The 115,343-nt window shown below is 41.0% G+C and carries 107 protein-coding genes and 3 pseudogenes (1 of these 110 running past the window's edge); 40 read left to right on the forward strand and 70 right to left on the reverse strand.

Annotation, left to right across the window (positions count from 1 at the left end):
* Positions 1 to 236 precede the first annotated feature (236 nt).
* Positions 237 to 782, forward strand: coding sequence for a DUF6512 family protein (locus ACTQ45_RS10160; RefSeq protein WP_373780738.1), 546 nt, complete (start codon positions 237 to 239; stop codon positions 780 to 782).
* A gap of 59 nt (positions 783 to 841) precedes the next feature.
* On the opposite strand, the gene ACTQ45_RS10165 is transcribed toward ACTQ45_RS10160, so the two are convergent.
* From ACTQ45_RS10165 to ACTQ45_RS10185, 5 genes are all read right to left on the reverse strand, one after another.
* A complete protein-coding gene (locus tag ACTQ45_RS10165; protein ID WP_441752556.1) occupies positions 842 to 1,525 on the reverse strand; it encodes a hypothetical protein in 684 nt (227 codons plus the stop codon).
* A gap of 366 nt (positions 1,526 to 1,891) precedes the next feature.
* Entirely contained in the window at positions 1,892 to 2,107 is a 216-nt protein-coding gene (locus ACTQ45_RS10170; protein ID WP_441763615.1) for an ATP-binding protein, read from the reverse strand.
* Between the two features lie 29 nt (positions 2,108 to 2,136).
* Complete coding sequence (locus ACTQ45_RS10175; protein ID WP_441763616.1) at positions 2,137 to 2,631, reverse strand: ATP-binding protein; 495 nt, start codon at positions 2,629 to 2,631, stop codon at positions 2,137 to 2,139.
* Entirely contained in the window at positions 2,624 to 3,094 is a 471-nt protein-coding gene (locus ACTQ45_RS10180) for a hypothetical protein (protein ID WP_373814183.1), read from the reverse strand. The genes ACTQ45_RS10175 and ACTQ45_RS10180 overlap by 8 nt, the downstream gene beginning before the upstream one ends.
* 15 nt (positions 3,095 to 3,109) lie before the next feature.
* Positions 3,110 to 3,508 carry a hypothetical protein gene (locus tag ACTQ45_RS10185; protein ID WP_441763617.1) on the reverse strand — a complete coding sequence of 133 codons (399 nt, stop codon included), beginning with the start codon at positions 3,506 to 3,508 and terminating at the stop codon, positions 3,110 to 3,112.
* 715 nt (positions 3,509 to 4,223) lie between these two features.
* On the opposite strand from ACTQ45_RS10185, the gene ACTQ45_RS10190 reads away from it, so the two are divergent.
* The gene (locus ACTQ45_RS10190; RefSeq protein WP_441763618.1) at positions 4,224 to 4,460 is read left to right on the forward strand and encodes a hypothetical protein; all 237 of its coding nucleotides are present in this window, start codon (positions 4,224 to 4,226) and stop codon (positions 4,458 to 4,460) included.
* Positions 4,461 to 4,994: 534 nt separating this feature from the next.
* Here the strand turns inward: ACTQ45_RS10190 and ACTQ45_RS10195 are convergent.
* The 4 genes and pseudogenes from ACTQ45_RS10195 to ACTQ45_RS10210 form a co-directional block, all read right to left on the reverse strand.
* Positions 4,995 to 6,086 (reverse strand): hypothetical protein, encoded by a 1,092-nt coding sequence (locus ACTQ45_RS10195; RefSeq protein WP_441763619.1) that lies wholly within the window; start codon positions 6,084 to 6,086, stop codon positions 4,995 to 4,997.
* A 422-nt stretch (positions 6,087 to 6,508) separates the two neighbouring features.
* Positions 6,509 to 7,258, reverse strand: a complete 750-nt coding sequence (istB, locus tag ACTQ45_RS10200; protein ID WP_441763620.1) for an IS21-like element helper ATPase IstB — start codon at positions 7,256 to 7,258, stop codon at positions 6,509 to 6,511.
* Positions 7,255 to 8,718 (reverse strand): IS21 family transposase, encoded by a 1,464-nt coding sequence (gene istA / locus ACTQ45_RS10205; protein ID WP_441763621.1) that lies wholly within the window; start codon positions 8,716 to 8,718, stop codon positions 7,255 to 7,257. Before istA ends, istB begins: the two co-directional genes overlap by 4 nt.
* Before the next feature lie 123 nt (positions 8,719 to 8,841).
* Positions 8,842 to 9,078, reverse strand: a pseudogene (locus tag ACTQ45_RS10210) (transposase zinc-binding domain-containing protein); the annotation flags it as partial.
* A 152-nt stretch (positions 9,079 to 9,230) separates the two neighbouring features.
* Here ACTQ45_RS10210 and ACTQ45_RS10215 point away from each other — a divergent pair.
* Complete coding sequence (locus tag ACTQ45_RS10215; protein WP_441763622.1) at positions 9,231 to 9,650, forward strand: hypothetical protein; 420 nt, start codon at positions 9,231 to 9,233, stop codon at positions 9,648 to 9,650.
* Positions 9,651 to 9,942: 292 nt separating this feature from the next.
* Here ACTQ45_RS10215 and leuD read toward each other — a convergent pair whose 3' ends face one another.
* The 5 genes from leuD to ACTQ45_RS10240 are packed head-to-tail and all read right to left on the reverse strand — an operon-like array spanning position 9,943 to position 15,318.
* A complete protein-coding gene (gene leuD, locus ACTQ45_RS10220) occupies positions 9,943 to 10,557 on the reverse strand; it encodes a 3-isopropylmalate dehydratase small subunit (protein ID WP_441763623.1) in 615 nt (204 codons plus the stop codon).
* Positions 10,554 to 11,942 (reverse strand): 3-isopropylmalate dehydratase large subunit, encoded by a 1,389-nt coding sequence (gene leuC, locus ACTQ45_RS10225; RefSeq protein ID WP_441763624.1) that lies wholly within the window; start codon positions 11,940 to 11,942, stop codon positions 10,554 to 10,556. The genes leuD and leuC overlap by 4 nt, the downstream gene beginning before the upstream one ends.
* 5 nt (positions 11,943 to 11,947) lie before the next feature.
* The gene (gene leuB, locus ACTQ45_RS10230; protein WP_441763625.1) at positions 11,948 to 12,988 is read right to left on the reverse strand and encodes a 3-isopropylmalate dehydrogenase; all 1,041 of its coding nucleotides are present in this window, start codon (positions 12,986 to 12,988) and stop codon (positions 11,948 to 11,950) included.
* 15 nt (positions 12,989 to 13,003) lie between these two features.
* Positions 13,004 to 14,509, reverse strand: a complete 1,506-nt coding sequence (locus ACTQ45_RS10235; protein WP_441752560.1) for a 2-isopropylmalate synthase — start codon at positions 14,507 to 14,509, stop codon at positions 13,004 to 13,006.
* Positions 14,510 to 14,538: 29 nt separating this feature from the next.
* Positions 14,539 to 15,318 carry an L-threonylcarbamoyladenylate synthase gene (locus tag ACTQ45_RS10240; protein ID WP_441763626.1) on the reverse strand — a complete coding sequence of 260 codons (780 nt, stop codon included), beginning with the start codon at positions 15,316 to 15,318 and terminating at the stop codon, positions 14,539 to 14,541.
* Between the two features lie 649 nt (positions 15,319 to 15,967).
* Here ACTQ45_RS10240 and ACTQ45_RS10245 point away from each other — a divergent pair.
* Complete coding sequence (locus ACTQ45_RS10245) at positions 15,968 to 16,123, forward strand: hypothetical protein (protein ID WP_441752562.1); 156 nt, start codon at positions 15,968 to 15,970, stop codon at positions 16,121 to 16,123.
* A 136-nt stretch (positions 16,124 to 16,259) separates the two neighbouring features.
* Here the strand turns inward: ACTQ45_RS10245 and ACTQ45_RS10250 are convergent, their stop codons facing one another.
* The 5 genes from ACTQ45_RS10250 to ilvD form a co-directional block, all read right to left on the reverse strand.
* Positions 16,260 to 17,075: an ABC transporter ATP-binding protein gene (locus ACTQ45_RS10250; RefSeq protein WP_153831392.1), complete on the reverse strand. Its 816-nt coding sequence runs from the start codon at positions 17,073 to 17,075 to the stop codon at positions 16,260 to 16,262.
* An 81-nt stretch (positions 17,076 to 17,156) separates the two neighbouring features.
* Complete coding sequence (ilvC, locus tag ACTQ45_RS10255) at positions 17,157 to 18,158, reverse strand: ketol-acid reductoisomerase (protein WP_153831391.1); 1,002 nt, start codon at positions 18,156 to 18,158, stop codon at positions 17,157 to 17,159.
* Positions 18,159 to 18,196: 38 nt separating this feature from the next.
* Entirely contained in the window at positions 18,197 to 18,685 is a 489-nt protein-coding gene (gene ilvN, locus ACTQ45_RS10260) for an acetolactate synthase small subunit (protein WP_153831390.1), read from the reverse strand.
* Positions 18,682 to 20,412, reverse strand: a complete 1,731-nt coding sequence (ilvB, locus tag ACTQ45_RS10265; protein ID WP_441763627.1) for a biosynthetic-type acetolactate synthase large subunit — start codon at positions 20,410 to 20,412, stop codon at positions 18,682 to 18,684. The genes ilvN and ilvB overlap by 4 nt, the downstream gene beginning before the upstream one ends.
* 48 nt (positions 20,413 to 20,460) lie before the next feature.
* Positions 20,461 to 22,155, reverse strand: a complete 1,695-nt coding sequence (gene ilvD / locus ACTQ45_RS10270; RefSeq protein ID WP_441763628.1) for a dihydroxy-acid dehydratase — start codon at positions 22,153 to 22,155, stop codon at positions 20,461 to 20,463.
* Positions 22,156 to 22,293: 138 nt separating this feature from the next.
* Between ilvD and ACTQ45_RS10275 the strand changes: the two genes are divergently transcribed.
* A complete protein-coding gene (locus ACTQ45_RS10275) occupies positions 22,294 to 22,635 on the forward strand; it encodes a metal-sulfur cluster assembly factor (RefSeq protein ID WP_441763629.1) in 342 nt (113 codons plus the stop codon).
* 85 nt (positions 22,636 to 22,720) lie between these two features.
* Here the strand turns inward: ACTQ45_RS10275 and ACTQ45_RS10280 are convergent, their stop codons facing one another.
* Together ACTQ45_RS10280 and ilvA are read right to left on the reverse strand one after the other, a co-directional pair.
* The gene (locus ACTQ45_RS10280; protein ID WP_153861677.1) at positions 22,721 to 23,101 is read right to left on the reverse strand and encodes a RidA family protein; all 381 of its coding nucleotides are present in this window, start codon (positions 23,099 to 23,101) and stop codon (positions 22,721 to 22,723) included.
* Between the two features lie 54 nt (positions 23,102 to 23,155).
* Complete coding sequence (gene ilvA / locus ACTQ45_RS10285) at positions 23,156 to 24,415, reverse strand: threonine ammonia-lyase IlvA (protein WP_441763630.1); 1,260 nt, start codon at positions 24,413 to 24,415, stop codon at positions 23,156 to 23,158.
* Positions 24,416 to 24,806: 391 nt separating this feature from the next.
* On the opposite strand from ilvA, the gene ACTQ45_RS10290 reads away from it, so the two are divergent.
* The 10 genes from ACTQ45_RS10290 to ACTQ45_RS10335 all read left to right on the forward strand — a co-directional run bounded on the left by ACTQ45_RS10290 (position 24,807) and on the right by ACTQ45_RS10335 (position 34,762).
* Positions 24,807 to 25,736 (forward strand): iron chelate uptake ABC transporter family permease subunit, encoded by a 930-nt coding sequence (locus ACTQ45_RS10290; RefSeq protein ID WP_338487282.1) that lies wholly within the window; start codon positions 24,807 to 24,809, stop codon positions 25,734 to 25,736.
* A gap of 3 nt (positions 25,737 to 25,739) precedes the next feature.
* Complete coding sequence (locus tag ACTQ45_RS10295; RefSeq protein WP_441752568.1) at positions 25,740 to 26,714, forward strand: iron chelate uptake ABC transporter family permease subunit; 975 nt, start codon at positions 25,740 to 25,742, stop codon at positions 26,712 to 26,714.
* Positions 26,715 to 26,757: 43 nt separating this feature from the next.
* The gene (locus tag ACTQ45_RS10300) at positions 26,758 to 27,483 is read left to right on the forward strand and encodes an ATP-binding cassette domain-containing protein (RefSeq protein ID WP_153831383.1); all 726 of its coding nucleotides are present in this window, start codon (positions 26,758 to 26,760) and stop codon (positions 27,481 to 27,483) included.
* The gene (locus ACTQ45_RS10305) at positions 27,480 to 28,409 is read left to right on the forward strand and encodes a siderophore ABC transporter substrate-binding protein (RefSeq protein WP_441763631.1); all 930 of its coding nucleotides are present in this window, start codon (positions 27,480 to 27,482) and stop codon (positions 28,407 to 28,409) included. The genes ACTQ45_RS10300 and ACTQ45_RS10305 overlap by 4 nt, the downstream gene beginning before the upstream one ends.
* A gap of 35 nt (positions 28,410 to 28,444) precedes the next feature.
* Positions 28,445 to 29,215 (forward strand): Fe-S cluster assembly ATPase SufC, encoded by a 771-nt coding sequence (sufC, locus tag ACTQ45_RS10310; protein WP_153831381.1) that lies wholly within the window; start codon positions 28,445 to 28,447, stop codon positions 29,213 to 29,215.
* Between the two features lie 3 nt (positions 29,216 to 29,218).
* On the forward strand, positions 29,219 to 30,532 hold the full coding sequence (gene sufD / locus ACTQ45_RS10315) for a Fe-S cluster assembly protein SufD (protein ID WP_441763632.1): 1,314 nt from the start codon (positions 29,219 to 29,221) through the stop codon (positions 30,530 to 30,532).
* A 20-nt stretch (positions 30,533 to 30,552) separates the two neighbouring features.
* Positions 30,553 to 31,803 carry an aminotransferase class V-fold PLP-dependent enzyme gene (locus tag ACTQ45_RS10320; RefSeq protein WP_441763633.1) on the forward strand — a complete coding sequence of 417 codons (1,251 nt, stop codon included), beginning with the start codon at positions 30,553 to 30,555 and terminating at the stop codon, positions 31,801 to 31,803.
* Positions 31,790 to 32,284: a Fe-S cluster assembly sulfur transfer protein SufU gene (gene sufU, locus ACTQ45_RS10325; RefSeq protein WP_441763634.1), complete on the forward strand. Its 495-nt coding sequence runs from the start codon at positions 31,790 to 31,792 to the stop codon at positions 32,282 to 32,284. Before ACTQ45_RS10320 ends, sufU begins: the two co-directional genes overlap by 14 nt.
* 18 nt (positions 32,285 to 32,302) lie before the next feature.
* A complete protein-coding gene (gene sufB, locus ACTQ45_RS10330; protein WP_441752572.1) occupies positions 32,303 to 33,697 on the forward strand; it encodes a Fe-S cluster assembly protein SufB in 1,395 nt (464 codons plus the stop codon).
* A gap of 216 nt (positions 33,698 to 33,913) precedes the next feature.
* Positions 33,914 to 34,762, forward strand: a complete 849-nt coding sequence (locus tag ACTQ45_RS10335) for a nuclease-related domain-containing protein (RefSeq protein WP_441763635.1) — start codon at positions 33,914 to 33,916, stop codon at positions 34,760 to 34,762.
* 154 nt (positions 34,763 to 34,916) lie between these two features.
* Here the strand turns inward: ACTQ45_RS10335 and ACTQ45_RS10340 are convergent, their stop codons facing one another.
* The gene (locus ACTQ45_RS10340) at positions 34,917 to 35,102 is read right to left on the reverse strand and encodes a hypothetical protein (RefSeq protein WP_441752574.1); all 186 of its coding nucleotides are present in this window, start codon (positions 35,100 to 35,102) and stop codon (positions 34,917 to 34,919) included.
* 375 nt (positions 35,103 to 35,477) lie between these two features.
* Here ACTQ45_RS10340 and ACTQ45_RS10345 point away from each other — a divergent pair, with 375 nt between their 5' ends.
* Positions 35,478 to 35,906, forward strand: a complete 429-nt coding sequence (locus tag ACTQ45_RS10345) for a cupin domain-containing protein (RefSeq protein WP_441763636.1) — start codon at positions 35,478 to 35,480, stop codon at positions 35,904 to 35,906.
* A 360-nt stretch (positions 35,907 to 36,266) separates the two neighbouring features.
* Here ACTQ45_RS10345 and ACTQ45_RS10350 read toward each other — a convergent pair whose 3' ends face one another.
* The 4 genes from ACTQ45_RS10350 to ACTQ45_RS10365 all read right to left on the reverse strand — a co-directional run bounded on the left by ACTQ45_RS10350 (position 36,267) and on the right by ACTQ45_RS10365 (position 39,918).
* Positions 36,267 to 36,497, reverse strand: coding sequence for a hypothetical protein (locus ACTQ45_RS10350; RefSeq protein ID WP_441752576.1), 231 nt, complete (start codon positions 36,495 to 36,497; stop codon positions 36,267 to 36,269).
* 200 nt (positions 36,498 to 36,697) lie between these two features.
* Positions 36,698 to 37,777 (reverse strand): hypothetical protein, encoded by a 1,080-nt coding sequence (locus tag ACTQ45_RS10355; RefSeq protein WP_441763637.1) that lies wholly within the window; start codon positions 37,775 to 37,777, stop codon positions 36,698 to 36,700.
* An 84-nt stretch (positions 37,778 to 37,861) separates the two neighbouring features.
* Positions 37,862 to 39,181 carry a GHKL domain-containing protein gene (locus ACTQ45_RS10360; RefSeq protein WP_441763638.1) on the reverse strand — a complete coding sequence of 440 codons (1,320 nt, stop codon included), beginning with the start codon at positions 39,179 to 39,181 and terminating at the stop codon, positions 37,862 to 37,864.
* The gene (locus ACTQ45_RS10365) at positions 39,178 to 39,918 is read right to left on the reverse strand and encodes a DNA-binding response regulator (protein WP_441763639.1); all 741 of its coding nucleotides are present in this window, start codon (positions 39,916 to 39,918) and stop codon (positions 39,178 to 39,180) included. Before ACTQ45_RS10365 ends, ACTQ45_RS10360 begins: the two co-directional genes overlap by 4 nt.
* Before the next feature lie 328 nt (positions 39,919 to 40,246).
* On the opposite strand from ACTQ45_RS10365, the gene ACTQ45_RS10370 reads away from it, so the two are divergent.
* The 8 genes from ACTQ45_RS10370 to ACTQ45_RS10405 all read left to right on the forward strand — a co-directional run bounded on the left by ACTQ45_RS10370 (position 40,247) and on the right by ACTQ45_RS10405 (position 48,934).
* Positions 40,247 to 40,396 carry a hypothetical protein gene (locus ACTQ45_RS10370; RefSeq protein WP_441752580.1) on the forward strand — a complete coding sequence of 50 codons (150 nt, stop codon included), beginning with the start codon at positions 40,247 to 40,249 and terminating at the stop codon, positions 40,394 to 40,396.
* A gap of 263 nt (positions 40,397 to 40,659) precedes the next feature.
* The gene (locus ACTQ45_RS10375; RefSeq protein WP_441763640.1) at positions 40,660 to 41,091 is read left to right on the forward strand and encodes a cupin domain-containing protein; all 432 of its coding nucleotides are present in this window, start codon (positions 40,660 to 40,662) and stop codon (positions 41,089 to 41,091) included.
* Positions 41,092 to 41,429: 338 nt separating this feature from the next.
* Entirely contained in the window at positions 41,430 to 42,068 is a 639-nt protein-coding gene (locus tag ACTQ45_RS10380; RefSeq protein WP_441763641.1) for a PepSY domain-containing protein, read from the forward strand.
* Between the two features lie 564 nt (positions 42,069 to 42,632).
* Positions 42,633 to 44,057: a Y-family DNA polymerase gene (locus tag ACTQ45_RS10385; RefSeq protein ID WP_441763642.1), complete on the forward strand. Its 1,425-nt coding sequence runs from the start codon at positions 42,633 to 42,635 to the stop codon at positions 44,055 to 44,057.
* Entirely contained in the window at positions 44,054 to 44,428 is a 375-nt protein-coding gene (locus ACTQ45_RS10390) for a hypothetical protein (RefSeq protein ID WP_441763643.1), read from the forward strand. The genes ACTQ45_RS10385 and ACTQ45_RS10390 overlap by 4 nt, the downstream gene beginning before the upstream one ends.
* Positions 44,415 to 44,711, forward strand: a complete 297-nt coding sequence (locus ACTQ45_RS10395) for a DUF5960 family protein (protein ID WP_441763644.1) — start codon at positions 44,415 to 44,417, stop codon at positions 44,709 to 44,711. The genes ACTQ45_RS10390 and ACTQ45_RS10395 overlap by 14 nt, the downstream gene beginning before the upstream one ends.
* A gap of 130 nt (positions 44,712 to 44,841) precedes the next feature.
* Positions 44,842 to 45,702 carry a DegV family protein gene (locus tag ACTQ45_RS10400; RefSeq protein WP_441763645.1) on the forward strand — a complete coding sequence of 287 codons (861 nt, stop codon included), beginning with the start codon at positions 44,842 to 44,844 and terminating at the stop codon, positions 45,700 to 45,702.
* 1,102 nt (positions 45,703 to 46,804) lie between these two features.
* Positions 46,805 to 48,934, forward strand: a complete 2,130-nt coding sequence (locus tag ACTQ45_RS10405; RefSeq protein WP_441763646.1) for a M28 family peptidase — start codon at positions 46,805 to 46,807, stop codon at positions 48,932 to 48,934.
* Between the two features lie 87 nt (positions 48,935 to 49,021).
* On the opposite strand, the gene ACTQ45_RS10410 is transcribed toward ACTQ45_RS10405, so the two are convergent.
* From ACTQ45_RS10410 to ACTQ45_RS10425, 4 genes and pseudogenes are all read right to left on the reverse strand, one after another.
* On the reverse strand, positions 49,022 to 49,411 hold the full coding sequence (locus ACTQ45_RS10410) for a DUF2398 family protein (RefSeq protein ID WP_441763691.1): 390 nt from the start codon (positions 49,409 to 49,411) through the stop codon (positions 49,022 to 49,024).
* Positions 49,412 to 49,415: 4 nt separating this feature from the next.
* Complete coding sequence (locus tag ACTQ45_RS10415) at positions 49,416 to 49,658, reverse strand: DUF2398 family protein (RefSeq protein WP_441763647.1); 243 nt, start codon at positions 49,656 to 49,658, stop codon at positions 49,416 to 49,418.
* A pseudogene (locus ACTQ45_RS10420) lies at positions 49,655 to 50,383 on the reverse strand (DUF2397 family protein); the annotation flags it as partial. The pseudogene ACTQ45_RS10420 and the gene ACTQ45_RS10415, both read right to left, overlap by 4 nt.
* 31 nt (positions 50,384 to 50,414) lie before the next feature.
* A pseudogene (locus tag ACTQ45_RS10425) lies at positions 50,415 to 51,161 on the reverse strand (DUF2397 domain-containing protein).
* 520 nt (positions 51,162 to 51,681) lie between these two features.
* Between ACTQ45_RS10425 and ACTQ45_RS10430 the strand changes: the two are divergent.
* Complete coding sequence (locus tag ACTQ45_RS10430) at positions 51,682 to 52,938, forward strand: dicarboxylate/amino acid:cation symporter (RefSeq protein WP_441763648.1); 1,257 nt, start codon at positions 51,682 to 51,684, stop codon at positions 52,936 to 52,938.
* A gap of 135 nt (positions 52,939 to 53,073) precedes the next feature.
* On the opposite strand, the gene rbsK is transcribed toward ACTQ45_RS10430, so the two are convergent.
* The 3 genes from rbsK to ACTQ45_RS10445 all read right to left on the reverse strand — a co-directional run bounded on the left by rbsK (position 53,074) and on the right by ACTQ45_RS10445 (position 59,816).
* The gene (gene rbsK / locus ACTQ45_RS10435; protein ID WP_441763649.1) at positions 53,074 to 53,952 is read right to left on the reverse strand and encodes a ribokinase; all 879 of its coding nucleotides are present in this window, start codon (positions 53,950 to 53,952) and stop codon (positions 53,074 to 53,076) included.
* Positions 53,953 to 54,114: 162 nt separating this feature from the next.
* Entirely contained in the window at positions 54,115 to 55,437 is a 1,323-nt protein-coding gene (locus ACTQ45_RS10440) for a hypothetical protein (RefSeq protein ID WP_441763650.1), read from the reverse strand.
* 245 nt (positions 55,438 to 55,682) lie between these two features.
* Positions 55,683 to 59,816 (reverse strand): pullulanase, encoded by a 4,134-nt coding sequence (locus ACTQ45_RS10445; protein WP_441763692.1) that lies wholly within the window; start codon positions 59,814 to 59,816, stop codon positions 55,683 to 55,685.
* 386 nt (positions 59,817 to 60,202) lie between these two features.
* Here ACTQ45_RS10445 and ACTQ45_RS10450 point away from each other — a divergent pair, with 386 nt between their 5' ends.
* The 4 genes from ACTQ45_RS10450 (at position 60,203) to ACTQ45_RS10465 (ending at position 65,639) form a co-directional block, all read left to right on the forward strand.
* Positions 60,203 to 60,880 carry a response regulator transcription factor gene (locus tag ACTQ45_RS10450; RefSeq protein ID WP_441752600.1) on the forward strand — a complete coding sequence of 226 codons (678 nt, stop codon included), beginning with the start codon at positions 60,203 to 60,205 and terminating at the stop codon, positions 60,878 to 60,880.
* Positions 60,877 to 62,004, forward strand: coding sequence for an ATP-binding protein (locus ACTQ45_RS10455; RefSeq protein WP_441763651.1), 1,128 nt, complete (start codon positions 60,877 to 60,879; stop codon positions 62,002 to 62,004). The genes ACTQ45_RS10450 and ACTQ45_RS10455 overlap by 4 nt, the downstream gene beginning before the upstream one ends.
* Before the next feature lie 84 nt (positions 62,005 to 62,088).
* Positions 62,089 to 63,846 (forward strand): ABC transporter ATP-binding protein, encoded by a 1,758-nt coding sequence (locus tag ACTQ45_RS10460; protein ID WP_441763652.1) that lies wholly within the window; start codon positions 62,089 to 62,091, stop codon positions 63,844 to 63,846.
* A complete protein-coding gene (locus tag ACTQ45_RS10465) occupies positions 63,846 to 65,639 on the forward strand; it encodes an ABC transporter ATP-binding protein (RefSeq protein WP_441763653.1) in 1,794 nt (597 codons plus the stop codon). The genes ACTQ45_RS10460 and ACTQ45_RS10465 overlap by 1 nt, the downstream gene beginning before the upstream one ends.
* Positions 65,640 to 65,749: 110 nt before the next feature.
* On the opposite strand, the gene ACTQ45_RS10470 is transcribed toward ACTQ45_RS10465, so the two are convergent.
* From ACTQ45_RS10470 to ACTQ45_RS10530, 13 genes are all read right to left on the reverse strand, one after another.
* Positions 65,750 to 66,568, reverse strand: a complete 819-nt coding sequence (locus ACTQ45_RS10470; RefSeq protein ID WP_441763654.1) for a hypothetical protein — start codon at positions 66,566 to 66,568, stop codon at positions 65,750 to 65,752.
* Between the two features lie 162 nt (positions 66,569 to 66,730).
* Positions 66,731 to 67,666 (reverse strand): FAD:protein FMN transferase, encoded by a 936-nt coding sequence (locus ACTQ45_RS10475; RefSeq protein ID WP_441763655.1) that lies wholly within the window; start codon positions 67,664 to 67,666, stop codon positions 66,731 to 66,733.
* Between the two features lie 946 nt (positions 67,667 to 68,612).
* Positions 68,613 to 69,614, reverse strand: coding sequence for a nuclease-related domain-containing protein (locus tag ACTQ45_RS10480; RefSeq protein WP_441763656.1), 1,002 nt, complete (start codon positions 69,612 to 69,614; stop codon positions 68,613 to 68,615).
* 282 nt (positions 69,615 to 69,896) lie between these two features.
* A complete protein-coding gene (locus ACTQ45_RS10485; RefSeq protein ID WP_441752607.1) occupies positions 69,897 to 70,088 on the reverse strand; it encodes a hypothetical protein in 192 nt (63 codons plus the stop codon).
* A gap of 40 nt (positions 70,089 to 70,128) precedes the next feature.
* Complete coding sequence (locus ACTQ45_RS10490; protein WP_441763693.1) at positions 70,129 to 70,926, reverse strand: alpha/beta hydrolase; 798 nt, start codon at positions 70,924 to 70,926, stop codon at positions 70,129 to 70,131.
* A 57-nt stretch (positions 70,927 to 70,983) separates the two neighbouring features.
* The gene (locus ACTQ45_RS10495; RefSeq protein WP_441763657.1) at positions 70,984 to 71,841 is read right to left on the reverse strand and encodes a hypothetical protein; all 858 of its coding nucleotides are present in this window, start codon (positions 71,839 to 71,841) and stop codon (positions 70,984 to 70,986) included.
* Positions 71,842 to 72,116: 275 nt separating this feature from the next.
* Positions 72,117 to 72,371, reverse strand: a complete 255-nt coding sequence (locus ACTQ45_RS10500) for a hypothetical protein (RefSeq protein WP_441752609.1) — start codon at positions 72,369 to 72,371, stop codon at positions 72,117 to 72,119.
* A gap of 132 nt (positions 72,372 to 72,503) precedes the next feature.
* Positions 72,504 to 72,638: a hypothetical protein gene (locus ACTQ45_RS10505; protein WP_441752610.1), complete on the reverse strand. Its 135-nt coding sequence runs from the start codon at positions 72,636 to 72,638 to the stop codon at positions 72,504 to 72,506.
* A 131-nt stretch (positions 72,639 to 72,769) separates the two neighbouring features.
* Positions 72,770 to 72,904, reverse strand: coding sequence for a hypothetical protein (locus ACTQ45_RS10510; RefSeq protein ID WP_441763658.1), 135 nt, complete (start codon positions 72,902 to 72,904; stop codon positions 72,770 to 72,772).
* A 10-nt stretch (positions 72,905 to 72,914) separates the two neighbouring features.
* Complete coding sequence (locus ACTQ45_RS10515) at positions 72,915 to 73,103, reverse strand: hypothetical protein (RefSeq protein ID WP_441763659.1); 189 nt, start codon at positions 73,101 to 73,103, stop codon at positions 72,915 to 72,917.
* The gene (locus ACTQ45_RS10520; protein WP_441763660.1) at positions 73,090 to 73,269 is read right to left on the reverse strand and encodes a hypothetical protein; all 180 of its coding nucleotides are present in this window, start codon (positions 73,267 to 73,269) and stop codon (positions 73,090 to 73,092) included. Before ACTQ45_RS10520 ends, ACTQ45_RS10515 begins: the two co-directional genes overlap by 14 nt.
* Before the next feature lie 353 nt (positions 73,270 to 73,622).
* Entirely contained in the window at positions 73,623 to 74,507 is an 885-nt protein-coding gene (gene thrB, locus ACTQ45_RS10525; protein ID WP_441763661.1) for a homoserine kinase, read from the reverse strand.
* 6 nt (positions 74,508 to 74,513) lie between these two features.
* Positions 74,514 to 75,737: a homoserine dehydrogenase gene (locus ACTQ45_RS10530; RefSeq protein ID WP_441763662.1), complete on the reverse strand. Its 1,224-nt coding sequence runs from the start codon at positions 75,735 to 75,737 to the stop codon at positions 74,514 to 74,516.
* A gap of 104 nt (positions 75,738 to 75,841) precedes the next feature.
* Between ACTQ45_RS10530 and ACTQ45_RS10535 the strand changes: the two genes are divergently transcribed.
* Together ACTQ45_RS10535 and ACTQ45_RS10540 are read left to right on the forward strand one after the other, a co-directional pair.
* Entirely contained in the window at positions 75,842 to 77,194 is a 1,353-nt protein-coding gene (locus ACTQ45_RS10535; protein WP_441763663.1) for an aspartate kinase, read from the forward strand.
* A 184-nt stretch (positions 77,195 to 77,378) separates the two neighbouring features.
* A complete protein-coding gene (locus ACTQ45_RS10540; RefSeq protein WP_441752617.1) occupies positions 77,379 to 78,179 on the forward strand; it encodes a formate/nitrite transporter family protein in 801 nt (266 codons plus the stop codon).
* A gap of 299 nt (positions 78,180 to 78,478) precedes the next feature.
* Here the strand turns inward: ACTQ45_RS10540 and ACTQ45_RS10545 are convergent, their stop codons facing one another.
* Positions 78,479 to 80,050, reverse strand: coding sequence for a PucR family transcriptional regulator (locus ACTQ45_RS10545; protein ID WP_441763664.1), 1,572 nt, complete (start codon positions 80,048 to 80,050; stop codon positions 78,479 to 78,481).
* Positions 80,004 to 80,150, reverse strand: coding sequence for a hypothetical protein (locus tag ACTQ45_RS10550; protein WP_441763694.1), 147 nt, complete (start codon positions 80,148 to 80,150; stop codon positions 80,004 to 80,006). The genes ACTQ45_RS10545 and ACTQ45_RS10550 overlap by 47 nt, the downstream gene beginning before the upstream one ends.
* A 186-nt stretch (positions 80,151 to 80,336) precedes the next feature.
* Here ACTQ45_RS10550 and ACTQ45_RS10555 point away from each other — a divergent pair, with 186 nt between their 5' ends.
* From ACTQ45_RS10555 to ACTQ45_RS10570, 4 genes are read left to right on the forward strand one after another with little or no spacing between them, the layout of a single operon-like run.
* Positions 80,337 to 81,875: a hypothetical protein gene (locus ACTQ45_RS10555; protein WP_441763665.1), complete on the forward strand. Its 1,539-nt coding sequence runs from the start codon at positions 80,337 to 80,339 to the stop codon at positions 81,873 to 81,875.
* 10 nt (positions 81,876 to 81,885) lie between these two features.
* A complete protein-coding gene (locus ACTQ45_RS10560) occupies positions 81,886 to 83,097 on the forward strand; it encodes an ankyrin repeat domain-containing protein (protein WP_441763666.1) in 1,212 nt (403 codons plus the stop codon).
* A 15-nt stretch (positions 83,098 to 83,112) separates the two neighbouring features.
* A complete protein-coding gene (gene fdrA, locus ACTQ45_RS10565) occupies positions 83,113 to 84,663 on the forward strand; it encodes an acyl-CoA synthetase FdrA (protein WP_441763667.1) in 1,551 nt (516 codons plus the stop codon).
* The gene (locus ACTQ45_RS10570; protein WP_441763668.1) at positions 84,663 to 86,105 is read left to right on the forward strand and encodes a DUF1116 domain-containing protein; all 1,443 of its coding nucleotides are present in this window, start codon (positions 84,663 to 84,665) and stop codon (positions 86,103 to 86,105) included. Before fdrA ends, ACTQ45_RS10570 begins: the two co-directional genes overlap by 1 nt.
* A 301-nt stretch (positions 86,106 to 86,406) precedes the next feature.
* Here the strand turns inward: ACTQ45_RS10570 and ACTQ45_RS10575 are convergent, their stop codons facing one another.
* The 13 genes from ACTQ45_RS10575 to ACTQ45_RS10635 all read right to left on the reverse strand — a co-directional run bounded on the left by ACTQ45_RS10575 (position 86,407) and on the right by ACTQ45_RS10635 (position 102,455).
* Positions 86,407 to 87,243 carry a pyruvate, water dikinase regulatory protein gene (locus tag ACTQ45_RS10575; RefSeq protein WP_441763669.1) on the reverse strand — a complete coding sequence of 279 codons (837 nt, stop codon included), beginning with the start codon at positions 87,241 to 87,243 and terminating at the stop codon, positions 86,407 to 86,409.
* Complete coding sequence (locus tag ACTQ45_RS10580; protein ID WP_441763670.1) at positions 87,240 to 87,866, reverse strand: CBS domain-containing protein; 627 nt, start codon at positions 87,864 to 87,866, stop codon at positions 87,240 to 87,242. The genes ACTQ45_RS10575 and ACTQ45_RS10580 overlap by 4 nt, the downstream gene beginning before the upstream one ends.
* A gap of 2 nt (positions 87,867 to 87,868) precedes the next feature.
* Complete coding sequence (ppdK, locus tag ACTQ45_RS10585) at positions 87,869 to 90,514, reverse strand: pyruvate, phosphate dikinase (RefSeq protein WP_441763671.1); 2,646 nt, start codon at positions 90,512 to 90,514, stop codon at positions 87,869 to 87,871.
* Between the two features lie 244 nt (positions 90,515 to 90,758).
* Positions 90,759 to 91,694: a nuclease-related domain-containing protein gene (locus tag ACTQ45_RS10590; RefSeq protein ID WP_441763672.1), complete on the reverse strand. Its 936-nt coding sequence runs from the start codon at positions 91,692 to 91,694 to the stop codon at positions 90,759 to 90,761.
* Between the two features lie 2,546 nt (positions 91,695 to 94,240).
* A complete protein-coding gene (locus tag ACTQ45_RS10595) occupies positions 94,241 to 95,488 on the reverse strand; it encodes a glutamate-5-semialdehyde dehydrogenase (protein ID WP_441763673.1) in 1,248 nt (415 codons plus the stop codon).
* A gap of 65 nt (positions 95,489 to 95,553) precedes the next feature.
* Positions 95,554 to 96,360, reverse strand: a complete 807-nt coding sequence (gene proB / locus ACTQ45_RS10600; RefSeq protein WP_441763674.1) for a glutamate 5-kinase — start codon at positions 96,358 to 96,360, stop codon at positions 95,554 to 95,556.
* A gap of 213 nt (positions 96,361 to 96,573) precedes the next feature.
* Positions 96,574 to 97,386, reverse strand: coding sequence for a metallophosphoesterase (locus ACTQ45_RS10605; protein WP_441763675.1), 813 nt, complete (start codon positions 97,384 to 97,386; stop codon positions 96,574 to 96,576).
* Between the two features lie 24 nt (positions 97,387 to 97,410).
* On the reverse strand, positions 97,411 to 98,208 hold the full coding sequence (locus ACTQ45_RS10610) for an ABC transporter ATP-binding protein (protein WP_441763676.1): 798 nt from the start codon (positions 98,206 to 98,208) through the stop codon (positions 97,411 to 97,413).
* Positions 98,205 to 99,140, reverse strand: a complete 936-nt coding sequence (locus tag ACTQ45_RS10615) for an ABC transporter ATP-binding protein (protein WP_441752624.1) — start codon at positions 99,138 to 99,140, stop codon at positions 98,205 to 98,207. Before ACTQ45_RS10615 ends, ACTQ45_RS10610 begins: the two co-directional genes overlap by 4 nt.
* Positions 99,141 to 99,956, reverse strand: coding sequence for an ABC transporter permease (locus tag ACTQ45_RS10620; RefSeq protein ID WP_441763677.1), 816 nt, complete (start codon positions 99,954 to 99,956; stop codon positions 99,141 to 99,143).
* A gap of 1 nt (position 99,957) precedes the next feature.
* Complete coding sequence (locus tag ACTQ45_RS10625) at positions 99,958 to 100,905, reverse strand: ABC transporter permease (RefSeq protein WP_441763678.1); 948 nt, start codon at positions 100,903 to 100,905, stop codon at positions 99,958 to 99,960.
* 41 nt (positions 100,906 to 100,946) lie between these two features.
* Positions 100,947 to 101,108 carry a hypothetical protein gene (locus tag ACTQ45_RS10630; protein ID WP_441763679.1) on the reverse strand — a complete coding sequence of 54 codons (162 nt, stop codon included), beginning with the start codon at positions 101,106 to 101,108 and terminating at the stop codon, positions 100,947 to 100,949.
* 195 nt (positions 101,109 to 101,303) lie between these two features.
* On the reverse strand, positions 101,304 to 102,455 hold the full coding sequence (locus ACTQ45_RS10635; protein WP_441763680.1) for an ABC transporter substrate-binding protein: 1,152 nt from the start codon (positions 102,453 to 102,455) through the stop codon (positions 101,304 to 101,306).
* 664 nt (positions 102,456 to 103,119) lie between these two features.
* Here ACTQ45_RS10635 and ACTQ45_RS10640 point away from each other — a divergent pair.
* From ACTQ45_RS10640 to ACTQ45_RS10660, 5 genes are all read left to right on the forward strand, one after another.
* On the forward strand, positions 103,120 to 103,317 hold the full coding sequence (locus ACTQ45_RS10640) for a hypothetical protein (protein WP_441763681.1): 198 nt from the start codon (positions 103,120 to 103,122) through the stop codon (positions 103,315 to 103,317).
* Positions 103,318 to 103,409: 92 nt separating this feature from the next.
* Positions 103,410 to 103,691, forward strand: a complete 282-nt coding sequence (locus ACTQ45_RS10645) for a hypothetical protein (protein ID WP_441763682.1) — start codon at positions 103,410 to 103,412, stop codon at positions 103,689 to 103,691.
* Positions 103,692 to 103,856: 165 nt separating this feature from the next.
* Positions 103,857 to 104,696 (forward strand): aldo/keto reductase, encoded by an 840-nt coding sequence (locus ACTQ45_RS10650; RefSeq protein WP_441752630.1) that lies wholly within the window; start codon positions 103,857 to 103,859, stop codon positions 104,694 to 104,696.
* A 36-nt stretch (positions 104,697 to 104,732) separates the two neighbouring features.
* Positions 104,733 to 105,095, forward strand: a complete 363-nt coding sequence (locus ACTQ45_RS10655; protein ID WP_441752631.1) for a thioesterase family protein — start codon at positions 104,733 to 104,735, stop codon at positions 105,093 to 105,095.
* A 25-nt stretch (positions 105,096 to 105,120) separates the two neighbouring features.
* On the forward strand, positions 105,121 to 106,338 hold the full coding sequence (locus tag ACTQ45_RS10660) for a hypothetical protein (protein ID WP_441763683.1): 1,218 nt from the start codon (positions 105,121 to 105,123) through the stop codon (positions 106,336 to 106,338).
* Between the two features lie 479 nt (positions 106,339 to 106,817).
* Here ACTQ45_RS10660 and ACTQ45_RS10665 read toward each other — a convergent pair whose 3' ends face one another.
* From ACTQ45_RS10665 to ACTQ45_RS10705, 9 genes are all read right to left on the reverse strand, one after another.
* A complete protein-coding gene (locus ACTQ45_RS10665) occupies positions 106,818 to 107,471 on the reverse strand; it encodes an HI_0552 family protein (RefSeq protein WP_441752633.1) in 654 nt (217 codons plus the stop codon).
* Between the two features lie 145 nt (positions 107,472 to 107,616).
* Positions 107,617 to 108,249, reverse strand: a complete 633-nt coding sequence (locus tag ACTQ45_RS10670; RefSeq protein WP_441752634.1) for a V-type ATP synthase subunit D — start codon at positions 108,247 to 108,249, stop codon at positions 107,617 to 107,619.
* Entirely contained in the window at positions 108,249 to 109,631 is a 1,383-nt protein-coding gene (locus ACTQ45_RS10675; protein WP_441763684.1) for a V-type ATP synthase subunit B, read from the reverse strand. The genes ACTQ45_RS10670 and ACTQ45_RS10675 overlap by 1 nt, the downstream gene beginning before the upstream one ends.
* Positions 109,631 to 111,412, reverse strand: a complete 1,782-nt coding sequence (locus ACTQ45_RS10680) for a V-type ATP synthase subunit A (RefSeq protein ID WP_441763685.1) — start codon at positions 111,410 to 111,412, stop codon at positions 109,631 to 109,633. The genes ACTQ45_RS10675 and ACTQ45_RS10680 overlap by 1 nt, the downstream gene beginning before the upstream one ends.
* An 11-nt stretch (positions 111,413 to 111,423) precedes the next feature.
* Positions 111,424 to 111,735 (reverse strand): V-type ATP synthase subunit F, encoded by a 312-nt coding sequence (locus ACTQ45_RS10685; protein WP_441763686.1) that lies wholly within the window; start codon positions 111,733 to 111,735, stop codon positions 111,424 to 111,426.
* Complete coding sequence (locus ACTQ45_RS10690; RefSeq protein WP_441763687.1) at positions 111,725 to 112,729, reverse strand: V-type ATPase subunit; 1,005 nt, start codon at positions 112,727 to 112,729, stop codon at positions 111,725 to 111,727. The genes ACTQ45_RS10685 and ACTQ45_RS10690 overlap by 11 nt, the downstream gene beginning before the upstream one ends.
* Before the next feature lie 11 nt (positions 112,730 to 112,740).
* The gene (locus tag ACTQ45_RS10695) at positions 112,741 to 113,322 is read right to left on the reverse strand and encodes a hypothetical protein (protein ID WP_441763688.1); all 582 of its coding nucleotides are present in this window, start codon (positions 113,320 to 113,322) and stop codon (positions 112,741 to 112,743) included.
* A 49-nt stretch (positions 113,323 to 113,371) separates the two neighbouring features.
* A complete protein-coding gene (locus ACTQ45_RS10700; RefSeq protein ID WP_153863924.1) occupies positions 113,372 to 113,848 on the reverse strand; it encodes a V-type ATP synthase subunit K in 477 nt (158 codons plus the stop codon).
* Between the two features lie 55 nt (positions 113,849 to 113,903).
* Positions 113,904 to 115,343, reverse strand: the 3' portion of a protein-coding gene (locus tag ACTQ45_RS10705) for a V-type ATP synthase subunit I (protein ID WP_441763689.1). The gene runs 516 nt beyond the window's last position; 1,440 of the gene's 1,956 nt are visible here — the last part of the coding sequence; its start codon lies off the right edge, out of view — the gene reads right to left on this strand; it ends in the stop codon at positions 113,904 to 113,906.

The raw sequence follows: 115,343 nt of genomic DNA on the forward strand, positions 1-115,343 counted from the left end.
AAAAAACTTTAGCTAATTTTGGCGTAAAAGTGACTAAAAATTTCTTTGCAAAATCTGTATCAAAAGTCATTCCAGTCGTTGGTGGGGGTGTCTCTGGGGGACTGACTTTAGCTACCATAAGCCCCATAAAAAGTATGCTTTTCAAACATAGTTGACTCGCTATGTGCAAGAATGATTCATATTAGCTTTCGTTTTTTTGAGAATTAAAAGCAGTGTTAGCTGAAGGAGGTGAACCAATGAGTGCAATTCATTTAAAGCAAGATGAACATTTCAACAAACGCTACAGCTGGATTGGAATAATTGTCGTCTGTGTATTGTCCTTCCCTTTGCACTTTTTATATGAATGGTTAGGAGAGTCCGCCTTAGTCGGTATGTTTACACCGGTTAATGAAAGTATTTGGGAACACTTAAAACTAGTGTTCTGGCCTTTGTTGCTTTGGTGGGGAGTCGGCTACCTTGTATTCCATGATAAGCAGAACTTGTCTCTCATCAAATGGACGGCAGCGGCATCTGTTTCGATTTTTATTAGCATGATTTTCATTGTCAGCTGGTACTATACTTGGGTGAATGGACTGGCGGTCGAATCTTCAATTATTGACATCGGTTCTCTTTTCGTTGCGGTTCCGCTCGGTCAATTGCTCTCCATTCACGTGTACCGTGTGATTCAACCACGGCGTATGTATCTGATAATTTCCATCGTATTTGTGGTGTTGATGGGAATCCTTTTCATCTATTTCACCTTTGCTGCACCGGATATTCCGATTTTTGTGCCGCCAAGTTAACTAAGAATATTAAAAACCAGTAAACGGACTACTGATCCGCTTACTGGTTTTTTTGTGTGTTATTCTACGATTAACTCTGCCTCAACTAATTCTAAGTATTCGCCGTCGCGCACTTCAACGTAATTCGATTTCTCGATTGAACCATAGTCCACGTATTCAATTAAATTAGCGTCAGTTGCGATGTCATAGCTGGCATATTCGCCGATACTCGTTACTTTATATTCACCAGGTTCAATATCAACACCGATACGATAAACACCCGGTCCAAATTTTCCATCCACTGGCTCTACTGGATCGACGTCCTCCACCGGTACCGCAAAGGCTTCTGAAATTTCTAGAAATTGACCATCTTCAACTACGACATAGGCAAAAGTTTCGATGGAATTATAGGCAATGTATTCCTCACCGCGGGCATCCCCAGTTAAATCATAACTAGCATACTCTTCCAGTGCAAATAGTTTATATTCACCCGCTGGCATATCGGTTCCGATTTTGTACATATCGGCTTCGAAAACTGTCTCATAGGAAGCTGGGTCAAAAGGATCTTTCTTGTCCTCATTCTCTGATCCGCTTTCGCCTACTGCTTCTGATAATTCGTCTACAGATTCACTCGTCGATTCGTCCGTCGATACTGATTCTGACATTTCAACACTCAATGAAGACTCCGATGATTCTTGAGCATTCAATACTCCAACGTTTGCTAGCACCAACATACTAGATAATAATAAAAACGATTTTTTCATCCTAATTTCCTCCATTAATCAAATTGAGTTTATAAACAAGCAAATTTTTTCATGATATCACCATCGAGTTGATTAGAATATTACTTAAATATAGTATGCCTAAATACAATTATGGTGTCAAGTAATATGCTGGTGGGGTTGGGGTTAAACTCACGAGGATTTAATTCCATCCCTGTGAGTTTCGAGCTAAAATCACGAGGATTTAGTTCCATCCCTGTGAGTTTCGGGCTAATGATTATTCCGCGTTCTCAGGTCCACCTATCCAGAAGGACGGGTCTTTGGATAGTCGTTTCGAGTCCACCTGTCCGCATGTCAAGTTCACTTAAATAGCCACGCTGAATAGTTAGCGTGGCTATGGTTCATTTCTTATTCTTTTTGGGCATTAAACTCTCGCATATTCATCTTTCCAGTGTCATAGCAAAAGGCTTTATGGACAATTCGGTCCATAATCGCATCGGCATGAATGCCACCACCCAATCTTTGGTGCCAATCCGCTTTCCGAAATTGTGTACAATAGATAGTGGAGTGAGTATCGTGGCGTCGTTCAATCAGTTCAAAGATAAACTTGAGATCTGCGTCCAAAAGATTATCAAGAAGCCATTCGACAAGCACTAGAAGTCCATAGTTTGAATATTTTTGAGGTGTTTAGCCACTCCCTGTTCTTTGAACGATGCGTCATCTCGCTCGATTAATAAGTCTGGCAATCTTATATATCGCGTTCGAATTTCTAATTTACACGCTTCTTTAGCAAGAGCACAACTCAAGTACATTTTACCTGATCCTGTAAATCCTTGAAAAATGACATTCATATGGTGCTTCACAAAGTTACAGCTACCTAACTCTTGGAGTATCTCCCGATTGATATCTCGATGTTCATATTGAATCGAACTTAAATCCGCTTCCTTGATTCGAAGTTTGGCTCGATGAATCACTCCCTTAATTCGATGATTGTATTTCTTTTGATAAAGGTAATCTACGGCCACTTGTAGCCTGTCATCAAAGGTTAAATGGCGTGTCTCCATATCGGCTTCTTGTAATTCTAAAGCGGCAACGAGTTCTCCTAAGTCTAATAGTCTTAATTTACGTATGGTTTCTGAATTAATCATGTTGTGTGCCTCCATAATAGTCTGATCCTCTAACGTATCCCATGCGAGTAGAGGGTGTCCCTAACTCCTCCGAATTAAACAGTGTTTTATTGATTGGGTTTGTCAAAATAGCATTTAATTGACGATATCTTGGTGAATGAACCCGGTCTAACGCAATCTGGCAGGCTTTATTTAAATGCTTATCCGAATATTTCTTGGATAGATTTAGGACGGATAAGGCCGATTGATAACCTTGTTCTTTAATCTGTACACTCTCGAAAATTCGTTGAATGACTTTGTATGTAAATGGACCGATTTTCTCTGCCCATCGCAGCAACCGCTGGTCATTCCATTCTGGTTGATTAAATTGATCTGACAGGTGTTCAGGTAAGGTAGAGAAAGCATATTCCTGATAAGCTGGAAACCGCTTATGCGTCGCAATTCGTTCATGTTGATAAAAGATTTCGACAAAGTGGCTCGTCACCTTCAAATCGACTGTTTACTTCAGATATTGATACGGACATGAGTAGTTGTTCTTTGGGAATGTAATATGGCAATCATATTTCACCTTGCGTCCATAGACCCAATCTGCAATTTCATAAGGAACCGAAGGAAGCTGACGTAGTTTAGCCTGTTCTGTTTCTTCAAAGACAAGGTAGCGACTACCTTCGCGTTTTTGGAACGGTCTTGCGTTATAACTAACCAACTTTTCTCGAATAGCTTGTTTCAGTAACGCAAAAGAAGTAAAGGTGTCATGTCGTAGAGAAGCGATCACCGCTGTGGCAATTTTCCCCACTGCACCCTCAACTGCCGCTTTCTGTTTTGGTTTTCGAACTTGTGCAGGCATAATGGCCATCACATAATGACTCGCAAGGGCTTCATAGTGTGCATTTAACACAATGTCCCCTCTCTTTAGGATGACTCACTACTCCTACTTAAAGGTTGTCACAAATTAACCGGATAGGAGTTCTACCGAAAAATTCAAACAGATTAACATGACATTTGAGCCAAGTGTAACTCTTCAGATCCGATGTCGCTTCTACATAGGTATACTGACTGTATGCCAGTGTCCCTACAAACAAATAGACCGTAGTGACTTCTCCAGTATTTAAATCGACTAACTGCATGGTTGAGCCTCCCCAGTCCAACTGCACCGTTATCCCTGGCTTATGGGTCAGACGATTCGTCAACATATTCCTGACATAGAATTTTTAAGGTGACCCCAACGCGCTGAAGTTCTTTATAAATGGCGTCACAACTCAATTGAAGCTCCTCAGCTCATTTAAACACCTCGCTCACTGAACTTTTTCCAACTTTCTTTGTCTTCGCAATCATATTCCGCGATAAGCCTTGATCGCGATATTTCATTAACAGTTTCATAGGGATTTTTCTAGCCATAAAAATAGCCTCCTTTATATATAGTTATAAGTACTTATACTTCCAAAGTAACTATACATAAAAGAGGTACTAAAAGCGGCTTGAACTATGGACTGGTGGACCCGAAGTGCGGAATAATCATTAGCTAAACATGAAATCGATGGGTCTTATCGCTGGCTAATTAAAAAATACAAAAAAATGATTTATTAATCTTGGATGAATGATTATTATCACATATGACGGTTGAGGATAGTTTGCATGTATTTGAACTTATTGAGGCTCGTCCCAAAACAACCTCTACCATCTTCTGTTCTCATTTTGCGCCAGAAGGTTGGTATGAAAAGATTCATAATCGTATTGTTCATGATTCCTATCAAATTATGTTGAATGGCGATGTATCGATGCATGAACGACACGGGCTAGCAAGAGAACACGAAACTAACAGCATTAAAACCGAAATCACACTACTATAGAACTCTATTTTTAATATAGGCCTTATTCCGCACTCAGTGGACTTTCTGATCGCCGTACTCAATTCCTTCAATTTTTTCGTTTGAGTACTTAAAGACAACTGTATTTTATGTGCTTCATATGATTTTTCAATGTTTTGAGGCTCGTCTTCATTGGAATTCTAAGAATGCTAGGAATCCCTATCGGTCAAATTGTCGATAAGTAACTCTAGAATAGAGTTTGATAGCTTTTTGAACCTTGAATTTACAATTTAAGTGCAACACCAAAAGAGACTCTTCACATCAAACCTAGTAAAATAGTGTTTACGACGACAACTATTGAAAGGGTTGATAATGATGAGCCTCCACAAACATCTTACCATAAATGAACGAGAACAGATATTTCTTCTTTACAATATACACTAAGAAGAAGATCAATACTTTATCTTGAAAACCCCTCGCCATTGCAAAAGTAACCATCCAACCATTTAAAAATGATAACACTAATGCGATTAACCAAATACATACCCAAATTTTTTATGTGTTTTATATAACATACTATCTCATCCTTACTGATTGTTTGACACTACCTTGATTGATTACTAAGGTCTGTCCATCTATATCTAATTCTACATAAGGTAACGACGTATTAATTGTATCTGGCATATATACTGTAAATACACTAGTTTGTAGTGGACTCACTAACTTAGTTAAGTCAACCCCCTCATCTTGATATACACCCAATAAATTATCTAACCCTACTTGTTCATTAAAGGAAACTTGTTCTGAACCCATTGTAAAGGTTAAATTCCCTGCCTCCTCTAATAGTTGACCTAATGGCATATCCTCTTTAGGAGAAACATGGTATACTATCTCGACATGTGGTTTACCTAACCCCTCAACCCTAGATTCTTCGTTATGTCTTAGCACTAAAGGATTGATCACGCTTAGTTTACCTGTATCTACAGTTGTTAGGTCATCGTTTAAATAGATTCGACTCTCATTATCCTTACCTATATAATAAAGATAATCCCCTACATATTGTGGGTCATCTGAACTTTCTCGAGTATACCTTGCACCAATCGTCATGTTACCTACTATGGCATTGTGTTGAATCTCACTTACTACATCTACCTTCAAGGGTGCAATAGCTAAACTAACATAATTACCCTGTCCTAACACATCCAATAACTTAATATTTACTGCTTGTTGTTCTTCACGTGTTAAGTTAATATCAGGATATGCCCCATTTATTTGAAGCCTCTTGACATCCTCGCCATAAGTTTGTCCGATCCAGTCTAATACATCTATGCCGGTATAATCTATACCATACCCACTATCGGCATAAACGTCACTAAACCTTTCGTCAATCTCTTTACGTATAGCCTCTTTACTAGGGATATCTAACACTACCCCTGTTTGTTCTTGTATTTCTTGTTGTACCACTTCTGTTTGTTCTTGTATTTCTTGTTGTACCACTTCTTTTTGTTCTTGTAAGGCAATCGTTTTATCGCGATCCTCCTCTAACCCTCGTTCCGTAGGTGACTTGACTTGATTAAAGATTAGTAACCCGATTAAAAGAACGCTCAGGACCCCTACTAACCCTACTATGATTCGATTATCCTTAACCCATTCTTTTAATTTATCCATTTTATCAACCCTCTCTATCCCCAAATTACATTAGCAATTAAACCTACTGCAACTAACACTCCGAATGCGATTAATGCATATTTAACAAACTTATCTGATCTCCTCATCCTTAACAACCGCCCTATATTAGTTTTACTTTTTTATACGATTGTCAACTTATAGTTTAGCCCATCTATCACTCATCGTCAATTTTATACTATACCTACTCCCCGCTTAATTCACTTACATATGTTACTTGTTTTTGACCTTTTTGCACACGTCTAGGCACTCTTAATGTATCCGCTAAAGAGAAGGACATCCTTAACTCATCTCGTTTAAAGACTTGGCTGTATATCTCGGACTCCTCTAAAATTATATAGGTTGTAAATGTCAACTGAAAAAGGGTCCAACTTGCTATTGAAAATGGGACCACTATGCTAGGTCTAGTTATTTGTCATGGAGTCTATCCAAGAGCTAGTTTGTTTAATGCGGTAACTTTCTCCCCGCATGTCTATGACATGTGCTTGATAGGCGAGACGGTCCACAAGGGCTGCTGTTAAGGTCGCATCCTTGAAACATTCATGCCAGCGATCAAAGGTCAAATTGCTTGTAATCATAATCGAACCTTTATCATTACGATTGGATAATAAATTGAATAAGAGTTCTGCCCCCGATTCATCGAAGGATAAATAACCTAATTCATCGATAATTACAAGGTCGACACTTTCAAAACGACGTTTAAAACGAACAAATTGACTCTGGGTCACCGCTTCTTTTAATTGGATGATTAAGTTAGGCGCATTGACGAATTGGACATTGAAGCCTTGGAGGCAAGCTTCAATCCCAATGGCGATACTAAAATGTGTTTTACCGGTCCCTGGATTGCCAATCAGAATCGCATTTTCTTTGCGCTTAATAAATTCGAGTGAGGTCAATGTGCGTAGTTGCTTACAACTGGTTTCTGGAAAGACAGTATCATCAAAATCAGCTAAATACTTCTTTTGTTGAAACTTGGCTTGAGTGATTCGCCGTTGATAACTTCGGTTCCGTCGGTGCGATACTTCTTCTGTGAGTAATTCTGTTAAGGCTTCCTCGAAGTTTAAACCCCGTTGATTCACTTCTTTAATAAAGCTGTCATGATATTCTCTCGTATAAGATAACTTTAATTCTCTGGCTGCTTCTTCAATCATCATGAATACACACGCTCCAATCCATAGAGTCGGTTCAGACGTTGCCAATCTGCTTCAATGGCATGGGTGATAGCTTCCGCTTTTTTAGAAGGCAGCTTCATTTCGGAGGCTGGCGATGCCAGTGACAATTTATGTAGGAGCTGGTCCTTTGGTAATTCCCGATATTGGTCTAGTTTCACTAGGAATTCCCGGGGTTTTTCCTTATAATATAGCTCATAGAGGGTTTTCAAATCCGGTGAGTGTTTGAGCACTAAAGCGTGCTGTAATGCCCCAGGTTTTCTCATCAGCGTCTTGAGGTAGTGGTATATGTCAAGCTGATACTGATGTGACCCCTCTATTTTTTGATGCCGACAGACTTCGGTGTGATTGGCATAAACGACAAAGTAGTCATGGTAGACCTTTAATTGAACCATTTGCCCCACTAAATAGTCTGGCACGGAATAGGCATTGTTTTCAAATTGAATATGGCTATATTTATTGACGCGACATTGAGCGATTTGGGCGAGTTCAAACGGAGGGCGGTAAGCTAATAAATGCTGCTTTTCCTCAACAATCTGACTGCGTTGATTCAGTCGGATTAATTGCTCCGTTAAATAACCTTGTGCGGCTTCAAACGTAGGAAATTGATAAGCTTTGGCGAAACATTGTTGGCGAATGTGCTTCACTCTTCCTTCGAGCGTTCCTTTCTCATGCCCACTAAAACAATTGGTCACGTTAATGTTAAAACCATAATATAAAGAAAGCTTGATTAAAGATTCATTGAGTTCCTTCTTTGACCGACCGATAAAACGTGAGACGACATTGCGCATGTTATCATAGACCACTTCATGATACACTCCTCCTACCATTTCGAAAAATTGAACATGGGCATCTTGAAAAACTTCTTGTTTCTGATTGGTATAAAGGTAAGCCCAATAAAAATCTGAGGCCGGACAGGCGAGGACCGCTAAATAATACGTTCTTACCTTTCCTGCAATCTCAAGTTTGACTTCACCAAAATCAAATTCGAGTCGGTAACCCAAAGGATATTCTTGCCGAATAAAGGCTTCTTTTGCCTTTTCTTTGAATTGACGCCAATAATGAGCCACTGTTCGATAGCCAATTGAATGGCCTTCTTGCATCAGGATTTCATGAACGGCAATGGCGGTGAGAGCTTGTTTATGGGTTCCTAGCCGCTTATTTTTAATTAACTCCTCTTGATATAATTCCTTCATGCGTCTTTCGACTTCTTGGGTATAGGTTCGATTTTTTCGTTTCGAACTATCATAGGAGCGTGTTAAAACAAGTGCTTCAGTGGCTTTCTCAACCTCCTTTTCATGTGTACTTGTTTCCAATGCGCGTAAGCCTTCCTTATATTTGGAACAAATCGATGTGACTGTCTTGCGATTAATCCCTAGCTCTCTTGCGATATGCCGATAAGATTCTCCTTGACGATAGCGTGAGATAACTTCAAAGTGTTTCATTCTACTAATCACTCCTCTTGCCTCCATCCATATTTAGTATGTATGGTAAGCATAAAAATAAGTGGTCCCATTTTCAACGGCAATTCGTCGAATTATGGGCCACTTTTAAGATACAATAAACATTTCACCGACAGAACAGGTCGGACAAAATTTGCCTTTACACCGAATCGGAACTTTTTTTACCGCATGGCATCCTTCACAAACGAATAACCGGAATTCTTTAGAAATATCCCCACAGTATCTAAACTTCTCAACTTCTCGAAAGACCACAGGTCTTATCTTCAGCTTGATTTTTTTAGAAAACTGGTCCCAAAGATTGTTCTCATCAAAGAAAATAGTATGGAGAATGTTCTTATTCATGCCTCTATTTTACCACTGTGGAACCAAAAGAAAAACTGTGAAACATGCACTAGCACAACGTTCCACAGCCGGAAAATTATATACTTTCCTAGTTATATAAAAAAAGTAGGAAAACCGACAATTTTAAATTGCCTTTTTCCTACATTTTATAATTGCCCTTAACACCCATTGAAATTATTGATGAAAAACAGATTGCTTCCACAGCTAGGAAAGCAATTAATAATACAACGATGAAATCATCTGCTGCTTCTTTTGTTTCAGGACTTCCCGGAGGTGTTGCTGTTGTAGCATCAATCCCTGCCGATATTTTACAGTTTTATGACATGTCGATTAATTTAGCTCAAAAACTGATGTACTTATACGGTTACCCAGATATGTGTAATGATGATAAGTTGACTGAAGAAGGAAAAAACTCATTAATCGTTTTTCTTGGTGTAATGTTAAGAGTAAGTGGATTTGGAACAGCTGTTAAAGGTGTCTCGTCAGCTTTAGCTGGTCAAGCAGTTAAGACCCCCCACAATAAGCACTCACAAAAACTGTTTATTATCCAATTATCAAAAAACTTTAGCTAATTTTGGCGTAAAAGTGACTAAAAATTTCTTTGCAAAATCTGTATCAAAAGTCATTCCAGTCGTTGGTGGGGGTGTCTCTGGGGGACTGACTTTAGCTACCATAAGCCCCATAAAAAGTATGCTTTTCACACATAGTTGACTCGCTATGTGCAAGAATGATTCATATTAGCTTTCGTTTTTTTGAGAATTAAAAAGCTTTTTAATATATATCTATCTTTCAACATCTTGTATAAAAATTCCAAAACTATTGCTATAAGGACGGCAAAAGTTCAGTCCAATTTAGATCAATTAACTATGTGATAGCGTCATAAGCATAAAACTCGTCCCACTTACTTTCATACGCTTTAATTTGTTCTTCATAGGCCAATGTTTCAGTAATATCGTCAATTCCACCTAATAATTTACGGCGCCATTCTTCTTCAATTGAAAATTTATACTTAGCATAAGGTGTCACTATTTCTTGTGTTTCTAAATCGATCTTAATCTGTTCGTCGCCCTTTAATCTTGCTAGTGCTTGACGTTCTTCTGCTGGTAAACTAATCGCTAACATCCCATTTTTCAGGCTGTTCATATAAAAGATATCGCTAAAACTTCCGGCAATCACTACTCTAAAACCAAAATCATCTAAAGCCCATACTGCATGTTCTCGAGACGATCCTCCTGCAAAATTATCACCAGTTATTAAAATACTCGCACCTTGGCGATCGGGATGATTCAATGGAAATTCTGCTTTAACTTTTCTTGGATAGTCTGATCCTGGTAGATAGCGCCAGTTATCAAATAAAAATTCACCGAACCCCGTTTTTTCAATCCGATTTAAAAAGGCACTTGGTAAGATTTGATCGGTATTAATATTGTCCTCCATTAAAGCCACGGTTGTTCCCTTATGAACTATAAAAGGTCTCATAAGACTGGCACCTCCTGGTCATCGAGTCTTGTGTCGTAGAAGTGTCCCTTAACTGCTGCTAGGACGGCCATCGCGGGACTGCATAAGTGAGTGCGTGAGCCTTTTCCTTGTCGCCCTTCGAAATTTCGGTTTGTTGTCGAGGCACAGTGCGTTCCCGGCGGTACACGATCCGCATTCATCGATATACAAGCTGAACAACCTGGTTCCCGCCACTCAAATCCAGCGTCTATATATTGTTGAGCAATTCCCATTGCTTCGGCTGCACGTTTCACCGGCCGACTACCTGGAACTACCCAAGCTGAGATATGAGGAGCAACCTTGCGCCCTTTTATATATTTAGCCCCTTCAATCAAGTCTTCCAGACGAGAATTTGTACACGAACCTAAAAATATATAAGATATAGGGATGTCCGTCGCATCCATTTGAGGTCTCAAATCCATGTACTCATAAGCACGTTGATCATTATGATCACTTACTTGCGGGAATTTCTCTCCAAAAGGTAACCCCATCGCAGGAGTCGTCCCCCAAGTGACATAAGGTGCTAAATCATCGATAGATACTTCTAATACATAGTCAAAGTCAGCATCTGGGTCTGTATATAGTGTCTTCCAATAAGCCACTGCCCGCTTAAAATCTTTGGGAGCTCTTGGCTTGCCTTCAAGATAGTCAAAGGTTTTCTGGTCTGGAGCTACTAGGCCATACTTTGCTCCAAACTCAATCGCCATATTGCACAATGTCATGCGTCCTTCCATTGACAAGTCACTCACTGCCTCGCCATAATATTCAATCGCATAACCTGTCGCAAAGTCAGTGCCATACGTATGAATAAGATGCAACATAATATCTTTTGCATAAACACCCGCTTGTAGTTTACCAGTCAGTTTAATCCCCATTATCTTAGGTTTTCTTTGCCAAATTGTCTGCGTCGCAAAAACGTGTTCAACTTCTGAAGAGCCAATTCCAAAAGCAATGGCGCCAAAAGCCCCATGGGTTGCTGTATGTGAATCACCACAAACAACGGTTTTACCAGGTTGAGTTGCCCCTTGTTCCGGTCCAATCATATGAACGATTCCTTGACCTTCACTGCCGTGATCCATTAACTCAACTCCGAAATCTCGACAGTTTCTTTGTAATGCTTCAATTTGTTTTCTTGAAATGGCATCCTTAATCGTAAAGATATTCTTAGTCGGCACATTATGATCAATCGTTGCGATAGTTTTTTCAGGAGCCCTCAGCTGGCGTCCTTCTGAACGTAAACTTTCAAAACCTTGCGGTGTGGTTACTTCGTGAATCATATGTAAATCTATGTATAATAACTGAGCATTTCCTTCCTCGCCAGCTAAAACATGTTCTTGCCAAACTTTATCAAATAGTGTCTGTCCCATGCTTTTCACTCCAATCGTTTAACTAACTCTTGCTTAAATTCACTTGTCATCAATTGTCCACCTAAATCTCTCGTTCCACCAGTAGCCGCAATCGTCTCATAAGTAGCTGTCTCAATTTGATCGGCTAAAGCTATTTGCTGAAAACTCTGCCTTAACATCATACACACAGATAAGATCATCGACACCGGATTGGCAATATTTAAACCAGCTATGTCCGGAGCAGAACCGTGAATTGGTTCGTATAAAGCTGGTCCATCAATACTTAGACTCGCACTTGCAAGCATCCCCAGTGAACCTGTGATCACAGAAGCTTGATCACTTAGAATATCTCCGAACAAATTCTCAGTCACAATGACATCAAAAGTGGGAGCAGCCATCATCAATTTCATTGCTGCTGCATCAACATATATATGTTCCACTTCAACTGACGGGTATTCTTCTGAAACTTCCTGCACTATCTGTCGCCATAACTTACTATTTGCTAAGACGTTCGCCTTATCGACCGAGGTCAATTTTTGACGACGAGTGAGCGCCAATTCAAAAGCCAATCGAACAATTTGTTCAATTTGTTTTCTTGTATAATTCATCGTATCAATGGCCTCATCTGAATCATAACATTTCGGTTGTCCAAAATATAAACCACCTATTAGTTCGCGAACAATCACAAAATCTGTTCCCCGCACTTTGTCTGCTTTTAATGGAGACTTTTCTTCCAAAAAAGTTTGCATTTTTGTTGGCCTCAAATTTGCATACAATTTAAGCGCTTGTCTCAAAGCTAATAATCCACTTTCTGGTGTTTCTTTAGCCCCTTCCCACCGAGGCCCACCGATCGCACCTAACAAAATAGCATCTGCTTGTTGACAAGCCATTAGAGTCTCTTGCGGTAACGGTATACCAACTTGCTCAATCGCAGCCCCGCCAAAAGGAAAAGAGACCACTTCGTAAGCAAACTTCCCCTTACTGGCGACGGCTAATATTTCTAAAGCACTGGTCATAATTTCTGGACCAATCCCATCACCTGCAAGGGCGACGATTCTTTTAGTCATACAACACTGTCCTTTCTAATTGATTGCTTGTAAATAAGCTTTGGCAGAAGCAGTTAGTACATCAAAATCAATCCCTGTGCCGTAAGATAGATAACCATTAGGCAATTGAATCGTCACATGTACTTGAGCTTGTGAGTCGTGTCCTTGTGTAATGGCATCAATCCGGTACTCATGCAAGATAATATTCAATTTCAGCATGCGATTGATGGTTTTATAAATCGCATCAACACTTCCCGCTCCTGTATCGGTATCTAACAGAATACGATTATCCTGCTGGCGATCTCGAACAGCAACTGTAGCGGCATGAAGCCCTTCTTCAATATATTGAACTTGAAGTCTCGCTAATTCATAATTTGCTTGGTCTTCAATTGTTGCGCCAGCAATAAGGGCATGTAAATCAGTTGTCGAAATGTTTTTCTTCTTATCTGCTAATTCTTTGAACTTCACAAAAAGTTCTTTCACCACTACTTTATCTGACATATCGTAGCCTAAACTCACCATACGATCGACAAAGGCATGTCTTCCGGATAACTTCCCTAAAGGCAGATCATTACTTGAAACCCCAACAAGTTGAGGGGTAATAATTTCATAAGTTTCAGGATTCTTCAATACACCATCTTGATGAATACCGGATTCGTGTGCGTAAGCATTAGCGCCAATAATCGCTTTATTGCGAGGAATAGGCATTCCAGATAAACGACTGACAAGATCACTTGTATTCTTAGTTTCATCCAGTTTGATCTGATTTTCAGCTTGATAGGCATCACGACGAATATGTAGGGCCACTGCAACTTCCTCTAAAGCGGTGTTTCCTGCACGCTCACCAATCCCATTAATTGTTCCTTCAACTCTTAGTGCACCTTGCTCGATCGCTGCAAGAGCATTGGCTGTCGCCATTCCTAGATCATCATGACAATGAGAGGAAAAAATCACTTCATCAAAGGCCGATATATTCTCTTTCAAATACGCAAATAAAGCACCGTATTCCGTTGGGTTTGTATAACCAACCGTATCCGGAATATTAATTATCGTTGCGCCACATTTAATTGCCACTTCAATCACTTCAACAAGAAAATCCCATTCAGTCCGAGTAGCATCCTCCGGCGAAAATTGAACTTGATCAAAATATTGCTTGGCATAAGTAATGTGTTTCTTAACTGACGCCAGAATTTCAGCTTTTGTCATGGATAATTTACTTTCACGATGAATCGGACTTGTAGCAATAAAGACATGAATCTGCTTATGATTTGCCTCTTTTAATGCCTCACGAACACTATCAATGTCTTCAATAGAACACCTTGCTAAGCCGCCAACTGTAGCATGTTTTATCTGAGCTGCAATTTCTTGAACAGCTTCAAAATCTCCCTGGCTTGAGATAGGAAAGCCAGCTTCTATAACATCAATACCCCATTTTTCTAATTGAAGTGCTATCTGAACTTTTTCTTTCGTATTAAAATTTACACCTGGTGTCTGCTCGCCATCTCTCAAGGTTGTATCAAAAAATTGAATCTGCTTAACCATCCTATTTCCTCCTCTAGTGCGTCACTGGATCAATAATACTCTCCGTGGCGATAATTCCATGAATGATAACCTTCTGACAAATGAAACATAATGCGTTCTAAATCTAAGCCTTTACGGATTAAGACAGGTGCTGGTTCAACAGAACGTTGATTACCTTGTTCAGGCACGAGTTGACCGTGTGCATCGACAAAAGAAATCATCACTCCTTGTTCATAACGTGTGTCTACCGTTTTATCTGGCTGAATAGATTTGACGTAGTCATCTCCGTCAATAATTAGATCTGCCTCATGTTCTATTTGTTCACCAATACCAGCTACCACACCTCGATTACCTTTTCCTGATGGATTGGCAGAACTTGCGAATAATAGTGACTGTTGATCTGTCCAAAGTTTAGCAGCGATTTGTTCTCCAGGTACACCGAATTTAATAACGAAACAACTAGTTCCGCGTGTATCTGACATCAACTCAGAGGAGCCATCGGCGGGTATATACTGTTTGCCTGAAGCTTTCCAAGGAAGTATACAACCTAATAACACATCTTCCTCCCAGCACTTCTCATAAATCTTTTTTATTTCGGGAGTCATTTCCGCTAGCTCATCTAACTGTTCTAATGAGCCTACTAAAACGACACCAGGTTTGTTTAGTTTTCGATTTTTAGCAGAAAATTTCCTCTCCAAGCCCACTCTATCCATTGTTGCAATAATATAGCCTACCTTTGTAGGACAGACGATAGTTTTTCCACCACTTTTTAATAAGGTCACTGCTTCTTCTTGTAAATTACCTGACCACTTTATGTGTTTATTCTCCATTTGATTAACATCCTTCCTATTCTCAAATATTAAATTCCTTACTTAGATCATGTCACTCAGCAACCAACATTTTTTCAAACCATACAAAAAACCCGACTCAGTGTTTTCACCTAAGTCGGGTTGTTCAATAGTTTGATGAAAGTTCTCATCATGCTATAACAGTTTATTATTACCCGCTTAAATGATTTAATCAGTTTGATTAAACTTATAAACGAGCAAGAAATTAAGCTCCTTAAAAGGCTAATCAAACTTGTCTAATAACGCGCTTAATAATAATAAATTTATGATTGAATCATAATTAGCTGTTTGCATGTGATCCCTCTCCTTTAATAATTATTCTAATGCTATATTAATGTTAATCCCCTCACTTGTCAAGCCGTTTTCTAATCTATCCTTAACTTTTGTCATTATAACCTAATTAAAAACCTTGGAATATTCTACTTTCTATTATAATGTACTTGAAATATTACTATCTTATGTTTTAGACTTAGCTAATAAATTCACTAATTTACTTTAATTACAATAAATAAGACATAAATTTATTATTACCACCTTAAGTTTTGAATGGTTTCCTGTGCTTTCTAAGTCAACCTCTAATTAGAACATTATGATATAATAGTCGAAACGTGTGATTGAAAGGAATTTTACAATGACTAAAACCCCAAGATCTTTAGTTCAAGAAATTAATTTCGATTTAAATGGCATTGAACAATTAAAGAACAAGGTGATTAACAAAAGTCTCAAGACGAGTGAGTTAATCCTTGATTATCCAACTGTTTACATCGTAAATAATAATTTATTTTAAATAATGGATTGAGTGGACATTGGACTAGGATTAGCGGATCTGCTCAAGGGCGGTCGATGAGTCGGGGGTGATAGTGTACTTTGGTAATTCTCTGCCATTGAATCGACTTTGTTGGCAGACTATCGTATTTCAGACCTTAATGAACCACACTTATCCAAGGGCGGTCGTTTTCCCAGCGGACTTTGACGTTTACCTTGAAGGTATTCGTTAGGTTCTCAGCGGTCAGGACTTGATTTTTAGGTCCACTGCTGACAACTTCCCCATCTCGGATCAATAGAATGTGCGTAATAGCTGGGGTGATTTCCTCGATATGGTGGGTGACGTAAATCAAGTGGCAGTCTTGCTTCACAATTGAATTCATCTGCTGTAACAACTCTTCTCGCGCTAGGATATCTAGACCCGAGCAAGGCTCATCCAAAATCATCAGGCGCGGGCGGTTCATTAATGCCCGGCCTATTAATACGCGACGCTTCTCTCCTTGGGATAAGGTGCTGAAAGCTTGCTCACTTAAATAACCAATTCGCAATTCCTCAAGAATCGCCTGAACCAAATGCCAGTCTGACTCAGTAATATCTTGCTTGTTATACAAGCCAACCGTTGAGAATTTCCCACTGAGGATAATATGCTTCACACGTTGCTTGTTAAATGTAGAGCCAAAGCGGTCCAAGGCTGAACTTACATAACCAATCTCTTCACGCAACTTAGGTAGGCTGGCCTCGCCAAACTTTGTATCCAGCACTTTAACAGCTCCGGAAGTGGGATAGGAGTAGCCTGTAATAATATTCAATATCGATGTCTTGCCCGAGCCGTTCAAACCAAGGACTGCCCAGTGTTCTTCTTCCTGAACTTGCCAATTAATACCTTTGAGTATTGACTGGCCTTGTCGTCGCCAAGTCACCTCTTCTAATTGTAATATTGTCTTCTTCAATCTGCCTCGACTCCTTTTAGTCATCGCTTTGTCTTGTTTCTATATACAAGAAAACCCAGTAACAGCATTGAGCTATTACCGAGTTTCGACGTGTATCTGGAAATATTAATCAACTAATGAATCTCCAATAAATGGCATGAGGCCACGTAATTCTTTACCTACTGCTGTAATTGGATGTTCTTTCTCATGGCGTTTGATCGCGTTGAACTTCGGACGGTTAGTCTGGTTCTCTAAGATCCAGTTACGTGCGAATTCACCGTCTTGAATGTCTTTTAGGATACCCTTCATGGCTTCTTTAGTGTCCGATGTGACAACACGCGGACCACTTACGTAATCTCCCCATTCTGCTGTATCTGATATGGAGTAGCGCATGTTCTCTAAGCCACCTTCGTAAATTAAGTCTACGATTAATTTCAATTCGTGAAGCACTTCAAAGTAGGCAGACTCTGGTTGATAACCAGCTTCTGTTAAAACTTCGAATCCAGCTTTAATTAAGTGAGATACCCCTCCACAAAGTACGGCTTGTTCACCGAATAAGTCCGTCTCGGTCTCTTCCTTGAAGGTTGTCTCTAAGATTCCAGCACGTCCTGCACCAACCCCTACCGCGTAAGCTAAGCCGATTTCCTTAGCATGGCCGGTTGCATCTTGATGAACTCCCACTAAGGCTGGTACACCAGCACCTTCTTCGAAAGTTCGACGTACTAAGTGTCCCGGTCCCTTGGGTGCTACTAAGAACACATCCACATCTTCAGGTGCAACGATTTGGTTGTAGTGAATATTGAATCCGTGAGCGAAGACTAAGGCGTTGCCCGCTTCTAAGTTGTCTTTAATGCTATTATCGTATACTTCCGCCTGTCGTTCATCAGGTAATAGAACCATAATAACATCCGCTTCTTTTGTAGCTTCGGCGACAGATTTCACATCGAACCCATCTTCTTTTGCGGCATCGAATGACTTACCTTCACGTAGACCTACTACTACTTTGAACCCGCTGTCTCGTAAGTTTTGTGAATGGGCATGTCCTTGCGATCCGTAACCAATGATGGCGATCGTCTTATCTTCTAGAATGGCTGTTGAAATATTTGTATCGTAAAGTACTTTTGTCATGTTAAAGGCTCCTTTTTTATGTGTGTGTTTTTAATAAATTACTTACTACTTGTATCTCGGACAAAGGCAGTTAAGCCTGTTCGCGACACTTCAATAATGCCGAAAGGCTTGACTAAATTAATAAGGGCATCTACCTTAGAAAGTCCTCCAGTCACTTCAATCGTAATTGAATTACGGGCTACATCTAAGATACGTGTTCGGAATGGCTCAATCAGACTTTGAATTTCTGCTCGAGAAGACTTGCTAGTTTTGACTTTTATTAAGGCTAATTCTCTGGCGACAATATCTTGGTGGGTAATATCATTGACTTTTAAGACGTGAATTTGCTTGTTCAATTGCTTAATGAGTTGTTCAGCACTATTAGCTGAGTCCAAGTCAACGACAAAGGTCATCTTAGAGATCCCCTCTTTGGTTGTCTTGCCGACCGTAATACTTTCGATGTTAAAGCTACGTCTGGCGAGTAAGCCAGTGATGCGATTCAATACCCCACTAGCATCTTCCACAGTGGCTGTGATAATGTGTCTCATATTGGTTTCACCCCAGTCATCTCGCCGTTGCCTTTACCTGCTAGTACCATGGGGAATACTTTTTCTTTCATCGGTATCATGACCTCAACAACAACCGGTCCGTCATAAGCGAAGACCTCTTCCAAAGCCTCATCGACTATGGATTCTTGACTGATCTGCATCCCCTTAATTCCGTAACCGTCTGCAATCTTCACGAAGTCTGGATTCTTACCGTCATTGAATAAGGACTCCGAATAATGTTCGTCGTAAAGCAATTCTTGCCACTGCCGTACCATGCCTAAGGTCTCATTATTCAATATAAAAATCTTAACCGGCAAATTGTATTGCTTAATGGTCGCCAGTTCTTGAATGGTCATCTGATAGCCACCATCTCCTACAAAGAGTGCGACCGTCTCATCTGGACGACCAATCTGAGCACCTATTGCCGCTGGCAAGCCGAACCCCATAGTTCCTAAACCGCCCGAACTGACAAAGCTTAATGGCTTATCTTGACAGTAAAATTGTGCTGCCCACATTTGGTGCTGACCTACATCGGTAATCACAATGGCTTGGTGATTAGTCTTTTGCGAGACTTTCTCAATAAACCATTGGGGTGAGATGAGTTGGTCGTAATTGTAGTACCAGAAAGGATTATCTTCCTTCTTGGCTAGGCAATGGTCAATCCAATCGCTATAGTCTACCTGAACGGCATCCGCTTCAAGTAAAGCTTCTAGAGCCAACTTAGCGTCGCTGACGACGGGGATGTCGACTTTGATATTTTTGCCAATTTCAGCGGGGTCGATGTCAATATGCACCACTTTGGAATGGGGTGAAAACTCTGACAACTTGCCCGTCAGTCGGTCATCGAAGCGGGACCCGATATTAATTAAGAGATCAGCATTGATAATGGCTTGGTTGGAGGCGTAGCTACCGTGCATCCCTCCCATGCCGAGTGATAGTCTGTGCGAGCCTGGTAGGGCCCCAATGCCTTGCAAAGTATTCACAACCGGCATGGGATAGCGGTCGAGGAAAGTTAATAATTCTTCATTGGCCTTGGCAAAGTGCACACCCGCTCCAGCTAATAAGACGGGCTTTTCAGCCTGGGGTAAGGCTTCTAGCACTCTTTCGATCTGCCCCGCATTCGGTTGAGTCGTTGGCTGGTAACCTGCTAAGTGGAAGTCGCCTGAATAATCCCCCTCCACTAAGGTTTCAGATATATTTTTGGGAATATCTATTACCACTGGCCCTTTACGGCCACTTGAAGCGATATGGAAGGCCTCATTCATTATGCGCGGTATGTCTGCGACATTTTTTATTTGATAATTGTGCTTTGAGATAGGAGTTGTTAGACCGATAACATCCGCTTCTTGGAAGGCATCCGTTCCAATCACTGCCGAGGAGACTTGCCCAGCGATGACGACTAAGGGAAGTGAGTCTAACATGGCGTCAGCAATCCCTGTAAGTAGGTTCGTGATACCTGGTCCTGATGTCGCAAGAACCACTCCCGTCTTGCCCGTAACGCGGGCATAGCCTTCCGCAGCATGAATTAAGCCTTGTTCGTGGCGGCAGAGATAATTTTTAAAGCTAGGATTCATCTCATAGAGTGAATCAAATATTGGTAAGACTGCGCCACCTGGATAGCCAAATATTACATCCACATCGTTGTCCATTAAACTTTGAATGAGTAAGTCTGCCCCAGTTCTTATTGTTTTTGTTTGATTTGAGTGCTCATTTTTGTACGGTTCCACACATCAACGCCTCCTTTTTTAATAATTTTTGTTCGATGGATCTCACCCTTAATTGTTCCACTCTTCACGCTTATAGAAGTCGGTAATCGCTCCTCGTGATGAACTTGATACAATATGGGCGTATTTACCTAAGGCACCACGTGTCTCAAGTGGTGGTAAGACGAGCTGAGCACGACGCTCGGCTAATTCTTCCTCAGATACAACCATCGTTAATTCCTTGGTATCTTGGTCAATGATAATGGTGTCACCGTCTTGGACAAGGGCGATTGGTCCACCATCTTGTGCTTCTGGGGCCACATGTCCGACTACGAATCCGTGAGATCCACCTGAGAAGCGACCGTCAGTAATTAAGCAGACTTTCAATCCTTTACCTACTAACATACTGGATAAGGACAGCATCTCTGGCATACCTGGCCCACCCTTAGGTCCTACATATCGAACAATGACCACGTCGTTATCAACAATCTCATGGTGTAAGGTCGCTTCAATGGCTTCTTCCTCGGTGTTATAGACTTTAGCTGGTCCTTCATGGCGGCGAACTTTCAATCCTGATACCTTCACAACAGCACCTTCAGGAGCTAAGTTCCCTTTAAGGACAATCAACGGGCCATCGGCACGTTTAGGATTTGATAGTGGCATAATAACTTGTTGTCCAGCCACTAAGTCAGGAGCATCTTCTAAGTTCTCAGCTAAGGTCTTACCAGTTACTGTTAAGCAATCTCCATGAATGTAACCATTTTGGTATAAATACTTGAGTACCGCTGGTACTCCACCCGCCTCATATAAATCTTGGAAGACATAATGACCACTTGGCTTCAAGTCTGCTAGATGCGGCACTTTAGCTTGGATCGTATTAAAGTCTTCAATCTTTAAGTCAACATCGGCGGCATGGGCGATGGCTAACAAATGCAAAATGGCATTGGTTGACCCTCCTAAGGCCATCGTTAAGGTAATGGCATTCTCAAAGGATTTGCGGGTTAAAATATCGCTTGGTCGGATATTTTTATCAATTAATTGAAGGACTGCGCGTCCTGCTTTGAGGACATCATCTTCTTTGGCTTGGGTAATGGCTGGGTTGGAGGAAGAGCCTGGTAAGCTTAAGCCAAGGGTCTCAATGGCTGACGCCATGGTATTGGCAGTGTACATTCCACCACATGCACCTGGGCCCGGACAGGCATTACATTCAATTTTCTTTAATTGTTCATCGCTAATCTCACCATTATTCCATTTACCTACACCTTCAAAGACAGATACTAAGTCAATGTCTTTGCCGTTTAACTTACCTGGGGCAATGGTTCCTCCGTAGACGAAGATGGACGGAATATCCAGGTTAGCCATCGCAATGACACAACCCGGCATATTCTTATCACAGCCACCAATGGCTACAAAGGCGTCACAGTTATGACCGCCAATGGCTATCTCTACTGAATCTGCAATGGCATCCCGGCTGGGCAAGGAATACCGCATTCCTTGCGTTCCCATGGCAATTCCATCGGATACCGTAATCGTTCCGAATTGAACGGGCCATCCACCACTTTCACTAACGCCTTCCTTAGCAATAATTCCTAAGTCATGAAGGTGAATGTTACACGGCGTATTCTCAGCCCAAGTAGATATCACACCAATAATCGGTTTCTCAAAACTCTCATCATCCATTCCTGTCGCTCGCATCATTGCCCGGTTAGGCGCCTTTACAGGACCGTCATACACATGACTACGTTTTTTTAGATTTTTATTTGACATGGTCGTTCATCCTTTCAAGATTGACTCTTTCATTTTCACTTTGACAAGTTCCATATATCCGGTAAAATAATTGATAATTGATTAATTTTAATTGGAATTCACATCTAAAACTAATAATACAACGGAGGTAATATAAGTATGAGAGACGATATTCAAACAAACAACTTTCCCGATGACTTAAAGCAAGCGATTATTGATCAACTTGTAACGATTTTAGACCCAGAAATTGGCTTGGACATCTACAACCTCGGCTTAATCTATGCGATGGAGGTCGATAGTAACAAGCATTGTGAGATCACCTTAACTTTTACCGGTATGGCTTGCAGTTGCGTCGACACAGTGCCCATTGAGCTAACTGAAAAGTTAACTAGCATTGAAGGCATCGATACCGTTAAGGTCAATATCGTATGGGAGCCTGCTTGGAATATTCAAAACATCAGTCGGATTGGCCGGATCGCCTTAGGAATTAATCCTAATTAGTTAAATATTCTGCCCTTCAACTTGCTTCAACTACAGAAGCAAGTTTTTTTGCTTTTCTTAGGGTCGGCAACTGATTCAGCCATCATTAACCTTTCTCAACTTCAGCAATCACCTCAATTTCAACCAAGGCACCTAATGGCAAGTCTCGGACCGCAAAGGCCGAGCGAGCTGGATAAGGGGCTTTGAACTGTTGTGCGTAGATCTCGTTCACTTTATCGAAGTGTTGAATGTCACTCAGTAAGACCGTGACTTTGACAATATTAGCTAAAGTTAAGTCTTCAGACTCTAATACGTAGCTAATATTTTTGAAGGCTTGTTGCGTTTGCTTTTCTAAGCCGTCAACTAATTGACCGGTCTCTTTATCGAGCCCTATTTGACCGGATAGAAATATCAGTCCGTTGGTCTTGATTGCTTGAGAATAAGGTCCTACTGCATCGGGAGCTAGGGGCGAATTGACTACTTTCATTTTCTTCCTCCTCAAAATCTTTCTCTGATAAATCACTCGACTATTCATCATCGACTACACTAATAATTGATACAGACTCGGATTTTCCGTGACGTTAATATAGTTAGAATCAAAGGCTTCGATCCGGCGAAGTAAACTTTCTAAATTCTCGCGCTTACCTAATTGGATGCCGATAAAGACAGGTGCTTGGGATCGATTAATCCGCTTCGTATATTCAAAGCGGGTAATATCATCATCCTTGTTCAACACATCCGTTACGAAGTCTTTCAAAGCACCAGCACGTTGGGGGAACTTGACGATAAAATATTTTTGCAAGCCGCGGTAGACCATGGCACGCTCTTCAATTTCCGCCATGCGATTAATGTCATTATTCCCACCTGATATTAAGCAGACGACGGTCTTGCCTCGAATCTCATCAGCCATCTTATCTAAGGCAGCTACCGTTAAGGCACCTGAGGGCTCGACGACTATCGCTTGCCTAGTATACAAATCTAATATCATCTGGCTGACCAGTCCTTCAGGAACCGTAATAAAATCTTCAACAAATTCTTTTGTGTAGTGGTAGGTTAAGTCACCCACCTTAGCCACCGCTGTCCCATCGCAAAACTTATCCACTTTCTCTAATGCTACCGGACCTCCCTGTTCGATCGCGAATTTCATGGAAGCTGCCCCATCTGGTTCCACTCCTATAATGGCGGAAGTTGGCATGGCATCTTTGACGTAGGCACTCACTCCTGAGATTAAGCCACCCCCTCCTACGGGTAGCAAGATGTAATCCGCTTGGTCACCATTGGCCACTAAGTCTTGATGGATCTCGACGCCAATCGTTCCTTGCCCTAAGATAACGTTCAAATCGTCAAAGGGCTCAATGAAGGTAAGATTGTGTTTTTCAGCGTAGACATGAGCAGCGACGTTACTCTTATCAAAGGTATCTTCTTGAATGACAACCTTGACGTATTTGCCTCCAAAATATTGAACTTGGTCAATCTTTTGTCTTGGAGTTGTGGTCGGCATGAAGATAATTCCATTCACCTTCTTCAACTGGCAAGTATAAGCAACGCCTTGGGCATGGTTTCCAGCCGACGCACAAATAACACCCTTAGCAAGCTCATCGTCTGATAACTGATTAATAGCATACAGCGCTCCTCTCAGTTTAAATGAACGTACAATTTGTAAGTCTTCCCGCTTTAAATAGATCGACGCTTTATACTTATCTGACAAATAGGAATCATACATTAACGGCGTTTGGTTGACGCTCTGCCTTAATGACTTATACGCAGCAAGTACATCTTCTGATGTAATAGTTGGAAACATGCCTTATCCTCCTTATTTTATTAAAAATTAATTAGAACCATTATGGATTAATTAATATATAAAGTCAACTTATAACATAAATTAATTAAGCTTATTTATAAGTTATTATCCTGCTCTATATAATAATAGTTTAATTATATTATCGCTATTTATTCTATTGGATATTAATAATATTTTATTGCGATACACCTTGATACAATTACTCTAAACCCTTAAATAGAACGGTTATAATTAGTTGTTTATACTTATTATAACTCAAAAAAAGTCAATTTATTTCAAAATAATTATGAGAAATTTCTAGTTTTTATAATTTGCATGTGCTATAGTATTAATAATTTTTAAGAGACTAACGTCTTTTATTAAATTTAAATTAGAAAGCAAGGGGAGTGTTATGTCAGTTAAAAATATTGTTAGTCAGTTCGTGATGGTTGCTTTATGTTTGTTATCGTTGGCTATTGGGACAGATGGATTCAATTTAACCGGCTTGAACTCACTCATTTTCTGGCAATCACGCTTTCCCAGAACCCTTAGCATTGTCTTAGTCGGTAGTAGTATGAGTTTGGCAGGCTTGTTGATGCAAAGTATTTCTAATAATAAGTTTGCTGGTCCTTCAACTGTTGGAACTATTGAAGCCGCCAAGCTAGGTCTTATCCTATGTCTGATCACACCGGGAATTACGAATGGGAATAAAATTTTCTTCTCCTTCTTGAGTGCGGCCGTTTTCACCCTAGGGTTTATTACTTTACTTAGGCAAATCCATATTAAGAAAGATTGGATGGTACCTCTTTTTGGTATTATTTACGGTCAATTGCTTAATGGACTCGGGCAAGCAATCGCCTACCGCTTCCAATTGACTCAAAATATTCAATCTTGGGTGCAAGGGTCCTTTGCCATGATTCAAGTTGGACGATATGAATGGTTATTTTTGAATATTATTACGATCTTCATCAGTTACTTACTGATTCACCGATTATCCATCGTGAAATTAGGAGAGGATTTCTCTACCAACTTGGGTATTAACTACCAAGCCACTTGGCTCATTATTATTATGTGTGTCTCATTGACGACAGCAGTCAATGTCATGGTTGTCGGAACACTTCCTTTCATAGGAGTGATTATCCCTAATATATTAAGAATTCAATCTGGCGATCTCTTAGCCCACTCCATGTCAGCCGTTATGATCTATGGAGCCAGCTTTGTCTTATTATGTGACATCTTGGCGCGGATGATTATAATGCCCTTTGAGATTCCCGTTGGAGTGATTATCTCCTTAATCGGTAGTGGTATTTTCATCTATATCTTAATCGTGAAAGAAGGTTAGTTTATGAAATTTAAACCATTCGCTTACTTACTTTCCTTGGTCGTTGTATTGTTGTCCCTTTTTTATTTGTTGAATAACTATGCAACTATGACCGACTATATATGGCGGTTAAGAGTATCCAAGTTGACTGCCTATATTGTCATTGTCTTAGCGATTGTGCCGTCCACCTTCGCCTTTCAGACCTTGTTCAGAAGTCATTATTTATCGCCGAATGTTCTGGGGATGGATGCTATCTTCAGCCTCTGCCAGACTTTGATTTTTTTTATTGGAAGTCGGTTTATGAATAGAGAGGTCGGCACTTTAACCACTTCATCTTTTTTGATTAATTTAGTATTAATGTTATTTTTCTCTGCCTTACTTTATATTGCAGTCCGGCCACGTCAGTTAAGTGAACGTTTCGATGAAAGCCTGCTTATCATGTTGGGCTTAATCTTAAGCCAATTAATTCGGAGTCTAACGACCTTTATGCAAGTGATTATGGATCCATCAGACTATGATGCCCTGTTCTCACGGCTTAATCCAAGTTTCCAACGCATCTCGACCAGCTTATTAATTATCGGCATGGTCATTGTGTTGATTGGGCTTGTTATATTATTCAAATATTCATCGGTACTAGATGTCATTAAGGTAGACCACGACACCGCCGCAAGCTTAGGCATTAATATTCAAAAAGTCACTTATCAATTAATCTTCATCATTGTGTTGATGATTGGAACGTCAACCGCAATTGTTGGGCCACTTACTTTTCTTGGCTTTATGATTGCCAATATTACTTATCAATTCACTCATATTTCTCACCACTGGCAATACTTCATCATCGGCAGCTTGTTAGGGCTGATTATGGTCATTGGGGGGCAATGGGTGAATGAATCACTACTCAATAACCACTACAATCTTTCAGTAATTGTAGACGTCGCAGGTGCATTGATGTTTTTCACTCTATTATTTAAAGGAGGACGAGCTTATCAGACTCAATAGTGTATATAAACATGTTCCATATCGTAAAAATTCACGCATCATCTTGGACGACATCTCATTAGATATTCCCCAAGGGCAACTGACCGCTATTATCGGACCTAACGGTGCCGGTAAGTCTACTTTGTTGAATATTATGGGCAATTTGGACCACAAAGATTTGGGTGAGATCTACTTAGATGATATTTCTTTGGACAAATGGAGTCGCAATGACTTAGCCAAACGGCTGAGCATTCTCAAGCAAAAACAACATTATGACTTAAAAATCACCGTCTATGAGTTTATCGCTTTCGGCCGTTATCCTTATTCCAAAGGACGTCTTAGTGACTTCGACCATGAAGTTATCCAAGAAATTATTGACTTCCTAGAGCTCCATGACCTGCAAGATAGCTACATCAATACCTTATCTGGTGGCCAACTCCAACGGTGTGCCATTGCTATGGTTATGGCCCAAGATACAGAACTGATCTTATTGGATGAACCTTTGAACAACTTAGATATTCGTCAAGAAATTCACCTGATGAACTTACTCAAGCGCTTAGTCGAAAAGTTCAACAAGCGAGTAGTCATCATTATGCATGACATTAATCGTGTCAGTCAGTTCGCGGATTATATTATCGCCTTAAAAAACGGTTGCTTATTCCACCAGGGGCGCACCCAAGAAGTCCTTCAATGTCCCATCTTAGAAGAACTCTATGATATTGGTGTCGACGTGATTGAGACACAACAACACCCCCTAATCAACTTCTATGAAAAGGAGCTTCTAACATGAAAAAATTCATAAAATGCTTTGCAACATTGGCACTCGCAGTCAGCCTTAACGCAGCCACTCTAAGCCCCATTCTAGCCCAGACAAGCGTGACGGACTCACGTGGCGAGGAAGTAACTGTAGACAGTACACTCCAACGCGTTATCACTCTTGGCTACCCCGAGTTCGATACCTTACGGGCCCTTGGCTTGGAAGATCTTGTCGTCGCTGCCCCCGTCTATTCAACGCCAGACTATATTGGGAGTTACAACGACGACGTAATTGACACAGCAAACTTACATGAACCGAATCTAGAAGTGCTTGCGGGTGCTAATAGCGACTTAATTATCGCAACAGGCCGGTCTTCAAGCTTAATTCCTGAGTTAGAACACATTGCCCCGGTCTTCCAATTCTCGACCGATAATGCTAACTATTGGGAATCTTTTGTAGCCATTAATACCGAACTGGCCAAATTATTCGATAAAGAAGAGGAAGCGACTGCCATTATCGAAGAGATTGACCAAGAGGCCCAAGCGGTTCGTGATATTAATAGTACGCTCGATGAGCAAACTTTAGTTCTACTATTGAATGAAGGCGAGATGGCAGTCTATGGGGCTGACTCACGCTTCGGATTGATATACCAAGTACTTGGATTCCAGTCGATTGAAGACTTCGTCATCGAAGACCAACGTCATGGGCAATCGGTTAGCTTTGAAGGTATCTTAGACTTGAACCCAGACCGTATCTTCGTCATTGACCGTACCCAAGCCATTGGTTCTGACAACTCAGCCAATACGGACTTAGTGGAGAATGCCCTAGTCAAAGAGACCAAGGCTTATCAAAATAATCAGATTCACTTCTTATCATCTCAATTATGGTATGTTTCTGGGTCAGGATTAGAATCCACCCACTTACAAATCCAAGAGATCGCAAACTTGATGCAACCTTAATTTAATAAAAAGAAATCATATTACTGGAGGTAGACATGACAACACTAGACATTAGAAACTTACACGTATCCATTGAAGACAAAGAAATACTAAAAGGTGTGAACCTAACCATTAACACCAACGAGATCCATGCCATTATGGGACCTAATGGTACCGGTAAATCAACTTTAGCTGCTGCGATTATGGGGAACCCTGCCTACGAAGTCACTGAAGGAGAGATCTATATCGATGGGAAGGACGTCCTGGAGATGGATGTCGATGAGCGTGCACGTGCCGGCTTGTTCTTAGCCGTACAATATCCTAGCGAGATCCCCGGGGTAACCAATGCCCAATTCATGAAGGCGGCCATTAATTCACGCCGTGCCGAAGATGATAAGATCAACGTCATGGAATTTATTAAAAAATTGGACGAGAAGATGGCCATCTTAGATATGCCCGAAGCCATGGCTGAACGTTACTTGAACGAGGGCTTCTCAGGGGGCGAGAAGAAGCGGAATGAGATTCTTCAATTAATGATGATTGAACCCACCTTCGCCATCTTAGATGAGATTGATTCAGGCTTAGATATTGATGCCTTAAAAGTTGTCTCCCGCGGAGTCAACGCTATGCGTGGTGATAACTTTGGTGCCTTAATTATTACCCACTACCAACGACTATTAAATTACATTACACCGGACTATATTCATATTGTCATTGATGGAAAAGTCGTTAAATCGGGTGGTCCAGAATTAGCACATCGTCTTGAAGCGGAAGGCTACAAAGGGATTATTGAAGAATTAGGCTTAGACTTTGAAGTGGAAGAGTAGGTGATGACATTGGATCAAACAAGCTTAGACCAACAACAATCACTCATCACACACTCTGATCAACTGCCAGACTTTTTCCTTACGGCTCAAGCCGAAGCCGCTGCTCAATGGGATAGCTTAGAGCTTCCAATTATTGAACGAATGCGTTATAAGAAATGGCCGCTTTTTACACAAACAATTACTAGCACCAGGACGAGACAGCCGGCCAACCCACTAGATGATGTCACACTAGACTTATTATCTAATGATGAAGTGGCAGCTCGAATTATCCATTACGGTAATGAAACTTACCTTGACTATATCGCCCAAGACTTAGCTGACAAAGGCGTTATTATCCAAGACTTGTTCACGGCCTTGGTTGACCATCCGGGCTTAGTTCAAAAGCACTTATTCTCTACCCTTTCCCCCTTGAAAGATAAGATTAATGCTTATCACACGGCCTATATGAATGGTGGCTTGTTCATCTATATACCGAAAAATGTCGAGATTAAATTACCGATTGAAACGGTATTAGTTCAAGATAGTCGCGATGAATTAGCATTTAACAAGCATATCTTAATTGTTAGTGAGCAAAATAGTCAGCTAACTTACTTAGAACGATCCGCTACTGTCGGTGACCATGCTAACAGCGCCACCCTATTGACCGAAGTCGTTGCTTCAGCCGGAGCCCAAGTGAAATTCGTCGCCATGGATGCTCTAGGGGAATCGACTTGCGCCTTCGTACGTCGCCACGGCATTACTTACGACGATGCCAATATTGAATGGGCCGCTGCGGCCATGAACCAAGGTAATACGATTTTAGACACTTATACGGAATTAAAAGGCCAAGGTTCCGCCTCCAATACAAATATTATTAGTATCGCCAATGGCAAGCAAACCCAAATGGTAAATACTGGATTATTAAATGTCGGCCATCATTCCGCTGCCAACATTTTCCAACACGGGGTTATATTAGACCAAGCCCGCCTAAGCTTTAATGGAATCGGTCAAATTGTTAAAGACGCTAAAGGGGCCGACGCCCAACAAGAAAGCCGCTTAATGATGCTGTCGCAAGAATCACGTGGCGATACTAACCCGATCTTATATATTGATGAATTCGAAGTGACGGCCGGTCACGCAGCCAGCGTGGGCCAAGTGGATCCTGAACAACTGTACTACTTAATGAGTCGCGGCTTATCACAAACTGATGCGGAATACTTATTAATTCGCGGCTTCCTCGGCCAAGTTATCCAGACCATTCCGTCAATGCAAATCAGGCAACAAATGGTTGAGATGATTGATAACAAATTACAGCTCTTCCACCCTGGCAATCTTTAAGGAGAATTGAAGTGATATAAATGATTAATAAGACGATCCGAGCCCACTTTCCGGGCTTGGAACAAAAAGTAAACAATGAGCCTTTAATATATTTCGACCATGCGGCGACATCGCAGACACCCTCTGCCGTTCTCGAGGCATTGAGCGATTATTACACCCACTACAAGGCCAATATCCACCGTGGCATTCACCAGTTGGCTCAGCGGGCAACAGACGCCTACGAAAATAGCCGCAAATTCATCGGACAATTTATCGGTGCCCAAGATAGTAGTGAAATTATTTTCACCAGTGGAACTACACAAGGGATTAACTTAATCGCACGTGGTTTAGTCGAACCTTTGTTAGAGGCTGGTGATATCATATTAACGAGCCGGCTTGAACATCACTCTAACTTAGTTCCTTGGCAAGAAGTCGCTAAGCGGACTGGGGCTCATCTACAATACTTAGACTTAGATGAAGCGACCCAAGTTCTTGACTTAGAGGCGCTCAAGGCGATGGACAAAGACCAGTTGAAAGCCGTCAAAGCCATTGCTATCCAACATGTATCCAATGTCTTGGGTGTGGAACAGCCCATTAAGGCGCTATGCCAATGGGCCCATCAGCATGACATCTTAGTAGTAGTAGATGGCGCTCAAGCCCTTCCACATATGCCAGTCAATGTCAGCGACCTAGGCGTGGATGCCTATTGCTTCAGTGGCCACAAGGCTTATGGACCGACTGGGATTGGAGTGTGTTATTTGAACAAAAGCTTACATACTCAGACTCAACCAGTGAACTTCGGTGGCGAGATGATCCATTATGTTGGTGACTTTGAAAGTAATTATAAAGACCCCCCTTGGAAGTTCGAAGCGGGTACCCCTCCAATTGCCCAAGCTATTGCCTTGCAAGCTGCCTTGGAATTTATTGAATCAGTGGGTTATGACTCTATTCATACGCACGAAACCGCCCTAGCCCAACGTTTGTATAAGGGGCTTCAAGCGATTGACGGCATTGAATTGTACCAAAGTCCTACAACCATCTCACAAGGGAGCCACGGCATTGTCTGCTTTAACTTTAGGGCCATTCATCCACATGATATTGCTACGGCCTACGATATGGAAGGCATTGCTGTCCGGGCTGGTCATCATTGCGCCCAAGTCTTGATGCGTCAATTAGACGCTGCTGCTACGTTACGCGCCAGTATGGGTGTATACAATACGGTGGAAGAAGTCAATCGATTCGTCGCCTCCACCCACCGAGTAAAGGAGTTTTTTGACCATGTCACTCTATGATTTAAGTAGTCTGTACAAAGAAGTTATCATGGATCACTCCAACTACCCTCGTTACAAAAAATCCCTCGAAGATCCTAGTCACCGCATTGAATTGCTCAATCCGACTTGTGGGGATGCCATCGTCGTGGAGATGGTAGTTGATAACGACCACATCCAAGCGATCGCCTTCAATGGCCAAGGTTGTGCCATTAGTATGGCCAGTGCAGACATGATGTGCCAAAGCTTATTGAACAAGCCTGTCGAACAAGCGATCGACATTATCAACAACTTTGCCCATTTGATTGGTGGCGATCCTTTAGATGAGGGGCTGAGTGAGACGAATGTTATGTCACAAGATGAATTAATGAAACGCATTGGGGATGCCTACTTATTAGAAAGCTTGAATCAATTCCCTAGCCGCTACAAATGCGGCGTCCTAGCTTGGCGAGCCAGTGAAATGGCTTTAACACAACCGCCTAGTCAGAGTCCGACCAATATATAAGAAAGAGAGTGATGAGATATGAGTGAAGTGCCAATCCTTGGTGAATATGAATATGGTTTTCAAGATAAAGCGGAGATTATCTTCTCCACCGGCCTCGGCTTGAATGAGGATGTCATCCGAACGATTTCACAAGAAAAGAACGAACCCCAATGGATGTTAGATTACCGCCTAAAAGCTTACCGAATCTACAAATCAAAGCCCGTTGCTACGTGGGGGGCCGACCTGTCAGGCATTGACTTTGATGATATTACTTATTATCAAAAAGCGACCAATAAGCCGGCCCGTTCTTGGGATGATGTACCCGATGAGATCAAAAAGACTTTCGACCGACTCGGTATTCCTGAAGCAGAACGTGCCTACTTAGCCGGTGCTACTGTCCAGTACGAATCAGAAGCGGTCTACAGCCGGATGAAAGAAGAGTATGAGCGACTAGGCATTATCTTCACCGATATGGACACCGCCTTACGCGAGTATCCTGACTTAGTGAAAGAATATTTCGGTAAAGTTGTTCCTTCAGGCGACAACTTCCAATCTGCCTTGAACAGTGCGGTCTGGAGTGGTGGGACCTTCATCTATGTGCCCAAAGGGGTCCAAACCAAAGTCCCTCTACAAACTTACTTTCGGATGAACAATGAGAAAGCAGGCCAATTCGAACGCACCTTAATTATTGTCGACGAAGGTGCCAGCATCCAATATATTGAAGGATGTACCGCTCCAACTTTCTCCTATGCCAACTTACATGCTGCCGTTGTCGAAATTGTCGTTAAAAAAGACGCCTACTGTCGTTATTCAACCATCCAAAACTGGTCCAATAACGTCTACAATATTGTGACCAAGCGGGGCTATTGTTACGACGGAGGGACTTTGGAATGGATTGATGGTAACTTAGGCTCCTACAAAACCATGAAGTACCCGAGTATCTACTTGAACGGTCGTGGGGCTCGTGGAACGGTTATGACGATTGCCTTTGCCGGTGCCAACCAACACCAGCATACAGGGGCTAAGATTTTCCATATGGCTCCGGATACGTCAAGTACAATCGTGGCCAAGTCGATTGCCAAAGATGGAGGTGTGGTCGACTATCTCGGCCAAGTCTACTTTGGTAAAAAGAGCGACCGTGCCTTCTCACACATTGAATGTGACACCATTATTATGGATGAGAAGTCGCGATCGGACACCATCCCTTTCAATGAAATTCACAATAGTAATGTTACTTTAGAACACGAAGCCAAAGTCTCTAAGATTTCTGAAGAGCAATTGTTTTACTTAATGAGTCGTGGATTGGATGAAGGGACCGCCACGGAGATGATTGTGATGGGGTTTGTGGAACCCTTTGCGAAGGAGTTGCCGTTGGAATACGCTGTGGAGTTGAACCGTCTGATTGCATATGAGATGGAAGGTTCTGTGGGGTAGTGGAGAGTTGTTGAAAGGATATAGTTGGAGCTTGGCTAAGCTGAACTGGGGCCCTCGCCTCTCCATATATTTTAATAAGGTTCGAACCGCTGATTTATGGGTGGTTCGAACTTTTTTTGATGGTATTTTAGATAATCTTCAAATTAAATAATGGATTTGCCGATGAATGGTGTCTTTATATAGAGAGACTATTTATGACTTTTATAGGAGGCAGTCATGGACAAACCATTTTACTTAGAATTTTTAGAGACTTTGAGCGCACGCTACCAACTTCCGGACCCATCCCGGACCAAACTTTGGGCCATGCAGACCGGATTCAAGGGGCAGAAAGACTTTGAGGCGGTGGTGCAAGAAGTCCTTCCTCACGGCTGGCGGATTTTACATGATTTGAACTTTGACCATTCCATCGGGAAGATTCAGATTGATGCTTTGTTGGTCAGCCCGCATGGGATTTATCATTTTGAAGTGAAGAATCTCGTCGCCGAATGTGAGTACCGTGACGGTGAATTTTATAATCTTGCCAAGGGCTATAAATACCAAAATTATTTTGCTCAAATGAAACGGCAAAATGAACTGCTTATGCCGATTCTTGAATCTTTGGGAGTGGATGTGCCACTTGTATCCCGGCTTGTCTTCATTAATGAGGAAGATACCGTCGTCTTCCATGAAAATATGCAAGATCACTATCTCAAGCGTTGGCAAATCAAGCCTTTTCTGAGGCGGGTCGCCCAACAGCAAGCACGCTCTACTCATTATCGACCATTGAATGTCGATCAAGTCACACTGGCATTGATTGATAAATCAGTCGCTGAATTTGCTCAAGATACCTATGAAGAGCAAGTCTTTGTACAGGATGCTCGTCGCGGCATCATCTGCCCTCATTGCCAAGCTTCAATTAAGAGTAGTGAGATTAATCGCTTCGCAATTGAGTGTTCAAGGTGCGGTGGCTATGAAGCTAAGGAACGAGCTATTTTACGCACCATTTGTGAAATTGGCCTTTTGCATTATGACCAAGCATTGAACTCCACCATGGTATGTGAGTTTATTGGTGTGGAGGGACTCTAACGATCGGCCAGACGTAAACTCTTGAGATTTTTCAATCGAAGTGATCAGCATAAGTTTAAAAACTACATCAATCCCGCTGCTTCCATAGACAAAGCCTTCCCACGGGTGAGATTCAAGCACGATTGAGAAGTGGTTGCGGGGACTTAGGGTGTGCCTAGAAGTTTAGATTATAATATTGTACGTTCTTAACGTTTCCAAAGATTCCTTTGTTAATCAAAATAATATGTTGATTAGTTAATACTAATTTATCTTTGAAGGCTGCTAAAGCACCACCATATGAAATTCTATCGCTGTTCATCAAGATTGACTCATTAGGTGCTAACTTATATCCTTTTGCCACATAATCACCTCCTATTATTATGGATTTATTTTAAGTAGTCAGTTCATAATATATTTATATTATTAATCATATACTTATCTTTATTTTTTTACAAGTAAGCGTTTGCGTTTAGCCGTTAATAATAAACTAACTCGTGTATTATTTGCCTTATAATCCCTTATATTCTTGATGCCATTATCAATACCTTAGAGTTTGAAACTGAAATTAAATAAATTGTAGTGTAAACCAACCGGTTATTTCTCTGTTGGTTTTTCTCTTTTTTTGTTAGGGATATCACATTGCGCTACTTAATGCCATCTGATTAAGTGTCATATTTTGACTTATTTATTTAGAATGGTTATAATTAAGCTACCAAACTAAAGGAGCGATGTCACTATGTCATTAGATTTACACGATTACGGTAAGGATCCATTTGTCATTAACATTGAAGAAGCTACTTTACAAAACGACACATTCAGAACTGCCCTATGGACCGGTTCAGAGTTACAAGTTACCCTCATGTCCATCCCAGTTGGCGGCGATATCGGCGGTGAAATCCATACGAAAGAAGACCAATTTTTACGTTTGGAACAAGGTCAAGGCCGTGTGATTATGGGTACGAGTGAAGATGATATCACGTTTGAGAAGGAAGTGGCTGACGATGATGTCATTTTAATTCCTAAAGGTATTTTCCATAATGTGATTAATACGGGCGACCAACCAATGAAGTTATATTCCATTTATGGCCCTGCGCATCATGCACATGGGACGGTTCATGAGACACAAGCCATTGCTGAAGCTGAGGAAGAAGAACACGATCATTAATTAGTTGTAAATTTAGCTATAAAAAGTCAGAGTGATTCGTCACTCTGACTTTTTTTGTTGGGGTCATATAGTTGGGAATGTTGGTGAGTATCTTAAAATATCGTACTCCTAACAAGGCGGGATATTTAGGATTCTTTGTCCTAATGATTCCGGTAAAATAAAATCATTATTATCAGCCAGCATTCAATATCTTGCTGTAAAAATTCCATTATCATTAAAATTCAAAAAAACAACCACTCAGAAATCCAGAATTTGTTAGCACTTTAAAAGTTAATGTCCTAGCGGTAATTGAATATTCCTTAATTTTTAATTGGTACGGTGAATGTGTTGTCAGTGGTTGCGTAGAATGATTCGTCTGAATTACAGTCGCTCGATCTTAAGCAATTGTTTTTCAGCATCGACAGTTGCCATCGCACCATACTGCATTGACATTTTAGGATAGGCGTGGCCGAAGTTTATATTGTAAAGAATTGGGATGTCATCCACTAAAACATCACACACTACTGCTTTATATTCTTCGAAATAGGCTTCGACTTGCGGCTTCCCAAATAGCACACCCTTGATGCCCTCAAACAAGCCACCATCTTTCAACCTTTCCTAGACAAAATTTGAAAACAAGATTTCACGAAGGCGCTTTTTGGATGTCCAACTAGTCGTGGTTAAATAACGACGGCCCATTGGATCCCTCACCCTTTAACCAATCTCTATTTAGCACAAAAAATAGACTACCGGATAATCCGATAATCTATTTCGTAAATATTAGTTATTGTTGACTTGTTTCGCTAAACTCTCTAGTAAATGATTGTACCATCGATTGGATTCACATATCGACGTTGAGCAAGTGTTGGTTCATCATCTGTTACAATACTAAATTGCCAAACTGGGAAATAAGCACTTATATCAAGAGACTCTTGGTATAAAGGCATGTAAACGATTGATGCATCTTGAATATAACTAACCGTTGGATATTTCGCAAAAATTTCCTCATCTGTATATGTATAAGTCTGAGAAACAATTTCTAGAACCTCTTCATAACTTACAGCTTCCGAATAAGTATCTAGCATGTGACCAATCGGGATATGAGCTAGTTGGAAATGTTCAAAACCTTGATGTGTCAGTGCGAACTCTCCACCAAGCAAGACAATATTCTCAGGAGTCCCCGTACCATTTGATGAAACCACAGGATAATCATTTAGGTAAGGAGCGAATTTACCAAAATAAACTTCAGAAACCTCATCAGTAAAAGGTTCACTTGTCTCTTTGATTGGCGTTAAATTTTCATGATCAACATATTCTTGCATTTCATCCTTCGTCATACTTCTCATTTCTATTCTAACATCATCTAAACCAAAGACTTGGTTAGTAAAATCCTTAACCTTTTGTTCAGCTTCAGCAAATGAAAGGAAGCCTAATTCTTGGTTTGTCATTTCAAAAGAATCTTCATACCAACTATAAAAACTAATTAACTTGTTGGTTAAACCACTGTAAGGATTGATCAATGCAATATAGCTACTGAACAAAGTTAGATCATCCTTAAGAGCCAAAAGTTCAAATTGCTCTACCTGGAAATATTCTTTACTTTTCTCAAATTGATAATGCGGTGCTTGGTGTTCTTCCTCTCTATAGATGGCTAATTGTCCGTAATACTCTTCCATCCCTTTCACGATTTCTTCCGATGTGATCTCACCGTAAGAATAGTAAGGAATAGTTGTCAAATCTGTCTGATTGGCCATGGCATCCGGATGAATATATAAAAACTCATTCACCTCTCCATAAGCAGAAAAAACCTGTGTCTCAGCATTGACGACCAGCCCCTCACTTAAAACCGACAGCATCGCCGTAAACAACAAGCCTACCTTTAGAAATTTCATTTTAACACTCCTTTTCATATGATAGCTTCAGTATAGCCCGCCCCTTCGCCGAAGAATGGCGATTTACTTATTTGACCGATTCTACTACCTATCCTGTATCACTAGCGTCTGCCTCACCTCATGCTCAGTCACATCCGTCAATAATTGGATCTGAGGATTCTCCGCTATCACCTTCTTCACAAAATATAAACCATGACCATCTGCAGCAGAAGCAACATTCAGCCCCGTCCGATTGGCCGGTGACAAAGGCTTATCCAACAAACTACCTAAACTTTGGCAAGAATTTGTCACCATAAACAAAGTCTGCTGACTCTCTTTTTTTAACAAGATAGTTATAAATTTATTCTCAGCCTGACTCGCTGCTTGAATCGCATTATCTAGTAATATCGACAGCAAGCGTACCAATAAAACGGTCGAAATAGAAAATCCATCTAAATCGGGTGACAGCTCAATCCCTATTCTAATCCCCTCGGACTGAGCGTTAACAAGTTTGGTGTAAAGAATACTCTTGACTTCCATTAAAGAAATCTGACTCAATTTGCCTAATTCAAATTCATCCGACTGAATTAACTTCTGGGTCGGCGCAACGGTCTCCTCAAAAATTTGTCGCGTCCCCTCCATATCACCGGCCTCAATCGACAAACGCATCGAGTAAAGAATATTCAAGTAATCATGACGAAAAGTCGATAACTGATTATAAAGCCGCTCGATATTCTCGTTATACTGCTCAATACGCGCTAATTGCACTTTTTTAAGCTGCTTTTCATCTCGTTTTTTCATAATAAAATGCAGACTAATAATCACAAGCAAGCCAGTAATCAATAATTGATAGAACATGATTGACTGGAAAGGTAATAAACGCGCCAATGGTTGGCTATATCTCAATGGCTTTTGAAGAAATATACTGACTAATAATAAGGAGACAGCAATCAGCACTTGATGGCTCTGGTGTAGTTTAGAAACCTGCCCACGATCCAATAAAATCAAACCTCTTGCTAATAACAGCTTCAGTAAGTCTAAAGCGAAAATGATCATAAAAAAAATTGTTGGATTGCCAGTTAGCCGATTGGGTACGAATAGAGTTAACAAAGCAGACAAGCCACGCTCAAACAACAAAACAATGGAAATTAAACTGATCAGTCGAATCAGCTGGGTCACAATATTTAATTGTAATGACTGGCGATTTTTAACCAAGAGAAAGAGAATGAAGAAGACTCCTATAATCATCAATTTCGCAACCTGATAGTAAGCAAGCACATAAAACCAGGCGACTAAAGCAATGACATATAAAGCATTCGACAAACGTCGCTTCTTCTCTAGACTACAAATAGCCACTGTTAAGAAAATAAATAAGTAAGCAAATAACACATTATGGCTGAGGAATAACAGTTGATTAAGCTTCATAGTGTGTCTCCTTCATAGGTCTTTAGTTGCTCTTTCAAGCGTTTATAATAAGTCCGCGTCACTGGAATGCGGCTATCATTCTTCAAAACAATTTCTCGTTTACTTAAATTAAAATGTGAAATTTGCTGACTATTGATGACAAAAGCTTGGTGCACCCGCCACAAACGAGTATCTAATTTTTCAATGTCACTTAAAGCGCCGTAAAATTCAACAAATCTTTTGCCCGCATTAACGCGAATCATGTGATTGCCCACCACTTCGAAGAAATTCAATTCTCGCCAGTCAATTGACAGGGGTGTCGAGAGAAATTCAAGCACCAGTTTTTCCTTTTCTTGACCATTCTGTGTAAAATAAACTGCTAAGCAGTCTCGGATTTGTTGTTGGAAGGCCTCTTTTTCAAGATTCTTATTAACGAAAGTCAACGCTGACACCATATATTGGTAAGACTTATAAGCCAGTTGTTGATGAGTCGTCACAAACACAATGATTCCCTCGGCGTCAAAGACACGAATCGCTTGCGCAATCTTCAAGCCCGCTTCGGTGTCGGTTTTTATTTTAATATCTAAAAAGTACAAATTTCTTTCGGTTGATTGTTGAGCTGCCAATAACAGGTCGCTTCCTTTGTAATGAACACTTATTTTTTCATTGGGATAATGATAATCATTGATTAAATCTGCAAGTAAATGCTGAAGATAAGTCGCTTGATTCACTTGGTCTTCCAGAATAAAAATTGCCACATCATTGCCTCCTTTTCAATTATCGTCCTTTCAATATTAACAAAAAATAAAGCTTCCTGCGTAATACTTGCCTATCTGACATTTATTTCAGCCTATCCGTCATACGTCTCCTTCAGAGTGGTTTATCCGCGTAAACTATTAGGCTATCAAACGCCTTATGACTGTTTCGCGAGAGATTTTCACAAAGAACACCAAATGCAACAGACGAATGAACTAATTAGTGCTTGACACCGAGTCTCATTCGGCATGACTTGATTGCTGGCAAGTGTCAGTTCGTCCAAGACACTACGATGTTATTTGTAATTTTTGTTTTCTGGTGTTTTACAGAATGAGATCGGTAGCGACAAAATATCCACGATTGAACATTACACATCGCTCTTTTGCATCAGGCAGGGAAGCGGACGAATTTGTCCATATGTTCGGTTCACATAAAGCAGTCAAACCTGAAGTTTTGGTTCGCTGGGAACAAGTGAATTAATATGATGATAAGCCCTGTTTTAATTTCGAAGACCTTAGGACAAATAAATTCTTGATTTCTACTTTTAAAAATAGCTTGAAGCCTTTCAGCTACCAGTTTTACAGATATTGGATGAGAGTGGTGGTATTTGTCCCGTGATAGTTGGGACACTTATTATTTACTTAGTTAACAGTTTTCTCTGTATTTATGAAGTGTCTTACTTTGACTTTATTATTTAGAATGATTATAATTAAGTTATCAAATAGCAAAGGAGCAGATGCACAATGTCATTAGATTTAAGAGATTACGGTAAAGATCCATTTGTCATTAACATTGAAGCAGCTACTTTACAAAACGACACATTCAGAACTGCCCTATGGACCGGTTCACAGCTACAAGTTACCCTCATGTCCATCCCAGTTGGCGGCGATATCGGTGGAGAAATCCATACCAAAGAGGATCAATTCTTACGTCTAGAACAAGGTCAAGGACGTGTGGTTATGGGGACGAGCGAAGAGGACATTACTTTCGAGAAAGATGTAGCCGACGATGATGTCATTTTAATTCCTAAAGGTATTTTCCATAATGTGATTAATACGGGCGACCAACCAATGAAGTTATATTCCATTTATGGCCCTGCGCATCATGCACATGGAACGGTTCATGAGACACAAGCCATTGCTGAAGCTGAGGAAGAAGAACATCACCACCATTAATAGGTAAAGTATCCCCTGAGAGAGAAATCTTTCAGGGATTTTTGTTTAAGGGGTAAATGAATAAAGTGCACTCGAAAGTGGATTTTTATGAGTGCATGTCTCTGCTGAAGCGACAATTGCTCAGCAACCTGCTTGAAACAACTGGCGTTGCCAGTGCGTTTTGGTATGGCAGCAGAGTTGATTTTGTTATACTATTTTTAAGAGGTAAGGACGATGCGTTGCTTGCTTACCGAAGCTAAATTAGCTTTAAATGGTATTCTAACGAAAGTATTGATGGCTGAAGCTGAGACTAAAGTGGTGAATACTTGTATTCATTAATTAAATAGGAGGAATTTATAATGAAAAAAACGTTATTTATAAAAAAAGGCGCGTTACTTGGGGCTAGTCTGCTTGCATTGGGCACGGTGACTGCCTTGCCGGTGGCCGCGCAAGAGGATGCGTCCGAAACGACGAGTGAATCTACTAGTACAGAGAGTGTCGATGAAGAGAGTACTGATGAAGCGACCGCTAATTTCTTAGCAACTGAAGGCAGTGACGTACAGCTAGCTTTAGTGACGGCAATTGAGTTATTTCAAGCTGAGTTTCCTGACGTAGACATCGTAGAATTAGACATTGATTTGAAGAAAAATGGTTCTTTCGAGATTCAAATCGACGGCCAAGATGCGGCTAACGAATTTGAGGTCACCATTGATAGCCAGACAAATGACATCAAGAGTCAAGAGCAGGACCGATTAGATGATGATGATGTGAAAATGGCTTTGGATTTCGAGCAGCTATTGTCAATTGATGAGATTACGTCAATTGCTTTAGATGACGTTGGCTTTGGTGAAGTGACGGACTGGAATCTAGAGTACGACCGTGATCACGATCGTTTCGAATGGGAATTAGAAGTTTTTGACCAAGTGACGAAAGACGAAGCTGAGTTAACGATTGAGGGCTTAACTGGCGAAATTCTTGAAAGTGAATTAGATGATTAAGGCCGTTGATCTTTGTGAAGATTAGCTCATTTCTCTGGCTTTCACGGCTTAGTTAATTGCTTGTATAATAGAAATACGGCTTAGTTTTCGAACTAGGTCGTATTTTTTTAGGTGTTTAAGGTTAAATTGCTTAGGAGTGCTGCTTCATGATTGGCTTAAGACGAAGGCTTTCAATTACCAGGGGGAAAGATGTTGGGCGAGACGGGCGATAGTTGTCGCATGGTGGGTAGCCACTGGATTTGTGATGAGTATATGAACTAAGAAACACCTTAAAAGTTTTCTAATGATTGGCTATCGGAAACTTTTAAGGTATTTTTCATATTTTGCCGAATGATAAGCAATATTCTCTAACTTCGAGATAAGTTAATCTTCCCAGCTGTCCTATTCTAAGTGCTGCTTAACATATTCTGCAACGTTGCAGAATTTAATTTCCCATGCCGAGTCCTTTTCTGACAAGTATTCTGCCAGATAATTCTCTTTATTTGCTGAATTTATTTGCAAATAAGAACAAACGTTCGTATAATGTGGGTAGAGATATATTTAGGAAGGAGGTTCTTTGAAACGATGGGTTATATTGATTATTCACTTGAACCGCGGTCTGACATTGCTTTTGTGGATATGAAGTCTTTTTATGCGAGTGTTGAATGTGTTGAGCGCGGGCTCCACCCTTTAACGACTTCGCTGTGTGTGATGAGTCACGGTGATAACAGTAAGGGCTTGATCCTGGCGAGCTCCCCTACTTTCAAAAAGGTTTTCGGCAAGCAAAATGTCGGACGTGCTTATGATTTACCTTTTAATGTGCATACGCGTAAATTTAGTCACTCAAACGCTAGACGGCAAGGTCTCGATATCACACCCGAATATATTCGCTTTATTGAAGCCTGGGCCAAACGGACGATTTTTGCTGCACCGAGAATGGGCTTGTATATTCAGCGTAATATGGAGATTCAAACGGTCTTACAGAACTACTCACCTAAAGCAGAAGTTCACCCCTACTCAATTGATGAAGGCTTTGTCGATTTAACACGCTCGCTTGATTATTTCGCCCCCGATAAGATGATGTCAAGACGCAATCGCTTGGATTTGGTTTCTGGAAAGATCCAACGCGATATTTGGAAAAAGACTGGGGTCTATTCAACGATTGGCATGAGCAATGCGAATCCTTTACTCGCTAAACTAGCGCTCGACAATGAAGCCAAACAAACACCAACCATGCGTGCGAACTGGTCTTATGAAGATGTTGAAAGTAAAGTCTGGGGCATCGAGACGATCACTGATTTCTGGGGAATTGGTAGCCGGACTGAAAAACGTTTAAATCGACTAAAGATTTATTCGATTAAAGAGTTGGCTAATAGTAATCCTGATTTATTAAAAGCTGAGTTTGGGGTAATGGGCCTTCAGTTATGGTTCCATGCCAATGGCGTCGATGAAAGTAATGTCTTGGAACCTTACCGTCCTAAAGCGACGGGGATTGGTAACTCACAAGTCTTACCGAAAGATTATTATAAACAATCCGATATTGAACTAGTCTTGTCCGAGATGGCCGAACAGGTCGCCATTCGCTTACGTAAACGCCAGAAGAAGGCAACCGTTGTGTCGATTTATACAGGATTTGCACGCGATGTTGAAAAGAAATCAATCAGTGTTCAAAAGAAAATTGATCCTTCTCAAAGCACGAAAGTTTTAACCGGCTATGTGATTGAGCTATTTCGAAAGAAATATACTGGCGGGGCTATTCGTAATATCGGTGTACGCTTCGACGGGCTAGTCGATGAAATTTATACCGTCTATTCACTATTTGATGATGTAGAAGAAATCGAAAAGGTTGAACGCGTTGAACAGGTAGTTGATGATATCAGGGCTAAGTTTGGCTACCTTTCGCTCCAGAAAGCCACCTCGCTGTATGAAAATTCTCGGACGGTTGCACGTAGTAAATTAATTGGTGGTCATGCTGGCGGTGGCGCGGGTGGATTGGATGGTTTAGCATGAGCGTCAACCGCGACTATCTGCCCTTTAAATCGGCTCGCCAATATCAAGACCGCAAAATGGCCAAATGGATGGGCTTCTTTTTATCTGAACATACATCAGCTCTTGGTGAATTAGAAGAAACCTTCGACTTTGGTACTGCCCTACCCTTTAGTGAAAGAATATATTTACTGAGCCAACTCTTCACCAATCAACAGAAGGCGGCATTCGCCTTACGTCAACCTAAATTAGTCCAGACGATTAAAGGGACGATTACTCAATTTGTCGATTCAAAAATTGGGATAGCTAGCGACAGTGGTTACCACTTTGTCGCTATCGAAGATGTTTTAAGCATTCAATTAATCCAGGAGGAAGATTTCTATGACGAGCCGTAAACTGCGCCAAACTGAGTTACAGTTTGACTATTTCAGCGAAAATTATCGCCAATTTGAAGAAGACTTTTATCAATATTCTGCTATGAGCCTTCCTCTGACTTTTATCAGCGATGATTTATTGTTATCGATGGCAGGCTCTCAATCAAATTTTTTCGTCTTAAACAAACACAATTCAATTGATCAAACCGATCATTATTTCATTTTTAAAGTTAAGATGGCCTCGGAAGCTAAGATGGTCAGGATTTATGAGTATGTGGGACATCAAAAATCTCTCGACTACTAAGTTTATCGCTTCATTTACTTATGGGAACTGATTATTTAGTCTTCGGTAATATCTCTCCATTCTCATAGTAGAAACAGAGAATTTATGCTATTATTAACATCAATTCACAATTAATAGATGGAGGTCAAAAATGACACATTACATCATTACGACTGAAAGTGGTTCTGACTTAACACAAAGAGTTATCGATCGCTACGATGTTCGTATCATCCCAATGCATGTCACAATGGGAGATAAATCTTATATCGACGGCAGTTTCCCCGTCACTAACGCTTTTGATTTCTATGATGAAACAGGAACTTTACCAAAAACATCTGGTTCAACTCCTCAAGATAATTCAGAAGTTTTTCAGAGAATCTTTGAAGAGCATCCTGATGCTAAAATTATTCATATTGGCTATTCAGCCGTCACAACGGTTTCTTTCAATGCTGCTCGCATTGCAGCAGAAGAATTTAAACCAGGCAGTGTTCATTTAGTCGACAGTCAAAATGTATCCTTTGGCTTAGCTGCCATTGTTGAAGAGACGGCTAAATTCATTGAAGCTAATCCCGCGACTAGCCCTGAAGAAATAGTCGCATTTGTTGAAGACCTTCGCGAGCGCGTGCGTTTTATCTTCTTACCCAAAACACTTGTTTACTTGCATGCTGGCGGCCGGGTGTCGAACTTAGCTTTCCATGGCGCCAACTTATTGAAGTTGCAACCAACAATTAAAGTTGAAGAAGGCTATTTAAAACCTGATAAAAAATTCCGTGGCTCGTTCGAGCGTTGCTTGAAACGAACCATTGAAGACTTTTTTAAACGCTATGCGATTGATCCAGCCACAGTAACAATTGGTGGATCGCCGGGTGTACTACCAGAACATAAGCAACTAGCTTATGATTATGTCGCAGAATATGGCGTTAAACCGAGTGACTGGTTTAATACTGGAACAGTTATTTCAAGCCACGGTGGTCCTGGAGCCTTTGGGATTGTTGGAATCGAAAGAAAATAACGACTGAGAATGACGCCGTAAAAATTAAATCAGCCGTTTAAAAAGCAGTTTCTCAGCAAATGAGAAACTGCTTTTCTCGTTCTTATGTCGAGCTTGGTAGCCTGGCTTAAATTTTTCGAGTGTTGGTAGCTAGAAAATGTCAGAACGATTTCTCATTTTGGCTTTTCGTGCGTCAAGTAATAGTCAGACGCGGGGACGTGATTAAGCAGCGGGCCATTCCTTTCATCTGAAAAGGCTAGTGGTCAAATGGTTTTGTTAATAAAGCTTAACACAATTAGTTTCAGAGTATCCTTTATGTATTCTGATGGGATTACTGTTTATTCAACAACTCCTAATATTTTTTCAGGCAGGTCAATAATTTCGGTCTGTTCTTGATTTTCACTAAATAACCTTCAATCTCAAATTTTCTGTAATGGCAACATTCTTTTGCCTTGACAATTTATTAAGGGTGCCATTCTCAAAGATCTCTTCATTTAATAGAGCCTGGTTCTCCACTTTAAGTAAATAATCAGAAGGTCTAAGTTTTCCATCTGCTTATTTCATTTTTGATTATTGTGTGAATAAATAGTTTGAAACTTCTTGTTTCTTAGTTACACAACACTATTATCCTTTACATGTGGTTTGGCGATACTAGAACTCACATGTCATTGAACTAAACCTTCCACTTAGTTCAAGATGAATTTTACCGAACGTTTTCCTGACACCTTCAATATAAATGACTGATTATTATTGCAATTAGTTGAGAATTTGATATGATAACTTTGATTTAGAGCGAAGTTTTTTTCGAGCCTGATCACTAAGTTTTACATTGCTCATTTTTTTACGGCCAGACGGACAGCTAGAACAACTGCCGACCTTAGCGATAATATTATCGTGTTGAAATGTTTCTGTAAGTTGCTTACAAAAATGCGTTCATATGTCACAACGTGTCATGAATGATCAACATGAGCAGTAAGAGTGTAACGACTGTATAGGCTCGATTTAGTCAATAAATATGGGGGATTCTGTCCATTTTTTACTGAATTGTTGAGATTTCTGACACCCTAGCGGTGTCTTTTTTCATGTTTGGGTCGTTCAGCGCACAATAGGAGGAAAATATATAATGAAGAAAAAATTAATGACCGTTGCCTTGGGTGGTCTTTTAGCCCTTCAAACTGCTTTACCTAGCCAAATGATTTTTGCTCAAGACGATGTACTAGGATTAGAGGCGCTTAATCAACAGTTTATTGAAACAGTGGATGCGACCTATGGTTATGACTTAGCTGTTAAGCTTGGCGAATTCCAAACCAATCCTGATTTAGGCTACCGCACTGCAGGTTCAGATGCTGAACATCAAGCGGGTGATTTTCTATTTGAGGAAATGAGCCAGATTGGTTTAAGCAATGTGACGAAAGACGAATTCAACTTGGATAGTTGGACATTTGAGAAAGCTAATTTATCGTTTACGGATGCTGAAGGGAATGATTACTCAAGTATCTTAGGCGCTTATCAGGTCAACTTTGATACTGAAGGGCCCCAAGAATTTGAAGTTGTTTACGTCAATAAAGGAACTGAAGCCGATTACGAGGGCCTTGACGTGACTGGCAAGCTAGTCTTAATCGACATCGATCAACGAGAAGAATGGTGGATTAACTACCCTGCTTATGAAGCTAAATTAAACGGTGCTGCAGCCGTGATTGCTGTTCAAGAAGCTAGCTTTAGTGAAATCAGTCCCGATGCCTTGAACGCTAATGACTTAATCGGTCCAGCTGACACACCAGCTTTTTCAATGTCACAAACCGATGCAGACGTCTTAAAAGCTGCCCTAGCTGCTCAAGAGACACCCTTAAGCGTGACCTTTGATGCCAAAACTGTCGTCGAAGAAGCAACCGGTACGGCTTACAATATTGTGGGTCAAATTGAAGGGAAAGATCCGGATGCTTACATCGTTTTGTCTGCCCACTATGATGCTTACTTCAGTGGATTCCAAGATAATAGCACAGCCGTTGGGATCATGCTGGGTATCGCTAAAGCCTTAGTTGAAATGGATTATCAGCCAGAGAAAACAATCATTTTCATGGCCGTTGCCGCTGAAGAATGGGGAGCAGTTAACACGCGCTATGACTGGTCAACAGGAGCTTATAATCAATTATTCACTGTCCATCTGGATTGGCAAGATAAAGTTATGTATAATATCAACTTTGAAATGCCTGGCGTTGAACATTTCGAAACGCATTATGTGATGGCCGTGCGTGAACTGGAATCATTTTTAAGTGACTTTGTGGCGACTGTGCCAGCATTTGAAGGTGACGCCTATTCTGACGGCATTGAAGTTACCTCACCGGTTAACACTTGGGCTGATGACTTCTCCTTTGCGATCGCCGGTATCCCAAGTGTCCGCAATAGTTTCGATGATGCTGATTTTGGTATCACGACATATCACACGCAATTTGACGATACCGAAACGCATCATGATGCAGCTTACCTGCACAATCATATCCTTTATGGTTTGATGACGTTAAAATATGACCAAACAGCTGTCTTGCCGCTTGATTTTACTGCGACAACTTCAGCGATTGAAGCCAGCATTGACCAAGCTGTTTTTGCTAAAGCCGGTGTTGATTCCCAAAGTCTCTCTGAATCGAATACGCAAGTAACCCAAGCTGCCGAGACAATCAATCGTCGTATTGCCGAAATCAACGCAGCCTACACTGAAGCCTTGAATAAGGGTAATCAAGAAGAAGCAGCTAATCTTTACGCTGAATCACGTGAATTGAATACACAACTAAAACAAGCCTTCCGCTTAGTTCAAGATGAATTTACAAAATTAACTTGGGAAGACGAGCCTTATGTCGGGCATGAAATTATCACGAACAACCTGACTCATTTATACGCCGCCGTTGAAGCTTTAGAAAATGGTGAACTAGCTTTAACCTTTGACGACTATCTATGGGCAGTTGACAATAACTGGTACGCCTATACTTTCAGTAAAGAGAACTTCGACTACTTCAACCAATATGTCTTGGACCAACCTGCTGAACGCCTCTTCTGGGGTGCGGGTCGAGTGGTCGGTCACGTTGATCTATTCGATGTCATCGAAAGCCTTGAAGGTAAATTAGAAGATGAAGCAGTCGATGTGTCTACAGAAATCGACGCCTTGAGAGTGGCTATTTCTGAACAAGAAGCCTTATTAGGGGAGTTAGCGGCTCAAGAAACAGTCGCCCTTGAAGCTTTGGTAAGTCTGTTGAAATAGATTGTATCAGTTTTTCTTGTTTATCATAAGAACATAAAAAGCACTAGACTCTGTTTGTTACGAGTCTAGTGCTTTTTATATTCTGATTTAATGGACAACCTTAACTCCTTTGGGGGCTAAACAAGCCTTGCAGATAAAGCCACGTTCTTCATCAATCTTCAGACTTTCAAAGATCGGCCGGTCACTGAGTGACTTGAGATCAGTAATCGGTTGCATAAATCGCCTGACAAAATACCGTGACAAACCTGTATTCTCGTAAAGAATATCCTGCGATTGATCGCTGAGATAATCTGACTCAGTGCCGTCGTGACGAAGCAATAATTGTTCTTCGAAGCAATATTTAACTGTGCGGATAAGTAAGCGGCGATTCGTATAATTTTCCCACTTTAAACTTCCTTCTGGAAACTGCATCAGTAAATAGTCGGTCAACTCAGATAAAACAAATTGTTGCCCAGCGTCTAAGTCCTCTAAAAACATCAAATTAAACAAAAAAATTTACACTCGAGAGCCGATGAAAAGGCTTTAATCCCCCCATCCAAGGCTCCGCTTGACCAGGTATTTTCTCCAATTTAGTCAATTTAGGTGTGACAATCACCGGATAGTCGAGCTTTTCGTTGAGAAACTTCTGATAGGTCGGAAGTTGGTCACAGACACGGTAATACAATTCTTTGTCGTATTCTCTGACAATCCAACGGCGATTAAATAATTCTTCTAAGACTGTCATCCTTGCCCACCTCCACATTTAAGGGCTGTCTTATTTTGAAAGATGAGTTGAAAAGCTGGCATCTCAAGCCAGCCATCTTCGGCTTTTAAAGTAATCATCCGTTGATCGTCCTTTAGGAGCACCTTATATTTGCGCCTATCTTCCGTTCGAACAACTTTCCCCTGATTTTCCAAGCCCTTTGATAACCAACGCAGGAGAATATTGCGGACTTTTGAGACAATGGTGCCCAATGTTTCAAAGTCGATCGTTTGAACGTGGATATATTGGCTGATCAAGGCCTGATCGTCAGCCTGTTGCTGCAAACTTTCTCTGAGCACTCGCTGTTTCTCTTCTGTGTATTGACGGATCGGCGCCTCTTTACTGACAGCTGCTTTCCTTCTCACTCGAGCTTTCAATCGGACCGTCAACGGTGCCTCTTGGTAAACACTCTGACTAACACTTTCTGTTTGCTGCTCATAATCCCTCTTTAAATGAACGGGAGTTTTTATACCGAAGGCCATTGCTGCAATCGTATGGCAGTCTTCAAGTGATTCAGCCTCTCCGAATAAACGGACTAAGTTTGAGTAACTTTCTTTACGATTATAACCGGCGCCATATATTTCACTGATTTGTGAAGCATAACGCGTAATCGTTCGAACCGTTTCATTGGTAATATCAAAAATCCGATTGGCTTCACTGACTTTACCTGACCTTGTGACAAACCAGTTGGACATACTTTCCCAACGTCCTAAAGCCGTTCCATCAAGGCTTCGTGCGTTACTTCATGATCCATAATTCGTAAGAAACAATTCGTTCAAATAATTCTTGCCGTTGACTATCCTGAGTCGTCGTCATCTGTCGCTCGATTGCAGCCGAGTTAACTTGTAGGCTTCGAACAAGCTTTCTCAAATAATCAATAATTGCATCTTTATAAATTAGAAAATCTGTCGTCTTCATCAACTCTTCTGATGAGGATTAGTTCAAGGTCAGAATATAATTTTGATAATTTTGATTCAAACGGATAAATTGATCATTTAATGTATTCCACCACGACGTTAATTCTTCATTATCGCGATTTTTCTTAGTAAGTAATTCTGGTAACTCGACAAAACTTTGTTTGATTTTTTCCAATAAACTCGGCTCAAGTGACGCACCATCTAAAGAAAGGTTTTCAAGTCTAATCGTCATTCGTTCAATTTCTACTGTATATTCAGTCAGTTGGTAGCGAAAATTACGATTCTTATACTCATCTAGCGTCTTAACGTGAGTGGTATCTTGCATCGCGATAACATTCCCCCAAGTTTCAAGCACCTGTAAATCTCGCTTACACTCCTCAAGTGTGTAGTCCGCGAATCGTACATCTTCTTTCAACTCTTGCATAATCTCATTCGTATACAACCAATACTGAATTCTTTCATAGCGATGAAACATACTTCGGATAATCACTCGATAGCGATACGCATTTTCCGCCGTTAAATAACTAGTCTCAGGAATCTGCTTCATTAATTTATCTGAAAATTTCATTCTACAACAAACCCCTTCTTATTATGCATGATACTGATATTCTACTACATAACACTTCAAGTTAAAATGAATTTACGAGACTGACAGAGTACAGAATAAAACGCTTACCCGCTTTATTTCGACTCCTGTGAGTTTCTAAATGGGCATAACAGCCTTCCGTTGCGCGAGCAGTAACATTTCTGCTTGGCTGACTAGATGTTGCCCCTTCTCTAACTGAGGCTCAACCATAAGATCTCTAACCAATTGCCCAAAGATAACCAATCGATACAAAATATATTTAAATTGATCACTTTTGACAAATATTTTATTCGCACTGAAAGTTCAGAGCTCTCGTTTGACTGTAGATTAATATTCCTTTAATGTTAATAAATAATTAAAGCACTTTCTTTCGTGCCATTATGCGATTGGAACACTGTTTTATTGTGAATAATTATCTTATGGTCTTGCTCCACTCTTAGTTTACTGATTGAAAGGAGGCTTTAATTTTCGTACGTTACGCTAAAACAATGGAGGTATTAAAATGAGCAAAATGAAATTATCATTAACTGTACAGATTATAATTGCGGTGGTTGCGGGTATTCTGTTTGGTACAGTCGTTGGGGCTTGGGCTGGCAATTTGAAGTTTATTGGGGACATCTTCATTCGTTTGATTCAGATGTCGGTGGTCTTATTGGTAATGACGTCGGTTATTTCAGCGATTGGTGAAATGGCACGCAATAGTAAAGAGAGTAAATTGGGGCTTAAAGTAGGGTCATTAACTTTCGCATGGATTCTATTCTGTACCCTACTAGCGTCTGGCCTCGGTTTCTTACTGGCAACGATTGTGCGTCCTGGGGATGGGATGCAGGTGACAGAAGCTTATGTGGCGGGCGAAACGGCTTCGATTGGCGTTCAAGAAACCTTGACCAACTTCGTGTCGACGAACATTTTTAGTGCCATGGCGAGTGGCGATATGATTCCGATCATTGTCTTTTCTGTCCTGTTCGGGATTGGTTTGAATCAGTGGATTAAGAAATCTGGTGATACACTGATCTTAGATGTGATTAAACAAGCGAATAATATTACCTTAAATGTGATTCAAACAGTTATGAAAGTGGCACCGCTGGGTATTTTTGCTTTGTTAGCTAATGTAACAGGGACGATTGGTTTAGCTGTAGTTGGGCCAATGGTCAAATACTTAGGCATTCTCTTGATTGGTGTCGTGATTGTGATGGTCTTCATGGTGTTGTTAACGTCGGCTTTATGTAAGGTGAATCCAGCCTTAATGCCTCAGAAGTTTCTTGATATGTCGATGATTGCCTTAACAACAACGAGTTCAGCCATTACTTTCCCGACCGCCTTGAAGGATTCGATTGAAAAATTCGGCGTGCGCCGTGATGTTGCGAACTTTACAATGAGTGTTGGGATGACGATGGGGAGCGCCGGTGCGGCCATGTCTTATGTGATCATGATTCTCTTCATGCAACAAGCTTCTGGTGTTGAGTTGCCATTGGTGCGCCTATTAGTCGGTGTCTTCTTAGCTGTCATGTTAACACTCGGTACGATTACGGTACCTGGTGGTTCAGCTGTCGTCGCGACTTTCTTGGCCACTTCACTGGGGCTGCCGGTTGAATCAATTGCTTTAATTATTGGAGTTGACTGGTTTGCTGGGATGTTCCGAACGTTTCTGAATGTGAATAACGATGTGATCGTCTCAATGTTAGTCGCAAACAGTGTCGGTGCTTTAGACCGCGAAGTTTATAATGGCAGAAAAACGGTGAGTGCTGAAGCAGAGTAAGTAAAAAAAAAAAAAGAAGCCCTGGCTGATTAGTGAAGCGTAAAATTTAAAGGGCTTTTTTTGCGCAATGCTTAGGTTTAGATTGCTATAGTATTTTGACTGACTGTTTATGATTAATATTCTGGCAGCAATTTTTTAGAAGGTTTGCATGTCTGTTCTTAAGGGCATCCCCGCTTGAGCGCCTTTTTTAGTGACCGACAAACTGCCAGCAAGCGTTCCGAATTCAATACATTCTTTGAGCGACTTCCCATCTGCCAAGGCAACCGCGAAGGCACCAGTGAACGTATCGCCTGCGCCTGTCGTATCGACCGCTTTGACTTTTCTTGAAGGTATTGTGACGATTTGCTTGCCGTCATGGTATTTGACGCCAGCCTCACCAAGAGTCACAAGCATCTGATTCGAATACTCGGCCAACTTATCTTCTAATTGAACTGACTCTCCTATTATCGCTGCTACTTCATGCTCGTTCGGCGTTAAGTACGTGATTTTGTCGATTAAATTAAGCGGTAATACCCGCATCGGCGCCGGATCTAAAATAATCGTTTTTCCGTGTTGGTGGAGAATGTCAATCAATTCTGTGACCGCATCGAGCGGAACTTCCAATTGAAAAACAAAGATATCATGTGTTAATAAAGCAGTCAGACTAGCCTCCATATAGGCTTGGTTTGTTTGCTGATTCGCTCCGGGCACAATGATAATTCGATTATCACCGTCATGCAGTTGAATAAAAGCCGCTCCTGTCGACAAGCCGTCTACGATATTTAAGTGTTCAATGTTGACGTGTTCTATTTCAAAGTGGCTCAGCAGTAGGTCCTTCTGCTCATCGTTACCAATCGATCCAAATAAAGAAACTTTACCTCCTAATCTCGCGGCAGCGACCGCTTGGTTAGCACCTTTGCCTCCAAAGGACATGAAGAAATTCTCTCCGTAGACCGTTTCACCAAAGTTCGGTAGATGTTGACTCTCAACAAAATAATCAATATTTATGCTTCCAAAAACAGCGATTTTCTTCACACAAACGTCCCCCAAATAGTAATCTTCAATCACTTCAGCATGCTAAAGCATCTATCTGACTATTATAGCTGAAGCTAAGTGAATCGTCATCACTTGACAGAAATAATGAACTTTTCAACATTAACTCTTCTGAATACACAATTTTGTTGTTACATAATTTTATTAATTATTAACCGGAATAAACATTTTTTCTATCTCATTCTTATTATCTATCATAATTAACACTTCTTGTTTTTGCTTCTGATTTTCTAGAACTTGCTGCAAAATTTTGTTGTTTTCTGAATGAGCGATATCCGATATAAGTTTTTTTGATCTATCCATAATTTGTTGAAGTAATTTTTGTTGCCCCTTATCAAAAATTTTGAAGTCTTTGCCGTCACCGATCACTTTCTCAGCCTTCTCATATATTGGAGCAAATAAAACATCTGATTTCTCATTTAAATTTTGACTAAATCCATTATCCATATTTGCTTTTAATTGTTCGGATAATACCGGCACCATTGGATCCTGAATATTCATTTTTGTTCTTATTAGAATCTCAACCAGCTCTGCTTGTAAACTAAGATGATTAGCTTCATAGCACACTTCTAACAGAAACCTCAAAGGTTCAATACTACTTTCAAAGCTTTTGACTCTTTTATCAACAAACCAACTATCTAATTTTTGATTAATAACCTTAGCCTGTTCTCTTTCAAGAGTTAATTTATAATGCTCAAACACTTTGTTTACATCATTCCTAAGAATCCGATTCTCTTCTATATCTCGCTCATCATACAACTTTCTACGAACAATCTCTTCTAATCGCCTTTTCGCATTTAATAGTATTCCTAGCTCCTTGTCATGATGCAACTCAATCAATTGATTCATTTTATGATCTATTGAAGTCAGTTGACTGTTTATTTCTTCTAAGTAGTATTGACTTGAAACTATTGCTGCTGCTTGCATTCCAATATTCATTAACTCTATCGGGCTAACCTTTCTTAATTCTCCTATTGATTTAAACCCTGCATGTCCGGTCATTTTATTCTTAGTATCTCTAACCATTGTAGTAAAGGTTCCGTCTTTGAATTTAGATAAGGTTGAAACATCAGCTGTTGCAGCGAACAGTCCATGTGGAGCCCTTTTAGAAAGTTCAGTTAAAGTATTAATTCTTGCTGCTACTGGTAATGCCGCTTGTACAATTGGTCCAGCAACAGCATTCACTTTAGATGGGATAACTTCATAATATTCCTTTTTACTATCTACATTACCTCTAGTAAAAGTAAGTTCCTCTCCAAGAGTATTTCCAAGAATGATTTCTGTAATTTCTTTTAACTCTGTAGGTACTAAATCGGTAGATGGTGATACGTTCTGACTGCCCCCTTTATGATGAGAATATGGTTCTAAATTCGTAGTATGATGTTTAATTTTTATTCGCGCAGACCTAACGAAATAAACAACTAGAAGAAATAACACTATTACAATTAGAATTCCAATTTCTTTCATTATACATTCTCCATTCATTATCCAATTTACAATATTAACAGTTAGATAGACTAAAAAAATACATTCTACTATTATAATTTTCAGATGATACTCCATTCTATTATACCTTATTAATTAAAATCATTGAATACTATTTCACCCCTAATTCTAGTAGTACGTTCGCATTGCCACACGACAAAAACAGCCATCCTCGTGAGAAGTCCCAAGAATGGCTGTCGGAAGTGTGGTTTATTTTGGTATGAGGATTAGTTCTTGTCTGTTTCGCGTTTGCGGCCCATTCCAACGAGTGCTCCCCCGCTTAAAGCAACGATTGCCACTGCTCCTAGAAGTGTCGCATTTGAATTTTCTCCGGTATTCGGTAAAACTTGAGCTTTAGCCAGCGTTAAGTCACTGGCTTCCACAGGGACTTGAGGCATTGGATTTGGTTCTGTTTCAGCTTCAGCCACGGCTACGCCAACTTCTACCAGTTGGTTAATCGCTTCGCGAGTAACCTCTGATGAGACGATTTCACGACTCACTTCGACACCTTTTTCATAGCGAACCAAGTAAGTAATCGTTCTTTCACCATTGACGCCGGCTTGTAGCACTTGGCGTTCACCAGTTGCGACGGCATCTGAATCACTTTCAATCGTTTCGAAGGCAATGTCTTCAGTCACTGTCTCTGTCTCTGAGGCTTTTAAACGAATAATTGTTGCGGTTAGCGGATCAAGCGTTAGTGATCCATCGGCTAACATCACGCCAGTTGGGTTAGCAATCGCCTCAGTGCCGGCCACTAAACCGTCGACAATAATTTCACCCTTTGCAATATAAGCAAACTCATCGGTTAAGGTCAGGCTGCGTAGATTTTCATCCGCGTTGATAAAGACTACGTAAATATCGCCGTTTGAATCAATCGCTTGGTAACCAATCACTAAGTCCTCTTCACCAATTTCTGGTGACGTAATCAGGCTAACATTTGCTGCCACATCTTCAGCAGTTCCTTGGCGGAAAGCATCGGTGTAGCGACGCAATTGGATTAAGCCAGTCGTGTAACTTTGCGTAATCCCTTGAATTGGGTACAGTTCTGAGTTCGTTGCTTGTTCCCAGTTAAACATATTGACTGCATCCGACGAGTCGTATGAATCATGAACGAAATATGGATACTCAAAGGGCTTGCCATCCGCATCGGTCATGTAGGTCGATTTATATGGTTCTGAGCCATCCGCAACAGTCGTGATATAGTCCTCGTGTCTGTATTGCTTGGTGCGACCGTATTCTTGACCTGAGTGAATGAACGGCGTGCCTTGTGACGTTAAAACCATCAAGTTTCCGATTCGGATTCTTTGGTGAATTTCACCGCTGTGGTCTTTAGGATCTTTCTTGATTGACTGAGCAATGACGTCATGTAAGGTTAAGTTGTCATGTGCAGCAATATACTGAACCACATCCCCCGGGGCATCAGCCGTAAAGTTCGATGGATTCCCCATTATATTCTGGAATATTAATTGAATATTCCTTGCGCCACCTGTTAAAAAGCGCGGCTCTCCTTCGCTACCGAAACCTGATTTCAGTTCATTACGGACTTCATCAGAGAAGACGCCAACTGAGTCTGTATCGATCATCCATAGTTGGTCAGCAGCTTGAACGTCTTGATCGGTTTCGTCCCCTTCAAAGGTAATCCAACCTTCACCGATCATCAACATGTTTGGATTCAAAGCTGCGGCTGAATCAAAAGCTTCTTGGATTGCTTCCGCATCATGGTCACCCATCATATCGAAACGGAAACCATCGACTTTAAATTCGTCCACCCAATATTTAATTGAATCGACCATAACACGGCGTGCCATATGGTGAGTCGTACCTAAACGTCCTCCACCAAAACTTTCGCGCGGTGTACCATCTGCATCCATAAAGTGGTAATAGTTAGGCTCTAAATCTTCGAATAAGTGTGTTTGTGCCGTATGATTGTAGACAACGTCAAGAATCACACCCATATCGCGTTTATGAATTTCGTTAATTAATGATTTAAATTCTTCAATTCGTTTGGCTGGGTCTTCAGGATTTTCTGAATACATCCCGGTTAACGAGAAGTAACTTTGCGGGTCATAACCCCAGTTATAGTTTTGATCCGTTGAGGCATAATCTAAACTACGCTCACCGTTAGCAAAATCATTGGCAAAATAATAACTCATTACAGGTAGTAGCTGAATATGGGTCACGCCTAATGATTCAATATAGTCGAGTTTATCAACAAAAGCGGCGAACGTTCCAAATTGAGCCGTTAATTCTTCTTCAATCGAAGGATCTGACGTAAAGTCTCGCACGTGGACCTCATAAATAATCGCATCTTCACGTTTTTCATAACCCGGAATATCTGCATAGTCTAACTCTGGACCAATGGTTGATGGGTTGATAATGGCTGCTTTAGCAATATTATGTTCTGCTGTTAGATTGTCCCAAGCGGCTAAGGATTTGGCATAAGGATCTAGCGCTAAGACTGTTTCGTCGCCACGCACGATTTCTAAATGGTAGTAGTAACCAGTTAGATCAGTTAAATCTGTTGTTTCTTCATTTAACTCAAGACGCCAAACGCCACGATCTTCTTTCGTCATCGCCAGGCTGTTGACCGTTCTATTTTGATCAGTTTTGTCGTATAGGACGATATTGACTTGGTCTGCACTTGGTGACCAGAAGGCCATTTCGGCTGTTCCATCTTCGTTTAAGGCCATGCCGAGTTCGCCGTCATAAGCGTACAATTCGTCCTTGATGCGCCAGCCGAGTTGTAAAGCTAAGCTTTGATCGCCGTGTTGGACAGTATAAGGAGCTTCTAGGTAATCGAAAGCTCCGGTTAATTGGATTTTACCTGTTTCAGCATCAATCACTACTCCCGTCACTTCAACTTGGTTGCCGGCAGCATCAACGATTGTCACTTCTTCTAAAATCGCTGCTTCGCTCAGAGACTCAACCGAACTATAATTCAGTTCGATTTGTGAATCCGAGATGATTTCCGCTGTTTCTAAGCGGTCCACTCGGGCATAATATGGATTCGTATAGACAGTTTTGTCTAAGTCTTTAATAAACACTTGGCTGTGTGTCTCGCGGTCGTTAAATGTCATGTCGTTTGATTGCTCTCCTGTGTCGCGGTTGACGATTAAGAAATTGATGTTGCTAGCAGCTTCAGCCAGTGACAAATCAACGTAACGGCCAAAAGCACCTTCGTTGATAAACTCATGAGCACCGGTCGGCCATTCGGTTGTTGGTTCGGCTACATCGCCCCAAGCCCACAAGCCCCATCCGTCATAATTGCCATCTTCGCGGTAATAATTGATTCTAAGTAGTCCTTCATCTTCTAATTGCTCATATAATTTAATTGCATAGTCTTCTGTAATATATGCTTGATTCATGTTCGGTGACATTAAATCAATTGATAGATCAGGTGTTACATTATCACCCGTGCGCGTATTAATCAAGAAGTTTATTGTCTGAGCATTTTCTTTTAACTCAACGTCTAGATAGTGACCAAAGGCAGTCGCAGTTGCGGTACTGAATGACGTCGCGCCATCAGGCCAGCCACCTACCGTGTCAGATGGTGTCGACACGTCACCCCAATACCATAAGCCGTAAGTGTCTAATTGTTCTGTTGTTAGACCTTCGAAATTCAAGCGAAAATAGCCCTCTTCGATCGGTGCGACAGCTTCAGTATCAGTAGCTGCTGTAGTTGAAACTTCTGTTGTTTCTGAAGTTTCAGTTTCAGAAGCGGCATCGGTTTCTGGCGGTTTCACTTCGTCGGTTTCTGTAGCAGCAAAGACACGATTTCTAGCCATTGTGAACATTGTTGGCGTTTCTGTTGGTTCAGTTGCCTCTGGGACCTCTGTTGTTTCTGAAGTTGTTTCTGCAGTTTCTGCAGTTGCTTCTGTTGGTTCAGTAGTTACTTCTGTTGCTTCAGTAGTTGCTTCTGCAATAATATCTGTTTCGACTTGCGTTTCAATCAGTTCGGTCGAATCGTCAGTAGCCACTGTCATTAGGGACTCAACTGAGTCTGACGGCGTTGGTGCAAGTTCAGTTAATACTTCCCTTTCCTCTTCAGACTGAACGGTTTCAACGGCTAAGTTTGATTGATCTGTTTCAAATTCAACTTCTAGCATGGTGATCGGATCAATAGTATCGGTCGCTTCTTCATTCAGCTCTGGTTGTGTTTCACTTATTGGTTCGACTGGAGTCGAAAGCGTGGCATCAGACAAAGTTTCTGCATGCACTTGGGTCAACAAAAAGTTACTTGAAAAAATCAAACCGGTCGCTACTGCAACTGACACGACCCCTACTTTCATTTTTCTAATGCCATACCTTACCTGTTTATCGACTGGTTGCTCAGCTCGAAGTCCTTGCTTTTCATTAATAATCTAAAACCCCTCCCAAAATATGAAAACGTTATCTTTGAAAATAATTATAGCAAACCCTTTCACGAAAGGGGGACTTCTGAGCCATTCTGTTACCGCTAACAAATAATATCATAAAAAAATTGACGCCATATATAGTACTTAATCTGTTTGATTTAAAGCTTTCTAACTGTTTTTTTCACTGTCTACTTGAAAAGGGAGTCGATCAATGATTGATGCGGGTTTACTTTTTATTATTAGGACACGATTAAATTTCCCTAGAGATCGTGGCGGTTTTGGCCACGAAACGATCCCACTAGAAAATTTAATTCAACCATACGCTTAATCGGCCTATTTTGTTTACCTTAAGTTAATCTAAATCTATTATACTAGTGAGTGAGGTGAGACGAATGTTTAGATTATTAGTTGTAGAAGATGATAAAAATACACGTGAACTAATCAAAGCTATCTTAGAAGCGGAACATTACTCTGTATTTACAGCTGAGAATGGCGAATTAGCTTTAGCTTTAATGGAAAATGAACATATCGATTTAGTCGTTTTAGATGTTATGATGCCCCACATGGATGGCTATGAATTCACAAAAGCTTTGCGAACAATGGACAATGATCTGCCTATCCTAATGGTATCTGCCAAGCAATTGCCTCAAGACCGAAAACTTGGCTTTATTGCTGGTATCGATGATTTTATGACGAAACCTTTCGATGAAGAGGAACTTTTATTACGTATTACTGCTTTATTAAGACGGGCCAAGATTACTTCTGAACGTCGCATCATCATCGGTGAGGTCACCTTGGACTTTGATAGTTATACTGTCAGTCGTTCAAATGAAGAAAGTCAAACCTTACCCCAAAAAGAATTTCAATTGTTATATAAACTGCTCTCCTATCCGGGGACAATTTTTACCCGTATTCAGCTAATGGATGAAATCTGGGGCGTCGATAGTGATACTGGTTGGGAAACAGTAACGGTACATATTGCAAAACTAAGAAAACGTTTCTCGGACTGGCCTGAATTCAAATTGGAAGCAGTGCGAGGTTTGGGCTACCGGGCGGTGAAGTTACTATGACGAGGCACCAACACCCTCATCAAATCAAAGAAAAGCGTCATATCTTTTTCAAACATACATTGCTGCCTCGCACCATTTTAACGATCTTATTTACTTTTATTGTCTTTATCATTCTAGTGATTACAATGTTCTTAGTGGGTTTAATTATGCTGCTGCTGGTTCAAACGCAAATTTTAGCTGAAACATCTTTGGCTAATTTTCATTATATGCCGATTATAATTTTTGCGATTGTCAGTATTGTGATTGGCACTTTGGTTACTACCCTCTTTAGTTCAATCCCTTTGAAACCCGTTCATATTCTAATTGAAGGGATGGATCAACTTGCTCATGGCAACTTTGATGCACGAATCACTTTGGGGAATAATCAACTGGCACAGCGTTTAGAAAGTAGTTTTAACCGAATGGCCGAAGAGCTTGGTCAAACAGAAATGTTACGTTCCGACTTCATCAACAATTTCTCACATGAATTCAAGACGCCGATTATGTCCATTCGCGGTTTTGCGAAGTTACTGCAAAAAAATCATTTACCTGAAGAGAAACGGGCTGAATATTTAGCCATTATTGTCGATGAAATGACACGACTAGCTGATTTATCGACCAATGCCCTTAATTTAACCAAAATTGAGAATCAGATTATTCTGACAGAGGTGACGTCTTTCAACTTATCCGAACAATTACGTAATTCAATTCTATTACTCGAACAAAAATGGGCGCAAAAACAGCTAAGGATTCTTCCAGAATTCGATGAGTATACGATTGATGCCAATGAAGAGTTATTGAAGCAAGTTTGGATTAATTTATTAGACAATGCCATTAAGTTCTCTCCAGAAAATAAATCCATCCGTATCACCCTAGAAGCTATTGATGAGTTTTATCACGTTAATATTTACAATACAGGCCCAGTGATTGAGGAAGAAAACTTACGTAAGTTATTTAACAAGTATTGGCAAGCCGATTCATCTCATTCTGGTTCAGGCTCTGGTATTGGTTTATCGATTGCTAAAAGCGTTGTGAACCTACATAATGGTCAGATTATAGTTGAAAGTCGCCCAGAATGGACCTTATTTTCAGTTGTTTTACCTAAGCAGGTAGAAAGTCAAATCAAAATTACCTCAAACGATTAGTCCTTACATCCATATTTTCAAAAGTTTAGTTTCAGTTAATCTTTGAAAGGTATTATGGCATCGATTGATAGAAAGGAGCAGATGATGTTAAAACTATTTAAAAATTTCACAAAAAAAGAAACGCTACTGGCTTTAATTAGTGTGGTACTTATTATTTTTCAAGTATGGCTAGATTTAAAACTGCCAGACTATATGAGTGAAATCACCCTTTTGGTACAAACCGAAGGCAGTCACTTATCGGATATTTACCAAGCAGGAGGCATGATGTTACTGTGTGCCTTTGGAAGTTTAATTACAGCAGTGCTTGTTGCGATAACTGCTGCTAGAATCTCTACTAATTTCGGTGCCAACTTAAGATACAAGCTATTTGCTAAAGTCTTAGATTTTTCACTGGAAGAAATTAGTCTATTTTCTACTTCAAGTTTAATTACACGTTCTACAAATGATATCACCCAAATTCAACTATTAATTATCATGGGGCTACAAGCCATCGTTAAAGCGCCTATATTAGCCTTTATGGCGATTACCAAAATTACAGGCAAAAGTTGGCAATGGTCATTAGTGACGGCGGTTGCGGTGGTTGTTCTGCTGATTGTTGTATTGGGTATCTTGATGCTGGCAATGCCTAAATTTAAGTTACTCCAAAAATTGACAGACCGTTTAACGCACGTCACTCGCGAGAACTTAACCGGCTTAAGAGTTGTTAGAGCATATAATGCGGAAGCTTTCCAAGAAAATAAATTTGAGGTTGTTAATAATGACTTAACCAATACACAGTTGTTCACGACGCGTACGATGGCCTTTATGATGCCTTTTATCCAATTAGTTATGAACGGGCTTTCCCTTGCTATTTATTGGGTGGGAGCTATTTTGATTAATGAGGCTGGTTTATTCGATCGTTTACCACTGTTTTCCGATATGATTGTCTTTTCATCTTATGCGGTGCAAATTGTAATGGCCTTTATGATGTTAATCATGATTTTCTTAATCGTGCCGCGTGCGTCCGTTTCGGCTAAAAGAGTGCTAGAGGTATTAGAGACCCGTCCTAGTATTACAGATGGTGACATCGACGCATCTGTTTTAGATTCATCTGGTTCAATTGAATTTAAAGGTGTTAGTTTTAAATACCCAGACGCACAAAATGATGTCCTACAAGATATCAATTTCGTTGCTAACACGGGAGAAACCGTCGCTTTCATAGGCGCGACCGGTTCCGGTAAAACAACACTAGTCAATTTGATTCCACGTTTTTATGATGTGACTGAAGGCGAAGTCTTGTTAAATGGGATTAATGTCAAAGACTACAGCCAAGAAAACTTACACAACCACATCGGTTATGCTGCGCAAAAAGCGAGTCTTTTCGAAGGGACGATTAAATCCAATGTCCTTTACGGTCAGAATCAACAGGCTAAAATTTTAGACTCAGATATCCTAGAAGCCCTTGACATTGCTCAAGCGAGTGAATTCGTCGAAAGCTTAGAGGGTGGTTACGATTCTGAAGTGACAGCTGGAGGAACCAATCTTTCTGGTGGACAAAAACAACGCTTATCCATTGCTCGTGCGATTTCCCGACAAGCAGATGTCCTGATTTTTGATGATTCATTCTCGGCTTTAGACTACCGTACGGATCGCCAATTACGACAAGCTTTACGTGAAGAACGTGCCGATAAAACCAAATTAATTGTTGCCCAAAGAATTGGGACGATTAAAGATGCTGATCGTATTATTGTCTTAGATAAAGGACGCATTGTCGGAAACGGTCGCCACGAAGAATTAATGGAAAGCTGTGCAGTTTACCAAGAAATAGCTTACTCTCAGCTAACGAAGGAGGAGTTAGTTTAATGCAACATAGACCTGGCCTTGCAAGTGGCAAAATAACTGCTAAACCGACTAATTTTAAAGAAACTTGGGGAAAATTATTAAACTACTTTGAAAACTATTGGTGGATTATGATTCTCGCTTTGAGTGCTTCTGCGATCGGTTCGATTTTAACTTTAGTGGGTCCTGATAAATTATCTGAACTGACTGATATTATTACTAAAGGTTTAATGACAGAAATTGACATGGCAGCGATTCAAGCCATTGGTTGGACTTTAATCATTTTATACGGTCTTTCAGCTGTTCTTTCTTTAAGCCAAGGCTTTATTATGGCGACAGTCACTCAACGCATTTCTAAAAATTTACGCACTGATTTGTCTAAAAAAATCAATGACTTACCGATTGCCTATTTTGACAAACAGACGACGGGAGATATTCTCTCACGCGTAACCAATGATATTGATACAATTTCTCAATCCTTGAACCAAAGTATTTCAACTTTAGTTACGGCGATTACGATGTTGGTGGGTTCCTTAGTCATGATGTCAATAACCAATATCACATTGGCGATTACCGCTGTTCTTTCAACGTTAATCGGTTTTGCTTTAATGATGTTGATTATGATGCGTTCGCAGAAATTCTTCAAACGTCAGCAAAAAGATTTAGGTGAAATTAACGGTCATATTGAAGAAATTTACAGTAACCATCAAACAGTCAAAGTGTATAATGGCGCAGACGATGCACTGAATCGTTTTAATATTATTAATTATTCGCTTCAAGATAGCGGTTTTAAAGCTCAAAGTTTATCTGGTTTGATGATGCCGATTATGGGCTTCGTTGGTAACTTAGGTTATGTCGCCGTGTGTATTGTCGGAGCAATGTTAGTTTTCAAAGGCGATATTAGCTTTGGGGTGATTGTGGCTTTTATTCTATATGTTCGCTTCTTTACTCAACCTTTGAGCCAATTAGCTCAAGCCAGCCAATCTTTACAATCCACAGCAGCAGCTGCTGAACGTGTGTTTGAAATGTTGGATGCCACTGAGATGGATGATGAAAGTCAAAAGGTGTTGGCATTGGGGAATAGTCAAGGAAACGTCAGCTTTGAACACGTTAGCTTTGCTTACCCTAATTCAGACAAAAGCATCATTCATGACTTTTCTGCTGAAGCAAAAGCAGGCCAAAAGATTGCGATTGTCGGTCCTACGGGTGCTGGTAAAACGACCGTTATCAATTTACTGATGCGTTTTTATGAAGTCAGTGGTGGTTCGATTAAGATTGATGATATCCCAACAGCTGACCTCACGCGCGAAACGGTACGTGATCAGTTCAGTATGGTTTTACAAGACACTTGGATTTTCAATGGGACCGTTAGACAAAACCTTGTCTACTCTATCCAGAATGTCAGTGACGATAAAGTTATTGAAGCGAGTCGAGCGGTTGGTTTACATCACTTCATTTCAACTTTGCCTCTTGGATATGACACCGTCTTAAACGATCAAGTCAGTTTATCAGAGGGACAAAAACAACAGATTACAATTGCTCGTGCGATGATTGCTGATAAGCCAATGCTGATTTTGGATGAGGCTACTAGTTCTGTTGATACGAGGACTGAGCTACACATTCAACAAGCGATGGACCAATTAATGACCGGTCGCACATCCTTTATTATTGCTCACCGTCTATCCACTATTAAGAATGCCGATTTGATTCTTGTCATGAAAGACGGCGATATCATCGAAAGTGGCAATCATGACTACTTAATGACCCATGGTGAGTTCTATGCCAAGTTATATAATAGTCAGTTTGAAGTTGCATAAAGAAACAGTCAACCCTTTAGCTAGTTGCTTCTACTGATATAAAAACATCCTCCCATCCAGCTGTGTGTGATAGCGAATGGGAGGATGTTTTATTGTGTCTAATTTTTTAATTATCGTTTCTTTTCTTCTGGATTGTCGAGTAGGATTTCTGCTTCGTCTTCTGGCGCAACAATCACGTCACCGTCTTCCATTTGTTCTAACTCATCTAAAGTCGCTTGTTCTTCCACTTGCTCCAGTTCGTTTAACGCTGTGAGTTCATCAAGTTCTTCTTCAAGTGCCTCTTCTATATCCGCTTCAACGTCACTTTCTAGAGTATCTAATCTCTCAGGTTCATTTGGGGCGGTCCTTGTAACATCATCTGTCCCGAAGTCTTCCTCAAAAGGTTCACTCGTTGGAGCATTTTCAGGATCGACAACAGCATTTGCTGCAACGTCTAGTTGATCAAAGGTATCTGGTTCAGTGGTTGGTGCTTCTGTATAAACTTCTGCTTCCGGAACCACTTCCTCATTAACTGTTGGTTGGACTGGGTTCATCGTGCCTTTTTTTGTATCTATCGGACGGTTTTCACCTACAGCCCTAATCATTTCTTTAATCTGTTTATTCCCTTCAAGTTCATCAGTAGCATGTAATGCACCATATAGATAAATTCCGATTGCAGCTATTAGCAGTGCCCAAAGGCCTGACCAAGATGAAATCAGTGTGATAATAAAGATGACTAAGTAGACTGCGTGAATGAGAAAAAAGTTCGCATGCATGAATCTTATGACTCGATTCAAGTTCACACGATTAGGGACTAATTGTTTTAATTGTGAAAATGATTGCATAAATGCAGGCTTTGCTTCTGCTTCAACGGCTAAGGGTTTGCCACAAGTTTGACAGTACTTACCATCATGCTCTACTTTGGCTCCACAGTGGGGACAGTAATTCATAATGTTTCGCTCCTTTTTCTTAAATTGAAATCGCTTAATGTTAATTTAATTATAGCACTCTAAGAAATCATTACAAAATAAAAGACATCGCGCCCTATTTTTTTACTTATAATAATAATCACCAACTAGTTTTCATTAGCTGGCGATTGTACAAATTGCAACTTATAAATAATGGAAAATCGGCGTAATCCCACTAGTGGAATAATGGTTGAGATCGCGGGTGAAAATCAGCGCTTCAATGCCCGGCAGGTTTTCCACTAGTTCAACGGCTTTATGCGGTGTGTGGGCAAATAACACCGTCGTCCATAACTCGCCATCAATCGACTTATCCGAGACAATCGTTACGCTGGCAATCTCATTGTCGATTGGAAAGCCGGTCTTCGAGTCAAAGATATGATGATATTCTTTACCATCGACAAGCAACTTGCGCTCATAAATCCCTGAAGTCACGACCGACTGGTCCGTCACCTGAACGAGTCCCAGTAAGTCGCCCCTTATTGCATGGGGATTTTGCACCCCAATATTCCAAATGCCGTGAAGGTTTTTAGGTGAACGTCCGATGGTCAAGACGTTTCCTCCTAGGTTAATAATCCCCGCTTCGACTCCATGTTCTACAAAGAATTCTTTCAATCGATCTGCAAAATAGCCCTTCGCAACGGCTCCCAAATCCAATTCCATTCCCAGCTCTTCTAAAAAGACAGATTGCGTTGCTGGATCAAGTTGAATCCGTTCAGGATTAATTAATTTAAGCGTTGCCTCAATTTCTGCTTGGCTCGGAACTTGTGCGTCATTAAAACCGATATGCCATAATTTCATCAAGGGGCCAATCGCAATGTTCATCGCCCAATCAGACTTCAAGCTCATTTCCTTGCCGACTTGAATTAAATCAAACATATCCGGCGCCACTTTAACTGGCTGAATTCCTGCCTGTTGATTGACCTTCATCAAATCTGACTCAGGATTATGCGCACTAAATCGCTTCTCGTAATCTCGTAAGCGAACCTCCGCTTGTGCTACTAGTGCTTGTGCGTCTGGATGGTAAATAGTTAAGCTGATAATGGTGCCCATCAATCGGACCTGATGACTTACTTCATGCATGTGACTCCCGCCCCTTCTGTGTGTTGTTCTTTCTATTTTACCGTAATTTTCAGAAAGGAGCTAATATTATTAGGATATCTTTGGCGGGACATGCTTTGATGAACCAGCCACTCTTCCTTCAAAACCAGAAAAGCCAGCAGTGTCGTTCGCTCGAAGCTCACGACGATTAAAGTTAGCGGCTAGTTTGATAAAATCGTGCGGAACGCAGTGACGGACTCCTATTGGTCTTGGTGGATGAAAGTTTTTCAGTTAGTGTACTGACTGAAGTAAGTTTTCTTATGTCGTCGCAGCCACGAGAGAAGTTTGCTTCTGTCGTCGCAGCCACGAGCGGAGTTTGCTTCTGTCGTCACAGCCACGAGCGAAGTTTGCTTATGTCGTCGAAGCCACGAACGAAGTTTGCTTATGTCGTCGAAGCCACGAGCGAAGTGTGCTTCTGTCGTCGAAGCCACGAGCGAAGTTTGCTTCTGTCGTCACCGCAACGAGCGAAGTTTTCTTCTGTCGTCGAAGCAACGAGAGAAGTTTGCTTCTGTCGTCACCGCAACGAACGAAGTTTGCTTCTGTCGTCGCAGCCACGAGAGAAGTTTGCTTCTGTCGTCACAGCCACGAGAGAAGTTTTCTTCTGTCGTCGCAGCCACGAGCGAAGTTTGCTTCTGTCGTCACAGCCACGAGAGAAGTTTGCTTCTGTCGTCACAGCTACGAGCGAAGTTTTCTTCAGTCGTCGCAGCCACGAGAGAAGTTTGCTTCTGTCGTCGCAGCCACGAGAGAAGTTTGCTTCTGTCGTCGAAGCCACGAGAGAAGTTTGCTTCTGTCGTCGCAGCCACGAGAGAAGTTTGCTTCTGTCGTCACAGCCACGAGCGAAGTTTGCTTCTGTCGTCGCAGCCACGAGAGATGTTTTCTTCTGTCGTCACCTATTGTCCTTCAAGCACCCTCAAATTCTATCTACAGATTAATCTTCAGAGTGTTCTGATTTTCTTGGCACTTGATTGGGTGAGTGCTTATCATTGTATCTAAAGCTAATTTCAGAAAATAATTCATTTAAAGGCAGCTGTCCATTAGAATACTTTCTAGAATGAGGCAATCTTTTGAAATACTTGGCGAGCGTCTGATAGATTGCAGAATAACAAATAGTCGGACCTATGAGCCTTCCCACCTCAATCGCCGTTAAGTCCTCATAAGGAAATAAAATCCCATAATCACAAATTGTTCGGACAATTGCTTTTTCTCTACTTTCTGTATAGTGACAACTGCAACACTTAGCATGGTAGCGCTGAAACTCAATATCAAATGACGCACAATTCACACAATAAATACCTTTTTTTATTTTGGCGAATTCTTCTACTTTCAATGTCAGACGACGATCATCCGCTTGATGCTGACTCACCAACCAATTACTAAGGCGTTCATAACTTTGGTGGGGCGCTATTTGACAATTTTCTATCGCTTCCTTAATAAAGCGACGTAGCTTAGCACGTTTCAAATATGGTAGCGTCTCATCATCAATTTCAACCGTATCTTCTTCATTAATATAGACGACATAATTTTGAATCGGTAGTTTGAAACCATTCTGTTTTAACAGCTGACTTAACAAGCCCACTGTCCGTTCCAATTGTAGAAAATCATCATGATACTTCAACCGTCCATTCACTTGCCAACGCCCCTCTTTGTAATGATAATCAGCGGTATAATTTTTCACCTCAAAAACGGTCAACCCCAAATTGTTCACTAGAATCGCGTCAATCTGTATTTCACCACTTGGGGTTTTTAATCGAATATCCTGGAGTAACTGCCAATTTTTCGGCAAATATTGTCGCATAATCGCTCCAAATTCATGCTCCCCAAGCAAACCAGCTTGCTTATGCTTCAATTCTCGTTGCCCTTCTAACGTTAAACCTCCGCGCTTTTCCATCTCTTCTAACCACAATAAGTCCTGATGTTTTCGTAACTTCATTTCGCTCCTCCTGAAAGTCCTTTTATATAAGTACGTATTTACAGACAAAATATGCTTTTTAATTGGTTAAGTTTTTACTATGTTTTATGAAAATGAAAACTCAATTCGTTCATTAATCTCACAATTCAAGCATCGACGCTCACCCCTTTTAAATTATTAGGCAGCTTTTGTAAATTCGTCCGTCATTTCGTGGCGGACTCCTTGTGGTCTTCAGTTTTGGGGAGCATGATAAAAAGCCCACCGAATTCGGTGGGCTTTATTTAGTGATTGGTTAGATGAGGCTCATTCTGATGGCTTCTTTTTAATTTCTTCAAAGGATTCGTAATCGATTGGGAAGGCATCGTCGTTTCTAGTTGGATCGCTATTTTCTTCCTGGATAATAATATCGATGCTAGCTTCATTCTTGCCGACGAGACTTGCGAGGGATTTTCCGACGGTTTTGATTTGACGCATAATAAAATCTTCTTCTGTCATGGTTAGCCCGCTTTCTTTAACGTCATATTTTGACCGAAGATTATAAATTAGAAAACTTCAAAAAGTCTAGGAAATGGTCGGCCCAATGTTTCTCATGGTGGGTCGCTTGGGCAACAATGTGCAAGTCGATTTGATCAACCGGCAAACCGCTACGCAAGAGGCTTTGGTAATACCAGACTGTCGAGTTGATGTAAGCTTGGTTGATGCGGTTGTTTTTCATAAAGCTCTCGTCACCGGCATTGCCCTCGTTGGTTCCCACTTGGATAAAGACACGCGTGTCAGCTTTCAAGGGGTTGGCGTTAATAAAGTCTAAAAACTCACGTTCACTAAACCAAGACGCCAAAGAAAAAACGCCCAAATGGCCAAAAATCTCGGGATAGGCTGCGCCTATGTAAGCCGTGATAATACCACCCATTGAGCTGCCGGCCAATAAAGTCGACTGAGCTTCAGGACGCGTGCGGTAATGGCTATCAATGAAAGGCTTGAGCGACTCAACGACCCATTGGCCGTAAGCCATGCCGTCTCCACCCGCTTCCATAAATTCAGGCGTTTGGCTGTTATCAACTGGCCAAGGACCATATTCATCCAAACGGCGCTCGCCGGCATTATCAATCCCTACCACGATGACTTTCTGTAATTCTGGGTGGTTTTTAATCGTTGGAATGACTTTCCAGGAATATCCCGAAAAGGATTCCTTACTATAGAAGACATTCTGACCATCATGTAAATAGACCACCGGATAGTTGGCGCTCGTTTCCTTGTCATAATCTTTCGGCAACAAGACGCGCACCCGACGCTTCTGTTGATAATAGGGCACGTTCACGTGATGCGTGTCCATTTTTAAGTAGTAGTAATCTGCACCTTTAAATTTCACACTTATTCCTCCAAACTGACACTATTGCTGCAAAACAGCTGTGATTTCTTCATAGTCTTCAAAGGAAATAGTTTCTAAATCCTCTAAAGCAGGCACTCGTTCGCTCGTTGCTTGATGGGTCGCGCTGATGAGCGTATCGGTCATGGCGCTTTGCAAGTTCGCGTAGACTTGATTGCCATACACTTCCCGTTGCAAGTCTTCATCAATATCAAGCGTCATCTTGCTGGTTAAGGTCTGGGCCGCTTGATCAACTTCCAACACTAAAGAATAGTGCGTTCCTTGTGGATAATAAGTAACTAATCGCTCCTCGTTAGCCGTCAAGTAGTCACTCAAATCGACCGTTGCTTTAACTAAGTCGCCTTCAACCGTGAAGTCAGAAAACTGCCAATCAGGATTCAGGAAAAACTGATAGCCTTGTAAATGGAAGCCGGTAAACGCCTCATTATCTGCTTCAGCTTTCACTAAACGACCATCCACTGCCGCTGCAATTTCTTGAACACGTGCTTCGTAGTTCGGGTCGTATTTCGACGTCCAAGCCACTGTGCTTTCTAACAGCTTTACCATATCAGAGACCTCGACTCCATTATCATATAAGTAAACCACCAACGTCATGCCAGACGTTAGCTCAGCTTCAGGAATTTGAGTCGTATGTTTCATGCCTGCAACTGCTTGATCGTAAACCATCGTCACGAGCGATTCTTGAGTTGCATTCTCGATGGTTACCTGTGACTCGACCGTTTCTAACGCCGCAAATGCAGCAAGCACCGCCTTGAAAGTCGCCTCGTTTTCAACTGTACTTAAATCCACTACACTAGCTGCTTGGACAGTCTTAATCGTCCAGACATTCCACAGTATTAATATCATCATTAATTTTTTCACGGCACACCACCCTTTCAATAAAATCAGTCTATCACACTAAGAGAATATGCTTAACAGCACTCTTAGCTATTCACCGCAAAGAAGCGCCAAGCGCTGACTTGGATAATTAGACAAAGCCTTTGCCTTCAGCCCGTCCATAATGCCAATCCTTCTTGTATAGTTTAGCACACATTCCGCCCTTAGAATATGTTCATCTACTAGCCACAAGCAACCTCCTCACAGTTTAAATTCATTAAAAAACCGCCATAATCAAATGGTCGGCATATGGCTTCCTCTTAAAATAAACCAAACACAAATTGCCCCAGCAAAATCATACCGATGGCAGCGAATAAAATCACCATACCTTCAAAACTGTTTGCTTTTCGATACTCTCGCCACGCCGTCCACAATAAACTAAGCCCTGCTAGCAATTGTACAATCAAACTAAAGGTTTCGTTATCAATGACACCTGTCATAACGCCAAGCAAATTCACAACCAGTACGCCAATAATCCCGAAGCGCACCCAATTATCTAATGTTTTCCCCTTCAAACAATCGCCTCCATTATATATACTGTGTAGTTTACCATACTTCATACAAGCTAACACGTAAAAAAAAAACGCCAAAAGCGCCTAAGTAGCTCTAACGCTCGCTTGGCTTCACGCAGCTAAAGCTTAGTAATACTACAACCCAATATCCGCTAAAATTTGTCGGAATTCCTCAGCCGTAATGGTCGTCAATTCATCCATACTGGGCACTTTCTCGTCCGATGGAGTCATCACAACATTGACATTCGTATCCGATAACATTGATGCCACGCTGATTCCTACTCATCCTCTGTACTTTCTGCAGCCAAAGCTTACTCCTCCACATCGATCGTCAACGTTGATGTCACACTAGTCGTCGCTGGATCAAACGTGTAAGCCATTGAAAACTGCGTCCCTTCAGGTTATAAAGACGACATCTCAGGATTTTCAGTCATATAGCTTTCAGCATCAATCGTCACCGTCACTACGTCACCTTCCTTAGTAATCTCTGTAAACTCGATAGCTTCTGCCAAGAACATATTATCTGAAGCGTCCACCTCAAGTCCTTCAGCCGGTGGCGTCAGTACTAAAGTCTTCCCCGACTAGCGAGCGCACTTTTTTAACTTGCGCTTCAAAATCAGGATTTAAAGCACTCATAAAAGAGGTAGAAGACTCTAAGTAAGATACCTCTTCCGAAATCATCAAGCCATCATTATAAACATAATTAAGCAAAGTCATTAACTCATCTATAGTCACTCGCCACAATGACCGTCGTCACTTTCGTCACTTTCGTCGCCTCAGTCGCTTTGTCGTAAATCATCACCGTCGATCCGCCCGTCATCTCATCGCTCATCTTTGAACGATAACCGTCCAACTCATTAAACTGCGTCAGAACACTTCGAATATACTCCTCATCACTCATCGACCCTTGATCGAAATTAATCGTCGACACCGCTTGAACCTAGTGACTCATCGAATCATCCACCGATAAGAAACTCATGGGCACAAATCCTAACCAAGCCGCCACACTCGCTCATCTGGCTAAATAATTTTCCATAAATACCCGTTTGACCAATCAAAACCCAACAAACGACAATAACTCATCACACAATAGGGCTTTAGTTTTCACAACTTTTGATAATTTTACTATAATACAAATACTTTTACAGCCCGATTAATATGTCTTATAAATGAAAAACCGTAGGATTCACAAACGGAATCCTACGGTTGATGATTAGCTTGACTCTTAAGCGATTGGGTCACTTGGCAAATCATTTAATGACGGTAAATAGCTACAGCTTCATGGTCACACGAAGGGACTTCCGCTTTTAAGACCGCTAAGATTTGGTCAACCTTGTCTTGAGCAGATAACGTTAGAATCGTCGGCCCTGCTCCACTAATCACCGTTGCGTAGGCCCCTTGTGCCAATGCAAGGTCTTTGACCGGTTGAAACTGTTCGATTAATTGTTGACGGTAAGGTTCATGCAACATATCACGCATCATCATCTGCCCCATGGTATCATAATCCCCATTTAACATCGCCATCAACATCACATTACCTATCGCATTTTGTTCGGCAGCTTCTGAGTGTTTATAGTTTTGAGGTAAAATTCGGCGCGCTTCTTGGGTACTTAATTCGTAAGCTGGCACACTTAAAATTAAACTGACACCAGCAAAATCTGCCGTCTGGTAAAATACTTCTTGATTGGCATAATACCCCACGAATAAGCCACCTGTCACACAAGGCCCAATATTATCCGGATGTCCTTCAATTTGGCTCCCCAATAAAATTCGCTCATGTGATGTTAAGTTTAAATCGGCAAAGTGATTGGCCAATTCAATCCCGGCAACAATCGCGCTCGACGAACTGCCGAGTCCATGTGTTAAAGGAATCTCACTCGCCATATGCAGATGCAAAGTTGGTAGCTCTTTACCATATTGTTTGGCAATTGCTTTTGCCGTTTGAACCACCAAATTTGCTTCATCACGTGGTAAAACGTTTAGAAAGGCTTGTTCAAAATCAACTTGCCATAAATCACTTTCCCAAGCTTTAATCGTTAAAAATTTATCAACCGCTAAACCAATTGAATCAAAACCGACCCCTAAATTAGCACTAGTGGCGGGAACTTTACAGTAAAATATGTCCTTATCACTTGTCATGACTTTCTAACTCCATTCTTTTCCTTCAATCGGATAAGCGGCTAAGACCTCCGCTGTCTTCTCCAGTTGTTCCAATTCTGTCGGGGTAAGGACTGTCGTAATCGCGACAAAGTCCTGGTCGTTTGCGACGATTTCTGCCAAGCTCTCACTGTCATGAGGTTTTTCAGCCAGGCGGACATAATATGATCTGGCCGTTTGGTCTGCCACAATCGTGGCGCTTTGATTTGGTATCTTATTGGCCTGCTGCGTAGCACTGGTAATGTTCATGACATCCGAAACAATTGCCGAGGCCGTTTCAAGGCCACCTGCTCCTGGACCGTAAAACATGACTTCACCTACGCCATTACCTTTGACAAACACACTGTTCATCGCATCATTGACATGGGCCAATTGATGCGTCATTGGTAGTAAGACTGGTTCCACATTGACAGAAACCATATCTTTGTCAGCATCGTGGCGGCTTTTTCCTAACAGTTTCATGACTAGACCTGCTTGATTTGCATAGTCTAGGTCAACCACTTCTACGTTTGAAATGCCACGGTGTTTGACATGATCTAATTGAATGGACCTGTTGTAAGCCAAACGCGATAAGAGCGCTATTTTGCGACCGGCATCGAAGCCCTCGACGTCATTGGTTGGATCGGCTTCCGCATAACCGAGTGCTTGGGCTTTATTTAGAGCAGCCTGGTAATCCCAACCATCTTGGGTCATGCGTGTCAGAATATAGTTGCTAGTACCGTTGAGAATACCCAACACTTGGCTGATTTGGTTACTGTTAAGTCCCGTTTGAATCCCACGGATAACCGGAATGCCACCGGCAACGCTAGCTTCATAGGCTAGCACCACTTTGTGCTGATTCGCCAGTTGACTTAATTCATCGATATGTAAGGCCAGTAAATCTTTGTTTGCTGTGACAACATGCACGCCATTGGCTAGGAAGCGCTGAATAATGGCACGCGTTTTTTCAATGCCGCCCATGACTTCGACCACCAAATCCACATCGCTTTCATAGATTGTATTGATATCATCGGTGATGGTTATCCCTGTCAGATCAACGTCACGTTGCTTCGTCACATCATTGACAAAAGCATGAGTAACGGTTAGCGTTTCGCCAATCGACTGACTGATTTTCTCGTGATTAATTTGTAAGAGTTCAACGACTCCAGAACCTACCGTACCTAAACCTAGAATTGCGATCTTCATATTCTTATCTTCCTCTACCTTCTTCATTGTTTTCTCATCTAATTATAATTATTTTACCGTAAATGCTATGTTTTTGCTAGCCGTTATTGTATTATTGTAAGAGATGAAATGAATAAAAAGGACGTATGTATATGAAAGTAGCGAAATTCGGAGGTAGTTCTTTAAGTTCTGCGAGCCAGATTAAAAAGGTTGCCAATATTATTAAAAATGACCCAGATATTCGAGCAGTTGTTGTTAGCGCGCCAGGTAAGCGTGAAGAATCGGATACGAAAGTGACTGATTTATTAATTGCTTTATTTACAAACCATTTAGCAGGGCTTGATGTTCAACCTGCCCTTGAGAGTATACTCAAACGGTATCTGTTGATTGTTGAGGAATTAGGTTTATCAACCGCTCTAATCGAGCGTTTCGACCGAACTTTGCGTGGCTATTTGGCGATGATCAAAGATGAGGCACGATTATTAGATGCCTTAAAGTCAGCCGGTGAAGATTTTAATGCACAAGTTGTCAGTGATTATTTAACTAGCCTAGGCATCCAATCGGCCTACTTATCTCCCAAAGATGCAGGTATTTTTGTAACAGATGAGCCTTCAAACGCCCAACTATTACCCGAATCCTATGATAATTTGAAGCAATTGATTGGAAACGAGTCTTTGATCGTGATTCCAGGTTTCTTTGGTTATTCGAAGAAAGGCGACATCGTTACTTTCCCACGTGGCGGTTCTGATATCACTGGGGCTATTGTGGCTCGCGGTTTAGAAGCCGATGTCTACGAGAACTTTACTGACCAAAGTTACATCTTCTCTGCTCACCCGGGTCATGTTCGCAATCCTCACGCGATTAATGCTATTACTTACCGAGAAATGCGAGAACTATCTTACTCAGGTTTCAGCATTTTTCATGATGAGGCGCTGGAGCCTTTGTATCAAGTGAAAATCCCCGTTCAAATCCGTAACACCAATCAGCCGGAAATTAAAGGTACACGGATTGTGGCGGAGCGTCGTGATGTCAGCGAATATCCTGTCATCGGGATTAGTAGTGATGAAGGGTTTACGGCCATTACGATGCGACAGTATTTATTAAACCGCGAAGTGGGTTACACGCGTCGTTTGCTACAAATTTTTGAAGACCATAATATTTCGATTGAGCATATTCCTTCAGGAATTGATAACATCTCGATCATTATTCGCTCTCACCGTCTAAAAGATAATGAGTTAAACCAAATTGTGCAAGAAATCCAAGATAAATTGAATCCAGAATGGGTGCAAATCGAAGAAGATTTAGCCATGATGGTTATTGTGGGCGAAGGCATGCGTGATGTGACTGGTTTAGCCAATAAAGCCACGAGTGCTTTGGCTGAGAAAAACATTAACATTCGCATGATTAACCAAGGGGCGTCCGAAATCAGTATGATTTTTGCGATTGCGATTAAGGACCAGAAGAAAGCTCTAGCAAGCTTGTACGAAAAATATTTCAACGAATAAACGCTAGAACCTCACGCCTGTGAGGTTTTTTCGTCTGTACATTTGAGTAAATGACTCCTTTGATATCAGAGTAACTAGACCTCAGGTGGGCGGCGCCGACGATGTATTTTCATATATAGACCTATTGAATCGCCTGGAGTTTGTGATATAATAAACAATGACATAATCATCGGGAGGGATTAATATGGAATTGGGAGTAACAAATTTTTCGACGACAATCGCTAAGGCCTGTCATAAAAAAGAAGCATTATTTAATGAAAGCAAGTGGCGCTACGCTTTAAGGGCGACTTTAGCGGGGGCATTCTTGACCTTAACAACGGCTGTCGGTGGGATTGCAGCTGATAATAGTATGTTAATTCATCCAGCTCTAGGTAAGTTTGTTTTTGCTTTTTTGTTCGCTTGGGGCTTAGTATTTGTCTTATTCCTCAACACGGAATTGGCGACATCCAACATGATGTTTTTAACAGCCGGAGTGTATTATAAATCAATCAACATCTCAAAGGCTGTGAAAATTTTATTATACTGTACCCTCTTCAACTTGGTGGGAGCTTTATTGATTGGCTGGCTGGCAAGTTTCAGCGCCCCTTTCATGAGCCTGAGTGAGTCAAGTTATCTAGTCACGACGGTTGCTGGAAAGTTGGCAAAACCAACTGGGCAAATTTTTGTCGAAGGAATTCTGGCAAATGTATTTGTGAATATTGCTATCTTAGGTTTTCTGTTAATTAAAAACAGCTCAGCCCGGGTATCTGTTATTTTGGTAGCGGTCTTTATGTTTGTTTATTTAGGCTACGACCATGTGATTGCTAATTTCGGCTCATTTTCTTTAGTGATGTACAATCAAGCAACTTTAATTAGCGGCTTTGACGTTTTAAATATCCTTCGACAATGGTCAGCAGCTTTTGTTGGCAATTATGTCGGCGGCGGGATTTTGATTGGTCTGTGTTATGCTTATATGAATCAGACCCAAACTGTTTACCGCGATTAATTCGATGAGTTTAGACTAGCTTCTGTTTTCTTGGGAAAACAGAAGCTATTTTTGTGTATTGAGTTTTTGTGTGCCGTTAGCGGTTTTGCTGACGAAAATTAGAAATTGAAGATTAGGATTGAAGCGAACTGATGAGTTGTTGATTCACTCAAGCTCACATCAGCTACTCGTACCGTTTCTGGCAAAACTCAAGCTGCCATGCAACATTTAAATTAAAGCGAGCCCGACTGATTGTTTTCTTTAGTCGTGCTCGCTTGGTTTTCTAGGCTTGGGAAGTGCTCGTTTCGATTGAGCCAGTTTTATTTGAGGTATCTCATTATGAGGGCAAGTTGATATTTGAGTATTTCGTTAGGGTCTTTGAGGTCAGTTTTTAGAATTTCTTCGATTTTTTCCAGGCGATAGATAACAGTATTACGGTGAGTATACAAGACTAATGCCGTTTGACTTGTATTACCGTTTTGGTTAATCCATGTAAAGAGAGTCTCTAAGTATTGAGTTTTGTTGGCTTGTTCATAGCGGTAAAGATCGCCCAAGGTGGTTTCTACAAAGCTTTCCATTTGGTCTTTTGAGAAGACATTCAAAAGGAAATTGTGAACCAATAAATCTTGATAATGAATTAAATCGCGATCTAGAGGGAATTTTTTGCAAATATCGAGGGTTTTCACCGCTCTTTGATAAGGCTTAGCTAAATGTGTGAAATCCGCGGAACCACCGATGATTAATTTTAACTTTTGGATATGCTTGGGCTGGCCTAAGTAGTTGAGCAAGGCTTGCCCTCTTTTTATCTCCTCAGATTTTTCTGCGCTTGAACTTTCAGTCAAAACAATAATTTTTCCTTGATCACTAAAGCTGTTCACAATGAATTTAAGTTTGGGATAACTGCGATCTAATTTGGCAAGCAGTTGTTTACGTGCTTGATGTTCAATATTTTTCTGTAAAAGCGGCTCTTTTTTCTCGTCCTTTGTATAGTGAATTTCAATTATCGAAATCGTGTAAGCAACCTGGTCGTTGATATGATGAAGGCTTGCCAAGCGCGTCAGTTGTTCCGGCGTTAATTGGTGATGCCCAAGTAATTCGACTAAAAAATCTTTCTTCACTTTATTCTTCGAACGAGCCAATTCCTCACTACGAATTCTTTCAAGTGCATAGGACATCGAACTGTATTCTAAGGCTAAATAGTCCAATTGAGATAAACCTGCTTCTTTTAAAAACAGCAGAATATAGCCATAATGTTTATTCTGAATATTAATGGGACTAATCGCAATGTACTCTGTTTGTTTATGCCATTGGATTTCCCGAATAATTGGCTTCTTCAGTAGTTCAAACGACGGAGGCAAAGAGTCAAAAAAATCTTCTCTAAAAGTTGTTGCAAACTCTTCCTTAGCTAGCAGACGATTGACAATCTGTGTGTGCTTCTTCGGGTTAGCAAAATGAAGCATTTCAAAGTATTGGTCCAATAATACCACGGTTTTCCCCAACATCTCGGCGAGGGTTTTTGATATTTTTTCTGCTCCACCACCATTTAAAGATAATGAGAAAAATTCTTGATGAAGTGTCAGAGCACGTTTATTAGTGATGGTCGACGATTCAATAATTTCACTCAGAATAATATGGGTGATTTTCGAAAAAGATAAGCCATAAGGTAATTCAATAATCGGAAGATCCAATGAATTAGCAAAGTCTATCATCTCTTGAGAAATTGTTTTTAAGTATTGGTGCGGCTTGATACACAGTGCGGGACAATTAATATTTTTTAGCTTCATCATCACGGCTTTTTGTTTAGCAAAACTATCCTTGACAAAATAGCCAGAGGTGAGAAGTAATTCACCGGGTGAGAAGTAATTCACCGGGTGAAAACCAATCGATGGCATCCGGGTTATCCATGATGTTGACGGCTGAAACGGTATTTTCTAATGAAGTTTCACTTGTATTGGTGACTAATCTGAAATCAGCAAACTCTGGTATTCTCAAGAATTCTTTAATTGTTAGCATATAAAATCCTTTCATAGTCGGTGTCTTAGGCAAATTGCCTAAGTAAACAATAAAATAAGAGTATAGTTTAGCTATATTTAAAAACGCTTACAGCAATTATACTGATGGTAACATAAATAAGCAATATTCGGCCGATGTTGCAAAAAAATAAAGGAGCTACTCATCATGGGAGAATTTTTACACTGGAAAAAAGGTGATTGGGGCGCATTTTTCGGTCTCTTGGCTAATAACTTAACAAACTTTTTCACTTTGGCAGGTTTATTGATTTATACCGTTGGTTTTCCAGCCTCGTTCGTTTATAAGAATATTATGCCTGGTTTTGGTTTAGCAATTTTTGTCGCAGGTTTCTTTTATTGGTACGCTGGGAAAAACTTAGTCAAGAAGACGGGTCGACAAGATGTCACGGCTTTACCTTCAGGGGCTAGCGCACCGTCTATCTTTATTGTGATTTTCTTAGTGATTCAGCCGATTGCCCAACAAACGGGTGATATGTATTATGCTTGGAAGGTCGCTTTAGGTTGGTGTTTCTTAGAAGCTTTAATTGAAATGTCAGGTGCCTTTATTGGCGATTGGTTACGCCGCATCATTCCTAGAACCGTGTTACTGTCTGCTTTAGCAGGTTTAGGTTTATTATTACTCGCGATGAACCCGATACTACAATCCTTTGAGTCGCCCTTAGTTTCCTTAGTGATTATCGCAGTCATCTTTATTAACTGGTTTGGTTCAAAACCAATTTTTCCAAAAATCCCAACAGGATTCTTGATTATGGCATTAGGTACTTTACTGGCTTGGGTCTTTGGGCAAATGAGTGTACAAGGTGTGATGGTTGGGCTGGATCAAGTAAGTTTCGCTTACCCTATCTTACAATTACAAGAATTGTTTGCTGGGATTCCGCCTGCTTTTATTTTCTTAGCTTCGGCGATTCCTTTAGGGATTACAAACTTTATCTTTACATTAGAAAATATCGAATCAGCTTCAGCTGCTGGTGATGATTTCAACGTTCGAAATATTATGTTAGCCAATGGGCTATCATCGATAATCGGTAGTTTCTTTGGTAACCCAATTCCAACTACTGTTTATATCGGGCACCCGGGTTGGAAATCGATTGGTGCAGGTTCTGGTTACACTTTGATCACAGGCTTAGCCATCTTCTTAATTAGTTTGTTTGGTTTAGGTGGTTTGTTCTTAGGCGTGATTCCATTGAGTGCGGTTTTCCCAATTTTATTCTATGTTGGGATTGTGGTCGCCAAGCAAGCAGCGACCGAAAGTCCAAAAGAAGAGATTCCTGCTTTATTCGTTTCCCTCTTCCCATGGATTGCCAACTGGGCTTTGACACTGTTAAATAACACCTTATCTGCCGCAGGAACAAACGCGACTGAGGTTGGTTTAGAGGCATTTGAAAATGCGGGTGTTTACCACCGTGGCTTAACGGCCTTAGGCAGTGGTGCTCCGATCACAAGTATTCTATGGGGTTGTTTAGTGGTCTTTGCTGTGAAGAATAAGAGCAATGCGGCCATTGTGACGGCTTTACTCGGAGCTATCTTAACCTATACAGGTGTGATCCATTCGGTTAGCGTAGGACTTCATCAACAAATTGAGATTACAGGAGCTTATGCTTTAGTGGCGATAGTTTTCTTAATCAAAAAATTAAAAACAGCTAGCGACACTGAAGAAGCTTCATCTGTCGAAATCACACAAAACTAGGAGGGAAAAGATGACTGACTATCAAGAACTAGTAACAAATCATACAATTGCTGACATCATCGAGCTGCTTTCTTCTGAGCAGCTTGAGATTAACCAACCCGATGCTACTGGCAAAACCTTGCTCTTTCATGCGGTCAAAGCTAATCAATTTGACTTAGCCAAGGCACTGTTAAACAAAGGGGCTGATCCAAACGTTCGTGAAGAAACAATGTTAACCCCCTGGTTATTTGCCGGCTCAAATGGCTTGCATGATTTATTGGAGTTAATGACCCACTATCACCCTAAATTGGACGATGCCAATCGCTTTGGTGGCACTGCTTTAATTCCCAGTAGTGAAAAAGGCTTTCTAGCTACGGTACGTGTCGCCATTGAAGCAGGCGTGCCGGTCAATCAACAAAATAGTTTAGGTTGGTCTGCTTTACAAGAAGCAGCCATTCTTGGCAATGACAGTTATTTGTTCGCTGAAATTATCCGTCTGCTCTTAGCTCATGGCGCAAAGGTAAGTCTAACGGATTTCGAAGACAGGACAGCCCGCGATTGGGCGCTGGTCCATGGACACACGCAGATTGTCGCCTTATTAGACACGCCCTCCGCTAGTGAGGCGTCAGAACAAGCACTAGTCGACGCAGTCTATAGTGGGCAATACGAGGCAGCCTTAGCTTTGATCAATGAGGCACCGTCTGCAGAACATGACTTTTGGAAAGGCTTTGTCTATGAATTACAAGCTGATTATCAAACCGCCTTGGCGATTTATGAAGCAGCTTATCTTACCTACAAGGACGAGCAGTTCCTATTCTATCAAGCTTATGCGCTGAGAAAATTACAACAGCCAACGCAAGCACTGGCAGCATTTGACTTGGCGATTGAACGTCAACCGAACACTTTCTTTTACTTGTACCATAAATCAAATTACTTGAGAGAGTTAGGCCGGCATGAAGAAGCTGTGGCAGCAATGGACCAGTTATTAGCTAAGGATCCAGCTCGTTATGACTATTTATTCCATAAAGCCAATAGCTTACGAACCTTGGGGCGTCACGAAGAAGCAGTAGAAGCAATGCAACAGGCACGTCAGGCCAGTCCGACCAATCCTCTTTATCCTTTCAACCAAGCGCAATCTTACGTCTTACTCGGTAAAAAAGACGAAGCGCGCGAACTCTTGAATCATATTTTGACCGAAGGATCTTTCCCTCAAGCTGTCGCATTATTAGATGAATTACAATAGAAAGGTGGTAGCCGAATGACTATTAAAGCAATTATCAAACAGAACACTTACGTTGATTCCGTTTCCTTGATGGCCTTGTCAACGCGAGCCAATGATATCGAAGGGATTAAGCAAGTCAATATTTCCATGGGGACCGATAAAAACAAAGAAGTTTTGAGTAACAACGGTTTATTAACCGAGGAGGCTAAAAAAGCCACAGCTGGTGATTTAATTATTGTGATCGAAGGCGAAGAAAATCAGGACATGGCAGCCTTAAGCGACGCTGTGGAAGCCGCCATGTCTGCCAAAGCCTCTCAGGAGAGTTCTTCCGAAAAGACTGAATTTACATCCATTCAAAGTGCTGTCAAGCAAAGACCGGCTGCGAATTTAACCGTTATTTCAGTCCCAGGTGAGTATGCCTATCGCTATGCTAAACAGGCGCTTGATCAAGAAATGCATACCATGATTTTCAGTGACAACATGTCCTTGGAAGAAGAAATTCAATTGAAAACATACGCCCATGATAAAGGCTTGCTCGTGATGGGGCCAGATTGTGGCACGGCGATTATTAATGGCAAAGGTTTATGTTTCGCAAACGAAGTACGCCGCGGACCGATTGGGATTGTGGCAGCGTCTGGTACTGGTGCTCAAGAGATTAGTGTGTTAATCGATACGTTCGGTGGCGGTGTCTCGCAATTAATTGGTGTCGGTGGTCGTGATTTATCAGAAGAAGTTGGCGGCATTATGTTATTGGACGGTTTGATGGCCTTGGATGCTGACCCAGATACTGCGGTCATTATTCTCTTATCCAAAACGCCCGCTCCTGCCGTTGCTCAAAAGATTTATGCTCAAATTCCTAATGTCACTAAGCCAGTTATTATCTGCTTTATCAATGGTGATGAAGAAGAGATTACAAATTCTGGTGCGCATTATGCTAAAACTACGAAACGTGCCGCACTACGGGCTGTGATTCTCTCAGGTGTGCCGGAAGATTCGATTGACCAACACACTCTCAATCTACCTTTGATTGATGAGATAAAAGCTAAATTATCTGATGAGCAACAATATGTGCGTGGCTTATTCTGTGGTGGGACGGTTTGCCAAGAGGTTTACTACTTATTGAAAGAACAATACGATAATGTGTATTCTAACGTGGCCGACGAGGCCCATCAACCCGAGGATATAGACCGTTCTCAGGGACATACTTTAATTGATTTTGGTGCCGATGAATACACGCAAGGTCGCCCTCACCCGATGATTGATCCGACCTTACGTTTAGAGCGGATTGTTCAAGAGGCTAAGGATCCAGAAGTGGGTGTCATCGCGCTTGACTTTGAACTAGGTTACGGGTCAATGGCCGATCCTGTTGGTGTGACTCTGCCTGCTATAATTGAAGCCAAACGATTGGCCGAAGCACGCGGCAAGCATTTGGAAATATTAGGCTTTGTATTAGGAACCGATGGCGATCCACAAAACTTATCGCAGCAAGTGGCGATGCTTGAAGCAGCTGGCGTGACGATTGCAAGTAGTGTTGAAAACGTCGGCCTTCTCTCAAGAGGTTTTGTTGAAAAAGGAGGAACAGCATAATGTCTAAAATTAATGACTTATTTAAAGAAGAGTTATCGCTATTAAATATTGGCATCTCACTATTCGATCAAGATTATGTCAGTCAAAGGATTGAGCATGCAACCGTTCGTTTCTCTCCTCCTGCCGATGGCGATCGGGAGTTGCTGGAGATTCTTGACTACTTAGATCGTCCTGAGATTAAGGAGAAAATTGAGGCAGCAAATGAGGAAGTTGTCACACGAATCATTCAATCGCAGCCGACATTGATTGGCTATGATAAAGCTCTTAATGTCGTGCCGGGGATGCACGAAAAAATGATTCTACATGCAGGCCCGCCGGTAACTTGGGACAATATGTCTGGGCCTATGCGTGGCGCGGTAACAGGTAGTTTGATCTTCGAAGGCCTAGCAGAGACAATTGCAGAAGCGGAAGCCCTGGCTAGTTCAGGCGACATCGAATTTTCACCCTGTCATGAACATGATACAGTTGGCTCAATGGCCGGAGTCACTTCAGCGAATATGTATGTGCATATTGTCAAAAACAAAACTTATGGTAATATTTCCTATACCAATTTAAGTGAGCAATTTGCTAAAATCTTACGGATGGGTGCCAATGACCAAAGCGTGGTTGATCGTCTTGTCTGGATGCGTGATATTTTAGGACCCATGCTGAAAGAAGCAATGGAAATCGCCAAAGAAATTGACTTGAGATTGTTGCTCTCACAAGCCATCCATATGGGAGACGAGTGTCACAACCGGAACATTGCCGGGACCACCCTGCTACTGCAAGCCCTTTCGCCCTATCTAGTAAAAACGTCATTCACTGACGAGGAAAAAGCAGAGGTCTTTGAGTTTATCGGGGCATCTGATTATTTCTCTGGGCCAACCTGGATGGCGGTCGCTAAAAATTCATTGGACGCAGCGCATGGCGTTGAATACAGTTCGATTTTGACGACCATGGCTAGAAACGGCTTTGAGTTTGGGATTCGCGTGAGTGGTTTAGAGGGGCATCAATGGTTCACTGGACCTGCTCAAAAAGTTATTGGTCCACTGTTTGCAGGTTATAAGCCAGAGGATTCCGGCTTAGATATCGGGGACTCGGCGATTACTGAGACATATGGTTTCGGTGGTTTTGCAATGTCAGCGGCCCCTGCTATTGTGTCCTTGGTCGGAGGCACTGTTGATGATGCCATCAATACGACAAAGCAAATGTATGACATCACGACGACGGAAAACCCTAATGTGACCATTCCAATTTTAGGTTTTAGAGGATTACCGACTGGAATTGATTTTAGAAAAGTGATTGAACTGAATCTGCTTCCGGTTATCAACACAGCCATCGCTCATAAAGAAGCCGGCATTGGGATGATTGGTGCAGGAATTACAGCACCTCCTTTCGAAGCCTTTAAGAAAGCAGCCAAAGCCTTCAAGGAGCACATTGAATCATTAGAAAACGAGTCTTAAAAATGGAGCCATGGTGGGCATTGAGTTCACTGTGGCTTTTTATGTGCTTTGGAGAAGGGATTATCTGTGGGTGGTCTTTGGCGCTCACTTTCCTGAGGTGCCAGTTCTTTCATGCAAGCAGTTGGCAGAGGGCTGTTTGCATTTATTTTCACCATAAGACGCTATTAAAAAACGCTCACTGACTGGGAACTATGATCTACGGGGCTGCTTACCACTTGTTGAGCGGCCCTTTTTTTCCCTAATGGTTTAGATTTTTAGACAAAAAGTGCGCCAATGAGTTGAGGGCTCACTGGCGCTGGCTTTAATTTTGGCGATTTTGTTCGATGATTTGGGCTACTTCTTCAATTGATTTGTTTTCCACGCTGACGACCATCGCGCCGAGTTGGGCATAGAGTTCTTCGGCGTAGCTTAGTTCCTTTTTGATTCGTTCAAGGTCATTGTAGCTAGTCGTCGTGGTGACGCCCATTAATTTAACGCGTTCGGCACGGATTTTCATGATGTAATTCGGGCTGGCGGTTAGTCCTACAATCTTCTCAGCGGGCACTTTATAGATGCTTGGGGGCAAAGTGACTTCTGGAATCAGGGGCAAGTTGGATACTTTATAGGATTTATTGGCCAGATACATACTCAAGGGGGTTTTCGACGTGCGCGAGATTCCCAGTAGAACGATGTCTGATTTCAGAAATCCTTGGGGATTTTTCCCATCGTCGTATTTAACGGCAAATTCAATCGCAGCCACACGGTCAAAATAGTCCTCGTCTAGCGCGTGCAAGGCTCCGCTTTTTAAAATTGGTTCGATACCTGTCTGGTCCTGGATTAGATGGATCATTTGCGATAAGAAATCGATGTGTCGCAATTGTTCGTGTTGAGCTGTTGCCTTAATAATACGATTTAGTTCGGGGGAAACTAAAGTCGATACAACGATCGCATCTTGTGCCAGGGCGTCTTTTAGAATGCTTTTTAGGTCTGTTTCATTATCGATAAAGGGAAAATTTTTTATTTCGGGACTGGATAAATTTGGGTACTGTGCGAGGGCCGCTTGAATTAGACGGTTGGCCGTTTCACCGACAGAATCAGATATCACAAAAATCCTTGCTGCTTGATGGGTCTTTTGGAATTTAGGTGTGTAAAGGCTCATGCGTCTAACTCCTTGTCTGTTAGTTCTATTAGTAAATTCACTAATGTTGTTTTAGATACTTTGCCGATAATTTTATTGGATGTTCTTGATTCCATCACTGGGAGGGAATCGACTTGATGGCGTGAAATGCTTTTGGCTGCTTTTAAAACAGGCATGTCTGGGTAGGCGACAAAGATATTGGGCATACGGGTCATGACTACGGCTACTGGGGCGCTTTGGTAGTTACCCATCGTGACGCTGCGTAATAAATCTTTGCGCGAGACGACGCCGACCATTTCCTTTTGATCATCGATGATATATAGGGTGCCGATATCATACATAAATAAGGCAGTGATAGCATCTTGGACCGTCGTTTCTTGTTTCACGCTCACAGGCGCCAACATAATATCTTCGACAGTTAGGGAGGATAGGCGGTCTTGAATCATCGGCTGGAAGCCAAGGCCTGAGTAGATGTAGCCTACTTTCGGGCGTGCATCTAATATTCCCGTCATCGTCAAGACGGCTAAATCGCTTCGTAAGGTTGATTTAGTCAAGCCTAATGTGTGAGCAATTTTATCGCCACTGATGGGCTCATTTTCTTTTACTATTTCAATAATATGTTGTTGGCGCTCTGTTAATTTCATAGTTAAACCTCTAGTTTTTCTTTCATTGTAGCATATTTGATGGCACTTTGGGCGGCTGCAATCTGGGCGATTGGAATTCGGTAAGGTGAACAGGATACATAGTCCAAGCCGATTTGATGGAAGAATTCGATTGACTGAGGGTCGCCACCTAATTCGCCACAAACGCCTAACTTAAAGTCGGGTTGTTTAGCCCGAGCTAGTTCTGTCGCTGTTTTTACCAAACTACCTACGCCTTCAACATCAAGTGTTTGGAATGGATCCAATGGTAAAATTTCGTCACTAATATATTGATTGATATATTTGGCCGCATCATCTCTTGAGAAACCGAAGGTCATTTGTGTTAAATCATTGGTCCCGAAACTAAAGAAGTCTGCATCATCCACCAATTCATCCGCAATCAAACATGCCCTTGGCAATTCAATCATCGTGCCAATTGTATAGTCGACTTGAACATTCAACTCGTCTAACAAGTCATCGATGTGTTGGGTGATGGCTTCTCTTAGTAGGCTGAGTTCCTTTTTCATGCCGACTAAAGGAATCATAATTTCTGGTTGTACATTGACACCTGTCTCATTGACTGTGGCTGCTGCACGAATAATTGCTTCTGCTTGCATCAAGTACAAGTTAGGATAGCTCACGGCTAGACGAACACCACGGTGACCAAGCATTGGATTGACTTCTGTTAATTCACTCACACGTCTAGCAAGCGATTCTTGGGCGACATCTAATTGTAAGGCAAGTGTCGCAACATCTTGTTCAGTATGTGGTAAAAATTCATGTAAAGGTGGATCCAACAAGCGAATGACTACCGGTTTGTCCTTGGTCAAGCTGAAAATATTCACGAAATCTTCGATTTGATAGCCTAAGATTTCGCCGAGGGCACGGTCTTGTTCTGTTTGGCGATTCGAAATAATAAAGCGACGCATTTCACGCAAACGCTCTTCCTTAAAGAACATATGCTCCGTTCTGACTAGGCCAATCCCTGCCGCATCAAAAGCTAAACCTGTTTTTATATCATTGACCGTCTCGGCATTCATGCGTATTTTTAAATCGGATAATTCGCGCGCCCAAGCCATCATCGTTTGGAAAGTCTCTTCTGCTTCAGTTGGCACTTTATCAATATCGCCTCGATAAATAGCACCATTTGTCCCATCAACTGAAATTAAATCGCCTTCCTTTAATTGTCCATTGGGATAGCTTGCACATTTATTGGCCTCGTCAATGCTTAATTGTTCGCAGCCAACGACACAACAGACTCCCATTCCACGTGCGACGACTGCCGCATGAGACGTCATTCCTCCTCGACTGGTTACAATCGCTTCACTAATACTCATACCGGTAATATCTTCTGGAGACGTTTCTTGTCTCAACAAGATGACCTCTTCTCCTCTTTGCACAGCTTCTTGAGCCGCCGCCGCATCAAAGTAGACTTGTCCAGTAGCTGCTCCAGGACTGGCTGGTAAACCAACGTCCGTCACTAGTTCAGCATACGCTAATGCTGCTGAAGCAAAACTTGGGTGTAATAATTGATCAATCGATTTCGGATCTATCTGCATTAAGGCTTCTGCTTTTGAAAGTTTCCCTTCGTTCACTAAATCAACCGCAATTTGGAAAGCCGCTTTGGCAGTTCGTTTACCGTTACGCGTTTGTAGTAAATACAATTTGCTGTTTTCAATCGTAAACTCAATATCTTGCATATCTTGGTAATGATCTTCTAACAGATCAGCCACTCTGACAAATTCGTCATAAACAGTGGGCATGGCTTCTTCTAGCGTCGCAATCGGCAGTGGTGTTCTGATGCCAGCCACCACATCTTCACCTTGAGCGTTTAGTAAATATTCACCAAACAATTTATTTTCACCGGTCGCAGGGTTACGCGTGAAAGCTACACCCGTTCCCGATGTATCACCACGATTACCAAAAACCATCTCTTGAACGTTTACGGCAGTTCCACCTTCATGAGACATATCGTTTAAATTTCGGTAAACAAAAGCGCGTTCATTATTCCAAGAAGAAAAGACAGCTTCAATTGCTTCAAGTAATTGTTGTTGAGGATCTTGAGGGAATTCTTTCTTGGCAACTTTCTGGTAAATCTCCTTATAGGTTGAAATAATTTTCTTAAGATCTGCTTCCGTCAATTCTTGATCGTTTGTGACCTTTAGAGCCGCCTTATAGGTCGTTAAATGACGTTCAAAATAGCTGCCACTAATATCATAGACAACGTTACCAAACATTTGTAGGAGACGACGGTAACAATCATAGGCAAAGCGACCATCGCCAGTCATTTGTTTAAACCGCTCGACGTTAACATCATTCAAACCTAAGTTTAAAATCGTATCCATCATGCCGGGCATTGATTGAGCCGCCCCACTTCGCACTGACACTAAGAGCAACTCATCCCCTGTCGAGAATGACTTCCCGGTACGCAATTGTAAATCTTCCAAATAAGTTTCAATCTGTGACAACATATCCTGAGTTAATGTATTATTGGCTGCTAAATATTCCATACAAGCGTCTGTAGTAATCGTAAAACCACTTGGCACCGGCAGGCCCAGGCGAGTCATTTCTGCTAAGTTTGCACCTTTTCCGCCCAACAGGGCTCGCATAGTCGCTTGACCTTCTTCAAAAGCATAAACATATTGTGTCATAACAGTCTCCTTTGATGCGTACTATTTAATCAATAAGGCCATTATATAGTGCGTGTTATTTGAAAGCAAGCTCATTTTTTGTCGGACTGGGGTGTTTTAGGGCGTGAATGCTATTGTGACATTGTTTGATGATTCTAATCTAATTCTAATAGGGTGCATTATATAAACTTATACCATAACTAATTTCCAGCATTTTATGGGTCGTGACTTGTTAGATGCTTTTCATGGATATGATTGATGCAACCTATTGATGGGGCAGAAGCCTCGCATGATAAAGAATTTTATTCAAGTAATTATGATGAAAAAAGCCGCCATTAATGAGTGCCATTTTAGACCCTATTATTTCTGTATTTGGGAAGAGCAAACGAAAATCTTCAATCATTCTCATACCAGCTTCTTCTTTAAACTCTTCTTGATGGCAGTTTGAACAAATCACCTTGTAACGAGTAGTGGTTAGTGAAAAGCTGCCACAGTGAACACATTCAATACCAGTTTTTAGACTTGTTGCCTGGGCTGCAGAAATTTCTTGGAATTGATAGGGTGCTTCACATCGAAAGTCACGATCGATGAGCAAGTCAAAATTTTCTGGACTCAAATTTGCTGGATTAATCGTATTTTCATCACGGGTAATTTTTTCAAAAAAATCATTCAGTTGATTGTAGTGTAACAAGAAGCCTTCCCATTCTTGAGGCAATCGTGCCGTATAATATGGATTAATATAAATCAATTTATGGGTGATCAGCCCTGAATAATTGAGTACATGGCACATTTGCGAGGTGCGTTCTTTCATCTGTTTAAATTGTCCAAGTATATCTCCTTTGAATCGTCGCTGATTAATAAACTGTTGATGATTTTCATAAACAAAGGAGCCATTATAATGTTTAATTTCAAAAAAATATACGCCAACTCTTGTAATAATAATAAAGTCACATTCGAGTCTACCATTAACACTTAACCATGTACGATACAGCACCTTCCAATGCTGTTTAGCATATCTTGTAATAAACTCAAAGAAAATCCGTTCACCTTGATAGCCCATTCTTTGAACCCAAAGTAGCTTCTTATCATCCGTTGAAAGATTCGTCCGTTTTTCTAGCACTTCAAGTTGTAAAAGTTCAAATGGCTTTGCAATGTCCTTCTGAAAACTTAGTTGTTGAAGCGCTGATTGTTCTGCTTGCATAAAATTTTCCTTTCCTGAGTGTGATTTAGTTTTACTTCCTCTTATATAAATACACATTTTTTTGCGTTTTATGCTTTTAATTCGAAAATAAATTGTTCTTTTTTTTCAGGCTGTAATTTAGTCTGCATTAAAGGCTTCATTAGAAGGTTTATATATACATTTATGACCGGCTAATTTTTCGTTTCTGTCTTGAAATGGGGATTCTTCTGTCGCCACATCGTGGCGTTTGCCGCGACGATGTGGAACACCTTCCAGGACCCGTCGCTTGAACCGCCACGATGTGAGATGAGCCATTTGGGGTGTTTCTGCTCGGTAATGTGCTAAAAATATGCGTATTTGACCGGATTTTGGGACTTTTTCACGTTTACACATCGTGGCGTTTGCCGCGACGATGTGGAACACCTTCCAGGGCCCGTCGCTCGAATCGCCACGATGTGAAATGAGCCATTTGGGGTGTTTCTGCTCGAAAATGTGCTAAAAATATACGTATTTGACCGGATTTTGGGACTTTTTCACGTTTACACATCGTGGCGTTTGCCGCGACGATGTGGAACACCTTCCAGGACCCGTCGCTCGAATCGCCACGATGTGAAATGAGCATTTGGGGTGTTTCTGCTCGAAAATGTGCTAAAAATATGCGTATTTGACTGGATTTTGGGACTTTTTCACGTTTACACATCGTGGCGTTTGCCGCGACGATGTGGAACACCTTCCAGGACCCGTCGCTCGAATCGCCACGATGTGAAATGAGCCATTTGGGGTGTTTCTGCTCCGAAATGTGCTAAAAATATGCGTATTTGACCAGGTTTTGGGACTTTTTCACGTTTACACATCGTGGCGTTTGCCGCGACGATGTGAGACACCTTCCAGGACCCGTCACTGGTGGCGCCACGATGTGAGATGAGCCATTTGGGGTGTTTCTGCTCGAAAATGTGCTAAAAATATGCGTATTTGACCGGATTTTGGGACTTTTTCAAGTTTACACATCGTGGCGTTTGCCGCGACGATGTGAAACACCTTCCAAGACCCGTCGCTCGTGGCGCCACGATGTGAAATGAGACTTTTGAGGTGTTTCTGCTCGAAATATACTAAAAACATGCGTATTTGACCAGGTTTTGGGACTTTTTCACGTTTACACATCGTGGCGTTTGCCGCGACGATGTGGAACACCTTCCAGGACCCGTCGCTCGTGGCGCCACGATGTGAGATAAGGTAAAACCAAGAAGGTGTGCTGCCTATCGCCAGCACGATTAAACAGCCAACATGAACTTCATATAATCGTCGCAAGCAAATCAAGCGACACCCCTGGTCTTGTCGCAAGCACGATCTTAGCGGAGGCAAATAATTTCTAAAGCACTACATGTCCTTGCTTTCAAGCAACCCACCACTCGCACTAAAACCAAGAAGGTGTGCTGCCTATCGCCAGCACGATTAAACAACCATCTTGAACTTCATATAATCGTCGCGAGCAAAGCAAGCGACACCCCTGGTCTTGTCGCAAGCACGATCTTAGCGGAGGCAAATAATTTCTAAAGCACCACATGTCCTTGCTTTCAAGCAACCCACCACTCGCACTAAAACCAAGAAGGTGTGCTGCCTATCGCCAGCACGATTAAACAGCCAACATGAACTTCATTAAATCGTCGCGAGCAAAGCAAGCGACACCCCTGGTCTTGTCGCAAGCACGATCTTAGCGGAGGCAAATAATTTCTAAAGCATCACATCCCCCGCTTTCAAGCAACCCACCACTCGCACCAAAACCAAGAAGGTGTGCTGTCTATCGCCAGCACGATTAAACAACCATCTTGAACTTCATATAATCGTCGCAAGCAAAGCAAGCGACACCGCTGGTCTTGTCGCAAGCACGATCTTAGCGGAGGCAAATAATTTCTAAAGCATCACATCCCCCGCTTTCAAGCAACCCACCACTCGCACCAAAACCAAGAAGGTGTGCTGCCTATCGCCAGCACGATTAAACAGCCAACATGAACTTCATTAAATCGTCGCGAGCAAAGCAAGCAACACCGCTGGTCTTGTCGCAAGAACGATCTTGGCGAAAACAAATAATTTCTAACGCACCACATCCTCCGCTTTCAAGCAACCCACCACTCGCACCAAAACCAAAAAGGTGTGATGCCTATCGCCAGCACGATTAAACAGCCACTTGAACTTCATAAATCGTCGCGAGCAAAGCAAGCGAAACCCATCGTCTTGTCGCAAGAACGATCTTGGCGAAAACAAGCCCAACTAAATCCACCGGCCTTTCCAAACTAGTTCACGCTACACCTCACACACCGCATTCATCACGCAAGCCTACAACACATTACTTTGTTTCTCTCAATCTCCCATCAGTCTACATACGACTTAGAAACACCACACCTTGTTAATTACACCTCACAGCGAAATCCCCAACAAAAAACTCTACTAAAGCTCACACAATCTAAAGTGGTTGTGCGAACTCAGTAGAGTATTTATTTATATTTAATTAGACTTTCATCGCGCCTCAAAAATAATCAAATTCATGAGAGCTAAGTTAGACCATCCGGCTATTCTCTAACCTGACCTTGTCCTTCGATAACATACTTGTAGCTAGTTAAGGCCCCTAGCCCCATTGGACCTCGTGCATGAAGTTTTTGAGTACTGATGCCTAACTCGCCACCAAAACCGAAGACTTCTCCATCAGAAAAGCGTGTCGACGCATTGACATAGACACAAGCTGAATCAATGTCATTCAAGAAATTTTGTGCTGTTTGGTAATCTTTTGTGATAATAGCATCTGAATGGCCAGTAGAAAAACGCTCAATATGGGCAACGGCCGCATCATAATCTTCAACTACTTTAATCGCTATACGATAGTCTAAAAACTCCGTCGCATAATCAGTGTCATTCGCCAGGGTGGCTTGTGGTACTATTTTGACTGTGGTGTCATCTCCTAAAATTTCCACGCCTGCATCTAAAAGTGCTGCTGTTGCTTCCGGCAGGAACTTCTCCGCCACAGCCACATCAACCACCAGCGTCTCTAAAGCGTTACACACTGAAGGACGTTGCAATTTACCATTCAATAAAATATTGTAGGCTTGTTCTAAATCAGCCGCCTCATTTACATACAAGTGACAATTGCCGACACCGGTTTCGATAACAGGAATCGTTGCTTGACGTAGAACTGCTTGAATCAAACCAGAACCACCACGCGGTACCAAACAATCTACATATTGATTCATCGTCATAAATTCAGCCGCCAACTCACGCGAAGGATCAGTAATTAGTTGAATGGTTGTGTTTGGCACTTTGCTTTTCGCCAAACCCGCTTGAATGGCCTTAACAATCGCTTGATTACTTTCGAGCGCTTCCTTACCGCCACGCAAAATCACCGCATTGCCTGCCTTCAAACACAAAGCCGACGCATCAACCGTCACATTTGGACGCGACTCATAAATAATTCCAATCACCCCTAAAGGCACACGGCGACGACTAATCCGCAAGCCATCGCGGTTCACCCATTGTGAATCTGTCTTTAAAATCGGGTCTTCTAGACTTGCAATTTGTTTTAAACCATCAACCATCCCTTGAATACGCGCTTGAGTCAAGGTTAAACGCTCAAGTAAGGCAGTTGTCAGACCGTTCTGACGTCCATTTTCTAAATCGAGCGCATTTGCCGCCAAAATCTCATCCTGTTGTTCCAATAAAGCTTGCGCAATCGCTGCTAAGGCATCATTTTTATCTTTGGCCGATAACAAACGCACCACGCGAGCCGCTTGCTTAGCCTGTTGGCCTAAGGTTTCTAAGTAAGTCATGTCCATCCTGTCCTTTCAAAATCCATCTATCGAATTGTCTCAATTGCCTGCAATCGCCAAACGCTTTAATCCTCACTTTTGAACAGCGTCCCAATAGCGTCACCTTCTAAAATTTTAAACAAGCTCGTCGGATCCTCGCTACTCGTGACAATCATTGCCTTCTTGGCAGCCAGCATTTTCTCGGCGGCTTTGATTTTCGTCAACATACCACCTTTAGAAAATTCAGAACCCTTGCCACTCGCCATATAAATAATCTCATCCGTAATTTCCGTCACCCGATCAAGCATCGCCGCTTCTGGGTTACGCATCGGATTATCTGTATATAATCCGTCCACATCGCTCAGTATAATTAACAGTTGCGCATCCACCACTTTGGCAACAATTGCCGATAAGGTATCGTTATCACCAAATTTGGTTTGATGATCCAGCTCATCGACCGCCACTGCATCATTTTCATTAATAATTGGAATAATATTCTTCGCAAGCAAAGTCTCCAAAGCCGTCCGCACATTAAGCAAAGACTCCGGAAAATCAATCACATCCCGCGTCAGCAAAATCTGGCCCACATGTTGATTATAATGTTGAAAAAAACGATTATAATGCCCCATCAGAATACTCTGCCCAAAGGCAGCCAAAGCCTGTTGCTCCGCGATTGTATTGGGATACTCATCATAAGCCAACGTACTCGCGCCAACACCAATCGCCCCAGACGTCACAATAATCACTTCTTTACCCGCCTGCTGCAAGCTAGCACATACATAGGCCAAGCGATCAATTTTTTGATAATTCACTTTTTTCTGAGATTGCATAATGGAATTTGTTCCAATTTTTATAACAATCCGCTGATAATCCTTGATAAACTCTCGTTCCATAACGTCTCTCCTAGTCCCTCGAATACTTTTATTATACCGAAACAGCAGAATTAAGCTAGTGTCTTTTCTAATGTTTCTCATAACTATTTAATAAATAACACCAAGCCCACAGGCAAAATAGGCCGCTAAATTACTCGCGCCAATTAAAAGAAGAGAATGCTTCCTAGTAATAAAAAAACTCGAAGCAACTGCCTCGAGTAGTCAAAATTTTGCTTAGATATCCACCGTATAAAGTGACGCTTCTAACTCTTTTTTAAAGTCTTCACTACGCCATTCCCGCTCATAGCCAAGGCAGTTACAACTATAGCTAATGCCATCACGTTCAAAGGAATGTCGATAATGCACGTGCCCCATGCAACTATGCTTTATCGGAAACTCTTGATGAAGGCTGTCAAAATCATCCGTCGCAATAAATGCATTGAAATAATCAAATTGCGGATGTGGCATCTTCACTGTAAATTCAGGGACCGTCACCATATGCGTCACGAGAATCACCTCACGCTCCCCGACAGCTTCCAGATCCTTACGGACAATCTCAGCAAATTTTCGAGATAGCTCACGGTCTGTCATTCCCCAATTCGTATTTAACTTATCTTGCCAAGTTCGTTCACCATAAACCCCTAATTCCACTTCTTCCTCGCTAAAACGCGGGTCATGAACAGAATGATTATACCAAGCAGAATGTCCAACTAAAGCATAGCGATCGTTTAGAATAAGCGGTCTCTCCATGAGACATTGCGGGTGATTTGTATAACGACGATAAACAGCGGCGCTGTCTTTAACGTCTGAATCCTTTTCCCAATAATCATGATTGCCTGGAATAAACTTGACTGGCCGATCGATGACTGTTTGCAATCTTTCAACAAAGCGTGTGCTTGTCTCGTAACTATTGGAAATGTCTCCGCCAATCATCAATAAATCGATTTGTTGTTCAGTTACTATCTCATGTAGGGTGTAATAAAAATCTGTTTCGCCATAATTTTCGTTTAAATCATAATGTAAGTCTGATATAACGCCAATTCTCATAAGTGTCCTCCTTTAAGCCTGAAATTATGTCAAATAAATTTGTGGAATGGCCTCGACTAATTTCTTAGTGTAGTCTGCCCGTTTGGAAACATCTGTATTCGCTGAATCAAAAATTTCAACCAACTTTCCGTGATACATGACCGCAATTCGATCACAGAAATATTCGATAACATTCAAATCATGTGAAATAAACAGGTAAGTTAACTGATATTTTTTCTTCAAGTCATTAAGCAAATTCAAAATCGCTGCCTGAATGGATACGTCTAACGAAGAAACTCCCTCGTCAATCACTAACAATTTAGGCCTTAAGACAATTGCTGAGGCAATCGCAATTCTTTGGTGTTGCCCACCACTTAATTGATGTGGATAACTATTAAAATAGGCTTCATCTAATTCCACATCAGTCAAAGCCTCTAGCACCATTTGCTTGCGTTCCGCTTTACTGCCAATTTTATGAATATTTAAAGGCTCCATAATACTCCAACCAACCGTTTTTTTAGGGTCAAGCGTACTATAAGGATCCTGAAAAACCATCTGCATTTCCTGATAAAGAGCGCGTCGCTCCTGTTGGGACATTGTTAGTAAATCATGGCCTTCAAACAAAATTTCGCCTGCCTCTGGCTTGACTAGGCCCATGATTGAATTGGCCACAGTTGATTTACCCGAGCCAGACTCGCCGACTAAGCCAAAACTTTCGCCACTTGCGATACTCAAAGAAAAATCATCAACAGCAGGTGGTGTGTTGTCAAAACGCCGCCTTAATAAGAAAGATGATTCATTAAAAGTCTTTGTCATGTGCTTAATTTCTAGTATGTGAGTCATTTAATCAACTCCCTTACTTCAGGAAACATGGCAGCCACTTCTGCTTGGTTAGCTGGCGTCGTTTGAATGTATGGCCATCTCCCCAATTGACGCTCTTCAATAGCGGGGACTCTAAAGGGAATGCTATAAAGTTTCTTGCCCTTGTTCATTAAACTTGGAATGGCACTTAGCAAGCCCTTTGTATAATTATGTTGGGGATTTTCAATCACTTCATGTGTAGGACCCGTTTCAACAATCCGTCCAGCATACATCACATAAACTCGGTCGGTCATGCTACTAATGACACCCCAATCATGCGAAATCAACATCAAAGCATTCCCTTTTTGGCGGGTCAAGCGATTCAATATATCTAATATCTGCTTTTGAATGGTCGCATCGAGTGCCGTCGTTGGTTCGTCTGCGATGATTAAGCCAGGATTGGTAATAATCGCCATACTAATCACGATTCTTTGTCTCATCCCACCGGATAATTCATAGGGATAAGAGTGGTAAATACGCATCGGATTTTCAAAGCCCATTTGCTTAAATAAATCTACAATTATTTGAAGACGCTCTTTGGCCTTCAATTGCGTGTGAAGAATCAGGACTTCCTCAACCTGCTTTCCGATTTTCAATACCGGATTCAGTGAAGATAATGGGTCTTGAAAAATCATAGAAATCTCTCCGCCACGAATTTTCCGGATTGCATCCGGTTCGTCATAGGCGATGTCTTTTCCTTTATAGCTTATTTCCTTGTAAGAAGTTCTGGTGTTTTTCGGTAAGATACCCAAAATCGTTTTAGCAGTCAAACTTTTCCCACTGCCCGATTCACCAACAATCCCAATTACTTCATTGGAAGCTATATGAAGTGAGAGATTTTCAATCGCCGGATACTCTTGATTGTGGATTAGAAAATTGACATTTAAATCGTCTATCTTCAATACCGTATCCATCTAATCCCTCCTCTTATCTTGCATTTTTCGAATACCATCGCCTAATAAGTTAAAACCAAACACAAGTAAAGTAATCGAAATACCGACTGATATAATGTACCAAGGTGCATTGATTAAATAAGGCTTGGCTTCACTTAACATCCGGCCCCAACTAGGATCTGGCGGCTGAACACCTAGGCCAAGAAAACTCAAGCCGGCTTCAGACAAAACAATTGTCGAAAAGGATAAAGATGTAATGACAATAATTTGCGTCGTAATATTGGGCAAAATATGATGCCTAATAATATGCCAATGGCTCGCACCTTTGATTTTACTAGATTTAACAAAATCAAATTCCTTCACTTGAAGAAAACCACTTCTAACAATCCGAGCAAAACTTGGAATCCTTGGAATCCCCAAAGCCAGAATGGTGTTGGTTAAGCTAGGGTCAAAAATCGAGACGAGCATGATAGCAAAAAGAATACCGGGAATCGCTAGCATGGCATCCATTACACGCATTAACAGTTCATCGACCCAACCACCACAATAACCGGCCAAACTACCGACAAGCAAACCGCCAATTAAGCCAATCGCAATCGAACTAATCCCGACTTGGAAGACGGTTTGTGTGGCTTGCATCATTCTAGACAATATATCACGACCAAAATTATCTGTTCCGAACAAATATTTAGCAGACGGGGGATGAAGTCGGTCGGCTGTAATCATCTCATTTGGATTGTGTGGCGTATAGAAGAAACTGATAAGCATCATTAATATCAAAATCGAGACAATCGTCGCCCCAATTATTAAGTTATAGTTATGTTGTTTGCGCTTCATGTTATTTCCCTCCTGACTTAATTCGAGGATCAATAACTTGATAAAGCATGTCCACCGCAAAATTTGCCAGTACAATGATAATGGATAAAAATAAGACGAGTGATTGAATCAATGGAAAATCTCGTGATTGGACAGAGGAATTTAATAAAGAACCAATGCCCGGTAAGGCGAAAACATTCTCGACGATAATACTGCCACCCAAGGTATCAGCAACCATTAAACCAAAGACTGTAATAACTGGTAAAGAGGCATTCTTCAGCACATGCCCATACATGACACGGTTATCCGATGCACCTTTGACTACGGCTGTTGTCACATAATCTTTATTCAGTTGATCAGCTACCGAGTTAGATAAGTAGCGGATTACCACAGCAATATTCGAGATAGCAATAGAAACAGAAGGTAAAAACATCGATTTTAGATGTTCTACCAGTCCTTCACTTAAATCTTTATAACCAAAGGTTGGAAACCAACCTAAATTTACAGCAAAAACTAAAATTAAAACAAACTCTAACCAAAATGACGGGATTGAAATACCAAGTTGACTTATTGTATTTGCTATCGTCGAGACAGCTCTTCCCTCATACCTCGAAATGAAGATCCCAATTGGAATCGCAATGATGACTGTAATAATCAGTGAGTACAGCGTCAAGGATAATGTAACAGGAAGCCGATCGGCAATAATCTGCGCGACCGGCTCTCTGTAACGATATGAAGTACCTAAATCTCCTCGGAAAATACCACTTATCCAGTCAAAGTGTCTTGTGTGTAAGGGTTGATTGACCCCTAATTGCTCTTCAAGAACTCTTATTTGTTGTATATCGGCATCGGGTCCTAAAATTGCGGTAGCAGGATTACCTGGTAGAACATTAAAGTTTAAAAAGATAATCAATGACACCAACAATAAGGTAAACAATGTCGTCACCAACTTATGTAAAAAACGATGCATGGTGTTTTCCTTTCTAAGTTTATAATTAAACCTTTAACAATCTATTCAACAATTCTTAAATCTTCTAAGTTATATTTTTGAGCTGGGAATAAACCTAAGCCTTCTAAATCGCCTTGCATAGCAGTGATACGATTTGGGTCAAATAAGAAGACTGATGAAGCATCTTCAGTTAAAATTGTTTGAGCTTCTTTATAGTAAGTCATTCTGGCTTCTTCATCTAACTCTTGGATGGCATTGTCGATGGCTGTATTGTAAGCTTCATTGTTATAGTTTACAAAGTTACGGTTGTAGCCTTCTCTAAAACGAATTAATACATCGTAAGGATCAATTTTTCCTGTTAAACCAATCAGTGTCGCTTCGTGATCAAAGTCTGTATATACTTCTTCTAACCAAGTACTCTACTCAATCGGTTGAATTTCCATTGTTACTCCAACTTGAGATAATTGGCTCGCCATCACTTGAGCTGTATCCACATAGAATTGAGCATGACTCGGAACCTTGATTGTAAAGGTTAAATCTTCTTGTCCAGCTTCTGCTAGTAATTCTTTCGCTTTTTCAGGATCATAAGCATACACATCTTCTAAACCTTCTTGATAGTAATACTCCATTGCAGGCGAGAACATAGAACCTAACTCAACCCCATTACCTTGGAAAACTACATCAATTAATTCTTGCTTATTAATCGCAAAATTAATCGCTTGTCGAACTTTAATATCTTGGAAAGGTTCGTGAGTATGGTTCAAACCAAAAATAACAACCATATTTTGTGGTCCTTCAACATAATTCATCGTGTCGCCTAATTGGGCTTTACCTTCAATACTTGTTCCAGCGATGTCGATTTCGCCAGTTTGAAGTGCTAATGTTATGGTGGCAGGATCTTGCATTAAAATCCATTCAACACCGGCAATTTCAGCCACTTTGTCTCCCAGGTAATAGTCATCGTTACGTTCCATAACTAAACTTTCCCCTTGGTTCCACTCAACAAACTTAAAGGGTCCAGCACCGATTGGCATTGACGCTTGATCTTCATAGTCTGCCGGCATTACAGGCATTAAGGTTCTTGCTAAGAAACCTGAGTCAATTGAACTTAAGGTAATTTCAACTGTAAACTCATCAACCGCAGTGATACTTTCAACAACTTCCCATTTAGAACTTGTTGCTTCCTCTCCATCTAATCCTGCTAAAGAAGCATATGACCAAATAACATCATCAGCCGTTACAGTGTCTCCATTATGGAATGTTGCATCTTCCACTAACTTAAACGTATAAGTTAAGTTATCTTCAGAAACTTCCCAACTCTCAGCTAAATTAGGAATAATTGTCCCTGCTTCATCGAAATCAATTAAACCATCATGCATATTAGATAACATTGAGCCTGTGTCCGTTCCTGAAGATTGCTTAGGATCTAAACTATCAATTTCTGAAACCATTGCGAATTTTACCACTCTATCGGATTGAGCATTGACTTGTGTCAAACTTCCCGTTGCACCGAACAATAACATGGCACTTGTTACAGCAGCGAATGCTTTAACCAAAGGTTTTTTCAACATTAAGATTCTCCTTCTATACTTTAACTATTTTCACCAACACCATTAGTCTAACATTGGAATGTAAACTCACTGTCTTTTCCATGTAAATATTATGTTAACAAGAAACCACTAGCTAAAAGATATATATATTAATTTTTATAGTAGCATAGATAAAATATTTCAAGCTAGTCACTGGCAATCTCCCCTTTAATTCACCTTCTTTCGCAATTCTTTCATCTTAAGCAAATCAATGTACAAATTGTTTCATCAGTATGTTGATACACTTATTCATCTAAGCGTCTAAGCAATATCCAATGGGACAAAAGAAACCTTTCAATAAAACAACATCCAATCATTCACAATTACCCACACTATATTGACCACATAATATAACAATCAACACACTTTACATCCGAAATATTTTTATTTTTTCTGAGAAAATCCTGTAACACCGCCTCAAGCTTATCTTCACCAGGACTTCTCAAAAACAAAGCGAGCAATGCCCACTCTAGGCTAGATTAGCCCATTCGTTTTCTCGAAAAAACACCACCTTCTCATACTTCAGGAATAGGCTCGAGAATTAGGTACAAGTCAAATTGTTATCTCATTCACAATCGCTCCCTAATCTGGTATACTAACTGTAAAGATACCTACTTCAATCTGAGCAAAGGAGGTGAATGTAAGCATGAAAAAAGCCACTCGAGAAGCAGCCATTGGCTGGACGAAACAAGATGATATCGAATTAAGCGATGAAGCCTTGGCACACGAAGACCTCACGACATCAACTTATGTTGGCTGTTGTGATACAAATTTTCACGTGATAGAATCCGAAGAAGTCTTCCAACAGTTTTTATCTGCCTTACATGAGCCAAAGAACAAATAGAAAACTGCCGCATTTACTTTCTCAATCGATCCAGCAATAAATTAATAGTGATCACATGAACTTCTTTAGAAAAAACCGAAAGGAAATTTAAGATGGTACAATCAATTCTTACAATTTGTCAGTATGATACAGTTATTTCGCCGGGAGCTTATTTTCATTTAAAAACTGACTGGTTTGAAAGTGACCAGGAAATTCAAACGGTCATTATCGATCAAAGTCATGTCTTTACGAAAATGTTGTCAATTTATCCAAAGAATTTTGTCATGTATTTGGAGCAAGATGCTAATGGGAGTTTGTATCGGACAAATTATCCATTGCTCCGTCAAGAAGGTCATGATTATTTCGAGGTGGATTGGGGCAAAGACTTACATTAAGAATCAAGCATTAAACTGTGACTATTACTTCTTGAGTAAAGTCACAGTTTTTTTGTATGCACCATTCAAAAACAAGTGACAGGTAGGATGGATGAAGCCCTTTCAAATGTGTTCTGTCAGCTTTTCGATTATAATAGAAGAAACATGAACAGAAAGGATGATTTAATGACATATTTTACATTAAATGATGGGAACCGACTCCCAGTTATTGGTTTGGGAACGGTAAAAATCCAAGGGGCAACAGGTGTCAATAGCATTCTAACAGCCCTTGATGCAGGTTACCGACTTATTGATACTTCTACTAACTATCATAATGAAGGGATGGTCGGCGAAGCGATTCGTCGTTCACACATACCTCGCCAACACATACAAGTGACCTCAAAATTACCAGGTTCAGCGCATGAATATGATGCTGCCATTAAATTATTACAAGAGTCGCTTTACCGAACGGGTTTAGACTATTTTGATAATTACTTAATCCACTGGCCATTACCTAAACAGAATCTCTATGTTGAGGCTTGGCGTGCATTAATCGATGCTCAAAAATTCGGTCTAGTACGTTCTATCGGTGTCTCAAACTTTACAGCCGAACACTTACAAAGAATCATTGACGAGACTGGTGTCGTTCCAGCCATAAATCAGATTGAACGTCATCCTTATTTCAATAACTTGGACAGCGTGCGAGCCAATCAAAGCCATGGGATTTTAACCCAAGCCTGGAGTCCTTTTGGCCGAGATAGCTTAAATGTATTGGGGGATCCACTCATTTTAGAATTAGCTGAAAAGTATCAAAAAAATCCTGGTCAAATTGTCATCCGTTGGAATTTACAAGACAATGTGCAAGCCATCGTTAAATCAGCTTCGGCCAAAAATCAAGCAGCTAATTTGGACGTATTAGATTTTGAATTATCCACAGAGGATATGGATCGTATCAATCAATTGGACCGTGGTGAGCCAGGACGAATTGAAGGTCAAAATCCTGACGAATACGAAGAGTTCGACTAAGCAATTGTTTTCACACAGAGAGTGAGGAGTCCTATTTTGGAAAAATATTTTGAAAAAGAATTTGTTGTTTTAGATGAGCATAGTGCAGCGGCAGTCGGGTCTGGTGGTTTGAAAGTCTTTGGAACACCGGCAATGATTGCTTTCATGGAAAATGTTGCCTTGACAGCTTCCGAGCCTGAATGCGACAGCGGCGATACGACTGTTGGCATTGAGATTAATGTCCGCCATTTGGCGCCGTCTGCGATTGGACGCAAAATTCAAGTTCGAGCAAGCCTTGTTGAACGTCGCAAGCAAATTTTGTCTTTTAAAATCGAAGCTTATGATTCGAATAAATTAATTGGCGAGGCAACCCACAAACGTGCCATTGTCAATATCGATTCGTTTATGAAGACTATTTAAGGTCAACACTTTAGGAGGTGCACCGATGAGACGGTTACGCTTTGTCACCTGGTTGTTGTCGCTTGTTTTTCTACTCTTGTTATTGCCAGTTGTCCAGTCGAGCTTCGCACAAGAAGATACCGAGAAAGAAAGTCAAACAAGCGAGTCCTTAAGCGAAAAGACCCTTGAGGCTGCTCAACTTTTAATTGGAAACTTTCCTCAACAAAGCGCCCTGTCCATCGACCTCTCATACTTGTCTCCTTTTGACACTGAACGTATTACAGTCATTGAGCACGGCTATCTTCCGAGCGAGAAGGGGCCGGCTGCTTATTGGTTAATTGAACTTGAGAATATTAGCCAGTCTTATCTTAAACCGATGACTGTCTTAAATTATTTGAACATTCGCCAGGAAACTGAAGATGGCATCCGTTCATTTGTTGAAATGCGTTCGGAATTAATAACGATGCCTAATGCCCAATGGGCACCCGCAGTTGATAGCCAGAGTCTTATGATGGCTCCCGGTGCCGTTTGGCAAATTCGCCTGTTAACACCGACGGTGGACCCTTTTAGCCAATATGCCCTCGTCAATGCTTTAATGGCTGAAGATATTAATGTCGGTTTGCCGACGACTTCTGATGCAGAACGGATCATTCACTTAGTGATGGCTGACCCTAATTTTTCGCCTGAAGACTATGATAGCCTGGTCGAAACCTTAAAAAATGACAGCCTGGCTTTAAAGCAGAAGGTACTCGAAGAACACTTGATTGCGTTTGAAGAAACAGCGAGCCAGCCACTTGAAAAAGCGACACTTGACCAAGCCATCACTGAACAATTGACGTTAATCGAACATGGCGTTGAAGAAATTACTGAACCCGTTCAAACTAGGGCCTACTGGATTTTTGAGTGGATAAGCCAGCCGGAGGACGTCAATCAAGACCAAAATGATGGCGAAAGTTCGACGACAAACGAGTCAGCTAACTATCAGTATATTGCTGAAGATTTATGGCCATTCAAAGGCATTCAAGAGCTAGCTGGGATGTCATCTTACGACATTCCGTTAGACATCACTCTAGTAGAACCAACTGCCAGCAGCTTTTATATGCCTTTAACTCAACCCCATTATCAAGCTGCCGCCCAAGGAAAGCAGCAAATGTTTTTCAAACTCTCTTTCCCCATAACCAGCCCTCTTTATGAACATTTCTTAGATTATAACGGCGAACGTTTCGATATAATCGGTGACTGGGGTGCCGGTAGTTTCAATTAAGCGGCGAGTCCCACACGGCATACTAACCAGGCAAAAACCAAATACATGAGGCGATTGATAGCCAGTCACGACTTTTCATCTAACCTAAGTCTGCAGGCAGCAATGGCCTCTTTATGATTGAACCCAGCTAGTCAGTCAGAGCCACCACCAAAAGAGCTACTGAAAAACTGCGTTCAAACCAACGCTCGCTATAATCTCATGACCTATCCCGCTTAGTCTCCCTAGTCAAACACATCCTGAAGACAGTGACGAGCTCGAAGAAGACCACTCCCACTTAATCACATCCTTGTTTGACTATTACCTGGACTATCAAGGAACCAAACTCAACAGCTACAAAGATTAACCAACGGGGACAAAAGGCACCACCTCTAGACAAGCCAAAAACACCACTCTCAAGCGCTTCCTAATGTCGCCCAAGAGTGGTGTATTCAGTGAGTCTTCAAGAAATAAATTTGCTTAAAGATTATCAATTGCTGGCATTAGTCCTGCTTTAACTGCCGAGTCGCTTCATAAAAAGGCAATAATTTTTCAAAGCCAGCCAATAACTCCTCTACTAAAGCTTGTGCCGATCCAAAGCTTTCGATCGCTGGTATATCATATTTGACCAACACTTTCCGAACCTCTCCCGACGCCAAACCCTTCGCAAGCACTTCTCGCGAAGCTAGCGTCAGTGGAAAATAGTTACTCTCACCCTTGACTTGCGCCCAATAATACAGCGAGCCGTCAGTCACATCGACCTTCAACACTTGATTTTGACGCAATAGAGTGTCAGGCTGACTGCCTCTTTCAATAAAACTTAATTCACAGGAAATTCCTAATACGCCGTCAATTGTCTTCAGACGAATCGCAAAAGTCGGATCCAAGCGCGTATCACCCTCTACAAAGAAATAGCACCAAAAATGCGGACGCCCAACTTGTGCTTGATTCATCCAAGCACTCACTTTATCTGCTTGAAAATTCTCCGTTCGACCAAGTAGAGCCGTCACTAATCCTTGAAACGTCTTACGTGCCACTTGCCCCGCTTTTTTAAAATCTTCCATCTCCTCAGCTCTTTCACTAGCTTTGGCTGGTGAAATATATTTGACTTTCTCATAAGCCATGAAGTCACCTAAAGCTGTTAAATCAATCGTCATTCGCCCAACTCCTTTGTTATTCATTACCATTAAAGCCTATCATAGATTAATCGCTTCAAACAGCACTTTAGAACTAGCAGTTCAAATATTTTCTAAAACAAAAAACAGCTATCTACATAACGTAAATAGCTGCCAGCCTGTTGGCTTAACCCATATCCTTAATCTTCATCAAACGAGAAGTTGTCGCACGTGCGCTTTCTTCCAGTTTCATACGAATATAGTAAATGGTTTCTTCTAAATCAGGAATCGTACGGTATTCTAAAGCATTAACACGGCGACGTGTTCGCTCAATTTCAACCGCCATAAGTTGACAAGTTTTCTCAAGTTCTGCGAATTCTAACAACTTAGGCATGATCTCGATTAACTCTTCAAAAGCAATATCTAGTTCTGCATTCGAATTTAAATAGCCGTACTCAAGTTCCACTTTTCCTTGAGAAGTCGCTTCATTGTAATTAAAATGCATCTTTGGTACGCGAACACTTAGAATGTTTTTACGGTCAATATCCAACGACACACTTTGAGCTGGAATTGCCATAATCTCTTCTATAAATTTATCGTCTACCAAGGATTTCGCAATTGAAAATTGTTGCATCGCATGGCCTAACTGACCAATCACATCTGCACGCAAAGCATTAGTCTGTTTCACTTTTAGTACGAATTCTTTCATTAAACCATCTTGTTTATCTTTCAGTAGCTTGTGACCACGAGTTGATAATTTTAGACGCGCTTTTAGACGCGCTAATTCCATACGTGTTGGTTTAACATTTAGAACTGCCATTATTGTTCACCTGTTTCAGGATAATATTTATCAAGCATTTCCGTACGAATACGTGTTAACTCCGTTCTTGGTAAGATTTTTAGAAGTTCCCAACCTAATTCGATTGTTTCGTCAATTGAGCGGTTGGTTCTAAACCCTTGGTTAACGTAACGTTTTTCAAATTGGTTTGTAAATTCTAGATACAACTTGTCGACATCCGTCAGGGCAGCATCCCCTAAAACGGCAGATAATTCTTTTGCTTCTTTCCCTTGGGCGTATGCATAGAACATCTGATTCATCGTAGCCGCATGATCCTCGCGTGTTTTCCCTTCACCAATTCCGTTATCTTTCAAACGTGATAAGGAAGGCATAACATCAATTGGTGGTTGAATCCCTTGGTTATGTAATTCACGCGACAATAAAATTTGTCCTTCTGTAATATAACCTGTTAAGTCAGGAATCGGATGAGTAATATCATCTTCCGGCATTGCTAAAATTGGAATTTGAGTAATCGAGCCTTCTATTCCACGCATTCTGCCAGCACGTTCATAAATAGTCGAAAGGTTCGTGTATAGGTAACCTGGATAACCACGACGACCTGGAATTTCACGACGAGCGGCTGATACTTCACGTAAAGCATTCGCATAGTTCGTCATATCCGTCATAATAACTAACACGTGCATACCTTTTTCGAAAGCCAGATATTCAGCTGCCGTTAAAGCGATTTTTGGTGTAGCAATACGCTCAATCGCAGGATCATTAGCTAAGTTGATAAAGACAACGGAACGATCGATCGCACCGGTTTCTGTAAAGTCTTTGATGAAGTATTGGGCATCATCAAACGTAATCCCAATCGCGGCAAAGACTACCGCAAATTTATCATCTGAATTTAAAACAGCTGCTTGACGAGCAATTTGAGCGGCCAATTGTTGGTGAGGTAAACCTGAACCAGAGAAAACTGGTAGTTTTTGCCCACGAACCAACGTGTTTAAATGGTCAATTGTTGAAATTCCTGTTTGGATAAACTCATCTGGATACTCACGCGCAATTGGGTTAATTGCCATTCCGTTGATATCTAGAGAAGCTTCAGGAATTAAGTCTGGACCACCATCATTGACACGGCCCATTCCATCAAAACGACGGCCGATCATATCTTCGGAAACATCTAAAGTTAAAGGATGTCCCACGAAACGCGCTTTCGTATCGCGTGTCACAATACCGCTTGATCCTTCAAACAATTGAACAATTGCGGTATCACCTGTTACCTCTAATACTTGTCCACGACGATGTTCACCGTTTTGTAATTCAATATCCACTAACTCATCAAACTTAACGCCTTCAACGCCTGTAACAGTCATTAGAGGATCTACAATTTCGGTTACTGTTGTATATTCTTTACGCATTATTTATAGACCTCCTTCTCGAGTACATGTTGAATCGTACTATCTACTGATTGACGAATTTCAGTAAATGTTTCTGGTGAATCTTCTGGAACATACTTCATACGTCCAATTTGTTCACGCACAACTGCTGTTCCTTTGACAATATCATCAAAGTAAGCCCCTAGTTTCATCGCTTCAAGTGATTTCGACTCAAAGGCATGAATGATGTCTAACATGACATGTTGTTTCTTCAATGATGTATAGGTATCAACATCATCGTAAGCGTTTTGTTGTAAGTAACTTTCACGGATCATATTACTAATCAGTAGTGTTAAACGGTCCGTTTCAGGTAATGATTCTACCCCAACTAAACGGACAATCTCTTGTAATTCTGCTTCTTCTTGTAATAAATTACGCGTATGATTGACCATTGAAGCCCAATCAACACCTAATTGTTTTCCGACGTAATCATTTAATATATCTGAATCTAATGAATATGAACTTAACCAGTTAATGGCTGGGAAGTGACGTCTTTGAGAAAGCGAACTATCTAGTCCCCAGTAAACCTTTACAACACTTAATGTGTTTTGAGTAACTGGTTCAGAAGTATCCCCACCTGGAGGTGAAACAGCTCCGATCGCCGTTACTGAACCTTCACGCTCAGCGCCATCATTACCTAAGGTAATGACACGACCTGCACGCTCATAGTAGTCAGCCAAACGACTTCCTAAATAAGCAGGATAACCTTCATCCCCTGGCATTTCTTCTAAACGACCAGAAATTTCACGTAAAGCCTCTGCCCAACGTGATGTTGAGTCAGCCATGATCGCTACTGAATAACCCATATCACGGAAATACTCGGCAATTGCAATTCCTGTATAGATTGACGCCTCACGCGCCGCAACAGGCATGTTTGATGTATTCGCAATCAGAATTGTACGGTCCATGATTGAATTACCTGTGTTCGGGTCGATCAATTTCGGGAACTCATCGATAACTTCCGTCATCTCGTTACCACGCTCACCACACCCTACATAAACCACTAAGTCAACGTTCGCCCATTTAGCAATCTGATGCTGAACAACTGTCTTACCAGCCCCAAAAGGTCCCGGAACAGCAGCTGCACCACCTTTCGCCACTGGGAACATTGTATCAATAACACGTTGTCCAGTTAATAAGGATTCTTCAATACCTAATTTACGTTTATACGGACGACCTTTACGAACTGGCCAGCGTTGAATCATATCAAAACTACGCTCACCTTTGTCTGTATCTAAAGAATAAATTGTATCCGTTACTTTGTAAGTACCACTTGCGATACTCTTAACTACACCACTTACACCAGGTGGTACCATAATACGGTGCTCAATTACTGGAGTTTCTTGTATTGTTCCAATCACATCGCCTGCTTCAACTGTTTCACCAATTGTCGCTACGGCTGTGAATTCCCACTCTTTATCGCGATCTAATGGTTCAACAACCACACCACGTTCTAAATAGTTTCCACCTGTTTTTTCTAAGAAACCATCGAGTGGCCGTTGAATTCCATCAAACATATTCGCAACCATCCCCGGTCCTAATTCAACCGATAAAGGCTCACCGGTAATGACAACTGGTTCTCCAGGTCCTACCATAGACGTTTCTTCATAAACTTGGAGGCTGGCTTCATCCCCACGTATTTGAATAATTTCGGCAATCAGCCCGAGATCGCCAACACGGCAAATATCACGAACTGCCGCATCTTCCATGCCATTAGCAATGACGAGCGGACCAGCCACACTTATAATCGTTCCATTTTTCAATCGTTTACCTCCTACATTATCTTAATGCCTACTGCCCGTTCAACGTTACCAGCGAAGCGCTCTTCGCCAAAGTTGTTCGTTCCCATTCGGTTAGGAATTAGAATAACAGCAGGTGTCACAAGTTCATCATAGCGCTCAAGAGTCTCTGGAATTTGCACGCCCAATTGCTCAGTCAGGAAAATAATGCCATAATCTTCTTTGGCTAATTTATCCACTATTTGTCTGGCTTCTCCTGCTTCACTTGCAAAAAACACGTCAAAACCAATCATTTTGAAGGCTAAAACTGAATCCTTGTCCCCAACAACAGCAATTTTATGAGACATAATTTAGTCGCATCCTTCCTTTAATTTCCTCTGTATCGATATGATTTTCTTTCGCCGATAATACTAAACGCAAATTACGCGCTTGAGTTTCTTTCGCATAGATGAATGACAGCATTGGTAAGGGACCAAAAGACTTTAATTTTGCCTCTTGCATCTTACGCATCATGGCATTATCTGTATAATAATCAAATTTAATCGATGAAATACCAATGCCTGCAGTAATCAAGGATTCATTTAACACGTCCTTGTATTGCGTTTCTGACAATGACTGAATCAATGTTCTTGCATCGCTCACACCTAATTTTATCAACTTCTCAATTTCAAAAGAACCCGCATCGGATAAAATGGAACGTAAGAAGTTGGTGGTGCGATTTTGATATTTGGCTCGAATTAATGTCGAAATATTTTTAAAATCAATCTGCATATCGACAATATTAATAATCTCTGGGTCACCAATTTCAAGTGCCAATTGTTTCAAATGCTCAAAGTAATGACGATCAATCAACACTTCCACTTGATGCACATTATTAAACTCGCTATAATCCAACTTCGCGTGATTAATAGTATCCAAGTATGCTTGCGGCAACACATCCGACTTACCTAAAGAAACAGCCTGACGCAATTCCGTAATATCATAACGACCAATATCAAAATAGAGCTCCGGATAGTCCTGGTCAGAGATCAATTCCTTAATCAAGACCTTAATATTCTGGTAAGTATATTTCAATGTCGCTAATTCGACAATTTCGGTAACTGGAGATATTTGGAATAAACGACGATAAGTCCCTTCCAATTCCTCCGTAATCATCTCATCGTAATTGTGAGTGCGTAACACTTTCTCAACTTCATCACGGTAAGTTGTTTCTCTCAAAATACTTAAAGCATCTTCAAAAGAATCAGCAGCTAACATTCGATCATACGTCGATTGACTGAGAAGGTCATTTTCTAAGACACGAATCGTCACGTTCATTGAACCAAATTCGTTATCAAACATCTTATCCCTCCTTACTGATTAAACAGTTTTGAAATTTCAACTGTCAGTCTTTGTTTGGCATCTTGAATTAATGTATCACTCAAGAAATTATACTGAATACCTGATTTTTCTAGAATAAACCCACCATTTTGTGGAACCAATTCTTCAGATAATTGAACATTGATTCCTTCAATAGCAACTGAATCAAGCCATCCTTGATCGAGTAAGCCTTGAGAGTGTTCACCCAGTTTAACCATTAAGACCCCTTGTCCTTTAAATTGTGTCAGTACATCTGTCACAAATGCTTTAAAATCCTCGGCTGATAAATTATTTAATTGGTCTTCAGCTAAACTAAAGACTTTGTTTAATAAAGTTTGTTTTTCACGCAATAATTGATCACGGTGAGCAATCTTTTGAGATTGATGCGTAATTTGATAGCGTGTATTCAGTTGCTCATCGACTTTACTTTTTTCTGCCACTAAATCAGCTTGTAAAGCCTGTTGTTTATCTGTTAAAGCTTGCTTAGTTTCAGCGCGTTTTGCTTCAACTTTTTCTTGATACGCTTGAGTTTCTTTTCTAACAACTTGTTCAACTAACTCATTGATTTTAGCCATTTTTTGCCTCCTTCATTCATTTTATTTTTTTGAAAAATAGGCAAAATTCTTATAATACAATCATTAATAATGATGCAACGAAACCTAAAATTGCATAAGTCTCAACCATCGCTGAGTAAACAATCCCTTGTGTCGCATTTTCAGGGCGTTGAGCTAAAATTTGCATACCAGCAATTGATGCTTTAGCTTGGTATGGTGCTGATGTGTAACCAGCAATTGCAACAGGTAAACTAGCCATTAATAAATACCAACCATCGCCAGCTGCCATTCCTGTTTCTAATTGAAGTAAAATTAACAAACCGATAACAAACCCATATAACCCTTGAGTTGCAGGTAGTAATTGTAATACAAGCGCTTGTCCAAACAGCTCAGGTTTTTCTCTTGTTAAAGCTGCAGCAGCCTCACCAGCGTTACCAACAGCGATAGCAGATCCGGTACCTGCTGCGAAAATTGCGATTGCGACACCTAGTGCTCCTAAAACCATTCCACTTTCAGGTCCGAAAAGATATTGAATACTAAATTCCATTATTTTATTCCTCCATTAATTTACATAAGTATTTTTTTAATATTGTATCAAACGATTATTTGGTCCAGATATATTTCTCTAAGGTTTTTAATGGCTTGAATTCTTTTCCGCCACCATCAAAGAATTTACCGAAAAACTCAACATACTCTAAACGCATTGTATGAACATAAGCCCCTAAATAGGTAATGAAAATATTTAATGCGTGGAGTAATACGAACAAAATAACACCAATTGAAAATCTAGCCAATGGTGGCAATAGACCTAAAATCAAGTTAAATGCCATCCCGATATTTGCCCCAGATACAGCCAAAGCTGTTAATCGTGTATAGCTGACCAAGTCACCAACCATACCGGCAATATCCATAATCCCAAAGGCTGCTTGGCCGATACCAGCTAGTTTGTTTTTATTTGAGAAAATTTTGACTAAGAACATCCCAAGAACATTCCCTAAAATTAAAACGATTCCTGCGGTCATTAACCAGTCAATGTTAAAGAAGACCATGTTTAAGCCAATTACGGAAATCCCCAATAGTATTAATGCCCATTGAGCGCCATCTAAGTATGCTGACACGTAATCCTTTTCTTTCATTGCTAGATAAATTTTAATTCCATAACCTAATAGCATATGGATAATACCTAAGGCTACTGAGATTCCCATAACAGTAATTACATTGTCTGTTAGATTCATAACTCTAAACGGTAAATCTAAGCCCATAAAACTACCGAATACTAAGCCAAATGCCATTGTCCCATAAGACAATTGATTAAATAGCTGTAAAGATGATTTCATTCCTTTAGATAATTCGAAATATTTTAATGCATACCAAGTAGCTAGCCATAATAACAATCCATAACCTAAGTCCGCACTCATCATACCAAAAAAGGCAATATGGAATGGATAGTACCAAGGCGTTGGATCAAAACCGTCATACTTAGGCAAACCAAATTGCGATGTAATCGACTCAAATGGTTTAACTAAAGCTGGGTTATCTAAAACAGTTGGTACGTCATCAATTTCTTCATCTTCAACATCAAATTGGAAGAAAGCAATAGCTTGATTGTCACAATTTTGTTCAATATGTTCAATGTGACTATCGATTTTATCCGCTTCAGTCCAACCACTGATTACAAAAACAAATTCATGATTCACCATGAGTTCTTTTGCTTTTTCACGTTCACGTTTATTATAAAAATATTCTTCAGTTAAACGTAAATGATCTCTAGTGTCCCGGTAAAATTTTAAACTTTCTTTTTCTTCAGCAATCTTTTCAAGAATCTGCTTTTGCTTCGCCAAATTTGCCTTTAATTCTTCTTTAGGTAAATCTGAGTAGCTGTATTTGAGAGGTTGAAAACCATTTTGTTGAAGTATTTCTTTTGATTCATCCACTTCATCTGCACGCACAACAACTAAAAAACCCCAAGTATCTCTCGATTGGTAAATATCTTCCGCGTAAGCTGAGTCTAATTCATTCAGACGATCCTCAAACAACTGAGC

The organism is Fundicoccus sp. Sow4_D5 (genome assembly GCF_052116365.1).
Classification (GTDB): domain Bacteria; phylum Bacillota; class Bacilli; order Lactobacillales; family Aerococcaceae; genus Fundicoccus.

What these genes read in the sequence shown, in the direction of transcription:
- ACTQ45_RS10160 (WP_373780738.1), top strand. Translation starts at nt 237, where the DNA reads ATGAGTGCAATTCATTTAAAGCAAGATGAACATTTCAACAAACGCTAC.
- ACTQ45_RS10165 (WP_441752556.1), bottom strand. Translation starts at nt 1,525, where the DNA reads ATGAAAAAATCGTTTTTATTATTATCTAGTATGTTGGTGCTAGCAAAC.
- ACTQ45_RS10175 (WP_441763616.1), bottom strand. Translation starts at nt 2,631, where the DNA reads ATGATTAATTCAGAAACCATACGTAAATTAAGACTATTAGACTTAGGA.
- ACTQ45_RS10190 (WP_441763618.1), top strand. Translation starts at nt 4,224, where the DNA reads ATGACGGTTGAGGATAGTTTGCATGTATTTGAACTTATTGAGGCTCGT.
- ACTQ45_RS10195 (WP_441763619.1), bottom strand. Translation starts at nt 6,086, where the DNA reads ATGGATAAATTAAAAGAATGGGTTAAGGATAATCGAATCATAGTAGGG.
- istB (WP_441763620.1), bottom strand. Translation starts at nt 7,258, where the DNA reads ATGATGATTGAAGAAGCAGCCAGAGAATTAAAGTTATCTTATACGAGA.
- istA (WP_441763621.1), bottom strand. Translation starts at nt 8,718, where the DNA reads ATGAAACACTTTGAAGTTATCTCACGCTATCGTCAAGGAGAATCTTAT.
- leuD (WP_441763623.1), bottom strand. Translation starts at nt 10,557, where the DNA reads ATGAGACCTTTTATAGTTCATAAGGGAACAACCGTGGCTTTAATGGAG.
- leuC (WP_441763624.1), bottom strand. Translation starts at nt 11,942, where the DNA reads ATGGGACAGACACTATTTGATAAAGTTTGGCAAGAACATGTTTTAGCT.
- leuB (WP_441763625.1), bottom strand. Translation starts at nt 12,988, where the DNA reads ATGACTAAAAGAATCGTCGCCCTTGCAGGTGATGGGATTGGTCCAGAA.
- ACTQ45_RS10235 (WP_441752560.1), bottom strand. Translation starts at nt 14,509, where the DNA reads ATGGTTAAGCAGATTCAATTTTTTGATACAACCTTGAGAGATGGCGAG.
- ACTQ45_RS10240 (WP_441763626.1), bottom strand. Translation starts at nt 15,318, where the DNA reads ATGGAGAATAAACACATAAAGTGGTCAGGTAATTTACAAGAAGAAGCA.
- ACTQ45_RS10245 (WP_441752562.1), top strand. Translation starts at nt 15,968, where the DNA reads ATGACTAAAACCCCAAGATCTTTAGTTCAAGAAATTAATTTCGATTTA.
- ACTQ45_RS10250 (WP_153831392.1), bottom strand. Translation starts at nt 17,075, where the DNA reads ATGACTAAAAGGAGTCGAGGCAGATTGAAGAAGACAATATTACAATTA.
- ilvC (WP_153831391.1), bottom strand. Translation starts at nt 18,158, where the DNA reads ATGACAAAAGTACTTTACGATACAAATATTTCAACAGCCATTCTAGAA.
- ilvN (WP_153831390.1), bottom strand. Translation starts at nt 18,685, where the DNA reads ATGAGACACATTATCACAGCCACTGTGGAAGATGCTAGTGGGGTATTG.
- ilvD (WP_441763628.1), bottom strand. Translation starts at nt 22,155, where the DNA reads ATGTCAAATAAAAATCTAAAAAAACGTAGTCATGTGTATGACGGTCCT.
- ACTQ45_RS10275 (WP_441763629.1), top strand. Translation starts at nt 22,294, where the DNA reads ATGAGAGACGATATTCAAACAAACAACTTTCCCGATGACTTAAAGCAA.
- ACTQ45_RS10280 (WP_153861677.1), bottom strand. Translation starts at nt 23,101, where the DNA reads ATGAAAGTAGTCAATTCGCCCCTAGCTCCCGATGCAGTAGGACCTTAT.
- ilvA (WP_441763630.1), bottom strand. Translation starts at nt 24,415, where the DNA reads ATGTTTCCAACTATTACATCAGAAGATGTACTTGCTGCGTATAAGTCA.
- ACTQ45_RS10290 (WP_338487282.1), top strand. Translation starts at nt 24,807, where the DNA reads ATGTCAGTTAAAAATATTGTTAGTCAGTTCGTGATGGTTGCTTTATGT.
- ACTQ45_RS10295 (WP_441752568.1), top strand. Translation starts at nt 25,740, where the DNA reads ATGAAATTTAAACCATTCGCTTACTTACTTTCCTTGGTCGTTGTATTG.
- ACTQ45_RS10305 (WP_441763631.1), top strand. Translation starts at nt 27,480, where the DNA reads ATGAAAAAATTCATAAAATGCTTTGCAACATTGGCACTCGCAGTCAGC.
- sufC (WP_153831381.1), top strand. Translation starts at nt 28,445, where the DNA reads ATGACAACACTAGACATTAGAAACTTACACGTATCCATTGAAGACAAA.
- sufD (WP_441763632.1), top strand. Translation starts at nt 29,219, where the DNA reads ATGACATTGGATCAAACAAGCTTAGACCAACAACAATCACTCATCACA.
- ACTQ45_RS10320 (WP_441763633.1), top strand. Translation starts at nt 30,553, where the DNA reads ATGATTAATAAGACGATCCGAGCCCACTTTCCGGGCTTGGAACAAAAA.
- sufU (WP_441763634.1), top strand. Translation starts at nt 31,790, where the DNA reads ATGTCACTCTATGATTTAAGTAGTCTGTACAAAGAAGTTATCATGGAT.
- sufB (WP_441752572.1), top strand. Translation starts at nt 32,303, where the DNA reads ATGAGTGAAGTGCCAATCCTTGGTGAATATGAATATGGTTTTCAAGAT.
- ACTQ45_RS10335 (WP_441763635.1), top strand. Translation starts at nt 33,914, where the DNA reads ATGGACAAACCATTTTACTTAGAATTTTTAGAGACTTTGAGCGCACGC.
- ACTQ45_RS10345 (WP_441763636.1), top strand. Translation starts at nt 35,478, where the DNA reads ATGTCATTAGATTTACACGATTACGGTAAGGATCCATTTGTCATTAAC.
- ACTQ45_RS10355 (WP_441763637.1), bottom strand. Translation starts at nt 37,777, where the DNA reads ATGAAATTTCTAAAGGTAGGCTTGTTGTTTACGGCGATGCTGTCGGTT.
- ACTQ45_RS10360 (WP_441763638.1), bottom strand. Translation starts at nt 39,181, where the DNA reads ATGAAGCTTAATCAACTGTTATTCCTCAGCCATAATGTGTTATTTGCT.
- ACTQ45_RS10370 (WP_441752580.1), top strand. Translation starts at nt 40,247, where the DNA reads ATGAGATCGGTAGCGACAAAATATCCACGATTGAACATTACACATCGC.
- ACTQ45_RS10375 (WP_441763640.1), top strand. Translation starts at nt 40,660, where the DNA reads ATGTCATTAGATTTAAGAGATTACGGTAAAGATCCATTTGTCATTAAC.
- ACTQ45_RS10380 (WP_441763641.1), top strand. Translation starts at nt 41,430, where the DNA reads ATGAAAAAAACGTTATTTATAAAAAAAGGCGCGTTACTTGGGGCTAGT.
- ACTQ45_RS10385 (WP_441763642.1), top strand. Translation starts at nt 42,633, where the DNA reads ATGGGTTATATTGATTATTCACTTGAACCGCGGTCTGACATTGCTTTT.
- ACTQ45_RS10390 (WP_441763643.1), top strand. Translation starts at nt 44,054, where the DNA reads ATGAGCGTCAACCGCGACTATCTGCCCTTTAAATCGGCTCGCCAATAT.
- ACTQ45_RS10395 (WP_441763644.1), top strand. Translation starts at nt 44,415, where the DNA reads ATGACGAGCCGTAAACTGCGCCAAACTGAGTTACAGTTTGACTATTTC.
- ACTQ45_RS10400 (WP_441763645.1), top strand. Translation starts at nt 44,842, where the DNA reads ATGACACATTACATCATTACGACTGAAAGTGGTTCTGACTTAACACAA.
- ACTQ45_RS10405 (WP_441763646.1), top strand. Translation starts at nt 46,805, where the DNA reads ATGAAGAAAAAATTAATGACCGTTGCCTTGGGTGGTCTTTTAGCCCTT.
- ACTQ45_RS10410 (WP_441763691.1), bottom strand. Translation starts at nt 49,411, where the DNA reads ATGTTTTTAGAGGACTTAGACGCTGGGCAACAATTTGTTTTATCTGAG.
- ACTQ45_RS10415 (WP_441763647.1), bottom strand. Translation starts at nt 49,658, where the DNA reads ATGACAGTCTTAGAAGAATTATTTAATCGCCGTTGGATTGTCAGAGAA.
- ACTQ45_RS10430 (WP_441763648.1), top strand. Translation starts at nt 51,682, where the DNA reads ATGAGCAAAATGAAATTATCATTAACTGTACAGATTATAATTGCGGTG.
- ACTQ45_RS10440 (WP_441763650.1), bottom strand. Translation starts at nt 55,437, where the DNA reads ATGAAAGAAATTGGAATTCTAATTGTAATAGTGTTATTTCTTCTAGTT.
- ACTQ45_RS10450 (WP_441752600.1), top strand. Translation starts at nt 60,203, where the DNA reads ATGTTTAGATTATTAGTTGTAGAAGATGATAAAAATACACGTGAACTA.
- ACTQ45_RS10455 (WP_441763651.1), top strand. Translation starts at nt 60,877, where the DNA reads ATGACGAGGCACCAACACCCTCATCAAATCAAAGAAAAGCGTCATATC.
- ACTQ45_RS10460 (WP_441763652.1), top strand. Translation starts at nt 62,089, where the DNA reads ATGTTAAAACTATTTAAAAATTTCACAAAAAAAGAAACGCTACTGGCT.
- ACTQ45_RS10465 (WP_441763653.1), top strand. Translation starts at nt 63,846, where the DNA reads ATGCAACATAGACCTGGCCTTGCAAGTGGCAAAATAACTGCTAAACCG.
- ACTQ45_RS10470 (WP_441763654.1), bottom strand. Translation starts at nt 66,568, where the DNA reads ATGAATTACTGTCCCCACTGTGGAGCCAAAGTAGAGCATGATGGTAAG.
- ACTQ45_RS10475 (WP_441763655.1), bottom strand. Translation starts at nt 67,666, where the DNA reads ATGCATGAAGTAAGTCATCAGGTCCGATTGATGGGCACCATTATCAGC.
- ACTQ45_RS10480 (WP_441763656.1), bottom strand. Translation starts at nt 69,614, where the DNA reads ATGAAGTTACGAAAACATCAGGACTTATTGTGGTTAGAAGAGATGGAA.
- ACTQ45_RS10485 (WP_441752607.1), bottom strand. Translation starts at nt 70,088, where the DNA reads ATGACAGAAGAAGATTTTATTATGCGTCAAATCAAAACCGTCGGAAAA.
- ACTQ45_RS10490 (WP_441763693.1), bottom strand. Translation starts at nt 70,926, where the DNA reads ATGGACACGCATCACGTGAACGTGCCCTATTATCAACAGAAGCGTCGG.
- ACTQ45_RS10520 (WP_441763660.1), bottom strand. Translation starts at nt 73,269, where the DNA reads ATGAGTGATGAGGAGTATATTCGAAGTGTTCTGACGCAGTTTAATGAG.
- thrB (WP_441763661.1), bottom strand. Translation starts at nt 74,507, where the DNA reads ATGACAAGTGATAAGGACATATTTTACTGTAAAGTTCCCGCCACTAGT.
- ACTQ45_RS10530 (WP_441763662.1), bottom strand. Translation starts at nt 75,737, where the DNA reads ATGAAGAAGGTAGAGGAAGATAAGAATATGAAGATCGCAATTCTAGGT.
- ACTQ45_RS10535 (WP_441763663.1), top strand. Translation starts at nt 75,842, where the DNA reads ATGAAAGTAGCGAAATTCGGAGGTAGTTCTTTAAGTTCTGCGAGCCAG.
- ACTQ45_RS10540 (WP_441752617.1), top strand. Translation starts at nt 77,379, where the DNA reads ATGGAATTGGGAGTAACAAATTTTTCGACGACAATCGCTAAGGCCTGT.
- ACTQ45_RS10545 (WP_441763664.1), bottom strand. Translation starts at nt 80,050, where the DNA reads ATGCCATCGATTGGTTTTCACCCGGTGAATTACTTCTCACCCGGTGAA.
- ACTQ45_RS10555 (WP_441763665.1), top strand. Translation starts at nt 80,337, where the DNA reads ATGGGAGAATTTTTACACTGGAAAAAAGGTGATTGGGGCGCATTTTTC.
- ACTQ45_RS10560 (WP_441763666.1), top strand. Translation starts at nt 81,886, where the DNA reads ATGACTGACTATCAAGAACTAGTAACAAATCATACAATTGCTGACATC.
- fdrA (WP_441763667.1), top strand. Translation starts at nt 83,113, where the DNA reads ATGACTATTAAAGCAATTATCAAACAGAACACTTACGTTGATTCCGTT.
- ACTQ45_RS10570 (WP_441763668.1), top strand. Translation starts at nt 84,663, where the DNA reads ATGTCTAAAATTAATGACTTATTTAAAGAAGAGTTATCGCTATTAAAT.
- ACTQ45_RS10575 (WP_441763669.1), bottom strand. Translation starts at nt 87,243, where the DNA reads ATGAGCCTTTACACACCTAAATTCCAAAAGACCCATCAAGCAGCAAGG.
- ACTQ45_RS10580 (WP_441763670.1), bottom strand. Translation starts at nt 87,866, where the DNA reads ATGAAATTAACAGAGCGCCAACAACATATTATTGAAATAGTAAAAGAA.
- ppdK (WP_441763671.1), bottom strand. Translation starts at nt 90,514, where the DNA reads ATGACACAATATGTTTATGCTTTTGAAGAAGGTCAAGCGACTATGCGA.
- ACTQ45_RS10590 (WP_441763672.1), bottom strand. Translation starts at nt 91,694, where the DNA reads ATGCAAGCAGAACAATCAGCGCTTCAACAACTAAGTTTTCAGAAGGAC.
- ACTQ45_RS10595 (WP_441763673.1), bottom strand. Translation starts at nt 95,488, where the DNA reads ATGACTTACTTAGAAACCTTAGGCCAACAGGCTAAGCAAGCGGCTCGC.
- proB (WP_441763674.1), bottom strand. Translation starts at nt 96,360, where the DNA reads ATGGAACGAGAGTTTATCAAGGATTATCAGCGGATTGTTATAAAAATT.
- ACTQ45_RS10605 (WP_441763675.1), bottom strand. Translation starts at nt 97,386, where the DNA reads ATGAGAATTGGCGTTATATCAGACTTACATTATGATTTAAACGAAAAT.
- ACTQ45_RS10610 (WP_441763676.1), bottom strand. Translation starts at nt 98,208, where the DNA reads ATGACTCACATACTAGAAATTAAGCACATGACAAAGACTTTTAATGAA.
- ACTQ45_RS10615 (WP_441752624.1), bottom strand. Translation starts at nt 99,140, where the DNA reads ATGGATACGGTATTGAAGATAGACGATTTAAATGTCAATTTTCTAATC.
- ACTQ45_RS10620 (WP_441763677.1), bottom strand. Translation starts at nt 99,956, where the DNA reads ATGAAGCGCAAACAACATAACTATAACTTAATAATTGGGGCGACGATT.
- ACTQ45_RS10625 (WP_441763678.1), bottom strand. Translation starts at nt 100,905, where the DNA reads ATGCATCGTTTTTTACATAAGTTGGTGACGACATTGTTTACCTTATTG.
- ACTQ45_RS10630 (WP_441763679.1), bottom strand. Translation starts at nt 101,108, where the DNA reads ATGACTTACTATAAAGAAGCTCAAACAATTTTAACTGAAGATGCTTCA.
- ACTQ45_RS10635 (WP_441763680.1), bottom strand. Translation starts at nt 102,455, where the DNA reads ATGTTGAAAAAACCTTTGGTTAAAGCATTCGCTGCTGTAACAAGTGCC.
- ACTQ45_RS10640 (WP_441763681.1), top strand. Translation starts at nt 103,120, where the DNA reads ATGAAAAAAGCCACTCGAGAAGCAGCCATTGGCTGGACGAAACAAGAT.
- ACTQ45_RS10645 (WP_441763682.1), top strand. Translation starts at nt 103,410, where the DNA reads ATGGTACAATCAATTCTTACAATTTGTCAGTATGATACAGTTATTTCG.
- ACTQ45_RS10650 (WP_441752630.1), top strand. Translation starts at nt 103,857, where the DNA reads ATGACATATTTTACATTAAATGATGGGAACCGACTCCCAGTTATTGGT.
- ACTQ45_RS10660 (WP_441763683.1), top strand. Translation starts at nt 105,121, where the DNA reads ATGAGACGGTTACGCTTTGTCACCTGGTTGTTGTCGCTTGTTTTTCTA.
- ACTQ45_RS10665 (WP_441752633.1), bottom strand. Translation starts at nt 107,471, where the DNA reads ATGACGATTGATTTAACAGCTTTAGGTGACTTCATGGCTTATGAGAAA.
- ACTQ45_RS10670 (WP_441752634.1), bottom strand. Translation starts at nt 108,249, where the DNA reads ATGGCAGTTCTAAATGTTAAACCAACACGTATGGAATTAGCGCGTCTA.
- ACTQ45_RS10675 (WP_441763684.1), bottom strand. Translation starts at nt 109,631, where the DNA reads ATGCGTAAAGAATATACAACAGTAACCGAAATTGTAGATCCTCTAATG.
- ACTQ45_RS10685 (WP_441763686.1), bottom strand. Translation starts at nt 111,735, where the DNA reads ATGTCTCATAAAATTGCTGTTGTTGGGGACAAGGATTCAGTTTTAGCC.
- ACTQ45_RS10690 (WP_441763687.1), bottom strand. Translation starts at nt 112,729, where the DNA reads ATGTTTGATAACGAATTTGGTTCAATGAACGTGACGATTCGTGTCTTA.
- ACTQ45_RS10695 (WP_441763688.1), bottom strand. Translation starts at nt 113,322, where the DNA reads ATGGCTAAAATCAATGAGTTAGTTGAACAAGTTGTTAGAAAAGAAACT.
- ACTQ45_RS10700 (WP_153863924.1), bottom strand. Translation starts at nt 113,848, where the DNA reads ATGGAATTTAGTATTCAATATCTTTTCGGACCTGAAAGTGGAATGGTT.